We start from the raw sequence: 115,343 nt of genomic DNA on the forward strand, positions 1-115,343 counted from the left end.
ATAAAACTCGAATCATCCAACTGCCCTAATCGTACGGCGACATCAATTCCTTCAGCAATCAGATCCAATTTTTGGTTAGTGAGTATCAGTTCCAACTCCAATTGAGGATGTAACTGTAAAAACTCATGCAGCAAAGGCGCGACTTTCTGCTCACCATAAGTCACCGGAGCGGTCACTTTCAGTAAACCTGACGGCGTTTGCTGCATCTGCGTGACAGCAAGATCAGCCTGCGCTAAGCCTTCAACCAATTGCCGACACTGATGATAATAGAGTTGACCCGCTTCGGTCAGGGAGACTCGCCGCGTGGTACGTTGCAACAACTTTACCGCCAAACGCTCTTCTAATAGCGCAATACGTCGGCTGACATTCGCTACTGATGTCGATAGTTTATGCGCTGCTGCGGTAAAACTTCCAGTTTCAGCCACCGCAACAAATTCATGAATGCCTTCCCAACTCGCCATCTTAATTATTACTGATAAGTAAAAGTGATTCTTATTTTAGACCGATTATTAAATTTCAAGAAGGGAATATACTGTCACTCTCCCCAACTCACTTGAAACTTCAAGTAATGTGCAAAGGAAAATCTTATGTCATCACATCAATTCATTAAATCTCGCGCGGCGATTGCGTGGGGGCCAAATCAACCACTAAAAGTCGAGGAGGTTGACGTTATGTTGCCCCAAAAAGGCGAAGTGTTGGTGCGTATTATTGCGAGCGGCGTTTGTCATACCGATGCCTTTACGCTATCTGGTGAAGACCCTGAAGGGATTTTCCCGGTTATCCTCGGCCACGAAGGCGGCGGTATCGTTGAGAGGATTGGTGAAGGGGTAACCAGCGTCGAGGTAGGAGATCATGTCATTCCCTTGTACACCGCAGAGTGTGGTGAATGCAAATTCTGTAAATCAGGTAAAACTAACCTGTGCCAAGCAGTACGTGAAACGCAAGGAAAAGGATTAATGCCTGATGGCACTACACGTTTCTATAAAGACGGCCAACCCATTTTCCACTATATGGGTTGCTCCACCTTTTCTGAGTATACCGTGTTGCCAGAAATTTCCTTGGCTAAGGTCAATAAAGCGGCGCCATTAGAAGAGGTCTGCTTGCTCGGTTGTGGTGTCACAACGGGCATGGGCGCGGTGCTCAATACAGCCAAAGTTAAACAAGGTGATACTGTGGCCATCTTTGGCCTAGGCGGCATCGGGCTTTCCGCCATTATTGGCGCAAGAATGGCCGGTGCCAGCCGTATTATTGGCATTGATATCAATGAGAGTAAGTTTGAGCTTGCTACTCAGCTTGGTGCAACGGACTGCCTGAACCCGAAAACTCTGACTAAGCCAATCCAAGAAGTGATTATTGAGATGACTGATGGCGGTGTTGATTTTTCTTTTGAGTGCATCGGTAACGTCAATGTAATGCGCCAAGCGTTAGAATGCTGCCATAAAGGCTGGGGAGAATCGGTCATTATTGGTGTGGCTGGCGCGGGCCAAGAAATATCAACTCGCCCTTTCCAATTGGTGACGGGCCGAGTATGGCGTGGTAGTGCATTTGGCGGCGTAAAAGGCCGCTCGGAACTGCCACACATTGTCGAGCGCTATCTGGCGGGCGAATTTGGTTTGCAAGAGTTTATTACCCATACCATGGGTTTAGAGGATATAAACCAAGCCTTTGATTTAATGCATAAAGGTGAAAGTATTCGTTCTGTGATTCATTTTGACCAATAAGCTTTAATAACCAGCCCTTTTTTCTTAAAGGGCTGGGTGGGGAAACTTGCTATGCACATTGAAAACATTAGCCAAGCCAAAGTATTTGAAGGCTGGCATGAACAGTACACGCACTCATCACAAGTACTAGGGTGCAGTATGCGTTTTGCTATCTATCTTCCACCTCAAGCGGCCTACCAATCGGTTCCGGTGTTGTATTGGTTATCCGGCTTAACATGCAGCGATGAAAATTTCATGCAAAAAGCTGGCGCATTTCAAAGCGCGGCTAAGCTCGGTATCGCGATTGTTGCCGCCGATACCAGCCCAAGAGGTGAAGGTGTTCCTGACGACCCGCAAGGAGCGTATGATTTTGGCCTTGGCGCAGGATTTTACCTCAACGCAACTCAAGCGCCTTGGGATAAGCACTACCAAATGTACAGCTACATTGTGCAAGAACTTCCAGCCTTAATAGAACAACATTTTCCCGTAAACCAACAGCGAGCGATTGCAGGACACAGTATGGGTGGCCATGGTGCGTTAACCATCGGATTGAAAAACCCTCAACGCTATCGCTCGATTTCAGCCTTTAGCCCGATAAGCAACCCAATACACTGCCCTTGGGGGCAAAAAGCATTTCGCCACTACCTTGGTAATAACCTGCAAGATTGGAAGCAATACGATGCGGTTGAATTGCTCACTACTCACTCATCATCCTTACCCATTTTGGTTGACCAAGGAGAGGAAGACCCGTTTTTACACGAACAGCTTAAACCTGAACGCTTACTCGCCGCTGCACAAGCGAGCAATAGCCCACTCTCGTTAAGAATGCATAAAGGTTATGATCACAGTTATTTTTTCATTCAAAGTTTCATTGATGATCACTTAACATTTCACGCGCAACATCTGCACAAATGAGATTGAAAAAGCCCGCGATACACTCGCGGGCTTTCAATTCAGACTCGATAAATAACGTTAACGCTACAAGCTGTATGTGTAAGGCGCTTGCACCCCTAGCGGAATACCAAAAGCCCAGTAAGCAAGCAGGAACAGCGTCCAACCAATCAGCATCGCAATGGAGAAAGGCATCATCATTGAAGCCAAGGTGCCAATGCCCGTCGATTTTACATAACGTTGGCAATACACCACGACTAATGGGAAGAAGACCATCAGTGGAGAGATAATGTTAGAAACCGAATCGCCCACGCGGTAAGCCGCTTGCGATAGCTCGGGAGAAATCCCTACCGCCATCAGCATAGGTACCAGAATTGGACCAATCAATGCCCATTTTGCCGAGGCCGAACCCACCAGAAAATTAACGCTAGCCGTGAGTAAAATCATCCCCACAATCGTTGCTTGGCCGGGTAAGTCCATCGCTTTTAGGCCTTCGGCACCATACAATGCCAACATAGTACCAATATTAGATTGACCAAACGCTGATAGGAACTGAGCACAGAAGAACGACATCACTATGTATGCGCCCATCGTAGCCATGGTGCCAGACATCGCTTTTATCACGTCATTACTGTTTTTAAAGGTGCCAGCCACTCGGCCATACACAATTCCCGGAATAATAAACAAGATAAAAATCAAAGGAACGATCGACTTCATCACTGGAGCAGAAAAGGCCGTTAGCTCACCATCAGGCGAACGCAGTGCTGAGTTTTCTGGGATCAAAGCCGCTACTAGTAATGCAATACCTACCACCATTGCCCAGCCAGAAAAACGAAATGCTCTCGATTCCGTTGCGCTGAATGTTCCTAGATCAGGCGCTATTTCCGCATCTTCATCGACAGGCATATTCGCTAGACGAGGTTCAATAATTTTCTCAGTCACATACCAACCAATCGCAACGATGATCACCGAAGATAAACCCGTGAAAAAAATGTTCGCCAGCGGATTCACTATGTATTGAGGATCCAAAATTTGTGCGGCGGTTTGTGTAAAACCAGCGAGCAAAGGATCAATACCAGAAGGGATAAAGTTCGCTGAAAAGCCACCAGAAACACCAGCAAATGCGGCTGCAATACCGGCCAGTGGATGACGCCCTGCCGCATGGAAAATAATCCCACCCAGAGGAATAACCAACACATAACCAGCATCAGCAGCCGTATGCGACACTATCGCCACCAAAATCAGCATCGGTGTCAGTAGTTTCGCTGGCGTGAAATTTAGCATTTTCTTAAGGCCTGTAGTGATAAACCCTGAAGAATCAGCCACTCCCACACCGAGCATGGCAACCAGCACGATACCTAGCGGCGCAAAGCTGGTGAATGTGGTCACCATATTGGCTAGAAAACTCGCGAGCGCTTTACCTGTCAGTAGGTTATTAACTTGCAGTTCTTCACCCGTTCGAGGGTTGGTCAAATCAAATGTCACATTCGATAACAGTGCCGATGAAACCCAAACAATAATCAGTGCCCAGAAAAACAAAATCGCAGGGTCAGGAATTTTATTTCCTGCACGTTCAATAAAATTTTAAAAGCGATCCATACCGCTCGGCTTCGGAAATGGTGCTTGTTTTACGACTTGGTTACTCATTCGTAACTCCATATGTGATGTTGCTGCTGTAGGCCTATATCAATTTATTTAGCCGACCTATTAATCGTCGGTTATTCTATAAAAAAGCCTCAACCAAAGCACAAGCTTCTACAGTTTTTTACAAAAACGGGGACATATTTTGCAAAAATAGCATTCCACCACAACAATCCAAACACATTCTTATGCTCTTTTTTCCTACAAATCAGTAACCAATTTGCAAAATCAAATATTTCATTTTTGTATAAGCATCGAGACGCTAATCAAACTCACTGAACTGCGAAATCATGGTTTTCAGCTCAACCGACTGCTTATTTCCCTGACGATCATGCCAATAGGACTCAATATAAATGGTTTTCAGTGAGCCCGATAAAGAGACCGTTGGTACTGACCAACTGAGTGTATAAAAGGGATGTGAGTTATCTTGTCCGTTAACAATATCACTATCAAAATTCGCTGGCGTGAGAGTAGAAATCGCGGCAGAAGCGCCACGGCTACGAAACCATTCCAACTTTTGTTCGGCCAAATGTAGTGCTTCGATACTATGAACGGCAAAATCCGCCTTTTGCTCAACCAACACTTGTAATTTGACCAAACCCATTGCCCCAACACCAATTAGAACAAACGATATCATTACTTCTATTAGGCTAAATCCTTGCTGCTTAGAGATCATTCCATGAACCTTTTTGCCATCTAGGTGGAACCGAAAAGGAAAAGCTGTTTTCAATATCACTGTTATATTGCAAACGTAGCGAGTTATAAAATAGTGCTATCTGACCTTGGGTATCAAAGGCCATTCCTCCGGTAAATTGAAAAGATCCCGACTGTAAGTAGGTAGCGTGCTTTGGCGTCAAGGTGGTAGCGCTGCCGTACAATGTTTTTATCGGTGCATCAAAATTAGCATTGAGATCCGCGATGAGTTCAGTATCAAATCCATTCCAATTTGCCGTATCAGCGGCAAATCCACTGTTAAAATGAAAGAGCACCCCTTGAATGCTGCCACTCCCTCGAATCCCTAACACGCCATTATGCACCAGCAAAAAAAGGTAAGTCCCAGGATGAGCATTTTGTATGGTTGACATTGTATCAATCGATGCTTGGTTCAGTTGACAACTGCCATCAATCCATACTTGATTCGGCTGACCAAGAACCAAAGCACCTTTAAATTTCGAAACACAATCAACATCACCACTGGTCATTGTGTAACTCAAGAACTTAAATTCAGTATCGTCGCGTGCTTTTTCCCATTCTCCCCGTTCGTAACCAAAGAGATCTTTAAATGGGTTTAGCGTTTCATCTCGGTAAATATCATTTTTGACATTGACTGCTTCATAAAGACCGCTACTATTTTTCCAAATACCGCTTTGTGAACTACTGTTCGTTTTATGCGTCGGCGCGCAATCGGCACTATTGTCAAAAACAGCGCTTGGTTTTTGAATAGCACTCCCAACACCATTATTTGTCACTCCCGCCGTAGCAATAACATATTTAGCAACGGCGATAGCCGCGCATTCATATTTCCCATCACTATTTTTGGGCCCGGGATCTGGTGGAGAAATAAGTGTAGAGCCAAACACTATTAAGTCTGAAGTAGAGCGAATGGCTCCTGGACTTCTCCCACGTTGAAACAGAATGTTCTTTTTCAACGTCGTCATTTGATACTGGGACATAAGTGTACTGGCGTTAGTAGGGTCTGCAGAGAGGTACGTTAACTCTAAATCGACACACAAGGTATTGAGGTTGTTGGGAATTGAACTATTTTTATTGTTCATAATATGGCTATAACCACACTCAAGCCCCCCTTCTGCTCGCCAATGCTGTTGCCTCGCTTGCACCTCATTTTGTGCTCGTTTGATCTGAAAAAAGAGCGAACGGTAGGAGCCTAATGCCACCACTAAAGCGAGCACCAACAAAAGCGTGGTGATCAATAACGTTACAGCGCCTTGCTGAGCTTGCTTCATTACTGCCAATTCCTTTGTTTTATTGCCACTCCAAATGATGTTGATACACGGCTATCCCCCACCAACTCTGCTGCCATAGAGATCGTCATGTAGGCTGAGCTCACACCATTCGCCGCTAATGATGCTCGCTGGGCTTGAAAATGAGTCACATTAATCTGGTTAGTGTCGAAAATAGCAGTGCAACCAGCCGTCGCTTGGGAAACGGTTTTGGCCCCTGAAATCACAGACGTCGGCCTGTCACAGACACCCAACGCGCCAGAAGTCATGACAAACCCAACATTTCTGATCTGTTTCGTTGCCCCCGTATCATCAAGGTAGGCATACGCGAGCGTTGATTGGTCGGCCGAAACAAAAACGATATCATCGCTATCCAATAACGTGAGTGAGTTACCATGACCGCCATCATAACCTGCACGTTGAATATCTTGTTTGAGGTATTGCAGCGTGCCCGTCACTTGTTGCAGTAGCAGTAGCTCCTTGCCTCTTTCGGTCGCTACCTTCTGCCCAGTGATGAATACAGAGCCGATAATGGCTATCGCAATCAAGCCAAGCATGGATGCCACCATGAACTCAATTAACGTTGCCCCCATCTGCTTGGTTTCAGCGATATGAGCTTTATAGGCATGCTTTTTTGCTCTCGGTATGTTAGCTGCACTGCTTAAAACCAAAATAGTCTCCTCCATTACCACATAGGCGCATTCGTCCTGAAGGTCTATAGGTCGTGAATTTGAGTGCACCTTGGTGTGTTGAAAAATCAAGGCTCCCATTTACAGCTCGGCCATTAATGGCTTCAAAATGGATCTGATTTGACGGGTAATTCACCCCCAATTCAATATTGCGATAAGGTTGCCCCGATAGCGATGAAATCACTTGCCCCCCGGGATAGGTTCCTGAATTAGTCAGCACGATTTGCCATTCACCTTGGCTATTAACCGAACCCGACATGACAATATGCGCCCATAGCGGCTGCTTTCTCATTACTGCTTCCGAACGGGCGCTCATCATCAAGCCATTAATCTCACCCGCTAAACGTTGCATCTTTTGCGTATCACTGACTTGTTTGAAATTGGGAGCCGCTATCGTGAGTAAAATAGACAAAACGGAAACCGTGATAAGCAGCTCAAGTAAAGTAAACCCGCGAGCCATTTCCCAAATTCCTATGTAATTAAAATATGAAACAAAATTCACCTTGCGCGAATGCTATCACCTAATAAAAATAGCGGGTAAATCAACAAGGAACTCCACGTGATGATTCGAAATTCTAAATGCAACAACCACAACCGGCGGTCGTTCGGGATGACATTGATCGAATTATTGATTGCGGTTGTGATTATTGGCGTACTGTCTGCAATCGCTTATCCAAGTTATACCAAGCACGTTTTAAAAGGACACCGAACCACCGCTCTCGCCGATATGGGGAGAATTCAACTGGAACTGGAGCATCACTACGATAAGGGTTATGACTGGAGCGGGATCATTTCAGGGGGAAATTGCGTCATCTGTGAAAGCGATGCTGAACGCTATCAGTTTTCAGTCGCCAGCTCCGCAGCCAGTAGCTACACCATCACCGCGACGGCGCAGAGCACCAGAGGCCAAGACCAGGATGAATGTCTAACCAGCGATAAGGTCATGACATTGAAATCAACCAACGAATCAGCCCCAAGCGCATGTTGGAAATAGAACACCACAAAGGTTCAGTTTGTGAGGGGAGGACAAAGTCATCCTGTATCTGGAACGAATAAGGCCTGCATTGCAGGCCTTATTGGATAGATAATAATTCAACAGTGAATTAGCTGGTTAAATCATCGAAGAACTTTTTCACGCCATTAAAGAAACCTTCAGATTTAGGCTTATGCTTATTTGCCGCTTCACCACCGCAAGTTTCTTCAAATTCACGTAATAGTTCTTTTTGACGCGCGCTCAGTTTCACAGGTGTTTCAACCACGAGTTTGACAACCAAATCACCGATCGCCCCACCGCGTACGCCTTTCACACCTTTACCACGCATACGGAACATGCGCCCTGTTTGCGTCTCTTCTGGCACTTTCAAGTTTACACGACCATCGAGTGTTGGAACTTCAACTTCACCGCCAAGTGCCGCCATAGCAAAACTTACAGGGACTTCACAGTATAAGTTATTGCCATCGCGTTCAAAAATGTGGTGCTCTTTGACGTGAACTTGTACGTACAAATCCCCCGCTGGAGCGCCCATTTCTCCTGCTTCACCTTCGCCAGATAAACGAATGCGATCGCCCGTATCCACACCGGCTGGAATTTTAACATTAAGCGTTTTGGTTTTTTGCTTACGCCCCTGTCCTTGACACACGTTGCATGGGTCTTTAATGATCTTACCTTTACCATGGCAAGTCGGACAGGTTTGCTGTACAGCAAAAAATCCTTGGCGCATCTGTACTTGGCCGTGACCATGACAGGTTCCACACGTTTGCGCAGACGAGCCTTTCTTCGCGCCAGTACCTTCACAAGAATCACAATGGACCAGTGTTGGCACTTCAATCTCTTTTGAACAACCACGAACGGCCTCTTCTAAAGACAGTTCCATGTTGTAACGTAAGTCAGCACCACGTTGTGCACGCGCTTGACCACCGCCCCGACGACCACCACCGAAAATGTCACCAAAGACATCACCGAAGATATCGCCAAAATCAGCACTGCCGCCACCAAAGCCGCCACCGCCCATTCCGCCTTGTTCAAAAGCAGCATGACCGTACTGATCATAAGCCGCTTTCTTTTGCGAATCGGTTAAAATTTCATACGCTTCTTTTACTTCTTTAAACTTGTCCGAAGCGCTGTCATCCCCTTGGTTTCTATCAGGGTGAAACTTCATTGCTAGGCGCTTGTACGCCTTTTTAATATCGCGCTCAGAGGCATCTCGGCCTACGCCTAATACTTCGTAAAAATCACGTTTTGACATCTTCTTCGTCACCAATTTGTTACCGCAAACGACACGCTGCCGCTTGGTGTTTATATCGACCTAACTAATGGCTCTAGATTCTAGTGAATTCAAACTAAAAAGACACTGTTAGTTAGATGGACACCAATGAGTTTTCATTAATTACAGACATACGGGCGTAAGAGTTACCCCAAACGCCCGCATCATACCGTTGATTTCATTCTTCTCTTAGAGAAGTTAGGGTGGGTTAAACTCGCGAGCCACCCAACCCTAGCCCTCCCCGTTTAAAAGGAGGGAACTCAATCAATTACTTTTTGTCTTCTTTGACTTCTTCAAACTCAGCGTCAACGACATCGTCTTCTGCAGACTGTTGTTGGCCTTCACCTGCTTGTTGTGCTTGAGCTTTTTGCTGAGCGATCTCCATCAGTTTTTGAGCAGCAGCCATAAGCGCTTGAACTTTAGCGTCGATCGCTTCTTTGTCTTCACCTTTCTTCGCTTCTTCAAGCTCAGTAATGGCCGCTTCAATCTTCACTTTATCGTCAGCCGGAAGAGCATCACCCGCTTCTTCAATTTGCTTACGAGTACCGTGAATCATTTGGTCCGCTTGGTTACGTGCTGTCGCTAACTCTTCGAACTTTTTGTCCGCTTCTTTGTTTGCTTCAGCTTCTTGGACCATTTTCTCGATTTCAGCATCGCTCAAACCGCCAGACGCTTGGATAGTGATCTTCTGCTCTTTGCCTGTTTGTTTATCTTTCGCAGACACGTGCAAGATACCATCCGCATCCAAGTCAAACACAACTTCAATTTGTGGCATGCCACGTGGTGCAGCTTGAATACCTTCTAGGTTAAATTGACCTAGCGATTTGTTGTACATGGCTTGCTTACGCTCACCTTGTAGAACATGGATCGTTACTGCGTTTTGGTTGTCTTCAGCGGTAGAGAATACTTGATTCGCTTTAGTTGGAATCGTTGTGTTTTTCTCAACCAACTTAGTCATCACGCCACCCATTGTCTCGATACCTAGAGACAGAGGCGTTACGTCAAGTAGCAGTACGTCTTTTACTTCACCCGCAAGCACACCACCTTGAATGGCCGCACCAACAGCAACCGCTTCATCTGGGTTAACATCTTTACGCGCTTCTTTGCCAAAGAATTCAGCCACTTTCTTCTGAACCATAGGCATACGAGTCTGACCACCCACAAGGATAACGTCAGTAATGTCGCCGACAGACAAGTCTGCATCAGCCAGCGCCACTTTCAGTGGCTCAAGCGAACGCTGAACAAGGTCTTCCACTAGAGATTCTAGTTTCGCACGTGTCACTTTCACGTTCATGTGCTTAGGACCAGCAGCATCAGCGGTGATGTAAGGCAAGTTCACATCTGTTTGTTGCGCTGATGACAACTCAATTTTCGCTTTTTCTGCGGCTTCTTTTAGACGCTGCATCGCAAGTGGATCAGTTTTTAGGTTGATGCCTTGCTCTTTTTTGAACTCATCAACGAGATAGTTGATCATGCGGTTATCAAAGTCTTCACCACCAAGGTGTGTGTCACCGTTAGTTGCTAGAACTTCGAATGTTTTCTCGCCTTCAACTTCATCGATCTCGATGATTGAAATATCAAATGTACCACCACCAAGGTCGTATACCGCGATAACGCGATCGCCACCTTGTTTGTCCAAACCATAAGCAAGTGCAGCCGCTGTTGGTTCGTTGATGATACGTTTTACTTCAAGGCCTGCAATACGACCTGCATCTTTCGTTGCTTGACGTTGTGCATCGTTAAAGTATGCAGGAACCGTAATAACGGCACCAGTAACTGGCTCACCAAGAAAATCTTCAGCTGTTTTCTTCATTTTCTTCAGAACTTCAGCTGAAACTTGAGGAGCGGCCATTTTTTGGCCTCTTGCTTCAACCCAAGCATCGCCATTATCAGCCTTCACGATTTTGTAAGGCATGATTTCAATATCACGTTGAACTTCTTCGTCTTCAAAACGACGACCGATCAAACGCTTAATTGCAAATAGCGTATTGGTTGGGTTTGTTACCGCTTGACGTTTTGCAGGCTGACCTACTAGCGTCTCACCATCTGTATATGCAATTACCGATGCAGTTGTACGTTCACCTTCAGCGTTTTCAATAACGCGAGGTTTGTCGCCATCTAAAACAGCAACACAAGAGTTAGTAGTACCTAAGTCAATACCAATGATTTTACCCATCAGGCTATCTCCAAATAAATTCTATTTTTGTTTTATGCTACCCCCTATGTGGGGGAGGGAGAACAGGGTTTCAACCCTTACTCACAAACTAAACAAGGATGTTCGTTTCTCGTATGCCCAATAAATAAGGTCACTCAGCACCTTTTCAAGGGCAAAATTGAAAAAAGTTATGATATTTCGACTAAACAGCGTAAATAACGACTTTTTCAATCCCGAAATCACTTAATGAAGGTTTCTATCTCGACATTAATCGATTTCGACATAAAAAAGAGAGGCGACGTACACCTCTCTTTGGCACTGAATAAATTAACGCCAATAAAGCATTTGGCTTATTTCGCAACTCTTTACTTTGATACCATGACCATCGCAGGGCGAATCACTCGGCCATTCAACTCATAGCCCTTTTGCATCACAAACATCACAGTGTTAGGTTCATGATCTGGGCTCTCTTGAATTGACATTGCTTGGTGCAATTCTGGGTTGAATGTTTCGCCTTCAGGATTAATCTCTTTCAGGCCAAACTTTTCAACTACGCCAATGAAAGTTTTGTGCGTCAGTTCCACACCTTCCACCAGCGGTTTCACTACTTCGTTCTCAGCGTCAGCAGCTTGAATCGTGCGCTCTAGGTTGTCTAACACTGGCAACAACTCTTCAGCAAAACGGCTCAACGCATATTTACGCGCTTTATCGATCTCTTGCTCTGAACGGCGGCGCATATTTTCAACTTCCGCTTTCGCTCTTAGCACCGAGTCTTTTTGCTCTTGAATTTTTGCTTCGCTCGACAGTAGCGCCGCTTCTAATTGCGCAATTTGGGACTCTTTCTCATCGACTTCAACTTGTTCGTTCCAATCGATATCCGCGTCAGTACCAACGACTTCAGCTTCTTGACCCACTACTTCTTGCTGTAGTTCTTCTTCTTTGATTTTGTTTTCTTCGTTGTTCATGATATCTCCAGAATCCAACTATTTTGCGCTTAACCTCCACAGTTCAAAAAGTTAAGCACACAAAAATTCGCACAAAGGCATAACTTGCCCTTATTATGGGGATGAACAATCCTGATTCAAGCCTAATTAGTTTGGAAAATTTATGAAAAAACCATTTGAAGTGATCGCTATCATTGGAAAACCAAGAGATCAACAAGCCATTCAAACACATAAAGAGCTTTACCAATGGCTAACTTCAATGGGATATCCGGTCTTTATTGATGATCGTCTCAGCGAAATATTGGAAGGTGTACCTGCGGAACATTTCGCTAGCCTGCTTGAAATCGGCAAAAAAGCAGACCTTGCGGTTGTGGTTGGGGGCGATGGCAATATGCTCGGTGCCGCACGCGTATTATCACGCTTCGACATTTCCGTGATTGGGGTGAATCGTGGCAATTTAGGATTTTTGACCGATCTCAACCCAGAAGATTTTCAACCAAGGCTACTTGCAGTACTCAATGGCGAATATTTAGAAGAGCAACGCTTCTTACTGGAAACAGAAATTCATCGCCACGGGCAAGTCAAAAGCCATAATGCAGCGCTTAATGAAGCCGTATTACACCCCGGCAAAATTGCACATATGATTGAATTTGAAGTCTATATAGATAATAGCTTCGCTTTTTCTCAACGCTCCGATGGCCTTATCGTTTCTACCCCAACGGGCTCTACCGCTTATTCACTTTCTGGCGGCGGGCCGATTTTATCCCCCAGTTTAAACGCCATTACACTGGTTCCCATGTTCCCGCATACCCTTTCAAGCCGCCCCTTAGTTGTGGATGGCAACCGCCAGATAAAACTGCTGGTTTCGCCTGATAATCGCGGAACACAGGAAGTTAGCTGCGATGGACAAGTATCCCTACCGGTTTCCCCCAGTGATGAAGTGCATATTTACCAAAGCCCAAATATTCTAAAGCTCATTCATCCTAAAGATTACAGCTACTATCACGTGCTAAGAAAGAAACTGGGTTGGTCGAGTAAATTGTTTTAAACCAACCTCTTCACCTTCTATTGACTGTCGACCTCGATTAATAATATCGAGGTCTTTTTTACAGGGAATCATTAATATTTAATGGGTTTTAAAATTTCTATTTATTTTCCATCATAAATTTACTTATCCTATAGCTGATTATTTGTGAGCCATGATTTATTCCATATTCAAGTTAAGGACTTCGATCACAATTATTATTTCTATCAATTTACTTACTAATCAACTTGGTTAAGAATCATTCCATCAGTCAACCAGCTATAACTCACCACGGATTTAGATATGAGTAAAAATCTAAAAATTCAAGATAAGTTATGGTCAAGCTCCCTAGCTTGGTACACGCACGACTATCAAATCTCAATTTTACCATCTTTTGCACACGCCTAGCCTGCTTGGTTGTTTCTGCATTCTTTCGAATCCATTAAACAATCAGCATCAACACTAAATCTATTTACATCGTTTTTCGATACTTGCATTCATCTTTATTAATTTAAAGTTGTTGCTTGGTTATTCTCAAATAGATTTATTTCACTCGAATTTTATCGCTAATTATTTGGCGCGATATTTTTCACTCTAAATATATAAAGGGTGTTGACTAATATCGCCTGACAAAAATTAAATTATTCAAAGGTATTATCATGGAAAACTTTAAACACTTACCAGAACCCTTCCGCATTCGTGTTGTTGAACCAGTAAAACGTACAACGCGTGAATATCGCGAAGAAGCCATCCTTAAAGCGGGTATGAACCCATTCCTTATCGATAGTGACGATGTGTTTATTGACCTTCTCACTGACAGCGGCACAGGCTCTATTACTCAAAGAATGCAAGCAGCAATGCTAATGGGTGACGAGGCTTACAGTGGCAGCCGCAGCTACTATGCGCTGGCGAATGCGGTGAAAGATATCTTCGGTTATGAGTTAACTATCCCAACTCACCAAGGCCGTGGTGCAGAGCAAATCTATATTCCTGTTCTAATTAAAAAGCGTGAGCAAGAAAAAGGCCTCGATCGTTCAAAAATGGTGGCGCTGTCTAACTACTTCTTCGACACCACTCAAGGTCACACTCAAGTTAACTGCTGTGTGGCGAAAAACGTCTATACCGAAGATGCGTTCGATACATCTGTCAATGCAGATTTCAAAGGTAACTTTGATATCGCGAAACTGGAAATGGCAATTGAAGAAGCAGGGCCTGCGAACGTACCTTACATTGTCAGCACGATTACTTGTAACTCTGCCGGTGGTCAGCCTGTCTCTATCGCTAACTTAAAAGCGGTATACGAGATTGCTCAACGCTACGATATTCCTGTCATCATGGACTCCGCGCGTTTTGCTGAGAATGCTTACTTTATTCAGCAACGCGAACCGGGTTATCAAAATTGGACTATCGAAGAAATCACTCGTGAAACCTATAAATACGCAGATGGTTTAGCCATGTCTGCTAAGAAAGATGCAATGGTTCAAATGGGCGGTCTGTTGTGTTTCAAAGATGAATCGATGATGGACACTTACACGGAATGCCGCACGCTTTGTGTGATTCAAGAAGGTTTCCCTACTTATGGTGGTCTTGAAGGTGGTGCAATGGAGCGTCTTGCTGTCGGTCTATACGATGGCATGCGTCAAGACTGGCTAGAGTACCGTATCGGCCAGGTTCAGTACCTTGTTGATGGCTTAGAAGCCATTGGGGTTGTGTGTCAGCAGGCTGGCGGCCACGCAGCATTCGTTGATGCAGGCAAACTATTACCTCATATCCCTTCGCATCAATTCCCAGCTCATGCTTTAGCCTGTGAACTCTACAAAGTAGCCGGTATTCGCGCGGTGGAAATCGGTTCGTTACTATTAGGCCGAGATCCTGCAACGGGTAAACAACACCCTTGTCCTGCTGAGTTGTTACGCCTAACCATTCCTCGTGCTACTTACACTCAAACGCACATGGACTTCGTTATCGAAGCATTTGGGAAAGTAAAGGAGAATGCCCATAACGTGAAGGGACTCGATTTCACCTACGAGCCACAAGTGCTACGCCACTTCACTGCCCGTCTAAAGGAAGTTGAATAATCACTAACTAAAGCGCGCCTAATTGGCGCGCTATTTCCTTCTAAATCGAGTAAAACAAAATCTATAAATTTAGCAGGCTTTTTTGTGAACCTCGTCAAACTATTTAATGAGCATTTAATAATCAATTCAAAACTAATTAACCCCATCGAATGAAGTAAAATTCACTAGAAAGCCAGAGCTATCAAGCAACATAAATCACTTCCTGTCGCATGCACTAAACTCAGCGCAGTTTACAATACTCATAGTTTTCTGACAGGCATCTTTACTGTATAAAAAAACAGTTTATACTGTTCACTTATACAGTGTTATTTGATTATATAGGTACAGAAATGCTGGCTCATTTAAGTGTGAATAATTTTGCTATTGTTAAATCATTGCAGTTAGAGCTTTCCAAAGGAATGACTACCATTACTGGCGAAACCGGTGCGGGTAAATCCATTGCAATTGACGCGCTCAGTTTATGTCTTGGTGGCCGTGCGGAAGCAGGAATGGTCAGGCAGGGTGAAGAAAAAACCGAAGTCAGCGCCGCCTTTATTTTGGACAATAACCTCAACGCCACGCGCTGGTTGGAAGACAATGACTTGCTCGACCAAAAAGAGTGTATTTTACGCCGAATCATCACCAAAGATGGCCGCTCTCGTGCCTTCATCAATGGCAGCCCTGTGCCTCTTTCACAACTCAAAGCTCTAGGTCAATTACTGATCAACATCCACGGTCAACACGCCCATCATCAACTGATGAAAAGTGAGTATCAAATGAGCATGCTGGACCAATACGCAGGTCACGTGAATCTTGTCAAAGAGACACGCTTAGCCTACCAAATGTGGCGTCAAGCAGATAACCAGCTCAATCAACTCAAAGAAAATAGTCAACAAAACCAAGCTCAAGTTCAACTGCTGGAATATCAAATCAAAGAACTCAATGAATTGGCGATTGGTGAAGAAGAGTTCACCGAACTCGAACAAGAGCACAGACGTTTAGCCAACAGTGGCGAGCTTGCTACCACTTGCCAGCAAGCCATTGAACTTATTTATGAGGGGCAAGAAGTCAATGCGCTAAGTTTGCTGCAGTCAGCCAACCACGCCTTGCTTGAACTGGCCGAGTTAGATGAAAAACTTGCCACCTTACCCAACATGGTGGCTGAAGCCATCATCCAACTCGAAGAAGCCAACAGTGAATTGCGAAACTATCTGGACAGTATCGATGTCGATCCTGAACGTATGGCTTATGTAGAAGAACGTTACTCTAAAGTGATGTCCATATCGCGCAAGCACTACATCGCTCCTGAAACGCTTTACCACCACCACCAAGATCTGCTCAAACAAATAGCGCAACTTGACTGCTCTGAAGATAAATTACAAGAACTGGAAAGTAACGTTGCCAAACAGTATCAGCAGTTTGCAACCTGTGCCGACAAACTGCATAAGTCTCGTAGCCGTTACGCGAAAGAGCTGGATAAATTAATCACCAATAGCATGCACGAACTGAGCATGGAAAAAGCCAAGTTCTGCATCGAAGTTAATCATGAAACAACGCATCCATCACCACTGGGTTTTGACACCGTAACCTTCTTAGTCTCGACCAACCCAGGTCAACCGCTGCAGCCTATCGCTAAAGTCGCGTCAGGCGGAGAACTGTCACGGATATCTCTAGCAATCCAAGTGATCACCGCTCAAAAAGTAGATACTCCTAGCCTTATTTTTGATGAGGTCGATGTCGGTATCAGTGGCCCGACAGCAGCGGTAGTCGGAAAAATGCTAAGAACATTAGGCGAATCAACTCAAGTACTGTGTGTGACTCACTTACCACAAGTGGCAGGTTGCGGGCACCAACAACTGTTTGTCAGCAAGCAAGCCAAAGCAGGAAAGACAGAAACACAAATGAAACGGTTAGACAATGAACAACGCGTCGCTGAACTTGCTCGCCTTTTAGGGGGTAGCCAAATCACCGAATCTACCCTTGCTAATGCAAAAGAACTGCTGATCGCCGCCTAAGCTGACATTTTTCTTTTTAGGTTTGCAACCAAACTCAAAATTTGCAGTCTCAACTAGCTCGTAGCTCAGTCTATTTTTTACTTCTGCTGCGAGCTTGTTTATTATCAGTCCAGTTTTACGACCTATTGGCAAAGAATTTTGAATATGCAGTTAAAAAAGTGGTTAATCGCAGTCCCTTTAGCAATGACAATGCTGACTGGATGCTCTTTATTAGAAAAACTCGTTTATCGTATTGATATTAACCAAGGCAACTACGTTGAACAGCAAGCCGTCGATCAACTCAAGTTCGGTATGAGCAAAGAACAGGTTAGGTTTGTCATGGGGTCGCCGATGCTTATTGAAAACGGTTATCCCGATACTTGGTATTACATTTATCACCACACGGAAGGCCACAAAGAATCGATACAGAAAAACCTGATTGCGACATTTAATACCGCAGGTGCTTTGATGGAAATCAGTGGCGACCACCCTCCTAGCGAACGGTTTTTTGAAGGCGTAAACTGAACGAAAACACGTTCAAACAAATGATACCCAAAGTGCACCTCACAATGAGTGACACTAACGGACAGGGCTCATAACGAGCCCTTTATCTTGCACCCAATACCGCAGCAACGTTTACTGTTGCGCTTTTGCCTGCTCGGCTCTCTTGCGACGGATCTCTTTAGGATCGGCCAATAACGGACGATAAATTTCAATGCGATCACGGTCTCTGACCGTCGAATCTAGCTTAACGTTACGACTAAAAATCCCGACCTTATTTTTTGATAAATCAATCTCTGGGTAGAGCTCAAGCACACCGGACTGTTGAATTATCGTTTCGACGGTTGAGTTTTTGTCTACCACCAAATTCAGTACTCTTTGCTCGTGAGGCAATGCATAGACTACCTCAACATGGATCATCTCAGATTCAATACTCATTACTGATACACCTGTTTCGCTCGTTTGGTAAATGCGTTAACCATATTACTGGTCAATTCATTGAATATCTTGCCAAAAGCCAATTCCACCATTTTGCTCGAAAATTCAAATTCCAGTTTAAGTTCAACCTTGCAGGCTTGTTCATCAAGTGCAGTAAAATACCAACCGCCTTTTAAAACCTTAAAAGGACCATCGACCAAATTCATCAAAATAGCTTCACTGGCCACCAACACATTCGACGTTGTGAACGTCTTACTTATCCCTGCCTTTGAAACATCCACCGAAGCCACCATCGACAAATCGGAAGATTCAATAACGCGAGAACCAGAACAACCTGGCAAAAATTCAGGATAACGAGCAACGTCATTCACGAGATTAAACATTTGTTCTGCACTAAAAGACACTAAAGCAGAACGACTGACTTGCTTCATATTCTCTCCTCATCACCACCGAAAGAGTCTGGTGTGTAACAATTTTACTTTTATTCTTATCCTACGCAAATAAAAGGATTTCCTAAGCTCAAACCAAACCGTATAATGCCGCCACTATGGTAAAGAAAAAATCAAACTCAAAAGCAGGTAGCAATACCATTGCTGTAAATAAAAAAGCTCGCCACGAATACTTTATCGAAGATGAAGTAGAAGCTGGCATGGAGCTCCAAGGCTGGGAAGTCAAATCTCTTCGTCAAGGCAAAGCTAATATCGCAGAAAGCTACGTTTTCATGCGAGACGGAGAAGCCTTTGTTTCCGGAATGACAATAACGCCACTGCAGCAAGCATCCACTCACGTGGTTGCCAACCCAACTCGCGTGCGCAAGCTGTTAATCAGCCGCCGTGAACTGGACAACCTTTATGGACGCATCAACCGTGAAGGCATGACACTTATCGCACTATCACTGTATTGGTCTCGCTCTTGGGTGAAAATCAAAATTGGTGTAGCGAAAGGTAAAAAACTGCATGACAAACGTGATGATTTAAAAGAAAAAGATTGGGCAAGAGAGAAAGCACGCGTAATGAAGAGCTCATTGCGTTAATCTTGACCACTTAGACGCAGAAAGCTAGACAGACAAAGGTTTTCTGGTAGTATGCGTCAACACACTTGGGGCTGATTCTGGATTCGACGGGAATTTTGCAGTCTGAGGTGCATGCCGTGGGGCGGTTTGCCACGTTAAAAGCCGCAAAAAAATAGTCGCAAACGACGAAAACTACGCACTAGCAGCTTAATAACCTGCCAAGAGCCTTTCTGCCCTAGCTTCCGCTCGTAAGACGGGGAACAACAGAGAGTCAAAACCAAACAAGCTCGTGCCGCGTCTCCCGCCTGAGAGACAAAGCATTAAAACTAATTCAGGATAGCCATTAGATAGCGTGTCGGTTCGCAGTTTGATGGTGAAATTAAAGATCGAATAAGCATGTAGTACCAATGATGAATGATTTTCGGACGCGGGTTCAAATCCCGCCAGCTCCACCAAATCATAGTTTAAAGACGTCCTAGGGCGTCTTTTTTCTTGCTCGCAACAACGTGAAATCAACAACTTAGCATCCACCGACATTCCATGCGATTTCATAGCAGCTTTGATTTTTAGGTACACTACAAGGTACACTGATTTTATCGTGTTAATCTGGTGTACCCATCATGGCAAAAAACACAGTAAAGCTGACAGATAAAGAGATCAAAGCCTCCAAACCTAGAGAGAAAGAATATAATCTTTTCGATGGTGATGGCTTGCGACTTAGAATCAAACCTAACGGTTCAAAGCAGTGGATCTTCAACTACTATCGCCCCACAAACGGTAAACGAGCTAACTTAAGCTTTGGAATGTACCCAGACATCTCCCTTTTACAAGCAAGAAAAAGCTTACTTTCTGCCAAAGAGCTGATCGCACAAGGCATCGATCCACAAGACGATCGAAAACGCCAACAACAAGTTCATAAAGAGATCCATGAGCACACCTTTGAGAACGTCACGAAAGATTGGTTTGCCATCAAACAGCATGATGTCACTCCCGATTACGCGATCGATATCTGGCGTTCATTGGAACTGCATATCTTCCCGCACATCGCCAATAAACCGATAAAAGCGATCACGGCTCCGGAAATCATCGAGCTACTCAAACCGATTGAAGCCAAAGGTAGCTTAGAAACCGTCAAACGCCTATCTCAGCGTTTGAATGAGGTGATGAACTTCGCCACTAACTGCGGTCTTATCCAGGCCAATCCATTAACTGGCATCAAAGCCGCCTTCAAGAAACCTAAAAAAGAAAATATGGCGGCACTGACACCGGCAGAGCTGCCCGAACTCATGAGCGCGATAGCTAATGCAAGTATTAAACGCACAACTCGTTGCTTATTAGAATGGCAATTACACACCATGACGCGCCCTTCTGAAGCCGCTGGCGCTAGATGGGATGAAATTGAATGGGAAGAGAAAGTCTGGACCATTCCAGCCGAGAGAATGAAAAAAAGAAGAGAGCACCGCATCCCGCTCACTGAGCAGATGCTAGCGCTATTGGAAGTGATGAAGCCGATAAGTGGCCACCGTGATTTTGTTTTTCCGTCGGATAGAGATCCGAAAAAGCCCTGCAACAGCCAAACGGCTAACATGGCATTAAAACGTATGGGTTTTGCTGGAAGGCTGGTTAGTCACGGCTTGCGCTCGCTCGCGAGTACCACACTCAACGAACAAGGCTTTGATCCAGACTTAGTGGAAGCAGCCCTAGCCCACGTTGATGATAACCAAGTTCGAAGTGCCTATAACCGCACGGATTATCTCGAACGTAGAAAACCAATGATGTGCTGGTGGAGCGAGCATATAGAAGAGGCCGCCAGAGGCAGCCTCTCTGTAACAGGAACTAAGCAGTTAAAAGTGATTTAATCTGACAGATCAAGCCGTGGCAATAGATTTGCTAACCAAGGCTCGTGCTTTTTCTCGCGAACAAAGGCTACGGCTGTCGCAGAAAAAGCGGACTTTCGATTGCAAGCATCAACCAAGTTCTGTTCCATTGTAGCCAAAAAGCCATTCATTATGGCTTGCGATTCTGGGGGAAGAGATGCGTGTTGCTCTATGAACTGTAATGAATCCTTCACTTTCTTGATGACTTCGTTTCTCGCACCCTTAATCGTTTTACTGTTGAGGTTATATCTTTTCGCACTCTCACGAACACGAGAGTATTCATCGGGGTGCGATATTTCGCTATAGCGAGACATAACTGCACCTGGATTTTGCACATAAGAAACCAAGGTAACATCCATTGGACAACATGGATCTAAAGTATCCGCCCCATGATCCCACGGGGCGATATTGTTAGTGTTGGAAGTTCCAAGGCAGGAGTGCATCGATATCAGGCTCAGATTTCGCTAGCTCTTTCATGCACTTAACCATGTAGTCGTAAAGGATAAGGCCGTTGGCTTTCGCTGTCTCGACGATACTGTAAAGCATCGCGCTCGCTTCAGCTCCATTGGGATTGGTCGAGAAGAGCCAGTTCTTTCTGCCTATAACCAGCGGTTTTATTGCGCGTTCAGCACGATTATTGTCTATCGATAAGTGACCGTCATCGATATAGCGGCTCAGCTTCGGCCACTGACCGAGCGTGTATTTTATCGCTTTACCCAGCGGGCTAGACTCAAGCACTTTCTGAGTTGTCATCCATTCATAAAGCTCATCCAGTATCGGCTTAGCATGCTCTTGGCGCTCTGCTTTCCGTTTTTCGGCACAGGCACCTTTTAAGCGTGATTCTATTCCATAGAGTTTCTGGATTTTAGCCAATGCACTATCCGCTTTGCCTGACTTGCCTTTGCCTTGCAGCTTTTTCGCCTCCATGAACTTGCGCCGAGCATGCGCCAAGCAACCGACATTGGTGACGAGATGAAGCCCATCATAAACACCATAGCCATCGGTTTGTAGATAACCACTGTAATCCCCCAAGAAGGCAACAGGGCACGCCCTAGCTCGACTGTTTTGATAGTCGTACAAGACGATATTTCTCACATTAGGGAGGGCGGCTTCAGGCGAGTCTGCGCCCGAGCAGTAAAGCCACATATAACACTGTTTATCTTCTTTGAGGACATTGAGCGGCGTTTCATCCGCCTGAATCACCACTTGCTCAAGTAGGTGCGTTTTTAAGGCCGCGTAAAGTGGAGCGAACTTCTCACTGACTTGGATAATCCACCTTGCCATGGTGGTTCGTGAGAGTTCGATACCCGACTGGGTAAACAGGGATTCTTGGCGGTAAAGTGGCATCGCGTATTGATATTTGCCGAGGATGATATTGGCCAACAAGCTTTCTGTGGCGAAGCTCTTCGGGATAATGCTTTGCGGCGCTGGCTTTTGAACGACGTGGTTTTTGTCTTCTGTTTGCTCGCATTGGCGGCAAGCATATTTAGGACGAACATATTCCAACACTTTTAGTACCGCTGGCGTGAACTCAAGTTTCTCGCTACGGTCTTCACCGATTTTATGCAGGTTATGTTGACAGCAAGTGCACTGCTTTTCATCGTCGTTTAAATCGAGTTCGATAACTTCACGAGGCAAGGTCTTTGGCAGTGGTTTGCGTTTACCACGTTTCTTCTTTGTGATGGTCGTTGTGACAACTTCAACCTCTTCTTCCTTAGCGGCCTCACACTCCGCTTCGTTGAAGAGATCACCTTGAGATTCATCGTAAGGCTTTAACGCCTCCGAGCGTTTAGCGAACTGACGGTCGAAGGCAAGTTTGAGCTGTTCAAGCAGCGATTGACGCTCTTGTTTCAATTGGGTTTCTGACGCCAACAGCGCTTTCACCATCGCTTGTAGCTCGGCAACATCTTGGCTTTCTGAGTTGATATTTGGCGTCTTTTTCATGGCATTGATTATACTAAAATCATGCCGTTAATGCTTGGTGGATATGGCTATATTATCGCTTAAGTCATTGTAAAATCGTTTATTCTAACGGGTTTATGGCCGATAATCGTGAAGCCAGAAAGCAGTCTGTCAAGCTCGAATTGAGTTAGGGTAAACACCTCATTTTGCTCTTTTGATGGCCACTTGTACTTGGCTTTTTCAAGGCGCTTGTACCAAAGAGCAAAGCCTGTTTTATCCCAGTACAGCACTTTGATTTTGTCGCGCTGTTTGTTGGTGAACAGGAACAGTGCGCCGCTGCCCAAGGGCAAGTCGGTGTCATTTTCGATAATCGCAGCGAGGCCGTTGATGGACTTTCTAAAATCGACGCTTTCGCGATAGAGATAGATTTCGGGAGCACTGAGCATACGTTTCATGACAGCGCACCGATAAGCTCTGCGAGATAGGTCGCTGGCGTGCCTTGTGGGATGCTCAGTTCAACATCATTGACGAGCAGCGTCATATTGGCAACGACAACGTGAGTGGCTTGATACTTTGTGGTCTTTTCAACGACTTCTGCTTTAACAAAGCCAACCGTGTTCGGTTTTTCGATGTGCTTTAACTGTTGGCGCTTAGCGTAAAAAGTGGAGAGGCTCAGTCCGTTACGTTCACAGAATAATCGTTGTGATAGTTGGCTGGATTCATAGTGTTCGAACAGGGTTCGCCATTCTTGGTTAGTGCGTCGTTTGGCCATTTCAAATCTCCTTTGGGTTGGAGGTTTGATCTTATTATTCGGGCTAGGTGATTAGAATGCGGGGTTTATGACGCGCTTACGATCTAAAAGCTTAACGTCCTCCATCCCGTGAGCAGCGATATTACAACAGTTCCAAACTCGCGTTGCTTCATCCATAAGCGGAAAGTAATCATGCTTACCTCCATTCGCTCTTGGCCGGTTCGCCTCAATGCAAGCGTACCTATAGTTCTTCGCTTCAAATGCTAACCACCAGTATCCTGGGTGCTTTTGGCTTACCCCATGAACTAATCGAGTAGCATAAGACTGCTTTGAAATTTTTACATCACCTTTGGGTCTAAAATGGTCGACATCAAAATCTGTACCTATTCTCGGAACCTCCGAGTACCAACATTTATCCCCAAACTCGCGAATGAACTTAGGTTTAAAGTCACTCCACTTACTGCCAATTGATTTAATTTCAGCAGACTTGTCAGCAGCTCGTTGTACTCTTTGTGCCCATCGTTGTGAATTAACGTCCCAGTTAGCAGGCTTGCACTGGTCAATAAGATTTGGATCTATGTAACGCACTATTCAATCAATCCTTGGTCTTTTAAAATCGCATTAATGAGCTTGAGGCGATACTCTGTCGAGTCCTTGTTTTCTGCCTCCATCTGCTGCATGGCTTTTTTACGAGCAATTAAGAATTGTCGATAGTCTTCATCTGGATGGGTATAGCTATACCCCAATCGATCAAGTGAGTCGTTTAGTTCACTCAACCTCCTAGCCTCAGTATCGGTCAGAATATTCTTTTCAAGAAGTTTTCTTCTATTTTCAATCACTTTGCTCGTATGCTGATCCAGCGTCGTTGCCATGTCAAACATATCACTGGTTAGTATGCCATTGACGCCCATTCCAATAGGGCTTTCCAAAGGCGTTTCAGCAAATGATTGCCCATCAGCATCTTTCCTGAGAACCTGAATTTGTTCCTTGTTTAGCTCTGCAATAGCCAACGGATGGTGAGTGACCATCAAAATATGGCAAAAACGTTTATCAGGTATGAATCGCTTCAAGAACGAGTGATATTTGGCAGCCCATGCAGGGTTTAAGTGTGTATCAGGCTCATCGAGCAGGAATAGAGAGTCTTCTTCAACAGTAAACTCCAATAATCCAAGTACTGTTAGTAACTGCTGTTCGCCCTCACTGAGCTCGCTGAACGACACAACTTCCTCATTTTTTAGTCGAACCTTGATGTGCACACTGCTCAGCAGGTCAGACAACAAGGTGCTTTCGAGCATTTTGAAAAAATTCTTGGCCCCAAGGCCTCGTGCCACTTTCTTCAGGCTATAGAGATCAGGTAAGAATAAGTGAACAAATTCATTGTTCACGCCCTTGCCCGTTAAAGTTGTTTCCTCTTCTCTAACGGTTTTAATCGCACCTAAGCTATGCGGCAATATCCGCTCAAGGAAATCACGTACTACCCCCCTTGCGCCCCAAAAGACGTCCTTTTTATTATTTTTCCCCCACTCAGGTCGTCGAAAAACGAAGTGAGCAGAGTGGAAGGCCTCAATGCCGAGTTGGTCTTGAAGAAACTCTCGACCGACACCTTTTTGTTGATTTAGAAAGAATGCCAACAACACAAACTGACTGTGAAAGGGTTTGGCGTAGAAAAGAGGACGAACCTCGTCCTCAATTTCCACCTGATTCTTCAGCAGTTGGTTATAAAACTTGGTTCTGTGCGGTTTAAACAAGTCTTCTAGGCGATCACTGGGGCCAGAATAGTAAGCGAACAAATGCTTTGGCAGATAATCTGAATTACCTTCCTTATCTCGTGTCACTTTGGATAACGAAATACTTTCTGGCAGAGAGTACTGACCACTTTCACCTAACGTCGATACTTGTATTTTGTGTTGCTGAATTGGTGTCGAGCCATACTCCGGTGACGCATCAACTTCGATGCGCCTATCGGAAGATGATCCCAGTGAATAACTAAGTTTATAGCTAAATGGCGCGGGTTCATCGCCTAGGTCTAACGCACGAAAAATGCGAACTAGCGCTTCAATTACGTTCGATTTTCCGGAGCCGTTTCGTCCGATAAGAACGGTCAACAGTTGCCTGTTATCAAAGTCAATCTCTAAATCTTGAACGTTTTTAAAGCCACTGCGAATGTGCAAGTAATCTATTTTCACTACTTAGCAGCCTTAAACTGACAGTTTTCGCCTTCACCCACTTTTTCGATCAATTTGAGTTCTAACAGACGTTTTAACTCAACAAACAACTCATCAATGGCTTTGAATGTCTCGAAAGATGAACTATCAAATAGCTGCTGTGCCGTCATGGCTTTTGGGGCTGACTTTAGCTGTGACAGTAGTTCACTCTTATCATCGACCGCTTTTGATGTCGGCTGAATTCGAACTGGCACTTCATCAACATGCTCTGCCCGTACTTCTTGTTCTTTAGGCTTCTCTTCACCTAAATCTGATGATTGCGGTTGAGCTAGTCGCTCGGCCTTTTCAGTGAAAGGTTCAAACAGCTCACCACGAAACGCTCGTGCAAGTATTGATTGCGTGAGCTTGTCGACACGAAATTTCGCGGCTTCATATTGCTTTTTAACCAAGTCAGATTTAGCCAGTAGTTCTGAAACCACTCTTACGATTTCTTCCTGCTCTTCGATAGAAGGCAAATTGAACTCATACGCTTTCAACTTCTGGGCGTTGATGTTTGACTGGCTAACGCCATCCGTTTTCACTTGCCAGCAGTAATCTCTCGCGTGAGGACTATTCAGCTGGATATTGAGGTATTCACTGTTGAGGCGCTCGGTTCCCTGAACTTTGATCAGATAACCAGCAAATATTGCCTCTCTCTCACCGCGATAAATAGAAGTCTTTCCAACTAATTCAGGGCTATTGGTGCGGTTAAATAAAATATCACCAGACTCGAGCTTGTATTTTTCAATCTCTTTTTCATCCGATGTATAGACAAGATCTGACCAATCTAATTTGCCGTCTTGCAAATTACCCATGCGAAGTACAGGTACCGAGCCTTCTTTTTTGGATTTAGCAGAAGAGCCGTAATTAAAACCTTTACCGACTTGTTTAAGACTTACATGCTCCCAGTCATCCGCATTGTTCACATCTCGCCACTCTTCGGTAAGTTCTCCTGATACTGCCGCAGACAAAACAGACATGCGAAAACGCTTTAATAGCTTAGGAACTTTTTCTAAGCGAGACTGTGCCATCTCCAATTTTTCAAAAATTGCGTCTAACTTACTCGCAATACGCTTTTGCTCATGATGTGGAGCAAGAAGTATTTCGATACTCTCAAACTCTTTAGCTGATATATTCGGCTGTGCAGCACCATAAGCTCTTTTCAATATCTCACTTTGTAAGCTTTGAACCAAATAGTCTCGATACCTCAAGCAAGAATCTTCTTCATTAACTAATTTCAGATTTCCTACTCGTTGGTTAAGGAAAGCAATATTATCTTCAGAGTAAACGCCTGTTTTACCAGTAGTAGCACCCGACATTGCTATCAGTAAATCGCCTTTCTCAATTAAAAACTTCACGTCTGCTTGTTCACTAGGAACATGTTCGGCATTTGAAGTATAAACTTTACCTTGTTGAATATCGGAGATCCGAATAATCGGAACCGTGCCCTCACCAGGTTTCGTGTAATCTTTGCTTTTAAATGCGAAACCACTCTTTAATTTAATGAACTCACCCAATGATGTTCTTTTCCATTTTTTTTCGATGTTCATATAAGAACCTCATTGGATACATCTACACCACCTAATTCAACCATGATTGCTTGTAAATCAACAATTGCACCCGCTAGTTCCTCAATCGCTTCGGCAATAAGTTCATCAGGCTCAGGCAAACCAGCTGAATCTTCCAAGCTATCATCACGAATCCAAGCCAAGTCTAGCGAGTCATCTTTGGCTTTAATTTCATCACGGGTAAATGCACGCAAGCGGCAAGTATCTATATTACCAACAGCACTACCATTTTGGTGGTTATCAATAAAGGCTTGACGTTGAGCTTCATCCACTTGCGTTAAATCACTGCCTACCGCTCGATAAAACTCGTCAAAGTGCTCTTTTTCCAAGACGGTACGTTTACCAAACTTCGGCATATTGACGCGAAGGTCGTATACCCACACCTTCTTGGTGTTGCCTTTGTCTTGGTTTATATCTGTTGGTTTATCGAAAAACAGCACATTGGTCTTAACACCAGCTGCATAGAAAATACCTGTAGGCAAGCGCAAGATAGTATGCAGGTTGCATTTTTCCATCAGGTCATTACGAATTTTACGACCTGTCGAACCTTCAAATAGCACGTTATCAGGCAATACGACAGCAGCTCTGCCGCCAGGCTTGAGCATTACGTGATACATGGCATGCAAAAATGCCAGTTGCTTGTTACTAGTGTATTGCACAAGATCGTCACGGGTTGGTATACCGCCACCTTGCTTGGTACCAAATGGTGGGTTAGCGAGAATTAACGATGCTTTGGGTAATGCCTTGCCTTCATTTGATAGGGTGTCGCCATACAGCACACCAGAGTTTTCATCGTCCACTGCCAAGTCATGCAGCATAAGGTTCATCATTGCTAGACGACGTGTATCTGGCACCAACTCCATGCCAAAGAAGGTTTCATGCTGGTAGCTGTCGTAATCAGCTTCATCCAGCCCCGTCACATCGAAGTTCTTCTCCATGTATTGATGGGCGGCAATCAAAAAGCCGCCAGTGCCCGCTGTAGGGTCAACGATAACGTCACCTTTTTGATTGTGACGTTTGTCTTTCGGCGTTGGCTTCATCAGCTCAACCATCACCTCAATCAGCACTCGTGGGGTAAAATACTGGCCTGCACCGGATTTTTTCTCGCTGGCGTTGATTTCAAGCAAGCCTTCGTACATGTCGCCCAAGCCTTCTTGCTTAGCCGAATACCAGTCAAGCTTGTCTATCTCTGTGACCAGTTTTGTCAGTGTTGCTGGTTTGCGAATGCAGGTTGAAGCGTTGTTGAAAATTGCTTTGGTAATGAGTGAACCATGCGAGCCTAAGTGAACCAGTAGTTTCTTGTATTCTTCAAGGCGTGTTGCAGCATTGAACTTTTCAATGTCTTTCCAACGGTACCCCTCGGGGATCAGCTTTTCTTGACCTGTTTCTTCTACCATTTTCAAGAAAACGAGGAATGTAAGCTCATTTAGATATTCATTATAGGTAACACCATCATCACGTAACAGGTGACAGAGGCTCCATAGTTTATTAATTAAGTCTTGTGTGCTCATCGTTTGCTTACTTAGCTCATTTAAATTGTTGGGTATTGTAACCGATTATGCCGTAACTTTACGGTCATCATTAGACCAAATAGCACGGTTAAATTGCGCGAGGACATCAACCACAGGCTGTTCAAAAAGCTTGTTCGCTCGTTGGAGACCACCAAGGCGTTGCTTAAAAATACCTTCGTTGAGGTTAGACTCGTCAACAACGATGTTGGCTTTCATCTGGGCGGCGATAGTTTCCAACCACTCTCGTTGCGGCGTTTTCCAGGCACGACTCGCAAGTATTTTCTGCAAGGCATTATCAACACGTTGCTCATACGGAATAAGGGCCTCACCGATTGCGGCTTGTCGAATAAAACCAATAATTCGGGCGGCGATGTCCTCGTTTTTAACTTCTTTCCAAGCTACTTTTAGCTCTTCCTCTCTAAATTCGTTTTTTTCCAACTCTACAACGAGTTGCTTGAGGTCAGTTCGTGTCAGCTCCCATGGTCTTTGGATAACCGTTTGTAATGCCACCATCCGGTTACTATTTGCGTTTACAAAGACAGCAAACGATAACAAGTAATCCTCTGGTTTCTGGCCGCTGCCATAGCCCGTTGATGTACCAGTAACGTCGTCAGGCTTGTCTGATATCACTATTTTGTTTCGTCCACTGCCGCCCTGTACTTTCATATCAAGAAGTTCGCCTAAGCCAGGATGGCTAACAAACCAAATCGCCACATCCTCTGTGTTCATTGCTTTCAGTTCTTTGGCGAACTCTTTAGGTGGCTTGCCAACGATTCGCTCAAATTCATCCTGTTGAAGTGGTGTTAAGTGGTTCTTCTTGCTTTGCAGTTTGGCAAGAAATTGATCTTTAGCCAGATCTTGCAGTTTGGTATCCGCCCCCTTGGTGATCTCTTGCTCCAACTCAGAGAAGGTAATGTCGACCTTGGTCACAACAGGTTTCATTGTGTTCACTTTCTCAAGCTGTTTGTAGATATCTACAGCATCGTAGATGCGGAATCGCTCTTTACCTATCTCGTCACAACGGCGCGTAGCTCGACCAAGCATTTGCTCGAACAAGATGCGGCTGTTGACACGTCGCAAGAACACTAGGTTGCAGATGCTCGGCACATCGACACCCGTCGTTAACAAATCCACCGTTACGGCAATATTCGGTAAGCGGTCATTTTTGAACAAACGTATTTTTTCCAGCGGCTTATCCGAGGCACCCGTAATTTTCTGAATTGCATCATCTTCAACTTCGCCGTGATAGTCTTCACACGCTTGTTTTAATGCTTCTACGACTTCATCGGCGTGGCGGTCTGTGACACAGAAAATCAATGACTTTTCTTGTGAGTACGGGTTTAAAGAATCGCTTTCGATTAGCCATTTACAGATCACTTTGGTGAACTCTGGGGCGATTACTTTTCTATTAAAATCCGAAACATCAAAATCCAACTCATCTGGCGTGTGGATCAAATCAAGCTGCTGAGTTTGCGGATCATAAACTTGAACTTCTTCGTTAACCTGATAGTTGATTCCTTCCGTATTTAACTTGGTGTGAATACGAACAGGCGGTAAGTGATCGACTAAGTGCCCATCAATCACAGCTTCGGTATAGCTGTATGCGAATACTGGCTCACCGAATATATCGACTGTGTGAATCGCAGGTGTAGCGGTCAAACCCACTTTAAAGGCATCAAAATATTCGATAACAGCGCGGTACTTGGACATATAGTCTTTCTGATCTCGAAACTTAATCTCAGTATCGCTGAGTTCTCGGTCAAGCAAATATCCACGGTGGCACTCATCGACCACGATACAATCGTACTGGCCTACACCTGGTTTTGAACCATTTTCTGATGGGTACATGATGCGCTTCACTAAGCCCTGCACTGTCGCTACATGTACTTTGGTATCGTCATCAGGTACGGCTTTCGGGGCCTTATCCGGCTCCATGCCCATCACTTCGAAGGTATCTGCGAAAGTATTGAGGTTTTCCATTCGCACTTCACCAAAATCTACCGAGGCTTGAACGCCCAAGGCACTTCTGTCTACTAAGAACAGAATTCGACGAAAACGTTGTGCTTTCAGCAGTCGATATACCAAGGCTATACAGGTTTTTGTCTTACCCGTTCCCGTTGCCATTGCCACCAGCGCCTTTTCTTCTCCATCTTTGATCGCTTTTTCTACAGAGAGGATCGCTGCTTTTTGATAGTCACGGAGCTTTAACTCGTACTCAAAACCCATTTCATCCAACTCTGCGTTGGCTTTTTGAGGTGTTTGACGCAAGTATTCTTTTAGCTCGGGGGGGGTGTACCAGCCTTTGAGGGCTTTTCTACGATTGGTACTGTCTCTGACGTCTAAAAACCAAATACCGCTTTCTTGCTTTAGCTGTTTTAAATACGCACGGCCATTGGTGGCAAACACCACTGGTACCAAAAATTCATTATGCTGGGTCACTTCAACGTTGCTTGGTAAGTGCTGGATACCTTTTGCATAGCGTTTTGCTTGATCAACTGCGCCATACACATTCTTCGCAGATTTTTTCGCCTCAATGGTTGCTACGAGAGTCATTCCCATAAAAAGCGCATAGTCTGCCGGACCTGATTTTGTGGGCCATTCTGCGATGGCTCTATTCTTGTTCGGTTCAGGCCTCGCACCTTTTGAATATCGAAGATTTTCAGTATCGGCTTCCCATCCGGCATCCACCAATTGCTGATCAATAATGACTCGAGTCTCAGCTTCATCCATCTCAAAGGGAGACTTCTCAATACGCTGAATTTCAGAAGCTTGATCTGCTTTAGATTTAGAACGAAAAGTTTGGAAGTAAACAATGTTTGCTTCATCCATCTTGAGGCGATATGAGGACAAAGTATTCTCATGCTCTTCAGCTAACTCTTCCCAAATGGCCTTTTCTTCAGCCATTTTTTCGGCACGTAACTTCTCAGCTTGCGCTTTATTGGCTTCAACTTTGCTAAGTTCTTCCGCGACCTTAATGCGATCTTGCGTTCTCTGTGATTCAACTTTTAGTCTATCAACTTGCTCTTCAAGCTGGCGAACATAGTCTGATGGGTCTTCAGGCTTGACGAACTTCTGAATCTTAAAGCCTTTAGCTGCATCGCCACCGAAAGTGATGTGGAACCACATCGACAACGCATGACCAACCATCAGAGCTTTTAGTGCGTCTCTGTGTGTACAACTGTCAAAAGCATGTGTTGCACTATTGCCAAGTTTACGAATTGTATGGAAGGCATCTCGAACGTTATCATCAAGACGCAGAACGCAATCTAGCTCTTTGAGAAGATCAATTTGCTTAACGTTAGCACCATACTCAACACCAACACGTGAAGCTATTGTTTGTGCAATAGCCTCTCCCAACTGACGCACGTTGACTAACGCTGTGTTTGGAAACGGGACAAAGTTTCTTTCTGCGCTCTCTGCTAGTTTAAAAAGCCAATCATGGTGTGATTTTAGGAAATCAAAATTACTGAAGTCTGCCATGACGTATTATCCTTCGAAAAATTCTTCATCAATGCGTTTGAGGTAAATCACCTGCTCATCACGGCTACCGATGTTGTAGCGGAGCATCAATTTTGCTAACTCTTTGCCATTAATCAGTACGATGCGCATGCCTAAATCTTTTGCAGTTTGAACAGCGGAAGGAGTGAAATCAGAGGTAGTAATAAAGATGCCTTTCTGTGCTTTCTTGAGGTTAAGTGCGCCAAAGAAGTCGCGAATATTGCTAGAGCTGATGTTGGCACCTTCTGCATAACGTTTCGCTTGAATGTATACCTGGTCAACACCCAATGGATCTTGATTTATAACGCCATCAACACCGTTGTCACCACTTTTACCCAAGGTGTGAGCCATACCCTCTCCAGTGCCGCCATACCCCATGGCAAGAAGCAGCTCTATTAGTAGCTGTTCGAAAAATGCGGGGCTGACTTTACGTGTACGGGCAAGAATTTCCGAGGCTAGCGTATCATTGATTTGTTTATAGGCCGCGCGCAGAACTTCGTCTGGCGTTGCATCATTGTTAGACAGCGTTGTCTCTTCGACTTTGCTTGAATCCCCATTTTTTTGCTTAGTGAAAGCGTTGAAGTCATCAAAATGTTTAAGGTATTGGTTATTTATCTCTTCGCCACTGATTAGAGCATCTTGCCCCAACTCTGTTATCACGAAATGACCACGCCTTGTTGAGTCCAAAAGCCCTGCTTTCGTTAGATAGGTTTTGGCCCATCCGACGCGGTTTGTAAAAGCTGCTTGTCGTCCACTGGGAAGAAGCTCTGTTCTCTCGTCTTCTGACAGATTGAAATGCTCCGCTAGCAAGTCTACAACGTTGCTAAGCTTAACTTCTTCATTCTTCGCAGCCTCTAAGACTGGCTTCATTAAATCTTGATAACTTGGAAGCACTACACACCCTAACCATTTTGACTTTTAATTTCGGCAATATACCAAGACATACAATCAGTTACATTGATATCCGTTACGTTTATTTGGACTTGCCAGCCAATCCAACTATTAATGCTCCCAAGGCCGCTCCCGCAATGAAAGTACCTACATTGCTCCCCCCTTCAGATTTAGCTTTTGTTGCGTTAGCTCTTAGCTGGGCTTGTACGGAGACTTGTTCACTATCCTGAAGATTGTTAACCGTATTCACAACTGAATGAAATAGCACCTCAGGATCAATACCCAGAGCTTTGGCACATTCAAACATCTGGTCGACTGAGAACGTTGACTTTCCAGACTCGAGGCGACTGTAGCTAGCTTGCGAGAGGCCCATATTCTCAGCTAATACGCTCTGCTCAACCCCTAGTTCTTTTCGTTTGTTCGCGACGACTACGCCCAAAATCGATGAGTAAGAAACCATTTTCTCTTGCATTTGCACCACCAATAACAAATTTACACTTGATCAATTAAGTGCATAGGTATAGATTAAATGCATTGATATACGTTTTACGCATTTCAATGTTTTTATTGCATACAAATACTTTAATTTAAAAAGGATAATTTATGAAGAATAAACTTAATATTGGTGACCTGCTTTATCGTTCAAAGCTGCTGGTGGAGCATGCCGGAATCTACTTAGGCAAAGGGAAAGTACTTCACAACTCTCCAAGCGGTAATGTAGAGATATGTGCTTTAGAAGAGTACGCAAATGGCAAACCAGTGAAAGTCGTCTTAAGCCATTTAAGTGAAGACAAGAAAAACAAACGTATCCGCCCCATGATCCCACGGGGCGATATTGTTAGTGTTGGAAGTTCCAAGGCAGGAGTGCATCGATATCAGGCTCAGATTTCGCTAGCTCTTTCATGCACTTAACCATGTAGTCGTAAAGGATAAGGCCGTTGGCTTTCGCTGTCTCGACGATACTGTAAAGCATCGCGCTCGCTTCAGCTCCATTGGGATTGGTCGAGAAGAGCCAGTTCTTTCTGCCTATAACCAGCGGTTTTATTGCGCGTTCAGCACGATTATTGTCTATCGATAAGTGACCGTCATCGATATAGCGGCTCAGCTTCGGCCACTGACCGAGCGTGTATTTTATCGCTTTACCCAGCGGGCTAGACTCAAGCACTTTCTGAGTTGTCATCCATTCATAAAGCTCATCCAGTATCGGCTTAGCATGCTCTTGGCGCTCTGCTTTCCGTTTTTCGGCACAGGCACCTTTTAAGCGTGATTCTATTCCATAGAGTTTCTGGATTTTAGCCAATGCACTATCCGCTTTGCCTGACTTGCCTTTGCCTTGCAGCTTTTTCGCCTCCATGAACTTGCGCCGAGCATGCGCCAAGCAACCGACATTGGTGACGAGATGAAGCCCATCATAAACACCATAGCCATCGGTTTGTAGATAACCACTGTAATCCCCCAAGAAGGCAACAGGGCACGCCCTAGCTCGACTGTTTTGATAGTCGTACAAGACGATATTTCTCACATTAGGGAGGGCGGCTTCAGGCGAGTCTGCGCCCGAGCAGTAAAGCCACATATAACACTGTTTATCTTCTTTGAGGACATTGAGCGGCGTTTCATCCGCCTGAATCACCACTTGCTCAAGTAGGTGCGTTTTTAAGGCCGCGTAAAGTGGAGCGAACTTCTCACTGACTTGGATAATCCACCTTGCCATGGTGGTTCGTGAGAGTTCGATACCCGACTGGGTAAACAGGGATTCTTGGCGGTAAAGTGGCATCGCGTATTGATATTTGCCGAGGATGATATTGGCCAACAAGCTTTCTGTGGCGAAGCTCTTCGGGATAATGCTTTGCGGCGCTGGCTTTTGAACGACGTGGTTTTTGTCTTCTGTTTGCTCGCATTGGCGGCAAGCATATTTAGGACGAACATATTCCAACACTTTTAGTACCGCTGGCGTGAACTCAAGTTTCTCGCTACGGTCTTCACCGATTTTATGCAGGTTATGTTGACAGCAAGTGCACTGCTTTTCATCGTCGTTTAAATCGAGTTCGATAACTTCACGAGGCAAGGTCTTTGGCAGTGGTTTGCGTTTACCACGTTTCTTCTTTGTGATGGTCGTTGTGACAACTTCAACCTCTTCTTCCTTAGCGGCCTCACACTCCGCTTCGTTGAAGAGATCACCTTGAGATTCATCGTAAGGCTTTAACGCCTCCGAGCGTTTAGCGAACTGACGGTCGAAGGCAAGTTTGAGCTGTTCAAGCAGCGATTGACGCTCTTGTTTCAATTGGGTTTCTGACGCCAACAGCGCTTTCACCATCGCTTGTAGCTCGGCAACATCTTGGCTTTCTGAGTTGATATTTGGCGTCTTTTTCATGGCATTGATTATACTAAAATCATGCCGTTAATGCTTGGTGGATATGGCTATATTATCGCTTAAGTCATTGTAAAATCGTTTATTCTAACGGGTTTATGGCCGATAATCGTGAAGCCAGAAAGCAGTCTGTCAAGCTCGAATTGAGTTAGGGTAAACACCTCATTTTGCTCTTTTGATGGCCACTTGTACTTGGCTTTTTCAAGGCGCTTGTACCAAAGAGCAAAGCCTGTTTTATCCCAGTACAGCACTTTGATTTTGTCGCGCTGTTTGTTGGTGAACAGGAACAGTGCGCCGCTGCCCAAGGGCAAGTCGGTGTCATTTTCGATAATCGCAGCGAGGCCGTTGATGGACTTTCTAAAATCGACGCTTTCGCGATAGAGATAGATTTCGGGAGCACTGAGCATACGTTTCATGACAGCGCACCGATAAGCTCTGCGAGATAGGTCGCTGGCGTGCCTTGTGGGATGCTCAGTTCAACATCATTGACGAGCAGCGTCATATTGGCAACGACAACGTGAGTGGCTTGATACTTTGTGGTCTTTTCAACGACTTCTGCTTTAACAAAGCCAACCGTGTTCGGTTTTTCGATGTGCTTTAACTGTTGGCGCTTAGCGTAAAAAGTGGAGAGGCTCAGTCCGTTACGTTCACAGAATAATCGTTGTGATAGTTGGCTGGATTCATAGTGTTCGAACAGGGTTCGCCATTCTTGGTTAGTGCGTCGTTTGGCCATTTCAAATCTCCTTTGGGTTGGAGGTTTGATCTTATTATTCGGGCTAGGTGATTAGAATGCGGGGTTTATGACGCGCTTACAAACAAACTGTTTAATCAAGCAGAACAATTGATCAAGAAAGCTAGAAAATATAGGGTGTTAGATAATAACTGTGAGCATTTAGCCTCCACAGTTCTACACGACAAACCATCCAGTGAGCAGTTACAAGGAGCGAGCCTTGGTGCTGTTGCAGGTTTGCTTTTGGCTCACTGCAACCAATCGAAGAACTCTTTGCTGTACATATTAGCTGGCGGCCTTATAGGGTGTATGGCTGTCAATGCAGCTCGTAAATACGATTGTGTGGTGTAAAAAAGAAAGGGGTGGGAGGCACAAAACCCCACTCTTTTCCTAACCACTTAACAGTGATCATCTATATAACCGCGTTTTCAGGCCAGTAGACCTGATTGAATCTGCCTTACTAATCAATATAATGAAGCACCAGAAACCTCTACATGTTCATGTACCCGTTCAGGCAGTTTCTCGGTACTAAATAAGGCCAGTCGTTGCCCGGCTCGAGTCATTGATACATAAAGTTTTCTAAGGGATTCTTGTTGAGCGATCTCTCTTTCAGTATCATCTAAATCAATGTTTTTAGCTTGATTCATCAACTCACCAACCCCAAGAACGAATGTCACTCCTGATTCCATTCCTGTACAACTGTTAATACTCATAAGACGGATTTTCCCACCGATATTATCTTTAATGTCTTTCCAGTCATTGTAATTAACCACGGTTCCTTTACCTAGAGTGTTCTCAATATCACTTTTAAGGCTCCAAGGACTATAGCTACCACTGCAAAGCACCATGACTTGCTGAAGAGGTATATCGTCGGATCTACAACATTCACTTAACTCATTTAAAAAACGTGTCTTTTCATCTTGAAGAGTATGACTATAGATTAACTGAGGTTTGACCCCTCTCTCCATTCTTTCTAAATCCGGCTTTACGAAATCATCAGTGTCATCTTCAATACCTTCGATCAATGCATTCGCAGCAATCATAATTTCATAAGTGGTGCGATATGAATAATTGAGCAGTTTTGTTCGCCCTCGAACATTGAAACCAACACTTTTCCAGCTCAATCGGCTCTTTAGAAAGCCTTGGTTAGGGTCTGCACACAGAAATATTGCACCGTTTGAAATTAACGACATCTTAACTAGCTGGAGCCAAGAAGGCGCAAAGAACTGAGCCTCATCGACCAAAATATGATCAAACTTTTCCAACACAGAGGTATCTTCGAGTAAAGCTAAGTCCTTAATATAAAGGCTTGGTAAATATCCTTTAGGACTAGACATTGTCTGAACTACCATCTCGTAGAGTTTCCAAATATGCACACGCTGCGACTTCTGAAGAGCAAAGCCTCTGCCTTGACGTTCATACTCTAAATATTCATTCTCATCTTTTATCAGATATTCATTGATGTACTCTAACTCAGACCAGATCTGTCCATCAGTTAACTTCAACTGAGTGTAGCTCTCATTGGTATCACAAAGGATTTGGGAACGAAGGGGTTCTATATCTTTGTCGCCAAATAATGGAGTGAGCCTCCAATTGTTAGCAACTTTCTTCTGTTGATTGAGAGCAAATTGATGAAATGTCTCGATCTTCAGGTTCGAAGGGGCTCCACCTAACCACTCTTCAAATTTATGCTTAATATCTGAAGTGACCGGCTTGTTATGAATAACAAGTAATGCTTTTTTATCGGGGTGCTTCTTACAAAATGCTATAGCACGATTTATCAGGATCAATGTTTTCCCACTACCAGCAACCCCATTAATGAGCATTACAGAGAAATCATCTTGACTTTCTTCGCTTACGTCTGCTTGTTCAAGCATGTCAAAACGAGTTGCCAATTCTTGATCATAATCTAAGAAAAACTGTTGCAGACTAGCTTTATTATCTACTCTTGAAACGCTCTTCCTGGTCGTACATTGAGAATGGATTGCTGACTCAGGGAAAAGTGTCTTTTTTACCCAGTAGTACTGTTCAAGCGAAGACTCTGTCAAAAGGTCGACAATATTCTTCTCACCGTCTATGTAAAAGCCCTTTTGATCGTGGATATGGATGAATCTGTCAGCCTGTTCTTCATTTGTTGCCTTGTGTTTCAAATCCTCCTCAACTACGGCAAGATACTTGATTGGTTGATATCCCTTAGAAAGTAAATCTGAATTGAAGCGCCTCCATTTAGCAAGCTCAGTTTCATTTGGCCGCTTTTCGTGCCAACCAATCATCAACCAACTTTTACAAGGTCCTTCCAATACGATTGGTGCAATTTTTGATTCATCCAGTAATGGTTCTCGGACAATGAATTCGTCTGACAATCTACTGAGAACTTTTTTAAAATGCCTTCTAACTTTACGATCTAAGCCCGTAATTGATTCCATCTGTGCCATAACATTTCCTATTTATTATATTTATATCCTGAGTTAATCAAAGAACGATATTCTTCAACTCTTTTGAGCAAGCTCTCGTCATTTGACTCTTGGAGAAAAGAACTAGAGATCTCAGGGCCAACTAATATCAGCTTTGTTTGTGGACGAGTGATCGCTACATTTAAGCGTTCAGCTTGAAAAAAGAACTCAGCGATAGCACTTATATACTGAGGATCTGTAGAACAAAGAGAAATAATGATCATTTCCCTTTCTTGCCCCTGCATTCTTTCAACTGTATCAGTAACAATAGTCTCCGACGAAAAAATACCTTTCCTATATGCTAGTCGAGATTTCAGAGCTTTAGCGTGGCTCCTAAAAGGCGTTACTACACCTATATCACTAGCACTCAGCCCTGATTCAATTGCAGTTTCAATAAGATCAACTACAAGTTCAGCTTCAAGCCTATTAACATTTCGTGCATTTATTGCAGGAGACTTAATAAATACAAAAGGAGATTCAGCAGATAAGACTTCAGCATACTTTTGAGGCTGATTAGGCAGATTGAAAGTGCGTGTAGCATTGGGGCCAGCTGAGACTAAACGCCCAGAATAATAAATTTGACTAGGCCAGCTAGATAGAGCGTGACACATACGATATGTTTGGCTAAGCATCACTGAAACATTAGGGTTACCAGATATCATCCGCGAAAAGATGGAGCAGTCATCAAGAACAGAGGCCGAAAGTACTACTGGAGGTAATTGCTTGTGGTCACCAACAAATATAAATCGCTTCGCCTTTCTCATTGCCATAATTGCTAATGGAAGAGTGATTTGACTTGCTTCATCGAAAATGACTGTATCGAAGTCATATTGCTCTAACCTTGCACTACACGTTGCAAAAGGAGTAGCTCCAATTACGTACCCAGAATCCGGTTTGTTCTCCCAATCATCGCCATATTCAAAATGCTTAACACTTTTATCAAGGCCCTTAGTACAACCTCTTGCTCCAACTTTGATCACTGGAACGTTTTCACCAGCGATTTTATTAAGCGCATTGTTTATTGCCATGTGAGTATGTGACGTCATAAATACTCGTTGACCTTGCTCTACCAATAACTTTGTAATCAAACTGATTACTTTCGTTTTTCCGGTTCCGGGAGGCCCTTGTATACAAGCTAGGTACTTAGCGGAAACAGCTTTACCTACAGCATCCGCTTGGTGCTCATTTAAACCACACTCTTCGGCAAAGTCAGCGGCTTCATCGTAATCATCTTCAAAAATAAAGCCTGTGTCCAACTTACCTGCCAGCAACGGTAGTACTATTTCTCTACCTCGCTTGGACTCAGCTATTTCATCCAATGCTTTATCATAAAATGGTTTTAGATCCATTGTGTCTGGATCAGCATAACAACCGGAAATAATCTCCTGAAGATTCTCATCATCTATTTGATGAACTCGAACCAACCACTCATCTTCATTTTCCGCTTCGATAGTACCTTGCTGTACATGCCTCTTTTTGCTTGGCTCACCCAAATGAAGACATATCATGTCCCCTTCACGAAATCTCGACTCGTTTTGGCCCAAAGTAACAAGCAGGTGATTTTGACCTTCTTTTCGGACATAACGAATTTGTTGAGACTCACCTTTTGTAAGTTTTTGGGTGAGCGGTTTCTCCCAGACTTCATACAGCTTTTCATAGTTTGCTCTATGTTCATCTTCAACAAACTTTCTTAACTCAGTTAGAACACGTCGTAATTCCATTTGTTTAACTCAAAAATGATTTAAACCAAACCTTTCATCCGAAAGGCGAATAAAATCAATAGCAACAACAGGTTAAGAACAACATTACATACGGAGCTTTCATAACGTCAAACAGAGTAGTACGAAAGTGTTATGTGAAACAGGTTTAAACAAGTCATCGAAGGTATAACCTGATTTTACTGTAGTGGTACAGTGAATTTGGTCACTTAGTTAGAGGTGATATCATCACCTCATAAGTTAACAGGTGACATTATGACAAAACGTGCAAGACGACTATTTAGCGCAGAATTTAAGTTAGAAGCAGCGCAGCTAGTCTTAGACCAAAATTACTCAGTGACGGAAGCAGCCCAAGCCATGAATGTGGGCAAGTCCACGATGGATAAATGGGTTCGCCAGCTTAGAGAAGAACGCCAAGGGAAAACACCGAAAGCTTCACCTATGACCCCTGAGCAAATAGAAATTCGGGAATTGAAAAAGAAGCTGGCGCGCCTTGAAGAGCATAATGAAATACTAAAAAAAGCCACGGCTCTCTTGATGTCGGACTCACTGAACAATTCTTGATAATCAAGAAACTCAAGCAGAGCCACAGCGTAAAAATATTATGCGAAGTCTTCAATGTTCATCGAAGTAGTTATAACTATTGGCTTAAACGCCCAGCGTTAATTAATGCGGAAACAATAAAGCTGCGCAGCTTGATTAGCGAGGCTTACGCCGCAAGCAATGGCTCTGCGGGAGCGAGAACCATTGCAGATATAGTCACAAATCAGGGTGTAAAGCTGAGCCGATACCGAGCAACAAAGCTAATGAGAACTCTTGGTTTAGTGAGCTGCCAAGAACCAAAGCATCGTTACAGAAAGGCTTCACAAGAACATATTGACGTTCCAAATCACTTAAGTCGTCAATTTGCTGTTACGGCTCCAAATGAAGTCTGGGCTGGCGATGTTACGTATATTTGGACAGGTAATCGGTGGATGTATTTAGCGGTCGTTATCGATCTTTTTGCCCGCAAAGTGATCGGTTGGTCAATGTCTTTGTCGCCTGATAGTCGGTTGACAGGTAAAGCGCTGTCTATGGCCTATGAATCTCGCGGAAAGCCAAAAGGTGTCATGTTCCATAGCGATCAAGGCAGTCATTATACTAGCCGTAAATACCGTCAATTACTGTGGCGCTTTCAAATAAAACAGAGTTTATCTCGCCGAGGAAACTGTTGGGATAATGCGCCGATAGAGCGCTTCTTTAGAAGTCTGAAGACGGAATGGGTGCCAACTGTGGGTTATCGTAGCTTCGCTGAGGCTCAACAAGAAATCACCCGCTACATTATCGGATATTACTGCCAACTCAGGCCACATCAGTATAACGGTGGTCTAACTCCCAATGAATCAGAACGATTATATTGGGAAAACTCTAAAACCGTGGCCAATTTTAGTTGACCACTACACTTGCATACCACATTGTTTCAAGTATTCGAACGTTTCTTGGTCATCACACTTTATGACCAAACCACTGCGCCCGCGACTGAGCAATACTCTGTAACTACCCTCCGTGTAATGCTTGTACTGACGCCGATCTTCAACTACCAGCTTTCCATTCCTAAAGACCATGTCCTGCCCCCAGTTAAACAAAGCAAGTGATAGTTCTAACCCCTGACAACTAAACTCAGTACATGCCGCATCAAATTGGCAACGATCGTCATAAATAAACTTGATGTGGTTCGAGACAATCACCAAAGTATTAGTTTTGTGCGCGCGGCGCATCCCACCTTGTGGGCTACAACCGAATAGTTCGCAGAGCTCGGTGTTATTGATCTTTGTGTCAGCTTTAAGAGCGTTAAATTTATACACGGCCTATCTTACTTTCGTCGTAGTCTTGCTCTAACAGATATTTCCTTAGTTCAACTGCTTTCTCAGCAGAAACTGGTTGACCGAAGAGAAATCCACCTTGATCAAGCCAGTCCCAAAACGCCAGCAATTTGCCGAGCCTAATTCTATCGACTCTCTCGTAAGACCTTTCAAAAGCAGCTTTGTAGAGCTCATCTACCTGGATAGCCAGGCTCCCTACAAAGTTGTTTAACGCATCTTCAACCCAATCTTGTTCATGTCCTTGAAGTTCTGATGGCTCCTCAATGCAAAGGAGGTCTCCCGCTTGAAGAAAAGTATCGAAATAGCTATATTCCGAATCCCAGCCCTCCATTAATACCTTCCAATTCCTGTTCAAAAACTGCTCTTTAGTTCGGCGTTTAATCTCGTCTAATTTGTCTTTTAGCTCTTGAGTTTCTTGCGGTGATTTATGAAGAGAATATGCTGAAAGTTGATGTGACATATTGATACCCAATGAACTTTGAGTCTCGAACAGTTGCATGCGTTTCTCGAGTGGATAGCTGAGAAGATCATTAGTGATGCTCCATATGGCCAATGGCTTCGGTAGATCTTTGGCAAGTGAAGTTGTTTGGGCACCAATTTTTTCCAAAAGAACGTTCAAATAACGCTGCCAGATGGGAGAAGACAAATCACTAGATATAACTTTCCAATAATTGCTTATAACATCTGCTAGGTGGTATCTGAGATCTGTTAACTCTGGAACTGTTACACCTTGATTAAGGACTCTTCGGACATAAACTATTTGGTGGTGTAATCCTCTAAGCTCCTTGGCATGGTCTATACGCTCAGCTTTCCTTTGTCGCTCTTCAAGCCTAGTACATTCTCGGGCGATTGCTTGGCGAGCTAATTCAAGTAGGGAGCTTCGTTCATCATACTCCTGCAATACATAATCAAAGCATTCATTTATCTCATCTGATAAATGCGTAAGTGCTAACAAAGAAAGCTCACCCTTTTCTCCACGAGAAACAATCTGATCAAGCACTTGATAGATTCGTTTTACTGCCTGTTGAGACTCTCGTTGAGCCTTTTCCTCTAGAGCCACTGACAGTTCTTGTTGCTTTCCATACAAAGCAGATTTTGTATTTATTGCATATGGCAGCCTTTCTGGAGACAACATTAAATCACTCAATGCCACCATTTGGCGCCCATAGCTCATCTCTAAGAAAAGCTCTGTTAATTTAAGATCAAACTCGGGGAAATGTACTTCGAAGCAGAACTCTCTGCTCTCTTGGCTTTTATCTAACGCCTCTTGGGAGAAAACAAACGCATTACATTGAATGTCTCTCACTTTGCTCTCAAACTCAGCAAAACTTTTGGGGTGAGCCTCTAAGGCAGTACCATACATAATGGGCTCTTCTCCGCTTTCATGAGTCTGTATGCACAGGCTCATTCATCATAATCACATGATTTATAATGCTTATTTTAAAAATAAGTCAGTAGTCTATTTTGTCGTCTTTGTCTTCCTCGTTATTTAGCTTTAAAGGCCAGTGTGTTGAATCTTGTTCAATAGAAGAAATGTCCCAAGGCGTACTCGTTCGCTGTCGTCGAGATCGTAGGTATAAAGTCAAAGAGCCAATATCAGGGACTTCCTGCACCGTCGATCACTACGTTAAAAGACGTCTTCAAGATTTACCTGTGAGTGGGCGACCTTGTACGATTGAGGTTGAGCTGGCTAAAACTAGAGACAAAGAAGGACGACGGTTGATCGAAGAGACTGAATATGTGGCTAAAGGTGGTCGTTATACCGCTCGCTTTTGCAAGTTCATCAGTGGGTTATGTCGCCATATGAGCATACATGCCGTCTCTCAACATTTAGGAATCCGCTGGGAAACAGTAAAAAATATCGATAGGGAATACTTGCGTTCAAGCCTACCAGCATTAGACCCCGAGAAACTGAATAACTTGGTTCATATTGGCGTCGATGAAGTTGCCAGAGCCAAGAGACACGATTATATGACGGTTGTTTATGACCTCGTCTCTGGGCATTTAATTTGGGTTGAACATGGCCGAAAAGCAGAAGTTCTGATCTCCTTCTTTGAGCAACTATCAGAAGAAACCAAATCAGGAATCAAAGCAGTATCAATGGATATGGGCCAGTCTTACCAGTCGGCGGTCAGGAAAATGCTTCCCAATGCTGATATTGTTTTTGACCGATTTCATGTCATGCAGAACTACTGCATCTTAATCAAAAAAGAGAGAGCAAAAGCTTTTAGAAATGGCTCTCACGACGAAAAAAAAATGTTGAAAGGAACGCTCTTCCTCCTACTGAAAAACGCTCACAAATTGGATGATAGGCAGTCTGACAGACTTGATGACTTACTTGAGAGCAACAAGACTTTGTGCGTTGTTTACATGCTCAAAGAGCAGCTACAAGCCATATGGGATGAACCCGATTACGAAACAATGGTGGCAGCTCTAGAAGCTTGGTGTCGTCTTGCCAAATCGACCAGAATACTTTCCTTAATTAATTTTGCCGATGCTTTATTGGAAAGAAAAGTGGGTATTTGTAACTACGGAAAATACAAACTGACTAACGCTCGGGTAGAAGCAGGTAATGTCTCGATTGGCTTACTCAGACGAAGGGCAAGAGGGGTGAGAGATACAGACTATTTCAAATTGAAGATCAGACAAACATCGGTTCCCGATACACACTCAACTTTTTACCCAAATATCAAGCTCACCTAAGCGGAGAAGAGCCCATAATGTAATAGAAAATAGAATCGCTTCGACCTTCACTGAACAACCAAATCAGATTAACCTTTTCCCCTAAAAAGAACTGCTCGCGAGCATGAATTATTTCTGGGTCTAACCAACCTTGAATCAACTCTATCGCAAATCGATTACCATTGGTGTCTTCAAAGTAAATATCAGGTTTTCGCCATTTATTGGAAGTGCCTTTTTCTGCAAAGACAAACTTTTCCACTTGGACAGATTTGCGCTTTATTTTGCCTGACTCCCTCAATATGCCGGCAATGAAGTGTTTTGTACGAAAGTGCCATTGCGTTTCATGCACGTCAGTTTCAGAGAATACAAAGTCCCCTTTGTAATCACTATGAAATGGACAATCAACCTCATCTAACTCTGGGATATGCTTGTGATAGAAAGCAGCTCTGCTAGTCGCGCTTCGCGCTCGATATCTTACAGGTAGGCCACAATAACCACATTGAATAAAATCTTCACCTTCAGCACTGTGAACTACAATTTTCTTTTTTATCAATGAGGTACGCACTTCATCAGGTACCGAACCATAAAGTCCCAAATAATCAATAGCTAATATTGGGCCTTGGATACCTTTAATCTCAAGTTCCCACAAACTATGTTTGTTTTCGCTGTTAATGTAATTCATAAAGGCCACCCACCAATGCGTTACATTGTTTTGGTTACTGTCTTGACGATTTTCAATTTACACAACAATATGACTTCAATAGCGACAGGTAAACACTGAATACATGAACATGTCGAATAACTAGACAGGAATCTAACAATGAGTGCATGGCCAATTCGATGGGATCTGCTGTTTCGATACCGAATGATTGAGATTATTGCTTTATGGGAAGGGCGTTTGACCACCAACCATCTGATCCAGAGCTTTGGTATCGGGCGTCAACAAGCTTCCAAAGACATCAATACTTATCTTGCGGAGATTTCACCTGGCAACTTGGTTTACGATAAGTACCTCAAAGGCTATAAACCCAGTGATAGCTTTAGCCCTAAACTCACCTCCGGCCATGCCGATGAATACTTGCATATTCTTTCGCGTAGTGAGGATATGACGGTCACTTTTAATGAGCTCGATATGGGCTTTGAACATTCCACTATGGTTCGCCCAGTAACACGCAATATTTCGCCACAAGTATTACGTCCTTTGGTGCAGGCGATACGAGAGAAAAAACGTGTCGATATTTGCTACACATCGCTAAAAGATGGTGAGCAATCTGAGCGCATTATTTCCCCGCATACTCTTGTTTGTACTCCACTACGCTGGCATGTACGTGCTTATTGTGAACAGGCTGGTGGCTATCGTGATTTTGTTTTAAGCCGCATACAAGGTATTCCCGATATCAACAATAATGCGATACACGGTAAACGTGACGATGAACTTTGGAATACCAAAGTGAACGTAGAGCTAATACCCGACCTTCGCCTAAATGAAAAACAACGCGCGGTGATAGAAAAAGATTATGCAATGAGTAATGGCGCTCTCAGCATAGAGACCAACGCGTCACTCATTCGCTATGTGCTTGATACCTATAACATCGATATCCATACTCAGAAATCTAACCCGCAAGGGCAACAACTGGTGCTTAGCAACTTTGAAGAACTTAAAACTTTTTTATTTAGCTAAGTCTCTAGATTCACCGCGGTGGATTGTACTGCGCTGCTACTTCTAGCAGCGCTATTAATATTAACCAAGCACATCAATTAACGCCCTTGCAAACATCCTTCCATCTATTCATCAACTTCACTATCTACCCAAGCAATCCATCTATCTATCACCCAAGCTGACTGATTGCGGAAACTATCCCTAATTCATGTTGCGGTAAATCGCCGGACGGCTCAGTGCTGTCTTTTTCATTACTTCTTTTAGCTTTAAAAATCTCATGGGACGTCCTCCTATATCTGTGGTCCTCATGGGATAAAGCGCTGGAGTAAAAAAGACGGCTATGTTTTAAGCCTTAGCGCGACAAGACTTAATCCAAAAATATTCAGGCATATGTCATCAATGCGAATACCCATCATTGATTCCGACAGGAGCCTGAAATGAATCCCAAAACGTCCGATTACCAAAAGCAGCAACGCTATCAGGAAAATGAAATCCTGGAGCATGCGGCTGAGATACTGGCAACACGCTACGTGCGTGGTGATGCCCTAACTAACCCTAATGCCACCAAAGAGTATGTGCGCTGTAAACTGGGCAGCTATGAGCGTGAAGTGTTTACTTTATTGTTACTGGATAACCAAAACCGACTGATTGAGTTTAAAGAGCTGTTTCATGGAACGGTGGATGCGGCCAGCGTTTACCCACGTGAAGTGGTGAAAGCGGTGTTAGAAGTGAATGCAGCAGCGGTGATATTTGCCCATAACCATCCATCTGGAGACTCAACACCGTCTCAAGCCGATAGACGCATAACCGAAAGACTCAAGGACTCTTTAGCGCTGGTGGATGTTCGCGTACTTGACCATATCGTGACAGGCGATACCTGCACCTCGTTTGCTGAAAGGGGATGGCTATGATTGAGCAACATTACGGTGAGCTTTCTATTGATGACGCTTTACATGCGTCATTGGAAGCACTGTTGAATAGATACACTCTCCCAGAGAACGCCGAGAGACTCGTGCTGAACTGCCGCCAAATGAGTTACTACCGACATCGACAAGGTTTGCACCCGATAGAGGTACAGTTTAAGCGAGAGTCAACCTCAAGCCCTTGGTTGGTGGTGTTCTTTGCCAGCTTCTCTTATCCCGATGACAACAGCACAACCGTGGAGCCTGAGCTGTACTTTCATCTGGCTAATCGCTGGTGCTATCAACCCGATGCGGGGAGCACCGATTTATCCCATCCAGAGGTACAAGAGCTACTCTCGGTATGGATGAAAGCCTTTGCTCGCCACCTTTCTCGCAATGTCTTTGATGACGTGCAACTGACGATGGTCGGCACGTTCCAATAATTCTCACTCTGTATTTCTTATTTGAATCCTGAAACAAGGAGGGCTCACTATGTCCAAATTAATCTTTACGGCATCCACACTACCTGTGTCAAAGAAACTGCATAAGCTGTTAAGTGAGCAACTCACCGCTCATTTGCTGAGTAATGATGCACTGACCACCAGCCGTTATCTGGTGTTTAACTTTCGCGATAAAACATACAGCGCGGATGAAGGCGGCTTCCATCCGGTTGAGATGGCGATTTGCCAAACCTCGACAGGAGAATGGAGCATTGAGCACATCACCGACTTTGCTTATATGGGGAACTACTACCCAGAACTAGAGCGCAACTTAGACTTTGATTTTCGGGTTGGACAGTTCTTTGTGGCCTATCGTGGCTGGCTACCGATGCAAGGTAGTCGTGATGCCAAAGAGCTGTATCGGCAAATGCACTCAATACAAAATGGATGTGAAAGCGGCGCAACAGGAAGGTAAGGACATATCGACCATCACAGTTCCTGAAGGCTGTGAAGCCATCACAGAAAAGTAATACCACCAGCAACGGTAAAAATGACAATGGGGAGCGTGTTGCTCCCCATTCTTTTTTTGCTTCTGTACATAAGCTTCCCATCTAAAACACTTTTGGACATTTATCAGTCGGAGTTAACCCCACATACAAAATCAGTAGCATAATATTTATTTAAACGTAACGCTGGCTCCCCCATTGTTAGAACGCATAAATATTCAAAAAAGCAAGATTCACATAGTATCCTCGTCATTACTCATACCAACCGTCAGCTATCACTTCAGCTTACTCAAGTACAAGCGTGATTGTCGATGAACAAAGTTATGTCAATCATTATCGCCAAATTCACCTACTGAGGACTAGTTTTCAATCAAACACCACCTTATTTTACAGAAAGGTTAGTGAGCGTAATAAACTGCACTGCATTCCCTTCGCTCACTAGATTCGCTCTTCAATGTTAAGATCGAAAGCAAGATTGAACACCTCGGTGTCGAGATTGACGATGTCTTAAGGATTTCAGAGAATGGCGAGACGTGAGGAACCATTATTCAATACCCTGAATACGAAAACCACTTTGGTTGGGATTGAGTTAAAGATGAATGCATTGAGACAAACGAAGAGTCTAATTACCTATCTTAGAGGGACACTGCGTTACACCATGAATTAAGGCACTTGTTTCGGTCCTCTGCAGAAATTAGTTAGAGTAAAATGTTTACTTGTCGGAGTATTTCCATATGACCACCACAGCCCAAAGACGTGAAGAGATTCTTCACTACATTCAAAATCACCAGAAAGGCGAAGTTAACCATTTTTCTGAACTTTATAATGTTTCAGAGGTTACGATTCGCAATGATCTCAATTATCTTGAAAAACAAGGCTGTGTAAAAAGATGCTATGGGGGTGCACTGCTAAATAATCAGTTTGCTTTTGAGCGTCCATTGAATGATAAGAAGCAGCTCAACAGTAGTATCAAAGCTAAGCTCGGGGAATACGCTGCATCTCTTATTGCTGATGGCGATAAAGTCATTCTTGACTCAGGATCGACGACCGAGCAGATTGCTTACCATCTTGACGCTAAGCATGACCTTGTTGTCATGACCAACGGTATCAATATCGCCTATCACCTTGCCAATAAAACCAATGTCACTGTTATGGTGACTGGTGGCACGATGCGCAAAAATTCCTACTCAGTTCATGGTGTCGGTGGAGAAGACTTAGTCATTGGCTATCGGTTCAATAAGGTGTTCTTGGGAGTTGATGGGTTTGATAAATTGGCAGGAATTACGACACCTCATCAAGGTGAGGCTGATATTAACCGGAAAATGTTAGAGGCTGCTCAAACCGTCATTGCGGTAACAGATTCGTCTAAGTTTGACCATCAAAGCTTTTGTTTGATTGCCCGTCCAGAACAGCTAAACATATTAATTACTGATAGCGGTATCCCTCAAAGCTACGTTGAACACCTTACAGCATTGGGTGTTGATGTTCGAATCGTCGCATAATCTAGTTTCTTATTATCCCCCTCACAAAGCCATTTTAGAGCTTATAAAGTAGCTTTTTGACCCAGCCAAACCTCGGCTGGTTTATCTGTTATTGCGTTATAAAAATTCATTGTTGTTCCAGTTTGTGATCTCAAGCAGGTTCCATTTTGAAACCTAATCAATTGAGGCAAATTCATTGCTTCTTTCAGTTATTAAATAGTGAAAGTCAGCTTTCATGGTACTTGCAAAGTGCAAATTTCGTTAAGGAGTGAAAGTTTAACCTTTCACTCCTTGTCAATCGAAAGGTTTTTTAGGCTTAAAACGAAAGAAAACTGACTGTGATCTAGCTTTCACTTTTCCTCAACCCGTCCTGCTTTAATACCAATCAAAAGGAAATCGAAACATTTCATACAGAAAATGAAATGTAACGAAAGAGGAATTGGTAGATGACCAGTGCAGAACGAAGACAGCAAATCTTGGCATATATATGCAACCATGGTTCAGGAAAAGTGGACGAGTTTGCAGAACAGTACAATGTTTCTGCCGTAACTATTCGCCATGACCTGAACTTGCTCGAGAAAGAAGGTTGTGTATTCCGTTGTTATGGTGGAGCAACTCTCAATCCAAACTTTGCATTTGATCAGCCTCTTTATCGCAAAGATCAACTCAATCGAAGTGCCAAGCAGTCCATCGCGCAAGCCGCAGCCGAACTCATCAATGATGGTGAGGCGGTGATCTTGGACTCAGGTACCACTATCGGTCTCATGCCTCAGTATTTAACTAACAAGCAGCAGCTCGTTGTTATGACCAATGCGCTCAACACCGCTTACCAACTTAGCAAGTTAGAGAATATCGATCTCCATGTGGTTGGTGGCAGCCTTCGCCGCGCGTCATGTTCACTAACGGGAAATCATGGGGAACAGCAAATTCGCTCCTACCTTTTTGACAAACTGTTTCTGGGTGTGGACGGATTTGATCTACAGGCTGGCGTGACTACACCGGACACTCAAGAAGCACAAGTCAACCGAGCTATGTGCGAAGTCGCTCGCCAAGTTATTGCGGTTACGGACTCAAGCAAATTTGGCCGCAAAAGCTTTTGCATGATCCGCGCAGCAAACCAAATCGATGTATTGGTAACCGATATCAATATTCCCCATGCAACGCACCGAGCGCTTATTGAGATGGGTGTTGAAGTGATTATTGCCGATCAAACAATTAACTAGGAATAAAAATGAAAGCGTTACTTTCTCTAATTGAACAGCATAAGCAAGGCCAATCAACGGGTATTTACTCTGTTTGCTCAGCGCACCCGCTAGTTCTTGAAGCTGCGATTAAACAAGCGGCACAAGCTCAACAACTGGTGCTAATAGAAGCAACATCTAATCAGGTAAATCAGTTTGGTGGCTATACAGGAATGACACCGCAAGATTTTTCCAGCCATGTACTCTCTTTAGCTGAACGTCTCAATTTCCCAGCGGATAAAGTGGTGTTGGGTGGTGATCACCTTGGCCCAAACTGTTGGCAAAACCTGTCTGCAAGCCAGGCAATGGAATATTCAGCTCAGATGATTTATGACTACGTTTGTGCTGGTTTTAAGAAAATTCACCTCGACTGCTCTATGCCATGTGCTGATGACCAGTTGCCTCTTACTGAAGAACTCATGGCAGAGCGTGCCGCACAGCTGTGTGTGGTTGCGGAACGGGCTTGGAAAAGCGTTGGCGGTGAAGCACCTGTTTATGTAGTCGGAACGGAAGTACCCACTCCGGGCGGCGCGCTTGAATCGTTGCAGGAAGAGTGCATTGAAGTGACTAAGCCTGAGCAGGCGCTTGCGACATTGGATGCTCATCACCAAGCTTTTAGCGACTTAGGCCTTGGCTATGTATGGCCACGCGTCATTGGTCTTGTGGTGCAACCGGGCGTTGAATTTGACCATCACAACGTGCACCACTACGAGAGTGGAAAAGCCCAATCACTCAGCCGTATGATTGACAACCAGCCGAACCTCGTCTTTGAAGCACATTCCACTGACTACCAAAACCCACAGGCTTACCACCAACTTGTACGTGATCACTTTGCGATTTTAAAAGTTGGCCCAGCTTTAACGTTTGCCCTGCGAGAAGCGTTATATGGACTCGACCGAGCGGAAAAAGAGTGGTTAGGGACGCACCATGCCTCACACCTGCGAGACACCATCGAGCAAGTGATGCGCGAACAACCTAACTACTGGCGTTCACACTACGCCAGCAAAGGCCACCAGCAATTTCTTGATTGTAGCTACAGCTTAAGCGATCGCATTCGCTACTACTGGACTCATCCAGAAGTGAAAGTGGCGCAGCAGGCTTTATTTGACAACCTAACTGCCAGTCCGTTGCCAGTCACGATCCTTAGCCAATATCTGCCAAATCAGGCTAAGGCCATTTCTCAACAACAAATTAGAAACCATCCCGCTGACATTGTAATTCACAAGATCATGGAAGTGACTGAGGTCTATTCCGCAGCCTGTTATTCCAATGTAGTAGTTTGCAAGGAGACGATGTAATGAACCTATTTCTAAGCTACGAACAGCCATGGCTAGAGCAACATAATGGCATTCATACCGCAAAAGAAATTAGCCACCAGCCGCGTCTATGGCGTGCATTAGCTGATATTTTAGAGCAGCAATATGATGCCGTCAGTGCTTTCTTAAATCCACGGCTAGCTCAACCTAATCTGCGAATCATTTTAACAGGTGCGGGTACGTCTGCTTTCGTAGGAGACGCTGCGGTTCCGTTTATTCAGGCTGGATTACGCTTCCAAGTCGAATCGATTCCAACCACGGATATTGTCTCGAATCCAGAACAGTATCTCGATAGCAGCCGACCAACACTATTGGTTTCCTTTGCTCGTTCTGGTAACAGCCCAGAAAGCGTCGCCGCTGTAGCGTTAGTTGACCAGCTTATTCCTGATTGCCACCACCTCTTTTTAACCTGTAATGGCGAAGGCGCATTGGCTCGTTATGCCGAAAGTGCCGATAACGCTTACTGCTTACTGATGCCTGAAGGCTCAAACGATAACAGTTTTGCCATGACGTCAAGCTTCACCTGTATGTTGATGTCGGCATTCACCCTATTTAGCGATCAAACGCCTGCACAATGGCGTGAGCGAATCGAAGCCACAGCCCACTTATGTGACAACAAACTGCAACAGTGGCCGCAAGCCATCAAACAAATAGCTCAGCAGCCTTATGATCGTTTAATTGTACTTGGCAGCGGCGGTTTTGCTGGCCTTGCTCGCGAAGCGTCATTGAAATCACTGGAATTGAGCGCTGGCAAAGTGATGACCACCTTTGATTCTTCGCTGGGTTTCCGCCACGGACCTAAGTTCAGCATCAACGATAACGCGCTGGTGATCCAACTATTTTCTAGCGACGAGTACACCCGTCAGTACGATTTAGACCTGTTCAATGAAATCCGTCGCGACAAACAAACACTAGCTCACATCGCGATGTCAGAAAGCGCACTCAATGAAGAGGATGTCTTTGAACTTGGCCAATTGGGTTTTGGCGATCAATGGCTCTGCTTCCCTTACGTACTGTTCTGTCAAATTTTGGCGTTTGAAAAATCACTCCAGCTGGGTTTTGGCCCTGACAACCCATGTCCGACTGGTGAAGTAAACCGCGTCGTACAAGGCGTCACCATTTACCCATTGAACAACTAACGAATTTTAGAAGGAATTAATCATGCCAAATATCGTATTAAGTCGCATTGATGAGCGTTTAGTTCATGGCCAAGTCGGCGTGCAGTGGGTCGGTTTTGCTGATGCAAATATTGTGGTCGTCGTCAATGACGAAGTGGCTGAAGACACCATTCAACAAAACCTGATGGAAATGGTGCTGGCAGATGGCATTGCCATCCGTTTCTGGAACGTGAAAAAGGCCATCGACACCATCCATAAAGCGTCTGATCGTCAACGAATTCTTCTTGTATGCCGCACACCAAAAGACTTCCGCCAATTGGTCGAAGGTGGCGTACCCATTAGCAATATCAACGTAGGGAACATGCACTACGTAGAAGGGAAAAAACAAATTGCCAAAACGGTTTCAGTCGGAACTGAAGACGTGGCGGAATTTGAAAAACTAAAAGCACTAGGAGTGAAATGCACCATGCAAGGTGTACCCACTGAAAGTGCCACAGACCTCTTTACTCTTATCTAATAATAAGGACACCAACCATGGAAATAGGACTCTTACAGGCGTTGATGCTCGGCATCTTAGCCTTCTTTGCTGGCCTAGATTTATTCAACGGTCTCACTCACTTCCACCGCCCTGTAGTACTTGGGCCGCTTGTCGGTCTAATTTTAGGCGACTTGCAAACCGGTATCTTAGTCGGTGGTACGCTAGAACTGATTTGGATGGGTCTTGCACCGCTTGCAGGCGCTCAGCCACCAAACGTCATCATCGGTACCATCGTCGGTACGGCTTTCGCTATCACCACAAAAGTTGAGCCTAATGTCGCGGTTGGTGTCGCGGTACCTTTTGCGGTCGCTGTGCAAATGGGTATCACTCTACTCTTCTCGGCAATGTCAGCGGTCATGTCTAAGTGTGATGAGTACGCGCAAGATGCAGATACCAATGGTATTGAACGCGTTAACTACATGGCATTAGCTGTACTGGGTACTTTCTACTTTTTATGCGCATTCTTACCAGTCTACCTTGGAGCTGAACACGCAGGAAAGATGGTTGAAATCCTACCGAAAGATCTTATCGACGGCTTAGGTGTCGCGGGTGGCATCATGCCTGCCATCGGTTTTGCTGTTCTGATGAAGATCATGATGAAAAATTCCTACATCCCGTACTTCATTCTTGGTTTTGTTGCAGCCGCATGGCTACAACTACCAATCCTAGCGATTGCTGCTGTTGCAACGGCTATGGCAATCATCGACTTTATGCGCAAAACCGAACCAACACCAGTAACTGCACCCGCTGAGGACTTTGATGATGGAATCTAATGTAAGCAACGAACTCGACCTCCGTAGCCAAAACGCTGATGTGCAACCCGCTCCAGGTGTGGCTCAAGATGAATATGAAAACAAGGAAATTGGCGCAGAGCTAACCAAAGCGGACATTAACCGCATGGCATGGCGCTCACTACTGCTCCAAGCATCTTTCAACTACGAACGTATGCAGGCTTCGGGCTGGCTATATGGCTTACTCCCTGCACTGAAAAAGATTCACACTAATAAAGCGGACCTATCTAAGGCAATGCAAGGTCACATGGGCTTCTTCAATACCCACCCATTCTTGGTGACATTCGTTATGGGTATAGTACTGGCGATGGAACGTTCAAAACAGAACATCAACAGTATCCAAAGTACCAAGATTGCAGTTGGTGCACCCATGGGTGGTATCGGTGATGCGATGTTCTGGCTAACCCTACTCCCTATCTGTGGTGGTATCGGTGCTGACCTTGCATTACAAGGCTCAATCATGGGGGCTGTGTTCTTTATCGTACTGTTTAACGTAGTGCACTTTGGTCTTCGTTTTGGTCTGGCACATTACGCCTACCGTATGGGTGTTGCTGCTATCCCAGTGATCAAAGCCAACACAAAGAAGGTAGGTCACGCTGCTTCAATGGTCGGTATGACTGTCATCGGCGCGTTAGTTGCGACCTATGTTCGCCTGTCAACAACAGCGGAAATCACCGCGGGTGACGCGGTGGTAAAACTGCAAGCAGACGTCATCGACAAACTGATGCCTGCATTCTTACCTCTTGTTTACACCCTGGCAATGTACGCCTTGGTTAAGCGAGGCTGGAGTCCACTCAAACTGATTGGCCTGACTGTCGCTCTGGGTGTTGTTGGTCGCTTTATGGGCTTCCTATAACACTTGTATCCACAGAATAAACGGGGCTGAGTAATCAGCCTCAATAAGGGTAATTGAAATGATTGCAGTAATTTTATCTGGTCACGGTGGCTTCGCTTCAGGCCTAGCAAAAGCAGTGTTCCAAGTCATTGGCGAACAGCCTCAGTTTAAGTTTATCGACTTCCCGGAAGAGGCAACCACACCACAGCTTGAAAAAGCGATTCGAGAGGCGATAGAAGAAATAGATTCTGGCGAAGGTATTGTTTTCCTGACTGATTTGCTGGGAGGTACGCCATTTCGTACCGCATCACTTCTGAGTCAGGAAAGAGACGATATTGAAGTGGTAACGGGAACCAATATGCAGATGGCAGCGGAAATGTTACTTGAACGAGATGAACTCAGTCTGGTCGAGTTTCGCAAGCAAGCTGTTGAATGTGGGTATAGAGGAATCACTTCATTGGCTGCGGAAATAGAACAAAGAGCGCTAATCGCGGATACGGTAGAAGAAGATGGAATCTGAACAACACACTAATGTGAAGCAGAGCTATCGTGCTCAGCGAATATTACATGGTGATAAATGGCTTAACGATGCCTTAATTACCGTTAATGTTGACGGAGTTATTGATGTTATTGAGCAATTCGAACCTCAGCAGCATGTAGATTTTATAGATTTGGGCGCAGTGAGTTTGCTCCCTGGCATGATTGACAGTCATGTCCACGGGGCAAAGGGCTGCGACGTCATGGATGCCAACCATAATAGTCTAAATACTATGTCACGTTACTTTGCAAGTCTTGGCGTTACAGCCTTTGTTGCTACAACCGTGACAGCGCCAGTGGCAAAGATTCGATGTGCGCTAAAACAAGTTGCGAAAAGTAAGCAGCAGGGCGTTGACGGTGCTGAGCTTCTTGGGGCGTATTTAGAAGGGCCATATTTTACAGAGAAAAATCGTGGCGCACACCCTACAGTATGGTTTCGAGATTTATCAGTTGAAGAGCTTGATGACTGGATTTCTTATAGCGATAACCAGTTACTTAAGGTCGCTCTGGCTCCCGAAAAGACGGGGGCTTTGAAGGCTATCCGCTACCTCAATGAACAAGGCGTGCGAGTGATGCTTGGACACACTGATGCCAGTTACGATCAAGTTCAGAAGGCTCTCGATGCAGGGGCATGTGGCATCGTCCATTGCTACAACGGTATGCGTGGTTTGCATCACCGCGATCCGGGCGTGGTTGGTGCCGGACTTCTTAATCCTAACAGTTATGTAGAGATGATCGCCGACGGCCGTCATGTTCACCCTGCGGCCATCGACGTCGCTCACCGTTGCTGTGGCACTCGCATGACATTAATTACCGATGCGATGTGTGCAGCGGGCATGCCAGATGGTGAGTACACCCTCGGCGAATACCAAGTGCAAATGCGAGATGGGGTCGTCACAACAGATTCTGGCAGTCTAGCTGGTAGCACACTGACCTTGCTAACGGCAGTACAAAACATTAAGCGCTGGCTCAACATTCCACTTGAGCAAGCGTGGCTGATGGCGTCTTTGACCCCAGCTGAATCATTAGGCTTACAACATCAATTAGGCACTTTAGAAATGGGTAAACGCGCTTCTATGGTGGCGATTCAATCAGATTTCTCAATTACAAAAACTTGGGTTAACGGACGTCTTGTATTCGAAACTAAACCCGTACCAAGTCAGGAGGCTTTATGTATCTAATATCTTCTCGTGAAATGCTAAAACGTGCTCAACTCGGTGGCTATGCAGTTCCTGCGTTCAATATCCATAACTTAGAAACGGTACAGGTTATCGTCGAGACAGCATCAGAGATGGGCTCTCCCGTGATCCTTGCTGGCACACCTGGCACTTACGATTATGCAGGTACCGATTATCTAATTAGTATCTGTAAAGAAGCTGCGCATAAACACTCAATCCCACTCGTTTTGCACCTTGATCACCATGAAGATCTGCAGGATATCCGCACTAAGGTGGATCACGGCATTCGCTCTGTGATGATCGATGGCTCTCATCATGCCTTCGACCAAAACATAGAAATCGTACGTTCCGTAGTTCAATACTGCAACCGCTTTGACGCGAGTGTTGAAGCTGAGCTGGGTCGTTTGGGGGGGCAAGAAGATGACCTGATCGTCGATAGTGCCAATGCGCTAATGACAGATCCTGCATCGGCAGCAGAGTTTGTGCGTCGTACTGGGATTGACTCATTAGCAGTGGCAATTGGGACAGCCCACGGCCTGTACAAAGCAGAACCAAAACTTGATTTTGACCGTCTGGACAAGATCCGTTCAGTGGTTGATATTCCGCTTGTTTTACATGGTGCTTCAGGCGTGCCTGATGAGATGGTTCGCCGCTGTATTGACTTAGGTGTGTGCAAAGTCAACGTTGCAACTGAACTGAAAATCGCCTTCTCAAATGCTGTTAAGCAGCATTTTGCTGAGCATCCGGATGCGAATGATCCACGGAAATATATCACTCCAGGTAAAGCAGCGATGAAACAAGTCGTGATGGATAAGATTCATATGTGTGGCAGTGAAGGGAAACTTTAACTTTTATGTAATTTGGTAAACTCCCCCTATAACGTGTTTACCTGGGTGCTAGGATTTCTAGCACCCTTTTATTCTTTGGCGTCAGCTAGAGTCCAAGAAAGCATAAATATTATCCCCTTCGTAATAAACTTCAATTGAAACATTTGATATATTCATTAATCTTGCTAATAGCGAGGCGCATAATTATGGAAAATCAATTCATTGATAATGATAAGCATGTTGTTATTGCATCACCATTAGAATTCTCTCCCCCTAAAACATACATAGCTTTTCCATTTGAAGCAGAAACGCCATACGCAATACCTGCATCTAATTGGTCTTTATTCTCCCAGGCTTTACCATCAAAAACCCAAACATTCGAACTAAAGTGTTTAATGAGGCCATTATGGGCATATATATTTCCTTTTATAAAAGCGTCTTGACTACCAAGAAAATATGCTCCGCCAATAACAATTATATTATTGTCAATTTCACCGAGAAAATGCCCAGCTAGACCCTCATGACTTTTACTTATATCAACAATAGATGCACAACTCTCAGAATATTCCAGTTTTCCTTCTTTAAAAAAGTAGCGCTTAGTCTCCAGACTTCTAAGACCAGGCTTCAGTTCCCCTTCAATCAAAGTTACAACATTGTTTTTATGAATTATTCCAGAACCACAATTAGGCTTAAATGGGTTTTCACCAAGAACAGACCAGTGTTCATTACATGGTGTGAATGACCAAATCTTTCTATTCCAATTATAGTTATCTATTGGTTGAGACATAAATCTAGTAATAAGCTCTTTATGTTTGTTAGGCTCTTTTGTTACATCAATTATTGAGATATCAGAAAGGAAATTATTAAAAGTATCCTTATCATACCCTCCGAAAAAAATGACTTCAGTCGGTGATATACTACAACAAGATGCACCAAGAAAGCTGGTAGGAAGTGTTCTCTCTAACCGAGTCCATTGATTGATTTGACTATCAAATACATAACCATCCATTAAAACAGTTGGAAAGCTGTTATTACCCTCTATCCCTGCACCTGAAAAAACATAAAGCTTGTTACCACAGACTGTATAGGTGGCATCATTTCGAGCAATTCCTGGAAAGTCAGCAGCCGACTTCCAACCACTATTCATATCTTTTAGGTCTAAAACAAAAAAAGCATTTCCAGAACTACCAAGCCCTGCATATAATTTGTGACCTATAATTCCACCTACTCCGTGTTTAATTCCTACTGGAAGCTCAGGGAGTAATTTAAATAAGATCGCCATAATACTCTCCTTAATTAATCTATCACTTCAGCATTAGAGCCATTCCAAACCAACATATAAACCTTATAACTTATTTCTTTACTACTTTTTTCTCCGCCGACAATTAAAACTCCCTCTGATGTGGTAAATGAAGCGCCATATGCTAAGCCTTCAGGAAGTGGATTTACCGTTGACCAAATGCCATCTTTTTCTACATAGATATCATCATTAAAGGCCTTAGATAGCCCTTCATGGGCGAACATTTTTCCGCTTTCAAATGCTTGTTTTGCACCATGGAAATTCGCTCCGCCAGCAACCACTGTCACTCCATTTGTCTTACCAGAAAACGCACCTGCAACACCTTCTTGGATATTGCTCGTTTGAGGTGCAGGTAAGGGCAATAAATTTTGCCACGGTTGATCCATTCCAAACTCATATTGCTTAACTTCAGCGGTGCGTAAACCCGGCTTTATCTCACCACTGATGAGAGTCACTTTGTTCCCTTCAATAACGGTTGCGCTACCACAATTAGGGAGATATGGAGACATACCTAAATCACGCCACTCTTGTTTTTCAGGCAAATAACTAATGACGTTTCGGTTCCATTTATAATCCGTAGGCTTCATTCCCATATAATCATCAACAATACGTTGCCATAATTCAGGGTTTACTTGCTTGTCAGTGGTTGATGTGTCACGCTGATAGCGATCAAAATAGGCTTTGTTATAACCACCAAAGAAGAGGATCTGTTTATTGTCTGGCGAATAAGAAGAAGCACCAAGAAGTCCTACAGGCGAGGTAGTGTTCATTTTTTCCCATGAATCTTTCTTGGTATCGTAGCGATATACCGAATCAAACAAAATGGGCGATGGTTCAGACGGCTCCGCTTTGCCAGAACCACCAAAGAGATAAATATCATCCCCCACCACAGATGCTGTCGCTCCACTTCGAGCAGCACCAGTAAAATCAGCAACCTTTTGCCATCCTTGGGATAGCGCTTTTAAATCAAGCGCGTAAAAGTCTTTCCCCAAAGAACCAAGCCCTACATAGATTTTTGTTCCGACTTGTACACCAATCCCATCTTTAAATCCAGCGTGTAAGTCAGGCCATTGATTGTCTGATGTAGCATGACTAAAGGTGGTTACAACAAGCAAAGGTGTATAGATGAGCAGCGTTTTCATGTTCATTGATTTGTCCTTATTTTTATTGCTATCCATGCTCTAAACAGATGTTCTGTGAGCAACGTGATCATTTATATTTCAGGTGTATTTTTGAAGATTTATTTTATAAAAAAATTATTAATAAAGAATAATTTCATTGATATTGCTAAAAAAACCCATCGATGTATTGATGGGTTTAAAACGTCTTTAGTAACCGCTAGCTATCCATTAAAGGTAAAACCACTTCCGCAGTACCAAATACAGATGCCGAGTATTCAGGATAAACATCTAAAAGTGTGTTAATCAAAACATCAACAAGTAACAATGCACCGACTTTGGAAGAAAATGCACCGCCAGTGAGAGGGCCTTCAGGCCTTGCAGCCACTAACATTTCATCAGAAATAGAAGAAAGTGGGCTATGGCTAATATTCGTGAGAGATACGACTGGAACACCGCGTTGATGAGCCTGTGTTGCCGCATGAACTACCTCTTTTGTAGAACCTGAGCTCGATATCGCAAACCATGCATCCCCTACAACACTCTGTCCAGCACTCATTGAGGCAAGATGGGTATCCTCATACATAATCGCTTTTTTGCCGATTCGAACGAGACGGTAAGCAAGGTAACGTCCAACTATGCTAGATGCACCAACACCTACACAGCCAATAAACTGAGCTTTATGGATAAGTTCACAAATACGTTTCAATGATTTTCTGTCGATTAGCTTTGCTGTATCAAGGAGACTTTCTACTGCGCTTTGTGCTGATACATCACATATATCACCATCAATTTTAGGTTGAGAGTTGTTTGCTGCCTGACTTAAATCAACTGCCAATGCCATTCTAAAATCTGAATAGCCTTTGTACCCCATATCTCGACAGAGACGCAGAACCGTCGCTTCACTCGTTTTTGTATTTCGCGCTAAATCAGTAATGGTTTGGTACTGAACATCATGTGCGTTTTCCATCACATAGTCGGCAACCAATCTTAGTTTTTTACTTAACGGCTCAATATTTGATCGCAACCGAACCAGTAAGTTTTTAGGCAAATTCACGGGGCATCCTTAACAATATTTTGGCTACTGATAAAGTATCAAAGACCTGAATCTATTAATACACTATCTCAATGATTTGTTTCTAGATTCTTAAATATGAAGGGAGCATCGCTCCCCTCATTGATGAGAATCAAGATAACGATATAAATCCCGCATCTTTCATTTTCGCAATAACATCTGCTTTCTGTTTATCCGTTAAAGAGCGGATTGGCTGACGAGGATTCCCCGCATCAATACCATGCAGTTGCATAGCAACTTTACCCGCCGCAACGCCACCATATTCAACAAGGACACGAATGATAGCAATCACTTTATCCATTAGAGAAGCGACTTCATCATGTTTACCCTGATTAAAGGCTTCAATGATTTTGAGATATAAAGGCGCAGCGTAGTTGTAAGTACTACCTACTGCACCCACAGCACCAACGGCTAAGCCTGCAGGGAGAAACTCATCAACACCAAATGGCACATCAAACTTTCCGTTAGAAACACGAACGCAACGTTGGTACTCGTACAAATCAGAATTGTTGAACTTCGCACCGGACAAATTCGGAATACGTTGCTCACCTTTGATTAAGAACTGCTCTAGGTCCAGATTTACACCTGACATTCCTGAATGATAGTAGTAGAAGCCTTTAGAAGGCGCTGCCGCAGCAATTTGCGCGCAATATTCTACCAAATCGTCAACGCTTCCTGGTCTAAAGAAACAAGGGCCAATCGCAGATGTTGCCAAAATATCGAGAGTTTCCGCGTGTTCAGTTAAGTTGATTGAGTCAACAATGCTTAAAGCACCAGTGTGTAAAACCAAATCCAGTTTACCGTCCGCAGCTTTTACCCAACGTTCAGCAATCGCTTTTCGCTCTTCAACAGAACAGTGGATTCCTTCTCCCGTGGTACCACATATGTAAGCACCTTTAACACCTTGAGAAATTAGTAACTCAGCAATTTGATCAATCGCACCAAAGTTAACCTTGTTGTCCACTGTAAATGGAGTATGCGGAGCAGCAATCAGGCCTGTTAATTTTTTCATTTCATTTACCTTAATAATTTAATTTTCAGTCGCCAAACTACTGTCCATAACCTAAGAACATTTGAGGTAGTAGTAGGGTGAATTGTGGGAAAATTGCAACAAGAGCCAAAACAATAAACAAAGGCACTAGCAACGGCATTACACCTCTAGTTAATGTATGGAATGGAATGTCACCAACACGTGAAACAACATAGAGAGCCATGCCCATAGGCGGTGTTAGGATGCCAATCATTAGGTTAAGAATTGCCATAACGCCAAAGTGAACCGGGTCAATACCTACAGCTGCAGCCACTGGAACCAAGAACGGAACCAAGAGTAGAAGTAAGGCTAATGACTCAATAAAGGTACCTAAGAACAACAACAATAAGTTGATTAGTAGTAACAATACCAACGGGTTATCGCTGATTGTTAAGAAGTAATCTGCAAGCATTTGTGGCAACTGCTCACGTGCAACGATCCAACCAAATACGGTTACACCCATAACCATTAACGCTACAACTGCCGTAGTGTTTACCGTCTCTTTTAAAATGTCGACCAAGCTGCTTAGAGTAAGTTGTTTATATACCACTAGACCCAAGAATAAAGCATATAGAGATGACACTACCGCGGCTTCTGTTGGAGTAAACTTGCCAGAAAAAATACCACCGATGATGATCACAGGCGTTAAGAGTGACAAGAATGCTTCTTTAAAAGATTTTAGCTGTTCACGACGAGTCGCTTTTGGCAGCGTCATGTACCCACGCTTTTTACAGATGAAGTAACTCATTACCATCAACGCGACACAACACAAAAGACCCGGAATAGCACCCGCTAAAAATAAGGCGCCGATGGATGTATTTGACACAACACCGTAAATAACCAAAGGAACTGAAGGGGGAACTAAAGGACCAATAATACAAGATGCAGCCGTCAAACCACCGGCAAAATCGTCGTCATACTTTGCATCACGCATTGACTTAATCTCAAGTTGTCCTAAACCACCAGCATCAGCTAATGCTGAGCCGGACATACCTGAAAATAACAAGCTCGCCATAATATTTACGTGGCCCAAACTACCCGTAATATGACCAACAAGAGACTTAGCGAAATTAAAAATACGTTCCGTAATACCAGCACTGTTCATTAGGTGTCCGGTTAACACAAAAAAAGGAACCGCTAATAAAGTGAAGTTATCGATACCACCGATCATCTGCTGAGCAGCAAAGTTAATACCTGTGCTATTGGTTAATACTAAAAATACAAGAGCGACAAAAATTAACGAGAAACCAACGGGCATACCTGCAAATAGCAGAGCTAGCCAGCCAAAAATTGAACCAACCATAGTCACTACCTCTCAGCGATTTGCGAGTCATTCATCGATGCAGGTTTTGCACAACCACACAACTCTTTAAAAATATGGAATATTTTTTCCAGTTGTCTGAACACCATAAACACACCACCTAATGGCAGACTGTAGTTCATCCAACTGATTGAAACCCCAAGAGTAATCAATTCAAAGAAAGCATTTCTTTGAACATGCTGATACCCAAGGTAAATGATGGCAGCAATAGAAACTAGAACGGCAAGTTCCAATGATAAAACCAGACACAACCGCACTTTCTCAGGTAGTTTGTCTGAAAAGAAAGTAATGTTTACGTGTGAACTTCGCTTGATGGCGATTGCGCACCCGACTAACGACATATACATAAAGAGAACTCTAGCGAGCTCTTCACTCCATAAGGAAGGATCATTCAGCAACCAGCGAGTACCGATCTGCCAAGTTAATACAACTAGCAGAGAGGCCATCAAAGGTACTGTGATAATTTCTTCTATATTATTGACAATCTTACGTAACATCTTGAACTCCATAGCTGGCCAAACAAGGCCAGCTAAAACATTGAGACATAGACTAATCAATCCATTTACATTGCAGCAAGTTTCTCAACGATAGGTTGGCCAATTTTGCTTTCAAACTCTTTGTAAAGGGGTTGCATCGCTTCACGGAACGGAGCCAGATCTGGGTAAGTCACGGTTACACCTTCGCTTTGGAAGAATGAAACCAGTTCTTCTTCTTGCTTTTTCACAGATGCAGTATGCGCATCACCCGCTTTCTTCACAGCTTTTTGAACCAGTTCTTTCTCTTCGTCAGACAGTTTCTGCCAAGTTGCATCGGCAATAATTACCATCTGGTCGTTCACTATATGGTTTGTCATCGCCAAGTTCTTTTGCACTTCGTAGAACTTCATTGTTTTGATCGTTGGTAGGGGATTTTCTTGTCCATCTACAGCGTTAGTTTGAAGTGCTAGGTAAACTTCTGAGAAAGCCATAGGCGTCGGTGACGCTCCGGAAAGCTTCGCATAGTTCAGATTAGGTTTTGCATTAGGTACACGCAATTTCAGACCTTTAAAGTCTTCAATTGAGTTAAGTGGGCGGTTAGAAGTTGTTTCACGCGTACCGTTATACCAAGTATCCAGCGCTCGCCAGTTAAACTTAGTCAACATCTCTTCACGAATACCTAATCCGAAATCAGAGTCAAACATACGGCGTAAATGGTAAAAATCTTTCGCAACATAAGGGAGCATGACCGCTTCTGCTCGTGGGATCCAAAGACCCATGCGACCAAACTCAGCATAAGTCATATCGAGATCCCCCAGCGTCAATTGCTGAAGCATGGCACGATCATCACCAAGCTGGGCGCTTGGATACAAAGCAAGTTTGATCTCTCCTTGGCTCATTTCTTCTAACGTATCAGCGAGCATCTTTGCAGAGTAATACTCCACAGACCCCACAGAGGCTTGCATACCCATCTTTAAAGTCGTCGCCGCGTTCACAGAAGCAGCGATACTCAAAGTAAGTAATCCGATAGTAATCTTGTTAATGGTTTTCATATTTTTCCCTTTGTTCTGCCCTGTTACGCCTTGTCTCACCATTTTCAAAAAAAAATTTTATTTAGTTTGAAAAAAATATTCGTTATGAATTATCATTGCAGTGGAGATTATTTTCAAACCACCTTTTCCCAAAGTGTGATGGCGAACAAAATTTGGTTACCAGAGCCCTTTTGTTCATCAAGCCAGGAATCAAAAACGTTTTTAGACAAGAAAAATGAGGCCCGTCGTGAGAAAGAATTTTTTGAACATCGAAGAGTTAAAGCTATTTTTAAACGGCCAAACTGTCGTTTCCATACAACCTGTAACAGGCAGCCCACTCGATAAAATAGATTTCATTGTGGCAATGGCGATCGCCGTCGAACAAACCGGAGCAAAGGCGCTACGCATTGAAGGTGTGAATAATGTCGCTGCTGTATCCGCCGCAGTGACAATTCCGATTATAGGTATCGTTAAACGTGATTTGCCTGATAGCCCAGTTCGAATCACTCCTTTTGTATCAGATGTTGATGGCTTAGCGAATGCTGGCGCAACGGTCATTGCTTTTGATGCCACCAATAGAACACGTCCTGAAAGCCGAGAATGTATTGCGCAAGCCATAAAAAACACTGGATGTTTTGCGATGGCCGATTGCTCCACATTCGAGGATGGATTATGGGCTAATTCACAAGGTGTTGAAATTATTAGCTCAACACTGTCAGGTTATGTCGGAGATATTGAGCCCACAGTTCCAGATTTCCAACTTGTGAAAGCGTTTTCTGAAGCAGGTTTTTTTACCATGGCGGAAGGTCGATACAATACGCCTGAGTTAGCAGCGAAAGCGATTGAGTCTGGTGCGGTTGCCGTAACGGTTGGTTCTGCACTAACTCGGTTGGAAGTAGTGACTCAATGGTTTAATAATGCAACCCAAGCAGCGGGAGAAAGGAAATGCACACACTAGCCATCGATATCGGCGGAACAAAAATAGCATTAGCGATTGTAGAAGATGATATAATTATTCAGCGTTACCAAATGGCAACCCCTGTGGTACAAGACGTCATTGAGTTTGTTCAGGCGATCCTCGAAAAAGTCACTGAATGGATCCCTTCTATCAATTATGTAGGTGTTTCAACGACGGGTTATGTAACGCCAGAAGGTATCACATCTATAAATCCAGAAACTCTTAATTTCCCTGTACCTTTTCCATTAGCTAAAACGCTAGAGCAACTCACTAATAAACCGGTATCAATTCTTAATGATGCCCAAGCAGCAGCGTGGTTTGAATTTGTTCAGTTAAAAGATCCTACCTTAAATATGGCTTTTATTACGGTTTCCACTGGTGTTGGCGGTGGAATCATCATTGGTGGCAAGCTGCACAAAGGAAACAGCGGGTTAGCGGGACACATAGGTCACATGTCGGTCGCTATTGAAGGCCCATTATGCGGATGTGGTCAGCGAGGTTGTGTTGAGTCCATAGCTTCAGGTAACGCGATTCAAAAAGAAAGCGAAGCCATTTTTATCGAGGCAATGAGCAATATTGAGTTATTTCAACAAGCAGCTTTCAACCCAAGAGCAGAAGCGATCATCAATAGAAGTGTACAAGCAGTAGCCACATTGTGCTGTAATCTTAAAGCATGCTTAGATCTGGATATGATTGTTTTAGGCGGTGGAATAGGCCTAGCTGGAGGCTACCTTGGACGCCTCAACAAGGCTATTCAATCTAGACCGTCTGTATTTCACGTCCCTGTTACTCCTGCTCATGGCGATTATGATGCTTGCCTACTCGGAGCAGCATTTCAGTTTAAGGAGTAAACAATGACATTAAAGGCAATTTCAGCTACACGGCTTTTTGATGGTGTTCAGTATTATGAGAATGCGGCAATGATTTGGGAAGGCTCACGCATTCACTCCATTGTTCCTATTGAGTCTCTAACGGTGGATATTGAACATCAACATTTTGATGACGCATTAATCGCTACAGGATTTATTGACTTACAAGTTAATGGTGGTGGCGATGTCATGTTCAATAATGACATGACTCTTGCGGGTATCGATTCGATCTGCCGAGCGCACAGAACTCACGGAACCGCCTATCTGCTTCCAACCTTAATCAGTGCAACACCGGAACACATCAACCATTCACTTGATGCCATTCAAGCTGCAATCGAAAATCAAGTCTCGGGTGTATTGGGTATTCACTTAGAAGGCCCTTGGTTAAACCCAGAAAAGAAAGGCGCTCATAACTCAGATCTGTTTTATTCCCCGACACCCGAACAACTTTCACAGTTTCACTGGCCAACCAAAGGCAAAGTTCTTGTAACGGTCGCGGCTGAAAACCTCTCCATCGATTCTCTAAAGTGGTTAAAGGATCATCATGTTACTCTCTCGTGTGGTCACAGTAATGCCACTACAGCCCAATTAACCACTGAGAAGTTAGCTCTCATTGATGGATTTACCCACTTATTTAATGCCATGTCGCCTTTTGAGAGTCGTGAACCCGGAGTTGTCGGCACAGCATTGAATACCGATCATGCTTGGTGTTCGGTCATAACTGATGGAATTCATGTGCATCCACAAAGCTTTTTACTCGCTAAGCGAATCAAACCTAAAGACAAACTTCTTATTGTTACCGATGCCATGGCTAGCCTTGGCAGTGTGACTAACCAGTTTGAACTGGATGGGGAAACCATTCGCGTCATCGATAATAAACTGGTTAATAGCAGAGGCAATCTTGCGGGAGCACACATCGGGATGGATGAATCGGTTGCCAATGTCATTCGTTGGGGAATCGCGGAAGATGAAGCACTAAGAATGGCCTCGTCTTATCCGGCTCAAGCAATCCATTGTGATGATTTAGGGCAACTAAAACCCAATTATCGCGCCGCCGCTACTGTATTAAACTCCAAATATGAAAGTTTGGCTGTAGTCAGTGAAGGCGTGCTCTACAACTGAGCTATCGATCATACATGCCTATCCGTTATTAACCAGATCGTTCACTATTCCAATGTTCAGCAGAGATAATTGGAATAGCTCTCCCCAAAAATCTATATACCTTTAGGCATTAACTGCACTTTCGTCACTTCTATTCCGACTTCAGTAGCCTTCTCTAACCCAACTACAAACATCTAAGTACGAACAGAACCGCAACGTGTTGATGTCTCATCGATTAAACAACACACAAAAACATTTGTGGAAATTATTTTTTTTGCGATCACAGTTAATGAAGAAAATATTTTTTAATGAGAATCTACAACTGGAGATGTGAACATTTCCAAGCCTTACATTCGATGGAGACTTGTCAATCAAGATGACTTCACAACAGAGAAGCGTATCGATTCACAAGGAAACAGATTCTAATATAAAGGGAGTAGATATGCGTTTCAAAAACGTAAAGAAAACCGCTTTAATGCTTGCTATGTTCGGTATGGCGACAAGCTCAAACGCAGCACTTTTTGACTATAACGCAACGGGTGATACTGAGTTTGGCAGCCCTGCCAAACAGGGATGGATGCAAGACAACACGAATAATGGCAGTGGCGTTTTAATCAATACAGATGGAATGTCCGCTTGGTTGGTGCAAGGTAATGGGGGGAGAGCTCAATGGACATATTCTCTCTCTACTAATCAACAGGCCCAGGCATCAAGTTTCGGTTGGCGGATGACGACAGAAATGAAAGTGCTCAGTGGTGGAATGATCACAAACTATTATGCCAACGGCACTCATCGTGTCTTACCTATCATTTCATCAGACACTAGTGGTAACTTGGTTGTTGAATTTGAAGGGCAAACTGGGCGTACTGTTTTGGCCACTGGCGCTGCAGCAACGGAATACCATAAATTTGAATTGGTATTCCATCCAGGAAGTAACCCATCCGCTAGCTTTTATTTTGATAACAAACTCATTCGTGACAACATCCAGCCAACTGTATCAAAACAAAATATGATTGTATGGGGAAATGGTTCATCAAGTACGGATGGTGTCGCAGCCTATCGTGATATTAAGTTTGAAATTCAAGGCGACGTTATCTTCAGAGGCCCAGACCGTATACCATCCATTGTAGCAAGTAGCGTAACACCAGGGATGGTAACCGCATTTGCAGAGAAACGTGTGGGCAGTGGAGATCCCGGTGCTCTGAGTAATACCAATGACATTATCACTCGTACCTCACGAGATGGCGGAATAACTTGGGATGCCGAGCTCAACCTCACTGAACAAATCAATGTCAGTGATGAGTTTGATTTCTCGGATCCTCGGCCTATATATGATCCTTCCACCAACACGGTACTTGTCTCTTATGCTCGATGGCCGACCGATGCCGCTCAAAACGGAGATCGAATAAAACCATGGATGCCAAATGGTATTTTTTACAACGTCTATGATGTTTCGTCAGGGAACTGGCGAGCGCCTATCGATGTTACCGATCAGGTTAAAGAACGCAGTTTCCAGATCGCAGGTTGGGGTGGTTCCGAGCTGTATCGCCGAAATACCAGCCTAAATAGCCAGCAAGACTGGCAATCAAACGCTAAGATCCGAATTGTTGATGGTGCAGCAAACCAGATACAAGTCGCCGATGGTAGCCGAAAATATGCTTTCACACTGAGTATTGATGAATCAGGCAGTCTGGTCGCTAATCTAAATGGTGTTAGTGATCCAATTATCCTGCAATCCGAACGCGCGAAGGTACACTCTTTCCATGACTACGAACTTCAATATTCGGCGTTACACCGCACCACAACGTTATTCGTTGATGGTCAGCAAATCACAATTTGGGCTGGTCAAGTGTCGCAGGAGAACAACATTCAGTTTGGTAATGCGGATGCCCAAATTGACGGCAGGCTGCATGTGCAAAACATTGCTCTCACACAGCAAGGCCAAAACCTCGTAGAGTTTGATGCTTTCTATTTGGCACAGCAAACACCTGAAGTAGAGAAAGATCTTGAAAAGCTTGGTTGGACAAAAATTAAAACTGGCAACACCATGAGTTTGTATGGAAATGCCAGCGTCAACCCAGGACCTGGTCATGGCATCATCCTTACTCGACAACAAAATATCAGTGGTAGTCAAAACGGCCGCTTGATCTATCCAGCCATTGTACTTGATCGTTTCTTCTTGAACGTCATGTCTATTTACAGTGATGATGGCGGTTCAAACTGGCAAACCGGTTCAACACTCCCTATCCCCTTTCGCTGGAAGAGTTCGAGTATCCTAGAAACTCTCGAACCTAGTGAAGCTGATATGGTTGAACTCCAAAACGGTGATCTACTCCTCACTGCACGCCTTGATTTTAACCAGATCGTTAATGGTCTGAACTATGGCCCACGCCAGCAATTTTTGAGTAAAGATGGCGGAATCACGTGGAGCCTACTTGAGGCTAACAACGCTAACGTCTTTAGCAATATCAGTACTGGTACCGTTGATGCTTCTATTACTCGATTCGAGCAAAGTGACGGTAGCCATTTTTTACTCTTTACTAACCCACAAGGAAATCCTGCAGGGAGCAATGGCAGGCAAAATCTAGGCTTATGGTTTAGCTTCGATGAAGGGGTGACATGGAAAGGACCAATTCAACTTGTTAATGGTGCATCGGCATATTCTGATATTTATCAATTGGATTCGGAAAACGCGATTGCCATAGTTGAAACGGATAATTCAAATATGCGAATTCTTCGTCTACCTATCACATTACTAAAACAGAAGCTGACCTTATCGCAAAACTAAGGACAGCTTAACTTATTAAAGCTGATAGCATATCAAATAATGTTATCAGCTTATTTCTCATCAACCGTTTCAAACCAGAACTCACATTTACAAATCAGGCACCTTACACTCTCAGCTATAGTAAATGACGCAGTATAATCACGCCATCATCGTTGTTTAAGACAAGAGTCCATCCACTCATCCACTTCGCTTTCCACCCAGGCAATAGCCCTTTCTCCCAAGCTCACCGACTGTGGAAACTCGCCATCATTCATTTTGCGGTAAATTGCTGAACGGCTTAGCGCGGTCTTTTTCATTACTTCTTTTAGCTTTAAAAATCTCATGGGATGTTCTCCTATGTCTTGTTGTCCCATGGGATGAACTGACTCTGTAAAAAATAGTTAAATCAGCCCCTTACCTATATTCAAAGCCAATTTAGATATATGTCATCACTGTGAACCTTCCCACTATTATTAAGGAGCAGGCTATGACTCATTTCCCTCGCCAGCGCTATCTACTCTCGCAACGAGCTTATGAGCATCAAGTACTGGAAGAAGCAGCAGAGATCCTTGAACAGCGTTATGTGCGCGGTGAAACCTTTGCACGTACGGAAAACACTACGGAATACTTGCGCTGTAAACTTGCTGGATATGAGCACGAAATGTTTGCCGTACTGTTTTTGGATAACCAACATCGGCTAATTGAATTTAAGGAGCTATTTCGCGGTACGGTCGACGCTGCCAGTGTCTTCCCAAGAGAGGTACTAAAGGAGGCACTAAACGTTAACGCAGCAGCGGTGATCTTTGCCCATAACCATCCCTCTGGCGATCCGGAGCCTTCACAAGCCGATAGGCGTATTACTCAGCGCTTAAAAGACGCCTTATCACTGGTAGATATTCGTGTGCTGGACCATGTGGTCGTTGGCAAAAGCAGTGTGTCATTTGCAGAAAGGGGCTGGCTATGATTGTGGAAAGCTATCAAACGATCCAGTTAGCTGACAGCTTTTGTCATGCGCTGAGCGCGATACTTCGCCGCTTTGACATCCCACAAGAGGCAGAGCGAATAGTCCTCAACTGTCGAGATCCAAACTATTACCGCTCTCGCCAGGGCCTACATCCGGTCGAAATACAGTTCAAGAGAGAAAACAACGAGTCCCTGTGGTCCATCGCGTTTATCGCCAGTTTTTCTTATCAGAATGACAGGCATGACTCGTTGGATGTCGAGCTCTACTTTCACCTTGCTAACCGTTGGTGTTACCAGCCTGATGCCGGTTCTGCTGATTTAGCTCAACCAGCAGTGCTAGACCTGTTTTATAGCTGGTGCGCCGCATTTGAGCGCCACCTTGCCAAACAAGCGTTGCAAGATATTCAACTCACCATGATTCGCTAACCCAAGGCGATTCTTCTTAATCGAATCTTATTTTTGTAGGAGGCATAACCATGTCTAACATTTTGTTCAAACCCACCTATCTTCCGATTTCCACACCGTTTCATGCCCTACTCGCTAACATACTTTCTGAACATCAAGCAAAAAGTGAAGTTCAGGCCACCAGCAAAGAGGTTGTCATGAACTTTCGAGACAGTTCTTACAGTGCCGAAGATGGCGGTTTTCATCCGGTAGAAATTGCACTGAGTCAGTCTAGTGATGGCCAATGGAGCATTGAATACATCACGGATTTTGCTTATGTCGGCAACCACTTTCCTGAGCTAGAACGCTGCTTAGATTTTGATTTCCAGCGTGGGGATTTCTTCACCGCCTATCACGGATGGAATCCTATCGTAGGTAACCGTGATGCTCGAGAGCTCTACCAGTTATGGGAGAGTAACTTTCTCGCCTATGTCGCAACGGAAGCCTTTGATGATATTTCATTAACCTCGGCTCCTTAGTTACCCCCATCAAGAAAACCGACAGGTTCATAAAGATAATCACCGTGTTCTGGGGCTTCGCGCTTTCCCAGTTCATCATCTCAACATTGAAAGAGGATCCACAACAATGAAAACCAATGATTTATTCTCGACTCTAGAAAATAACATTCTTCACAACTCGTTAGATTCAACCACGAAAGATAAGTTGCTCAGTAACTTATCTTTCCTTCGCAAAGCATCACTGAATATTCTGATCACGGGTGCGACAGGCGCAGGAAAAAGCTCAACCATCAACGCTCTATTTGACATGGCGGTTGCTCAAGTCGGCATCGATAGTGATCCGCACACGGAATCTGTTCAGTGTTACCACTTAAATAATCTCGTGCTATGGGACACTCCAGGGCTTGGAGATGGGATCGATGAGGATAAAAAACACGTACAGGCCATTAAACAGCTTCTCAACAAACGAGATGACCATGGTCAGTTGGTCATTGATTTAGTTCTCGTGATACTTGATGGCGGCTCTCGCGATCTGGGAACACCATTGAGACTCATCAATGACATTGTTATCCCGCAATTAGGCGATGAAGCCGAAAAACGGCTCATCGTTGCGGTGAATCAAGCCGACGTTGCATTAAAAGGACCTGAGTCATGGAACTACAGCGACAATCTACCAACGGACAAGGCTAAGGCATTTCTGGAGAAACAACAAAACTCGATAGCAAGACGTATACATAAAGCCACACAGATAAATGTGAAGACTCTTTACTTTGTGGCGGGCTACAGTGATGGAGTCAATCGCCAGAGGCCTTACAACCTATCAAAATTGCTTTATACCATTGTCGAAATACTACCAAACAATAAACGAGTAATGCTGGCAAATCGTACCATTTCCAATGATGCAGATAATTGGAAAGATAACGATGCCAGCGACTACAATAAAAAAACCACCTTAAGCCTTTGGGAAGCCATTGTAGAAACAACTTTACAAGGCGCATCTATTGGCTCCGATATCGGATCTATTTTCGGAAAACCAGGCGAGATCTTAGGTAAAGTCGTAGGCTCTGTCGCTGGTCTATTTTTCGGTGGTTTACGATATACATTTGGGTTTTAAATGTAACCATTAAAAAGAGGCTCGCCTCTTTTTTTATTTTCGACTAGTCGAGATGTTTTTTAATCCATTCGAATAGACTTTCGTATTAACTTTAGCCAAGTAGCTTAAGCGATAAAAACACTGTCGGTATTCCTCTTGATGAGAATCTTTCCCCTTATGAATGTAATAAGTAGAGTTACTTGGGAAATGCACACTACTTCTCACCTCAAAGTAATTAATACCTAAAGCACTTGCCCACGCCTCTTTTATCATTGAAGACAAATTACCACTATCCTTAGTAACATCCCCCAAACAAAAGTAAACATCTTTATTAAGAAATAATGCCACATGATAATGAGGATTTTCTGAACTTAGTTGCTCCCTTACCCAAACGTATCTTAAATTACATTTACCAATTTTATTCTTTGTTTTTAAGTCATATTTTATTTTTTCCTTTAACGAAGAAAAAAACCTAGAAATATCGCCACAATTATAATTTTCATAATAACCAGGATATCTAAGATCAATTCTCTGCACGTAAACTCGATTATATTCAGCCAAAGAAACATCTAAAACATCCTTAATAGCAATCAAATATTCCTTGCATAATGGACCATGTTCTTTAATGACAGGATTAGAGAAAAATCTCTCGCCATAGAAAAGAGTCAGGTTTGAATTTTGAATTAAACGTTTCATTAGTCACCTCTATGATTAACTTGTTCATAGAAGATAACTACCTTGTTATTTTTAAGGTGCTTACTAGACCTATATTACTATACCAACATAATCGAACTAATTACTTTAGCTACCCGCCTTCTGTACCAATGCTAGTCTAGAGAGAATATCACGCTCTGCCACTCTGGAAAAACATTACCGCAACGTCAAAAATCAACGAAGAAAGTCTCATAGCACCAGAAAATGACCATCTCATCGCACAAATTCCCTAAGAGCATAGAATTGAACTACAAAAAGATCGACAATAAACCTACACAAAATCAACTTAAAAAAGTCATCAAACTGACAACAAACAATCAAAAAAAAGACAAAGAATTGACATGAAAACAAAGGAAATTAAAATGGAAAACCCACTAATTAATTTAGAAAATGATATATATGATTTAATTTCAAAAGACACATTTGAGTTAGTCGCATATCATCTATCGTTAAATTTAAAAGACACCATCGAATATAAATTTAACAAAAAAATATTTAGTATTTACGATGATAATTACGCGATATCATCTAAAATATCCTCAATAGAAAGAGATATAATTGATATATCATATGGAACAAGGAATACTCAACTTTGCCCTACCGGTTGTGGTATAAGTCCTACAATAGATACAATCAATGATTTTTTAAAAATTGAAAGACAAAAAAAACAATATTATCCTCTGATATAGAATGGATAAAAAAAGACAATAAAAGGCAGTGTTTATATTTGTTTTGCATACTTTTAACATTAGACAATAAATATGATCGTTTAATGTTCCCTCCAGAAGATCATGAAATAAACTTCATTGAAATGATAATAGAAAAATACATTCATAAAAACACTAAGTCTATACTAGACCATTTCAACCCTAATATAATACATGATTTCAATTTAATATATGAGCATTTACTTCTATATTTTTTATCGATAAACAAAGATTCCGCCATCAGAGAAATGGACCGATTAAAATACTTATGGAGCATGGCAATTAAAGACGACAACTACTCTTGGATAGATAAAAAAAACACAGTTCAAATTAACTGGATCATAGAATACTTAAAAAAATCAAACATAGAGCTTTGGTTTATAAAAAATAACGAAGATATTGATTATAAGTATTACTCATGCTTAAGTCTTCTCGACTTATGGCAAGAGAATTATTTCATACCAGAAATTGGAAGCAAAGATTACTTCTTAGAAAAAATGAAAAGATCTTGGTCTCAACAAAAGTATAGGCTTAGTGTAAAAAATAAGAAATCAATAAATTTACGAGTAGATAAAGAAATAGAGAAAAAGATTAATAAGTTATGCGCTGATTCAAAATTAACAAAAAGCCAACTCATTGAGTCGCTATTGAACAAATAAATAAATCTAAATATTAATCCAAGGGATTATAATTCCCCCATTGTTAAGCCTGCCTTCATTAATGAAAGCAGGCTTAAGGATTATAAAAATAGATTTTATTAGTTCACTCGATGATTAGAGATCCGTTGAGCAATCCACTCCTGCACCTCGCCTTCTACCCAAGCTACAGCACGACCACCCAATTGAACTTGGGTCGGGAACTGGTTTTCTTCAATAAAGCGGTACAAACTAGAGCGAGACAAACCAGTCATAGTTAGCACTTCTCGAAAGCGGATCAAACGAATGTAGTTCTCTGGCATATTCACACCTCTCAGGTTAGTTAGTTGCAAGAAGATGACATATGTCTGAATAGTTTTTGATTAGGTGCAAACTGGCTTTAAGTCATTTACGCTACTGCTTTATCAGGGCCCATAAGCATGGATAAAAACTAAAAAGATAAATGAGACAGAAGTGCCCATGGGTAACTAGCAACAATTTATGGGTACACTAAAAGGTACACCATTAAAAATCAAATCAATACAATTTTAATATAAACAATAACTTAAAAATCAAGATCAACTTACGCCAGCCCACCAATTATAAGTTTAAAGACGTCCTAGGGCGTCTTTTTTCTTGCCTGAAACATAATAAAATCAACAGCTTATAGTCCAATATCGTCCACAACGTTCTCTACCTTCCATACTTTTTGGTATTCCACGTGGTATTCCAAGCAATAAATGATAGTATTTGGAATACCATTTATTTGAGGAGTTGACCCAATGGGAACCAGAGCAACTAGACTAACAAGTAAAGCTATTACCAACGCAAAGCCTAAAGAGAAGGATTATGTTCTTTCAGACGGCGACGGTTTACAGCTACGAGTTAGGACAAATGGTTCTCGGTTGTGGAACTTCAACTACCGCCACCCTATTACTAAAAAACGCATCAACATGGGTTTAGGTGCTTTCCCTGAGTTATCTCTCGCTAATGCCCGTAAAAAGACAATAGAAGCAAGGGAGCTTGTTGCTGATGGCATTGATCCTAAAGAAGCCAGAGATTCAAAGCTTTCTGAAATGCAAAAAGAGCTTGAAGACACATTACTCAACTTAGCTAAAGAGTGGTTTGAAAGAAAAAAAGAAAGTGTCACACCAAACTATGCCGATGATATCTGGCGTTCTTTAGAACTACATGTATTTCCGCAAATAGCGAATACACCAGTAAAAGATATCGATGCCCCACTCGTTATTGATCTACTTAGACCTATCGAAGCAAAAGGCAGTTTAGAGACGGTTAAACGCTTATCTCAACGCTTAAACGAAATAATGAACTACGCGGCAAACTGTGGTCTTGTTAAAGCGAATCCATTAACAGGTATTCGAGCCGCTTTCAAAAAGCCCAAAAAAGAAAACATGGCAGCACTAGCACCAGATGAGTTACCAGAGCTCATGGGAGCTATCGCCAATGCCAGTATAAAGCGTACTACTCGTTGTTTAATTGAGTGGCAACTTCACACTATGACACGACCTTCTGAAGCCGCAGGCGCTAGATGGGATGAGATTGAGTGGGAAGAAAAGATATGGACTATTCCAGCCGAGAGAATGAAAAAAAGAAGAGAGCACCGCATCCCGCTCACAGAGCAGATGCTAGCACTATTAGAAGTAATGAAGCCGATAAGCGGCCACCGTGTATTTATCTTTCCTTCAGATCGCGATCCAAAGAAACCATGTAACAGCCAAACGGCAAATATGGCTCTGAAACGTATGGGTTTTGCGGGAAGATTGGTTAGCCACGGTCTGCGCTCTCTCGCAAGTACTACACTCAATGAACAAGGCTTTGATCGTGACTTAATTGAGGCGTCATTAGCCCACGTTGATGATAACCAGGTTCGTAGTGCTTATAACCGTACTGACTATCTAGAACTGTAGTGGTCAACTAAAATTGGCCACGGTTTTAGAGTTTTCCCAATATAATCGTTCTGATTCATTGGGAGTTAGACCACCGTTATACTGATGTGGCCTGAGTTGGCAGTAATATCCGATAATGTAGCGGGTGATCTCTTGTTGAGCCTCAGCGAAGCTATGATAACCCACAGTTGGCACCCATTCCGTAAGCGCGTCATAAACCCCGCATTCTAATCACCTAGCCCGAATAATAAGATCAAACCTCCAACCCAAAGGAGATTTGAAATGGCCAAACGACGCACTAACCAAGAATGGCGAACCCTGTTCGAACACTATGAATCCAGCCAACTATCACAACGATTATTCTGTGAACGTAACGGACTGAGCCTCTCCACTTTTTACGCTAAGCGCCAACAGTTAAAGCACATCGAAAAACCGAACACGGTTGGCTTTGTTAAAGCAGAAGTCGTTGAAAAGACCACAAAGTATCAAGCCACTCACGTTGTCGTTGCCAATATGACGCTGCTCGTCAATGATGTTGAACTGAGCATCCCACAAGGCACGCCAGCGACCTATCTCGCAGAGCTTATCGGTGCGCTGTCATGAAACGTATGCTCAGTGCTCCCGAAATCTATCTCTATCGCGAAAGCGTCGATTTTAGAAAGTCCATCAACGGCCTCGCTGCGATTATCGAAAATGACACCGACTTGCCCTTGGGCAGCGGCGCACTGTTCCTGTTCACCAACAAACAGCGCGACAAAATCAAAGTGCTGTACTGGGATAAAACAGGCTTTGCTCTTTGGTACAAGCGCCTTGAAAAAGCCAAGTACAAGTGGCCATCAAAAGAGCAAAATGAGGTGTTTACCCTAACTCAATTCGAGCTTGACAGACTGCTTTCTGGCTTCACGATTATCGGCCATAAACCCGTTAGAATAAACGATTTTACAATGACTTAAGCGATAATATAGCCATATCCACCAAGCATTAACGGCATGATTTTAGTATAATCAATGCCATGAAAAAGACGCCAAATATCAACTCAGAAAGCCAAGATGTTGCCGAGCTACAAGCGATGGTGAAAGCGCTGTTGGCGTCAGAAACCCAATTGAAACAAGAGCGTCAATCGCTGCTTGAACAGCTCAAACTTGCCTTCGACCGTCAGTTCGCTAAACGCTCGGAGGCGTTAAAGCCTTACGATGAATCTCAAGGTGATCTCTTCAACGAAGCGGAGTGTGAGGCCGCTAAGGAAGAAGAGGTTGAAGTTGTCACAACGACCATCACAAAGAAGAAACGTGGTAAACGCAAACCACTGCCAAAGACCTTGCCTCGTGAAGTTATCGAACTCGATTTAAACGACGATGAAAAGCAGTGCACTTGCTGTCAACATAACCTGCATAAAATCGGTGAAGACCGTAGCGAGAAACTTGAGTTCACGCCAGCGGTACTAAAAGTGTTGGAATATGTTCGTCCTAAATATGCTTGCCGCCAATGCGAGCAAACAGAAGACAAAAACCACGTCGTTCAAAAGCCAGCGCCGCAAAGCATTATCCCGAAGAGCTTCGCCACAGAAAGCTTGTTGGCCAATATCATCCTCGGCAAATATCAATACGCGATGCCACTTTACCGCCAAGAATCCCTGTTTACCCAGTCGGGTATCGAACTCTCACGAACCACCATGGCAAGGTGGATTATCCAAGTCAGTGAGAAGTTCGCTCCACTTTACGCGGCCTTAAAAACGCACCTACTTGAGCAAGTGGTGATTCAGGCGGATGAAACGCCGCTCAATGTCCTCAAAGAAGATAAACAGTGTTATATGTGGCTTTACTGCTCGGGCGCAGACTCGCCTGAAGCCGCCCTCCCTAATGTGAGAAATATCGTCTTGTACGACTATCAAAACAGTCGAGCTAGGGCGTGCCCTGTTGCCTTCTTGGGGGATTACAGTGGTTATCTACAAACCGATGGCTATGGTGTTTATGATGGGCTTCATCTCGTCACCAATGTCGGTTGCTTGGCGCATGCTCGGCGCAAGTTCATGGAGGCGAAAAAGCTGCAAGGCAAAGGCAAGTCAGGCAAAGCGGATAGTGCATTGGCTAAAATCCAGAAACTCTATGGAATAGAATCACGCTTAAAAGGTGCCTGTGCCGAAAAACGGAAAGCAGAGCGCCAAGAGCATGCTAAGCCGATACTGGATGAGCTTTATGAATGGATGACAACTCAGAAAGTGCTTGAGTCTAGCCCGCTGGGTAAAGCGATAAAATACACGCTCGGTCAGTGGCCGAAGCTGAGCCGCTATATCGATGACGGTCACTTATCGATAGACAATAATCGTGCTGAACGCGCAATAAAACCGCTGGTTATAGGCAGAAAGAACTGGCTCTTCTCGACCAATCCCAATGGAGCTGAAGCGAGCGCGATGCTTTACAGTATCGTCGAGACAGCGAAAGCCAACGGCCTTATCCTTTACGACTACATGGTTAAGTGCATGAAAGAGCTAGCGAAATCTGAGCCTGATATCGATGCACTCCTGCCTTGGAACTTCCAACACTAACAATATCGCCCCGTGGGATCATGGGGCGGATACCCCATTCCGTCTTCAAACTTCTAAAGAAGCGCTCTATCGGCGCATTATCCCAACAATTTCCTCGGCGAGATAAACTCTGTTTTATTTGAAAGCGCCACAGCAATTGACGGTATTTACGGCTGGTATAGTGACTGCCTTGATCGCTATGGAACATAACACCTTTAGGCTTACCACGAGACTCATAGGCCATCGAAAGAGCTTTGCCTGTTAGCCTAGAATCCGGTGATAAAGACATCGACCAACCGATCACTTTGCGGGCAAAAAGATCGATAACGACCGCTAAATACATCCACCGATTACCTGTCCAAATATACGTAACATCACCAGCCCAGACCTCATTTGGGGCGGTAACCGCAAACTGACGACCTAAGTGATTTGGAACGTCAATATGTTCTTGTGAAGCTTTTCTGTAACGATGCTTTGGTTCTTGACAGCTCACTAAACCAAGAGTTCTCATTAGCTTTGTTGCTCGGTATCGGCTCAGCTTTACACCCTGATTTGTGACTATATCTGCAATGGTTCTCGCTCCCGCAGAGCCATTGCTTGCGGCGTAAGCCTCGCTAATCAAGCTGCGCAGCTTTATTGTTTCCGCATTAATTAACGCTGGGCGTTTAAGCCAATAGTTATAACTACTTCGATGAACATTGAAGACTTCGCATAATATTTTTACGCTGTGGCTCTGCTTGAGTTTCTTGATTATCAAGAATTGTTCAGTGAGTCCGACATCAAGAGAGCCGTGGCTTTTTTTAGTATTTCATTATGCTCTTCAAGGCGCGCCAGCTTCTTTTTCAATTCCCGAATTTCTATTTGCTCAGGGGTCATAGGTGAAGCTTTCGGTGTTTTCCCTTGGCGTTCTTCTCTAAGCTGGCGAACCCATTTATCCATCGTGGACTTGCCCACATTCATGGCTTGGGCTGCTTCCGTCACTGAGTAATTTTGGTCTAAGACTAGCTGCGCTGCTTCTAACTTAAATTCTGCGCTAAATAGTCGTCTTGTATGTTTTGTCATAATGTCACCTGTTAACTTATGAGGTGATGATATCACCTCTAACTAAGTGACCAAATTCACTATACCACTACAAACGCAGAAAGCCTATGATGTGCTGGTGGAGCGGGCATATAGAAGAGGCTAGCAAAGGAAAACTATCAATTACAGGCTCTTTATCGTTAAAGGCTATAATTTAGTAGCAAATTCAATACCACCAGCGTTGCTGGTGGTAATTAAAACAACAGAATACCTAGAAATAAGAGGACGGATAACGTGACGTTTCTCCTTAACTCGTCACAATATCTGAGTAAAAGTGTTACATATAGCTGAAACTCTAACTGACTTACTGCATAAAACCATTTAATTCAGTAAAACCAAGGCCGACTCGAGACTGATTGGAACCAAATTTTTGTAATAGATTAAGCGCATATTCATACCTCAACTCTGAAACTGGCGTCGCAAGTAGCTCTCGAGTTTCTAGAAGAACTTTCCCTATATCATCTTTATTTTCCTCATCACCTTGCTCAGGTTGACGTAAACAGAAAACCCGTAAAGTTCCTTCCTCTGAAAATATTCCTTGATTGGATGCATAAAACAGATCCCAAATAGGGTTATCACTAGGCTTCTGCCCTAGACAAAAAGCTTTTGGCTCTCCATCCAACACTAAATAAATAAAGTTATTAGAGTTTGCATCTTGGTTAGCTTTCGAAAGCTTACTCACTGGAAGCAACTTTACAGCTTTAAAAGCAAGGAAATCTGAGCCGATTCGACTTTTCCAACTTTTTCTTTCTCTAGGAACCAAATCGCAAGCAGGGCTTAAGCATACCCATAAGTCCTCTTCGAAACAAAGTACAGTCCCTGTAGTCAAGTGGTGTCCAAACTCCTGTTGAGAGCAATTAAAAGCATTAAGGTGTGCCAGCGTATAATCAGGATCAAATTTTTTATCAAAAAAGTGCTCTGCAGCTTCTTTTACTCCCCCATCTACTAACTCTGTAACAGCTCCAGCAAGGCGCTGAGAAAACTCTCTGAGTTCTAAATGCGTAGCTCTAGCTAATTGCTCCCAATGTGCACGGATTAATTCATCATGAGTATGCAAAGCCCCCTCTTTTAACAAGTTGTTTAGCCACCCAGCTTGGGTCTCCTTTTGTGCAACAATCTTATTTGCTTGCTCCAAACCCTTTTCATCTATATCCGCACGTATCTTTGCCATTAGTAGGTGCATTGGTGAAGATTTTGCCTCTATTAATGCCGCTTTCAAAGGTTCAATAAGTTCAGTCTCCGGAGACCCATTCCCTTTTTTAATTACAGAGATAAACACTCGACCTGTAGAAATAAAGTTAGGATTATCTCCCCCCTTCCAAGACCAAGCTATGTCTTCAGTAGCACCACTAACTAAAGGAATTTTCAGCATTTTAAGTTGTTGTCCAACATACCATTTGGTTAGAGTTGCATGCTGGATCCCAATAAACTTGGCAACTTCTAAAACTTCCTGTTTAAATGGGTTCAAGAAATGGTGCGGAAACATTACATTGCTAAATTTCCCTTCACCCAACTCCAGGTGCTCCAGTACACTTTTAATTCCCATTTTTTGACTAAAAAATGAGTAGCGAGAGCCATCATCGTTGCCATCAAGCCAAGATTCAATAAGCTCTTCTGACTCGTCATCAATTACAAAGGGATGCTTTTCCGGGAATACAAACGTCTCTCCTAATACCTCATCGAACACTGTCTCAATGTCACCATCATCAAACCCTTTTGTATGAACGAGAATTATGTTAAATCTGTTGTTTCTTTTAAGTTCAGAAATGATTTTTCTAGCTCTTTCCCCACTATTAGTCGTAGGGACCCCTTCTAAATGATAATCCAACACAACCAAATCACTATGATTCAGGTAAGGAGGTACCCCATCAGAGCCTCCTAGTTTGGGATCTTTTCCATCAAAAACATCCAGACTCCAATTTTTTTCTTGATGACACATTGAAATGATGCTTCGTAAGCGCTCGATATTCTCTGGTTTCAGTTGCTTATCAGGTATTGCCTGCGTCGACTGAACTAGAAATTGGGACAATGTTGGGTACTCATCATCAATGACAGTTACGTTTTTAATTGGATCAATGAAAGCTTCGTGAATCATTTGATGATAAATAGGTGGAGTTTCAATTGGAACCTCCACCGCAGTTACAACTGCCGAACTATTCATTCTTCATCCCCTTGAATTCAATTGCAAAGTTGGCCCCTGAATGTAGTTTGTAGCGATCACGTGTTTCATATCTTATTGTATGGCCGCTGGCATTTAAATTTTGCTTAGATAGGTATAACCCAACACCTCTTCCTCCTCGCTGCTTACGAGTAAAGAAAAGAGTAAATAGTTGTTCAATGTCATCGACATCAACTCCAGGACCATCATCGGAAACAACGACTTCGCCATCAATGACATCTAGTGTAATTTTTTGTTCTGACTCATGTTGCTGAACCCAATATAAAGAATTATTGACTAAATTGATAAATACGGGAAAAATCCTCGATGGCATATCTACAATAGCTATAGATTCGAATCTTCTAGTCGCACTAAAAGTAACACTGGCTCTTTCAAACTGCTCTCCAAAATATGCCTCAACATAGCTAGATATTTCTTTACCTGAAATAGTTCTCGACACCTTCTCGCCAGAGAGCTTCAACGGAGAAAGAAAGCGTAATTTATCCATCAATGCTTGATGAGCTTCATCTACACGATGTAAATGATCATTTTGTTCTGGAGATAAATTAGTTTGAGCCAAAGACCTAAGCCCGAAATCTACACTTCGGTCCAAGCTTTCCATTTCATGACCCACAATTTCTACAGTTATACCTAGTTGAGCAAGCGAGTGAAGCCGAACCAACTCTTCTCGATACTTAATTGACTCATTCATGCTGTACAAAGCTAAGCCCTCCAAGTCAATCTGTTCTTCAAGGCTTTCTAACGCCGTCGTATACGGCCCCAACTTCTGCCGGTTTTCCACATCAACCTTCAGTTGAGTTTCATCGAGAATTGTTAAAACCTCGCCTAACGAAATCTTTTCTAGCTTGAGATCTTCTAGAGCGCCTTCAACTTCAATTTTATATTGATCTCGACATTGCTTAACCACCCTATCGAAGTCTGATATCTGCTTACTCAACGCTTCTTTACCGCGTGCTGCATACCGGTTGATTGCATTGTTCAAGCTAGTGAGTTTGCTACGATAAACTTCATTGGCTTTTTCAAAATCAGTTTTTTGCGTGGCTTCTTCTAAAGCTTTATTGACCACTAATGTAAGCTGCTGAACCATCGTTTTTGCCGCAAGTTCATGCTTACGATAGTAACGATAGTCATCTTCAAGCCTGCCTAAGTTTGGCGGAACTGGGCTTAGTGAAAAGCTTTGGGTTGTATCGTTTAATGAGTCTGTTTCTTTCTTTAGTTCTTGCAGCTCATCCAAGGAGTTAAGTTGAATACGGTTTTCAAAGCTTTGTTTTAAACTTCCAAGCATCTCTATGTGTTTTATCAGCGGCTTAGTATTTTTCTTGATTGATGTGCGTATGCGGTTTCTCTCACGAGACAACAGCTTATTTCTGTCATCTTCAGCTTTTTGCAGTGCTTTTTTCTCTCGGATTAATTCTAACGTTGGTTTCCGGGTTTCGGCTTTTGTACCAAAGTGATCATTTGAAACATCGATGAGTATTTTTGACACTATTTCCTTGAACAACTTAGAAGCACGGTTTTCAATAAAACCTTCTCGACCAGCTTTGTCTTTGAGATTAGGGTTATTTTCACGAGTAATTGCTACACGGCCAAACATACGTCGGTTGGCCCAAAAATAACGTCCGGCATGTTTTGAACGTCGAAATTCTATATCAAAATAATCATTATCAGTTCTACCAAAAGGCATCACGCGCAGTCCATCTCTATAGACTCTAAACCCTGCATATTTTTCTGCTTGCTCTTTGAAATGAGCATGTTGTTCGTCCGACAAAGAGCTGCTACCAATCTCCATTTCAAACGTGCCAGCTCGTATATGAAATGGTCCAAATGCGCTATCTCTCCGCGTTTTATATACCTGCTTTGGTTTGATCATATAATCTTCAATCCACTCGCCGAAGACTTTCACTCTCCCTTTAAAATAACCTTCTTTATCGACATTCCCTTCGATAACATGCTCCAATTCTTCGAGAGCTGCTAGGTCAAATTGCCTATCTCGCCCTATAATAATTTCTGGGTAAATCCCTCGCCAAGCAGTAACCGAGCACGTAAATCTATCAGGCTTAGATTCTGCTTCCTTGCTGAATGGGTCGACAAAGTTCGATAGTGTTTGAAAAAAGTTCTCTTTATAGCTTTGAACGGTTTCCCCTACTTCTTCATGCGGTGTTAAAGAAAGCTGCGCTTTCAAGTCCTCAGAAAGCTCCGCTGTAAACATGGCAGTACCTTGGTCGCTTTCTTCTTTCCAAACAGCCCATTTACAAAGGTGACGCTCAGAAAACACTTCCTTGATCAAGGTGTTTTCTATTTTTGATTTAGTCGTTTCTTGTATTGAAATGCCTTTTCCTAATTCCAAATCACTATACTGCTCCCAAGCGGCAGCTAGACGAGAGGTTCTTGCTTTAGATACAGCTCTCGTGATAGTTAGAGCCTCCTCTTCTGGCATGTTTTCAGCTAAAGCAAGTGCTGAGGCTTCAGCTTCCATTTCTGCTTCAGAATCCCCCCATAAGTTTCCTAACAGCTTATCAAACATCGTTGGAAGCTCTTCCAACACATCTGTGTATTTATCAAACTCAGTGATAGGGATTCGAATATCTTCAAGATAAATGTAAGGGTTTTCAAATAAGCGCCAATCAACTAATGCAGCGACAAACCTATGTTTCTTCCGCTTAGATACCAGTAGCAACAAAGGACCTAAAGCGGCGCTTGATAAACGACCTATCCCTTTCTGCCCTTGTTTCGTTCTATGCTTTAATCCACTACGGTCAGCTTCTATAATTTCGAAACCGTCCGTTTTAGATTCAGTTCCGATAGTAAGCCACTTCTCTTCAAACTCTTGGCGGCTCATACCATGTCCATTATCCAATAATGCTGCAACATCAATATCTCCATCAAATAAATGAAGACTCACATCTGTTGCGTATGCATCGAAGGCGTTTTTCCAGAGTTCTGATATTGCAGTCGGACAGTCTGCAATTTGCTCCCGCCCGAGGTGATCAATGGTCCTTGCTCTAGTTTTAAAGGTTGAAGAGGTGTAAGCCATAAAGAGGGTTCCAGTTATTTATAAGCTCGTAATTTAATCTAGCTTACTGAAAATAAAAAAAAGTGCCTAACATTGTAGGCACTTTCTTTAATTCAATCTACTGCATATGTCAGCAATGAGAATCTTACCAAGTAATGGGGGGACTGCATTCCCTATTTGGCGAGCTTGTTCGGTTGAGCTACCATAAAAATTGAACCAATCAGGAAAGGACTGCAACCTTGCACAATGGCGAAGCGTTATACCATGATCTTCCCATGGATGAACAAAACGCCCTTTTGACGGGTTATTGCAACCAGTGGTAATTGTATTGCTGGGTGTATGAATCAATATCCGTCCATACACATCTTTGTGTCCTTTATAACCATTTGAATGACATTTTAGCCAGTGTTGTTCACCAGCATCTTCACGACTACCGTTTAATGGGGTATCAGCAAAGCGCTCTTTCATCATGTCGCTTGGCTTCATGTGAATGTTACATGGATCGTTCTTCTTAAAAGTTTTCCCATGAGGAAGTGATTTGAGAAGTTTAAACACTTCTTCTTTACCACGCTTATCTTTCTTATCGAAGAAATCTTCCCAGTAAACTGAGTACAGATGCTCTGGGATTTTTTCAAATACTGATGAAGCTGCTAGCCATTCAGGTTTGTTTCCTGAAGCTGGAGAAAAATGAGTTTCTGCTGGTGGAAATACAATGTCTTCCGAGTCTAGATCTTTTCGGATACCAAAAATGAATACTCGTTTACGGTTTTGAGGAACCCCGTAGTCTTTCGCATTCACTGTATCGCAAAACTTTATTACGTAACCAGCATCTTCAGCTAATGCTATAAACTTGTCTAAAAATGGTTTATGTCGTTTCCACAAAAGGCCTGAGACATTCTCCACCAAGAACGCTTTTGGTGAGAACTCGTTGACAAACTCAAAATATCGAAGAAGTAAAGCATTTCTCGGGTCGTCTTTACCTGCATCTTTAATGCGGTGTGTTGAAAAGCCTTGGCACGGTGGTCCCCCCAGAATCAGGTCCAGCTCACGTCTCTTTAGTTCAAGATCTTGACGAAGAACTTCCGGCTTTATCAGGTTAATATCTCCATTAAGCAGCTTAACCTTGCGTTTCTGGTTTTGATTGAAATTTCTATCATAAGTATCTGCTGCTGCTTTATCGAACTCAATTGCCGCTAATACCTTTACGCCAGCATCATGAGCTGAAAGAGTGAACCCTCCAGCACCAGCAAACAAATCAATAGCTTTAATTGACATCAAAAAACCTCAAAACATTCAGCCGCCACATTCTACTTATTCGCAAAAAAAATGCCATGAAATAGTTTCAATCATTTTTAACAAAGGCTTCATCGAGTTGCTTGTATAGCTCCAGAGACTTATCTGACTCGGTTTTAATGTTCTTATACAGGCTACTAGCAATCACACGAATGGCGTGACGCTCATTTTCATTGAGCTTGGGGTAGTTATAATACTCAAAATTTCCCAGAATCTTCATCTCTCTTTCTGCATATAAGTGGTCTTGATCTTTACTAGTACAGACATTTCTCAAGTGTTGTCTCCAATCACAGTAGGTAGAACCACTAACCCTGCTCCTTTTATTACACCCCTTGCAACAAGGAACAATATTTCCGGGATGATGTAAGCCAAACTCCGTGCGATTGAACATCAGCACATGTTCAATCTGTAACTTCTCGCTCTTTTCACCGCAATAGGCACAACAGTTTTCAAATCGAACTGTTTTTATTTCTTCCCAAAGCCTTTTCCCTTTACCATTTCCAGTATTGAATGAAGTGATCCGCACCACCAGTTTTGGACACCTAATTAAGTGAGTACAATCACTAATGAGGTGAACCATGACAAACAAGAAAAAACGTATTCTCCATTCTGCTGAATTTAAAGCAGAAGCACTGAAGCTAGCAGAAAAGCTGGGAGTAGCTACGGCAGCGCAGCATCTCTCGTTACACGAATCCCAGATCTACGGTTGGCGTAAAGCAGCCAAGAAAGATACTAGCACCAGTCAGCGGGAAAAAGATCTAGCCGCTGAAGTCGCAAAGCTCAAAAGGCAATTGGCCGAGCAAGCTGAAGAGCTAGATATCGTAAAAAAGGCCGCCACCTACTTCGCGAAAAATCTAAAGTAGATAGCTACGAATTTATGCTCGAACACCTGCTGTGCTTCAGTGCTGTCCGCATGGCTAAGGTGTTCGGGGTTTCACGAAGTGGGTTTTATTACTGGATTAAGCATCGCCACAAGGCCACTCAGCGCGAGGTAACTCGCCAAGAGCTTGATACGAAGGTCAAAAAGGCTTTTGACAACAGCAAAGGCCGTGATGGTTCAAGGCGTATCCAGAAAGAGCTGGCAGAGAACGGTGATAGCCGTAATGTTAAAACCATTGCCGCTAGTATGAAGCGTCAGGATTTAACGCCGAAAGCGGCACGTAAGTTTAGGTGCACTACGGATAGCAAACATAAAATGCCAGTTGCTCCGAACCTGCTAGCTCAGGATTTTAACGCGGAGGCTCCGAATCAAAAGTGGGCGGGAGACATCACCTATGTTGCGACAAGTGAAGGCTGGCTGTATTTGGCGGTAATTATTGACCTTTATTCAAGGCAAGTAGTCGGCTGGTCTATGGATACCAGAATGACCGCAACACTGGTCTGCGATGCATTATCAATGGCCTTGTTCCGTCGTGGGTTCCCTGAGCAGGTGATCGTTCATAGTGACCGAGGTAGTCAGTACTGCTCAAAAGATTATCGAGACATCATAACCGCTTATAATCTAAAGCAAAGTATGAGTAGGAAAGGAAACTGCTGGGATAATGCTTGTGTTGAGAGCTTCTTCCATTCAATGAAGGTTGAAGCGATCCAATATGAGCCGATCATGACGCGAGACGAGATGCGTCAAACGCTCTTTGAATACATCGAGGTTGATTATAATCGGACAAGAAGGCACAGTGCTCTTGGGTATCTAAGTCCAGTTAACTTTGAAAATAAAAATGTCGCTTAATGAAGTGTCCAGTCTGGCTGGAGCAGATCAAAGCGCCCAAATAGTGTTCACCAACTTTCGTCAAAAAGGCTCGGACTGCGGTATTTGCAGAATCTGAAGCCGTGTTATACACCGCCACTATTTTCTCCTCCACAAAACTGATAAATTGTTTTTGCATATCATTCGACTAAAGAACCGATTTGTCGACAAGTCATTTATAGAATCATTTTCACTTACTAATTGAACTTAGAGCGGTAACTAATTTCAGTAGTCTAACTACCGCTCACTAACACTAAGCTTAATGCTTACTTCGTCTTCACCAAAAACTCTCTAAAAAATTTAATCATTTTTGACTGTGATATTACTGACAAATTAGCGCTAAGTTGCCTAATCTGTTTACTCGTCCTGTGAATAGCTTCCCAGTTAATGACATCATAGAACCATGACTAGAACGAAACTAGTGTTGCCAGTTGTACTAGCTGACAAACCAACCTCAGTACTTGCTTGTTGTTGAGTTACGTTATACATATCTAGTCACTGATTCGGTTTTGGAATACTTGTTCCATCCACTCATCTACTTCACTTTCTACCCAAGCTACAGCCCTATCCCATAAGCTAATGGATTGAGGGAATTGATCTTCATTCATTTTCCGGTAAATCGCTGAACGGCTTAGTGCTGTCTTTTCCATTACTTCTTTTAGCTTTAGAAATCTCATGGGACGTTCTCCTATATCTGTGGTCCTCATGGGATAAAGCGCTAACGTAAAAAAAGACGGTGAGGTGTTAAGCCTTGGCGCGACAAGGCTCAATCCAAAAATTTTCAGGCATATGTCATCCATGTGAATACCCATCATTGATTCGACAGGAGCCCGAAATGAATCCCAAAAATTCCGATTACCAAAAGCAGCAACGCTATCAGGAAAATGAAATCCTGGAGCATGCGGCTGAGATACTGGCGACGCGCTACGTGCGTGGAGATACCCTAATCAACCCTGATGCCACTAAAGAGTATGTGCGCTGTAAGCTAGGCAGCTATGAACGTGAAGTGTTTGCCTTATTGTTACTGGATAACCAAAACCGACTGATTGAGTTTAAAGAGCTGTTTCAAGGAACGGTGGATGCGGCCAGCGTCTACCCACGTGAAGTGGTGAAAGCAGTATTAGAAGTGAATGCCGCAGCGGTGATATTTGCCCATAATCATCCATCCGGTGACTCAACACCGTCTCAAGCCGATAGACGCATAACAGAAAGACTCAAGGACGCTTTAGCGCTGGTGGATGTTCGCGTTCTCGACCATATCGTGACAGGCAATACCTGCACCTCGTTTGCTGAAAGGGGATGGTTATGATTGAACAACATTATGGCAAGCTGTGCATTGATAATGCGTTACATGCGTTACTAGAAGCACTTCTGAATAGATACAACATCTCGGACAATGCGGAACGACTCGTGTTGAACTGCCGCCAAATGAGTTACTACCGACATCGACAAGGTTTGCATCCCATTGAAGTACAGCTTAAACGTGAGTCAGCCTCAAGCCCGTGGCTGGTGGTGTTCTTTGCCAGCTTCTCTTATCCCGATGACAACAGCACAACCGTTGAACCTGAACTGTACTTTCACCTTGCTAATCGCTGGTGCTATCAGCCCGATGTGGGGAGTACTGATTTATCCCACCCAGAGGTACAAGAGCTGCTCTCGGTCTGGATGAAAGCTTTTGCTCGTCATCTTTCCAGAAACGTCTTTGATGACGTGCAACTGACGATGGTCGGCACGTTCCAATAATTCTCACTCTGTTATTTCTTATTTGAATCCTGAAACAAGGAGGACTCACTATGTCCAAATTAACCTTCACAGCATCCTTACTACCTGTATCGAAACAACTGCACACGCTGCTAAGTGAGCACTTCAACGCTCATTTACTAAATAGTGAAACACTGACCACCAGCCGTTATCTAGTGTTTAACTTTCGCGATAATAGTTACAGTGCGGAAGAAGGTGGCTTCCATCCGGTTGAGATGGCGATTTGCCAAACCTCAACAGGGGAATGGAGTATTGAGTACATCACCGACTTTGCTTATATGGGGAATTACTATCCAGAGCTAGAGCGCAACTTGGATTTCGATTTTCGGGTTGGGCAGTTCTTTATGGCCTATCGTGGCTGGCTACCAATGCAGGGTAGCCGTGATGCTAAAGAGCTGTATCGGCTATGGGAGAATAACTTTCTTACCTATGTCGATACGGATGCTTACAACGAGATAGCCGTCACCCCGCAATAGCTCATGACTTCCCTTCTTCTACAAATCATCAAACTTGTCACTGCTCTCATCACGCTGTTTTCACTTTCCCCGTTCTTCGGTGCTATTGGAGCCCTATCCACTTTAGGATTTCTGGTGGTGCTGTTGATTGGGTTATTGGCAGCCATTGCCGAGCTCAGTGATAAGCATAGGCCTCGTTAATGTTAATCGGCTCACGCTTTAGTGATGCCGATTGATGCTGTTTTCACCGTTGGACATTATGTGTCTAACCCACCTCTATTCTCCCGACATTAAATGTCCGACTCCGGTGTGGAGCTTTGATGTATTGAGAGCGTAGTCATGAGCAATAAAACCAGCATTGAAGGGTTATCCGCTTTGCTGCACACGCTGATGCTTATTCCTCAACATCGATGGATTACCGTTAGGGAATTGCAGCAGCAGTTAGCCCTACTCGATATCCACCGCACCACGCGCAGTATTAAACGCTACCTCGATGACATCATTGTGGACGTGTTTAACGTGGAGTGTGATTCGATGAGCATGCCCCATGTTTATCGGAAAACCTCAGAGCAATTACTGAAGCTCAATAAGCAGGAAATGCTCTATTGGCAATTGACCAACAAGTACTTACTGCCGCTGGTTCCTGATGCACTGAATTATGGGCAAGGGTGCTCCTCGGAGAGAGACAAACCCTTGTCCTATATAGGTTCAGCACATTCAAAAGAGCAAGCATGGTTAGCCAAAGTACATGTGGCATTGCCCACGATTCGCGAGTGGAGTGACGAGCAACGGCACGTGTTGAATGCGGTACACACGGCATTACTGCACAACCGTATGCTCAAGATATCTAGCCAAGTATTGCAGCAAGAGAAGGCGCTCATTGAGCCACTGGGACTCTCGGTTCAGTGTGACGCGCTCTTGCTGCTCTTTCGATTATCCGGTCAACACACGATACGCACCCTAGCCTTGCCTTTGATTGATGAGGCCAGTGTATCGACGTTTTCTTTTACCTATCCAACTGATTTCAATCTTGAGCGGTTCATACGTGAACACGATGGAATCAGTGCGCCTGAATTTCACTCACCGATAAGGAGAGCACCGTTATGACATTAACCAACACCCTACTCCAATACGCCGCTATGAGCATCCTGTTTATTGGGCTTACCGCTTGTGGCGACCAAGAAGAGACTCAAGCAGCAACGGCTGATATTGAAGTATCGATATCGACTAACCCTCAATGGGGAACATTGGTCTTTGACCTGCAAGCCATCACCGACAGCACCGTAATCAGCAATGTAGTGATTAACCGTGGCAACTGCCGATTACCCGCAGGTACAGCCTCGGAGCTATCAAGAAACGTTTCGTTAAATTTCGGCCAGACCTACACCGGATACAGCAACAACTGCACTGTAGACAGCGTGAAAGAAATCGAAGTCACCTCCAGCGCTGGCACCTTTGTCTACACCTTATAACTCTCTATCCCTCAGTAACACACTCAACCAACTCGTAAGGATCAACTATGAACAAATCATCTCTACTCATCACGACAGCGTTAGTTTTATCTACTTCTTCCGCCTTTGCTGGTGGAACACTGGGCGGCAACCCATCCGCAGATTCGGGAGCCGTCAACGTCAGTGTGGGCAAATGCACTCAATACAAAATGGAGGTGAAAGCGGCGCAACAGGCAGGTAAGGATGCATCAACCATCACCGTTCCTGAAGGCTGTGAAGCCATCAAAGAAAAGTAATACCACCAGCGAAGGTGAACGACGACAATGGGGAGCAATAACGCTCCCCATTCTTTTTTTGTCTCAATGCACTGGTTTGAAGGTATATGTTATATGTTAAAAAGCGACTTAACTCTACCCAAAATGATTGCGATATTAATCCTTTATACAAAAATAAAGAGGTAAAGCACAGTCATAAAAAACAACCAGTTTAAAAACATAAAAACGTCAGAAGAACACTTTTTCTCTCTTCTTCGATGTCTTACAAGAGGGTAAACTAGGCAAAAGTATGAGAATAAACCACCAGCCCCCATACTATTCATAGCAATGTAGTTTTTACTCTTAAAGCTTTCGGGCTCTTTCGCTAAGTTGTCTACTAATTGATTTATGTACTTTTTGTCGCCCAAAGAATAGACGACAAGATGATAAAAATAGACAAACATCCACACAAGAGAAAACATTGCTGCGCTAGAAATTAGGGTATCTAAATATGACAACAATTGGCTAAGCCTCACAAAAGATCAAATGAGAAAACTTAGCAAAAAAGCAAAGTTAGCCCACATAAAAAAATCAAATTTCATGGTTCTCTTTTTAGCCCTATAACGCACTAAAGGATAGAAAAATGCATACATCACAAACAACCCTCCGGCTCCTAAGCCTGAAGTATTCAGATACCACTTTTCCTTAAACTGCTCTGGTTCTTTAGATAAATTTGCTATCAGCTCGTCAATATATCGCTTATCACCGAAGCAGTAGCGATAAGAATAAAACATAAATGGCAATGCCCAGATAAAAACCCATAGGCTAGCCAACTTGTGAATGTGGGTAAAAAAGTCTTCCATACTGTACTCTTAAAATACTTTCGGCATATCAAAGTTACTATATCTATTTGAATTAATATAGGTTTCCACTTCTACTGGGATACCTTTTTCCAATTCTTTTTCTACGGAATCAAGATAACTATCAAAGCCCAACAGGTCATATTTTTCTTCAAAAAGCTCTTTGCCAGCACCAGCGCCAATGAACCCACCAGTCAGAGCTCCCCCTGCATAAAGCAACATCACGACTGGTGCAGCACTTATAGATAGACCAACAACCAAAAGACCAGCGATACCAGCACCTAACATCCCTCCAGCCCATCCACCAGCAACGCCTCCAGTTTCAATTGCTGCTTGACGAGTACATGATGCTAACGACTCACAGTTGTGAGTAACATTGTATACGCCACTTGCAACTCCAAGGCCTAACGATAGTTTTCCTGCTTTCTCCGCATAAGTTATCCACTTAGCAGTATTTGCCACCCGCCCTCCTAACTCAGGAACAGAACCTTCCTTTAATATCTCATCGGCATTGTGAATGAGTGACTTAGTAGAATTTATCCCTAGACTCGCCTTTAAGCCTTGGTCTACTGGTATTTTCAGTGTCCGTTGCGTAAGTTTATCCAGTTGCTTATCGAGAATTTTTTTCAAACCTTGTCTCTGCCGAACAAAACTTGCCCTATCAATTTTTTTAGATAAGAGATCAAGGTATAGACGATCCATCTTTTTAAGTGATGAAGATACATTTTCTAGATTCTTCTGCATTGCCGGAGCTATGGTCCCAACGACAGCCCCCATGTATGCGAATGTGTCTGACGGCTTACCCGTGTTCCAATACTCCACCAACTTGTTTTCTATCACTTCAAAGTAAGCTTGATGCAGCGCAACTTGATCAGGACTCAACTTACTCAGCTCGGCACTCGCCATACCTGAATTATCTTTTAATGCTTTTAGCTTGGCTTTTTCCTCTTCTGAAGACGGCTCCTTAGTTAGGAAGATCACTATCTCTCCAGGAATCAGAGGATCATGCAAATGTTGGTTATGCTCTTGGAGCAAGCTTTTCGTTTTTGAAGACACATCACTGAGGTCTTGCTCCCAAAAATCACGAAGGGGCTTAGATTCCTCAACAATCGAAAAGCCCAACTGAAACTCTATTTGCTCTTCAAATTCCCTTAAATTAGCAATAACAAGATCATCATGAACAACATCTTCAGAATTCACCGACTTGACTGTGGAACCTTTGATGTAAGAACTGGAATACTCATAAATTGAGTTTGTGGGCTTATTGTATTTCTTCACTTCAACACTTGGCTTCCCAAACTTTAAATCGGTCTGTTGTTCCATCTCGGTCTTGTGACTTACTACTAATTGGTCACCAACCTTCAATTTCATCGGGTCAGCATCATACTGAGGATTCAAATCAAGTAACTGTTTCGCCGACAAACCATATTGTTCTGCAATGGCTCCCCATGATTCTCGTTGGTTGGTTTTAGAATCCGTCCCAACAGTATGCGTTTCTGGTTTACTCTCTGCTTTCTGCGTTTCCGCTGGTTGAGTGTTTTGCCTTTCAGCGACAGGTTGCTTGGACGCAGCAAGCAATTCGTTGATATCGAGCTTGATACCATGTTGAGCCAACCAGTCATCATTGAGGTTGTCGAGCTCTTCTCGGGTAATTTGCTGTTCAAGATAAATCAGATGTTGGTTTTCAACGTCTTTACCTTCGAGCTTCCAGTAGACCAAAATGGCACTTTGATAGACGTTGTAGCCTTGCTCATCATTGAGCTGATCGTGGGTGGAGCGTGTCGCGTAGAAGGCCGACTTCCCCTGACCTAACAACTTGTACTCTTGGACTAAGCGGCTATTGCATAAATGGTAGTAGTAGCCTTTTGTTGGTAACCCCAAACGCTCACCAAGCTGCACCGAAGGGACAACAGGAATAAAGGCTTCTCGTACTACACCAGAGCCTATCGGCTTGACCTGTACGCTCTCTGGAACGCTAATGCCCATAGAGCTAGAAGCCACTTTCGCTACCAGCTTTTTAGGTTCATCAAATGCGGTATAGGCGGTGTATTTCGTACCGTGATCGGTTCGCTCGGTTTCCCAACGACCCACTACAGGCTCTTGTTTGGTTTTTGCCAACTCGAATGCACAACCAATATTTTGCTTAAACGTTTCATCTGAACACGCTATTTCAAAACAATACTCATATTTAATCTTGGATGTCGTTTCTCTTTGGTTGGGTTTCACAGGCTCAGGAACATACGTTTCGTCAATACTAGGCTCACTTGCACCACCTCTACTTGACGCACCACCAGCCGCACCGCCAGACATTCTTGTTCTAGAAAGGTAGGCATTCTTCGCTTCTGGCGAAAGTGCCTCTTGTCCTTCAGTCGATAATTCCCAAGATTTGCTCATTCCGTCTTGGAGCATCACAGGCTTAGAAGGGGAATCCGTCAATAGTGCTAACTCACCACGTTTCAGCTTGTCCATAAAACTAGAATAGCTCATTCCCTGAGGAAGTGCTGAACCCAACGTTCTCTCATCCAGTCTTTCTATATCACCTTCGACCTGCCCAAACTCATATGTCATCAGTTCGGTTAGCCGTACCACTCGATAACTGATCTGCTCCAGCCAGACTGGACACTTCATTAAGCGACATTTTTATTTTCAAAGTTAACTGGACTTAGATACCCAAGAGCACTGTGCCTTCTTGTCCGATTATAATCAACCTCGATGTATTCAAAGAGCGTTTGACGCATCTCGTCTCGCGTCATGATCGGCTCATATTGGATCGCTTCAACCTTCATTGAATGGAAGAAGCTCTCAACACAAGCATTATCCCAGCAGTTTCCTTTCCTACTCATACTTTGCTTTAGATTATAAGCGGTTATGATGTCTCGATAATCTTTTGAGCAGTACTGACTACCTCGGTCACTATGAACGATCACCTGCTCAGGGAACCCACGACGGAACAAGGCCATTGATAATGCATCGCAGACCAGTGTTGCGGTCATTCTGGTATCCATAGACCAGCCGACTACTTGCCTTGAATAAAGGTCAATAATTACCGCCAAATACAGCCAGCCTTCACTTGTCGCAACATAGGTGATGTCTCCCGCCCACTTTTGATTCGGAGCCTCCGCGTTAAAATCCTGAGCTAGCAGGTTCGGAGCAACTGGCATTTTATGTTTGCTATCCGTAGTGCACCTAAACTTACGTGCCGCTTTCGGCGTTAAATCCTGACGCTTCATACTAGCGGCAATGGTTTTAACATTACGGCTATCACCGTTCTCTGCCAGCTCTTTCTGGATACGCCTTGAACCATCACGGCCTTTGCTGTTGTCAAAAGCCTTTTTGACCTTCGTATCAAGCTCTTGGCGAGTTACCTCGCGCTGAGTGGCCTTGTGGCGATGCTTAATCCAGTAATAAAACCCACTTCGTGAAACCCCGAACACCTTAGCCATGCGGACAGCACTGAAGCACAGCAGGTGTTCGAGCATAAATTCGTAGCTATCTACTTTAGATTTTTCGCGAAGTAGGTGGCGGCCTTTTTTACGATATCTAGCTCTTCAGCTTGCTCGGCCAATTGCCTTTTGAGCTTTGCGACTTCAGCGGCTAGATCTTTTTCCCGCTGACTGGTGCTAGTATCTTTCTTGGCTGCTTTACGCCAACCGTAGATCTGGGATTCGTGTAACGAGAGATGCTGCGCTGCCGTAGCTACTCCCAGCTTTTCTGCTAGCTTCAGTGCTTCTGCTTTAAATTCAGCAGAATGGAGAATACGTTTTTTCTTGTTTGTCATGGTTCACCTCATTAGTGATTGTACTCACTTAATTAGGTGTCCAAAACTGGTGGTGCGGATCAAATCGGCTAATGCCCCTTGCACAGTACAAAACACATAACTTCCGCCCACCAACTCGGGTGACATGGATTGCAGTAAAACCTCTAAATCAGTAATCGCTGTCATATTTTCTTTCTCATTCAAATTGAAGCCGAAGTGCAGAGTAAAGCCCTCTGTGGAATAAGTGAAATTAATAATACCAATGGTTAATCAGTCATTCTTATTGAATAGAAAATCAATTGAATTCTATGGCGACTTTAGGCTCGCTGTCTGCGCACGAAAAACTTAAAACAACTCAGTTGATCACACTTGTACTGCAATCAATTGAGCCTTTGGTATTAGATAGTTAGAATAGCGTTCACTTTGAGGAGCGATTATGTCTATAGAGTTCTACAACCAAAATGCCCAACTGTTTTTTGCATCAACCAAAGAAGTAGATACCCATTCGCTGATGGAACACTTTACGCCCCATATACCAAAAGGGGGCATCATCCTTGATGCTGGTTGTGGTTCTGGCAGAGATGCACAAAGTTTCATTGAGCAGGGTTATAAAGTGGTGGCATTTGACGCCAGTGAAGAATTAGCAAGCTTAGCATCTCAACTGCTTCAAATTCCGGTCACCGTTTCAACCTTTGCTGATTTTCAAAGTGATCAATCTTTTGATGGTATTTGGGCTTGCGCATCGTTACTGCATGTCGGTGAGTTGGATCTTCCAGATACCTTTACTCATTTAGCTTCTCAGCTAAAACCATTAGCCCCTCTATATTGTTCTTTTAAATATGGGACAGGGGAAGTCGAACGAGATGGCCGTCGATTTACCAACGGTGATGAACAGCGTTTAGCACAATGGATCGCTCATGCCCCATTGAATGTGGCAAAAATCTGGATAACCAATGATTTAAGAGCGGATCGCCAAAATGAACAATGGTTAAATGCCATTTTGATAAAAAGTGAAGAGCGATGAGCGCTCATAGAAACAAGGGTCTAGCCACTTTATATAGCGGTCCAAAACTAAGTGCGGGAGGGAAACAAGACCCGCTACTTCCTAAGTTAATCCAAGCCATTAACCACGCTAGTGAAATAGAGATCTCGGTTTCTTTCGTTCAACCTTCCGGATTGGATTTACTATTTGACCCTATTCTTGACGCTCTAAAAAGTGGAGCCTCACTCAAATTACTGACTTCGGACTATCTAGCAATAACCCACCCAGTCGCATTACGACGCCTTATGATATTGGCGGAACGTGGAGCGCAATGCCGTATTTTTACTTGTGAAAGTCAACATAGCTTTCATATGAAATCCTACATTTTTGTTAAAACAGAACAAGGGACCATCAGTGAAGGGTGTGCTTGGGTCGGTTCAAATAACATCAGTAAAACAGCATTGCTACAAAGCTATGAGTGGGCTTTACGCCACGATTTTGAGCAACCAGCCACTTCACCCGCAGCGCAAGAATTTGAATATATTCGTGAGCAGTTTTCAGCTATTTTTTCTCATGAACAGAGTATGACTCTCTCCCATCACTGGATAGATGACTACTTACTGCGCTACAAAAAACTGTCAATGCAACGTTCATTAACACTGTTGGATGGAGCCGATGAAGCACCGGAGATACCTACCCCAAACTCAATGCAAGTGTTGGCTTTATCAGCGCTAAACCAGAGCCGTGAGCAAGGCTATGTACGTGGGTTGGTTGTCTTAGCGACTGGAATGGGAAAAACATGGTTAGCCGCTTTTGATGCTCAACAGATGCAAGCAAAACGCGTCTTGTTTGTTGCCCATCGAGAAGAGATTCTGACTCAAGCTGAAAGCACATTTAGTAAATTAATACCTAACGCTAAAACTGGCTTATACAACGGTTCTGAAAAAACAGAGGAAGCTGATTATCTTTTTGCTTCAGTCGCCACCTTAGGTAAAAAAGCGCAGTTAGCGCGCTTCAAAGCCGATGATTTTGACTATATTATTGTCGATGAATTTCATCACGCAAGTGCGCGTAGTTACCGAGATTTACTCGCTTATTTCCAACCAGTGTTTCTTTTAGGCTTAACCGCAACACCCGAGCGCTCTGATCAAGCCGATATATTATCGCTTTGCGACAACAATTTAGTGTTTGAGCGTAACTTGGTGCATGGCATTGATGAGAAAATTTTAGTGCCATTTCATTACTACGGTATTTACGATCAATTCGTCGATTATCAAGAAATCCCTTGGCGCAATGGTAAATTTGACCCCACAGCTTTGGACAGTGCATTTGCAACCAAGCAGCGTGCCGAACATATTTATCAACATTGGTTTGGCAGAAAACAACAGCGCACATTAGCTTTCTGTATTTCTAAACGTCATGCCGATTACATGGCGAAATACTTTTCCAAACAAGGCATTCGCGCTATCGCCGTCTATAGTGACTCTCGAATACGTCGAAACGACGCCCTAAAACAGTTGAATGAAGGAAGTATCGACATTCTTTTTTCTGTCGACCTGTTCAATGAAGGAACCGATCTACCAGCGATTGATACCATTTTGATGATTCGTCCCACCGAATCAAAAATACTCTTTTTACAGCAATTAGGCCGCGGTTTGCGCCAATCTCCGAGTACAGGTAAACAGCAATTAATGGTGTTAGATTTTATCGGTAATCACTCTTCATTTTTAAATCGGCCCGCAACCCTACTCAATGTGGGTTCACTGAAAGAAATAGTCAAAACGACCAACCAAACCACTTCGTTAGCGGCCGGTTGCTATGTCAACTTTGATCCACAACTGCTGCAATTTTGGCAAACCTTAGCAAAACAGATACGTTCAACTGCGGCTGAAGATTACCAAGATCTCAAGCATCAACTCGCACACCGACCAAGTGCCGCCGAATTTTTCCACCATGGCTATGATCTCAGCAAAGTACGCCGCTTGATGAAAAGTTGGTTTAGGTTCGTGGCAGACCAAGAAAGTGACTTAGCACTGACTCAACGACTGACGAAATATGACGAGTTTTTGCTCAAAGCAGTCGAAATCACAGCGATGAGCAAATGCTTTAAAGCCGTTTTACTTGAAGCACTATTAGAGCTTGATGGTTTGCGAAAACCCCCAACATTGAATGAGCTAGCGATTCAAAGTCATAAAGTGTTATCACGTAGACCTGATTTAATGCGACGAGATCTCACCGAACAAGCCAAGCAATTTAGCGCAACAGGATCAGAATGGCTAAATTACTGGAATCGCAACCCAGTCAAAGCGTTTACAAGCCCAGACTCTTCTGGCCATGCATGGTTTAAGGTGGATAATCATCGCTTTGTACCCACTTTTGCTGTAGACAATGCCGATTTGCCACAGCTTCATGATTTTATTCAAGAACTTGTCGATTTGCGCTTTGCCGAATACATACAGCGAGTCAGTAAGCAAGAAGCACACTCAAACTCGAAGCCAATCCAAACTTCGGCCAAGATCTTTCCGTTGCCAAACCAAGCAAGCGAAAAAGGTACCTATTTGCCTCTCTACCCCGATCTGAAAATTGCTTGCGGTCATTTCAAGCAAGGTACTCATGATACGCAAGAGCAATATTTAGTCGCCGCTGGTTACGGTAAGCTTGATCCAACAAGACATTTCATTGCCCCCGCTTCAGGTAACTCAATGAATGGAGGTAAAAACCCGATTCAAGATGGTGATTTACTACTACTTGAATGGGTCACACCAAAGAGCGCAGGTTCAATTTCTAATCTGGTCATGGCGATTGAAACTCAAGATGAAACGGGTGATAACCACTACTTGCTACGCGTAGTACGCAAAATAGGACCAAACCATTATCAGCTTGAGGCACAAAACGCTGACTACGCTCCCATGCTCGCAACCGACAGCATGCGTACTTTTGCTCGGCTCAAAGCTATCCTCCGTTAATATTGCGCGCTTCCTGACGCCCGATTGGGAAAATAAACATAAAACCAAAATAACCATCCGTTATTTTGTGACAGGCAGCAAATAAAGAGACGATAAATTTGCGCTTGAAATAGCGATTCAAATCACCTTTTCAGCGCATTTATTCCCATAAATCTTCTTCACACATCACATAAAACCGCGCGAATGTTACTAGCCACGGTTTATTTCCATTTGGAAGTGGAAATAGGGCTTATCCACCCTTGCTCCCTTTTACGCTATTTTCTTCTCCAAGCTAAACATTTGGAGAATCCCACGGTGCAAAACTCTCAACCCATTAGCATGGATGATGCACAGATTATAGAGCTTGGTTTATCGCTCACCGAACGAGCCATTGTCTTGCTTAATTCACACGCTATCTACCCCGATTCGCTACAGAAAAAAATGCTCGAAACACACATCAAAGCGATGGTTTGGCGCTCGTTTAGTGGCGAATCGTTGCCTGAGCTCGATATGGAGATGTTTGATGAAATCTCTCCTATTTGTTTCACCTTGGCCGAGCAAGTGTGTCGTTGGATGGAGAACCTCGCTTATGAAGAAGCGCATCTGCTTTCGGTCCATTTTGAAGTAGCTAAAGAAAACGAATTAAACCCAACAGCAGGAGAAACAACATGTCAGTAATCAAAGTCGTTATTGGTGATCGCATGGGCAAAGGTCAGAAAGTAGGATCTGGTGCTCAAGCGGCAGGCGCTGAGGTGACCGTTATTCCCGGCATGGCCGCAGACATGAAGTTAGGTGATGTCATGCATCAGCAGCAAGCCGATTTAGGGATCTCTTTTTGCGGCAGCGGCGGCGCAGGTGCTATCACAGCGCAAACAAAATATGGCTATCAATGCCGTTATGGAATGCGCTCTGTTGAGGAAGGGATAACCGCGATCAATGAAGGCTGTGTGGTTTTGGGTTTCGGCTTTATGGATAAAGAAGAGCTGGGCGAAAAACTGGTGAAGGCGTTTGTGGCTAAGCATGGCGTCAAAGCATGAAAGAGCAGTTAACCACTAAGGTAACCGTGAGTGGCAAGGGCGAAACAAAGCAGCAGGCTTTTGCCGCGGCTTTAAGCCAAGTACAACCCACGTTACTTAAGAATAACGCAAAAGTCCTCCTCCGGATTGAGCCGTTAGACGTCAACGTTTTGCAAGCAGAAGAGAAAGTAAAGCGAGAGAAATTCCTTTTCTTCTTTCTTGCAAGAGATCGACGCCAATACAGCGTCAAGCTAGAGGTTACGGTCAGCCTGACCCACATCGATGTGGAACAGGTCGATTTCAAACGTTAACAGGTCACTATAAGGATCCCTGACATGTTTCTTATCATTCTCTTTAAGTCCATCATTATTGGTGGCTTAGTCGGTATCGGCGTTGGAGTAGGCGCGGCAAGGATGTTCCATGCTCCAACTATCCAAGGTATGGGTGCATTTCGTACTCTGGGAGAGTTGAACTCGTGTGAAGGCGACCCTGCCTCTCACTTCTCTTTTGGGCTTGGATTCTTCTTTAATGCTTGGGCCTCAACGGTTGCGGCAGGGGCATTCACTCAAGATGTTGACCACCGCATCATCCCGAACTGGGGCGCGGCGGCGCTGATGATAAAAAACCGCGACCTTGCCACTACCTTGCATGATCCAAAACGAATGGGCATTGCTTGCGCCATTATCGGTGCGATTGTGGTTGCGTTTCTTAACTCAACGGCGGCGGCCGTTCCTGCGGCGCTGCAAGTCACGGCGGTAAAGGTATTAGTACCTGCGGCAAACTTACTGGTGAATACCGTCATGCCGGTTATTTTCTGGCTAGCGGCAATTGAAGCGGGTAAGAAATCGGGCTTTTGGGCCACTATCTTTGGTGGTTTAGCTCAGATGATTATGGGCAACGCCGTTCCTGGTTTGGTGCTGGGTATTTTGATTGGTAAAGGTGTTGAAGAGAGTGGTTGGAACAAAGTAACCCAGATCATGATGGCGGCGATTATTGCACTGTTTGCGTTAAGTGCTTTCTTCCGCGGGTTCGACATGAAATTTATCGAAGCTTTCCATATGCAAGTTCCTTTGTGGCTTGAAAACATCCATCTCATGATCAGTGGTAAATAAGGAGTTGACCATGGACGAAAAAATGAAACACAACTTTTGGTATGCAGACTGGTCTTTCCCGATTTTCGTGGGCTTGCTTTCAGCCGGGGTTTTTGCCGGAACGCACATGTACTACTTATACGGTGTCGGTGCTTTTAACGAAGTGGCGTTTGTTTCCATGCTGCGAGCAGGGATGGATACAGGCGCGTACGGTGCGGTGGCCGCTTTTGGTGCAAGCTTTCTGTTTGCACGCATCATTGAAGGTTCGCTCGTGGGCATTTTGGATATCGGTGGCGCAGTGCAAACCGGTGTGGGTTTAGGAATTCCAGCTTTACTACTGGGTGCTGGCATTGTTTATCCTCTTGAAAATTTCACCGCTTCGTTAATCACAGGCATGCTCGCTGGTTTGGCGATTGGTGGCTTAATTGTGCTGGCACGTAAATTCACCATTAACCAAAGCGATTCAACCTACGGGGCAGACGTAATGATGGGGGCAGGCAATAGCTCCGGCCGTTTTCTTGGACCATTGATCATTTTATCTGCGATGGCCGCTTCGATCCCAATTGGGATCGGCTCTCTAGGTGGCGCATTGATTTTCTATGTGTGGGGTAAACCGATTACGGGTGGTGCAATTCTCGGAGCAATGGCGTTAGGAGCTCTTTTCCCTATAGCACTGTAAAACAAGCTGGGGTTTAAATTCTACTGAGAATCGCTCTTCGCGCCGATGAGCGAAGAGCGTGAGATGCAAATTATGTATGACATCCTGATCAAAAATGCCCAACAAGCGGGTGGGTGTAGTATCGATATCGCCCTTCAGGGCAACAAAATAGCGGCGGTGGGCGATCTTGCTGGTTCATTGGCAAAACAGACCGTCGATTTAGATCATGACGTTTTTGTCAGTGCCGGTTGGATTGACGGCCACACTCACTGCTATCCGAACTCGCCGATTTATAACGACCACCCCGATAACGTTGGGGTGTTCGGTGGCGTGACGACTGTCATTGATGCAGGCAGCACAGGCGCAAACGATGTGGATGATTTTGCGCAGCTTGCAGCGCAATGCACAACCCATATGCGCGCACTACTTAACATCTCGAAAATTGGCTTGTTGCGCCAAAATGAACTGGCCGATGCTAACGACATTGATCTGGATAGCGCAAAGCAAGCACTGCTTCGTCATCCCGAATTTATTGTCGGCTTAAAAGCACGCATGAGCGGTAGTGTTGTCGGCCACAATGGCTTAATGCCGCTTCAGGCTGCCAAAGCATTACAGCAGCAATGCGGCTGCGTTCCATTGATGGTGCACGTCGGTAATGCGCCGCCAGATTTGGATGAGATTGTCGCTCTGCTGGGCAAAGGCGATATTCTCACTCACTGCTTTAATGGCAAGCCTAACCGCATTCTTGATTGTCATGGGGAGATAAAAAGCAGCGTTCAGCAGGCCAGAGCTCGAGGTATGAAACTTGATATCGGCCACGGCAGTGCCAGTTTCAGTTTTGAAGTGGCTGAGCAGGCAATCGCACAAGGGATTTTGCCCGATACAATCAGTTCTGACATTTACTGTAAAAACCGGCTCAATGGCCCGGTTTACGGTCTTGCCCACCTGATGTCGATGTTTTTTACACTCGGATTATCCCATGAGCAGATCATTGAGCGCGTGACGAGTCAAGCAGCGCAAGCACTTCGCCTAGCGAAAAAGGGGCACTTAATTGCAGGCTATGATGCCGATTTAACGCTCTACACCATCAATAAAGCATCGGTTAACTACACCGATACTCATCACCAGCATCGAACTGGACAACAAAAATTTACACCTCTTGCTGCCATTATTGACGGCAAGCTTGTATTGACTGAACAAGGACAACAGCATTATGTCTTCCATTCTTGAAAAATATCACTTGAAACAAGTGATCAACGCATCTGGCCGTATGACAGCTCTTGGTGTTTCTACTCCGCAACCCGAAGTGGAGCAGACTGTCTGTTTTGGGATGAACAACTACTTTGAAATGAGCGATTTGGTGAACAAAACTGGCCAATATATTGCTCGTTTGCTGCAAGTTGAAAATGCGGTCGTCGTCTCATGCGCTTCAGCGGGAATTGCACAGAGTGTCGCGGCAGTCATTGTACGTGGTAACCCTTATCTGCTTGAGCATCTGCATGCAAAAACGCACTCGATCGCAACGGATATTGTGATCCCCAAAGGGCATAACGTCAATTATGGCGGCCCGGTTGGCAGCATGGTAAATCTTGGCGGCGGTAACCTGATTGAGGCCGGTTGGGCTAATGAATGCAGCGCAGAACAATTAGCCGCGGCAATCACCCCCAATACCGCCGCCATTCTCTACATTAAATCGCACCATTGCGTGCAAAAAAGCATGTTAACCGTGCCACAAGCGGCCAAAGTGGCTCAAGACCACCAGCTTCCGCTGATTGTTGATGCAGCAGCAGAAGAGGATCTACAACTCTATTATCAGCAAGGGGCTGATCTAGTGATCTACAGTGGTGCGAAAGCGATTGAAGGCCCAACCAGCGGTTTAGTGATTGGGAAACATCAATATGTGGAATGGGTTAAGCAGCAATCTGCAGGTATTGGCCGTGCCATGAAAGTCGGTAAAGAAGGCATTTTAGGCCTAACGCATGCCATTGAGTTGTACTTAAGCCGCCAACAAGAAACCGGCCAACAAATGGTGGATAAAATGACGCCATTTATCGAGGGGTTAAACCGTATTAAAGGGATAAGCGCGCGCGTGGTTTGGGACAGTGCAGGCCGAGATATCGCACGTGCAGAAGTGAGTTTTGATGCCAAACAATTTGGTATCAGCGCTAATGAAGCCGTCACACGCCTCCAAAATGGTAACCCAGCGATTTACTGCCGCGCTTACAAATCCAATGAAGGTTCGGTGGAATTTGATGTCCGCAGTGTTTCATCTCATCAACTTGAACTTATTCTTAGCGCCATGAACCAACTGAATCAGGAGTCATTAGAATGTCTTTAAGCCCTAATTTTTACGCTGACCGTGTATGTCTCAATGTGCTGGCGGGTTCGCATCATAATGCGATTGAAGTCTACCAAGCCGCACAAGGCCATGTGTTGGTCGGTATGCTCTCGAAAGATTACCCAGATACCGCAAGCGCTGCAGCTGATATGAAGGCGTGCGCTGAAAAAATCGAGAATGCTTTATCGATTGGCCTTGGCGCAGGGGATCCAAAACAATCGGATATGGTGACGGCTTTAGCCGGAATACTGCAGCCTCAGCATGTCAATCAGGTCTTTACTGGTGTCGGGACTACGCGTCAAGCTCTAGGTCAAAATAACACCATCGTGAATGGTTTGATTTCACCATCAGGCACTGTTGGCTTGGTTAAAATCTCAACTGGCCCGAAAAATTCAGGTATGGAAGAAGCGGTTGTTCCCGTTGATACGGCGATTGCCATGTTGCAAGATATGGGCTGCAGCTCGGTCAAATTCTTCCCAATGCAGGGGCTAAAATGCAAAGCTGAGTACCAAGAAGTTGCCAACGCCTGTGCTCGTCACCACTTTTGGTTAGAGCCAACGGGTGGTATTGATCTAAACAACTTTGAAGAGATTTTACGCATCGCTCTCGATGCGGGTGTCGAAAAAGTCATTCCACACATTTATAGCTCAATCATCGATGAGAAAACCGGACAGACTCGCCCCGAGGATGTGAAAACCCTGCTGGCCATGACTCAAAAACAACTGGCACATTCATAACACCGACGCCGGAGCATGTGCTCCGGCATAACAAAGCGTTGGCTATCTATTGCCTTTAGTGCATTTTACCTTTTAGATAGCGCTGTTCATGCTGGAATGGGAATCGATGATGTACAAGCTACCGCACCCTCGCCTAATTCATTTGTTGGATGCTGTATCCGCCTCGCCTTTGACTCAGGACGAACTTGCGCAACGGCTTAATGTTTCGACACGCACCATACGCACCGATGTCGCGCTGCTCAATAATGTGATGGTCAATCATGGCGCGCATCTTCTCCACCAGCGCGGTTCCGGTTACCAACTCAATATTTACAACCCATCAACTTTCGAGCATTTTTTGTCGAGGGTGCAAAATGCAGAAACGATTCCAAGGACCAGTAAAGAGCGCATCATCCAGATTCAAGTACTGCTATTAACTGCAGAACAAGGCGTAAAAATTGACGAATTGGCCGAGACATGGAATCTAAGCCGCACTGTTATTCAAAATGATATGGTTGATGTACGCAGCCAACTGGCCACGTTTGGTTTATCGATTGAAAGTAAACCTTGTTTGGGCATGCTGATCCAAGGCCCAGAAATGGCGATTCGCTCCCGTTTAACCCAACTTATCTACATCGAACAAAAAGAGACAAAACAAGCTCTGGGCTTTATTAGTACGATTTTCCCTGAAAAATCTCAGCAAATTTTTGCAGCGCGCTTTCGTGAAGTGTTGACCAACCATACACTCTATATCAATGATATTGGGCTGCGTTGGTTAACCCTTTATGCTGCCGTCACACTGCACAGGCTCGCGTGTGGCAAAGAGCTTACCGAATTTTCTAAAAACGATGTTCATGAAACGACGCTACCAATTGCCAAAGCGTTATTTTCTGCGCTACCGATGCTGTTACCCGCCAATAACCATGAAATTGCCGCCTTGGCGATTCACATTCAAGCGAGAATTGCGACGAATCAAGCACTCCTTAGCCAGGGTGTACAGCATGAAGCCGATGATCTAGTCACTCACATCTTTGATTATATCTATCAAAATTACCCTTACGATGTGCGTGACGATGCGCTATTACGCCGCGATCTTCACAACCACGTCTGCCATATGATCATTCGTGTCAAACATCATGTCGCCACAATTAACCCATTGGCCGAGCATATCAAACAGCACTACCCACTCGCTTACAGTATTACCTTATCGGCCATCGCAGACTGGATCAGAGAGACGGGTTACTGCATGACACCGCACGAAATAGGCTATCTTGTGATTCACATTGGTGTGGGGCTTGAACGTAATTACCATTTAGGTCATCGTACACCCAAAGCGCTCCTGTATTGCGACGCCGGTAATGCCGCGACACTTGGGCTAGAAGCGATCATCCGCCGCCAGTATCCGCAATTGGATATGAAAACGGTTTATTCACCTGAACAGTTGATCACCGCTGATGCCACGCAAGCCGACCTCATTATTACCACCATGCCCTTAGCCAATAGAGAGATTCAGAGCTTTGTGGTTGACCCCTTCCCTACCCAACATCAATTGGAAGAACTGGGCAAACAAGTGTTGGTTGATCGCACGCACTCTTATCTTTTGGATAAGTATTTTTCCAAGGCTCAATTTCTCTACCTTGATGACGTCATTGAGCAATCACACCTCTTTGAGCAGGTTTGCTCGCATCTTGAATCAACGGAGTTGGTAGAGGAAGGATACCGAGCTTCACTGCAAGAGCGAGAGAGTTTGGTTTCAACCATGATGGGTGAATACATTGCTCTACCTCACTCGATTGAGCTCTTTGCTAAACGTTCGATGGTTTACACCGTCGCTGCACCGCGTGGAATTGAATGGGGTAATGGTGAAAAAGCCTATCTGATCTTTTTCCTCGCCTTAAGTAAATGTGACTATGAAGAGGCGATGGGGCTGTATGATCTTTTCCAAGTGCTGATTAATAAAAAATTAGGCAAAAGTCTGTCGCAATGCGAAACCTTCAAGCACTTCAAAACACTGGCGCACTTGGAATTACAATAAAATATATCGCTGTGTGATGCTTCCTAGATGCCCTCTATTTTTTAGATACCATCTGTTTTTAGAAACATTCGTTTTTTGGGGACTAGTCTCTTTTATAAACAAGCCGTTTAGAGAGAAACCTATGCACAACAAGGCCCTCGCTAAGAGGGCCTTAATATCAAGATTACTGAGTGGAGAGGGCTTACAACACGTCGAAGCGATCGGCGTTCATGACTTTGGTCCAAGCAGCGACAAAGTCTTTGACGAACTTCTCTTTGTTATCGTCCTGCGCGTAAATTTCAGCGTATGAGCGCAAAATGGAGTTTGAGCCAAACACCAAATCAACACGAGTCGCTGTCCATTTTGTTTTACCGCTCTTACGCTCAACCATATCGTAAGAATTACGGCCCGTTGGCTTCCAAGTGTAATTCATGTCGGTGAGGTTAACGAAGAAATCGTTAGTCAACGCCCCAACACGGTCTGTCAATACACCATGTTGACTGCCGCCGTAGTTTGTACCGAGCACTCGCAATCCACCAATCAATACGGTCATTTCTGGAGCAGTCAGGCGCAATAGTTGCGCTTTATCTAACAGCATCTCTTCTGGGTTAACCACGTAATGTTGCTTCTGCCAGTTACGGAAACCATCCGCCAGTGGCTCAAGCACATCAAACGATTCCACATCCGTTTGTTCAAGCGTTGCATCACCACGTCCGGCAGTAAAAGGCACAGTAATATTAACGCCTGCCGCTTTGGCCGCTTGTTCAACACCGACGTTACCCGCCAAAACAATGGTATCGGCGATGCTAATACCCGCATCAGCAGCAATTTTCTCCAGAACAGCCAACACTTTGCTGAGTCTTTCTGGCTCATTACCTTGCCAATCTTTTTGAGGAGCCAAGCGAATGCGCGCACCGTTAGCGCCACCACGTTTATCGGAACCACGGAAAGTACGAGCACTATCCCATGCGGTGCTGACCATCTCACTGATGCTTAAGCCGCTGGCCGCTATTTTTGCTTTTACTGCATCCACATCATAATCTTTACGACCTGCGGGGATGGGATCTTGCCAAATGAGATCTTCTGCCGGAACATCAGGGCCAAAGTAACGCGCTTTAGGCCCCATATCACGGTGAGTAAGCTTAAACCAAGCTCGCGCAAACACTTCAGAGAAATACGCTGGGTCTTTGTAGAAACGCTCTGAGATCTTGCGATATTCAGGATCCATCTTCAGCGCCATATCGGCATCGGTCATCATAGGGTTATAACGAATGCTTGGGTCTTCCACATCAACCGGTTTATCTTCCTCTTTGATGTTGATTGGCTCCCACTGCCACGCGCCAGCAGGGCTCTTCGTCAGTTGCCATTCGTAGGTAAACAACAGGTGGAAGAAGCCGTTATCCCACTGGGTTGGGTGCGTAGTCCATGCACCTTCAATACCACTGGTGACGGTATTACGGCCAATGCCGCGGCTGGTGTGGTTATTCCAACCCAAGCCTTGTTCGTGCAAGTCCGCCCCTTCAGGATCTGGCCCTAAGTTCGCAGCGCTACCATTACCATGCGCTTTACCCACCGTATGCCCACCCGCTGTCAGCGCCACGGTTTCTTCATCATTCATTGCCATGCGCTCAAAAGTGACGCGCATGTCATGTGCGGTTTTAAGCGGGTCTGGATTACCGTCAACGCCTTCAGGGTTTACATAAATCAGGCCCATCATCACGGCAGCAAGCGGGTTTTCTAGATCACGCACACCGGAATAGCGGCTATTTTCTCCGCCACTTGGCGCTAGCCACTCTTTTTCTGAGCCCCAATAAGTGTCTTTTTCTGGGTGCCAAATATCTTCACGACCAAAAGCGAAACCAAAGGTTTTAAGCCCCATGGATTCATAAGCCATATTACCCGCCAAGATCATCAGATCTGCCCAACTGATTTTGTTGCCGTATTTTTGTTTGATTGGCCACAATAAGCGACGAGCTTTATCTAAATTGGCGTTATCAGGCCACGAGTTAAGCGGAGCAAAACGCTGGTTGCCAGAGCCCGCACCACCGCGACCATCTGCAATTCGGTAAGTACCCGCGGAGTGCCATGCCATGCGGATCATCAAACCGCCGTAATGCCCCCAGTCGGCAGGCCACCACTCTTGGCTATCGGTCATTAGTGCTTTGAGATCTTTTTTCAAGGCATCAACATCCAATGTTTTTAGCGCATCGCGGTAATTAAAATCCGCCCCCATTGGGTTGGTTTTCACGTCGTGCTGGTGAAGAATGTCAAGATTCAGTGCTTTTGGCCACCAATCCATGTTCGATAGTTCAGCAGAGGTTACTCCGCCGTGCATGACAGGGCATTTACCGCCCGAATTCATACCTTTATTCTCCATTGCGTTCTCCTTGCTTCGCATTACTGCGGCTATTTAAGTGTGCTTGATTTATTCTAAAAACACTCAGCACGGTCGATATTGGCTGAACATTCACTGTATTAAATTCAAATGCAACAAAACTTAGAACAACATCATGTATATACAATAACAACGAGAGGTGATGAGCCTGCGGTCACGACTTGTTCGAAAAACCTTTTTCTTCAAAACCTTGCCACGATTATTGTTTCTGCTGCGTTCTGTACAGACTAGACAAGATGAGCATTAAACACTAATTCACTGTGGCTATTAATTTGATAGGCATCCTCTAACGCAATACGGCTAAGTTCACCCCTAAAGTCTCTCCTAACCACAGAACTTGTCCCTCAGAATGGTCATACCTATCGTCTCCAGAAACCGGATGGATTAACACGCTAAGACCTTCCCGATGTTCATCTAGCCACTCAATAAATCCGTGACTATTGTCAGCAAGGTGTACTTCAAACATCGGCTTTAAGTGCGGGCCAACAAGCCTTGGTACTAAGCCAAACATGGCTTGTACATCATGTCGTTGTTGGGCAATTTTTTGTTGTACGCGTTGTGCTTTCGCTTGATCTGCGAGATCAAAATAAACATGGGCATGAAACATAAAATAACTCCTCTTAATTTTTAAGCAGTGTACTACGCCAAAAGAGCATAGAAACCACAACAAATTTGCTGATGATTTTCAGCTAATTTGAAGGTACTAACCACAACGTATTCTATTTTAAGAGCCAAGAAATGGGCATTATCACACGATGACGTTGATTCAAACGAAGAACCAGCGTATTAAATAACCTCAAACTTTCGATGGTGGATACCCGCTTTGCAACCTATCAATCAACTGCTCCTCTCAATGCAGCCGTTATTGGAACAGTACGGCTACCTAGCACTGATCATCAGCATCTTTTTCGAAGGGATTGGCATTCCGATGCCCGGCCAATCGCTCATGATTGCCGCGTCCATTTTGTCATCCAATGGCGTAATGAATTTCTCTCTTGTTATGATTGTATCGTGGCTAAGCTGCTTTATTGGTAATAGTTGCGGCTATCTACTCGGCTATTATTTTGAGGGTTGGTTGGATAAAAAAGGCTATATTTCAGGGGCTAAATTTCAAAAACTGCAAAGCGCTATTCAAAAATACGGCCCGATTTGCTTAATCATCAGTCGCTTTGTTGAGGGGATGAAACAATTCATGCCATTAGCCTGCGGAGTGGCGAAAATGCCCATCAGAGTATTTTTACTGGGTAACGTGCTTGCCACCACAGTTTGGGTCGCGGTCTTTGGTTTACTCACCCATTTTGCATTTGAACATCTTCACCAAATCAGCCACTTTTATTCTGCTTACCGCTATTGGATCTGGGCAATGGCCGCTATCACTTTTATCGTTATGATTTATGCAGTATTGAAACATAGACACACTCAGCGCTGATAGCGACCTGTCTCTGACTTCATTTCCCCCCTTTTGTCATCACCACATAAAAATAAGTGCAGGGGCTAATGATTGTGTTTCCACTCAATTTGATGTTTGATGTTGCTATTATGTGAACATTTACACCAACTCTGAATGTGCTCAAAGAACACACTAGGATGATTTAAGGAGACAACATGGACGTGATCGTCTTAGGCAGCGGCGTCATCGGGCTAACCAGCGCATGGTATTTATCACAAGCGGGCCACCGAGTAACGGTGGTGGATCGCCAATCACAAGGTGCAAAAGAGACCAGTTTTGCTAACGCAGGGCAAATATCTTATGGCTACTCTTCCCCTTGGGCTGCACCCGGCATCCCACAAAAAGCATTAAAGTGGCTGTTTGAAGAGCATGCACCGTTGAAAATAAAACCATCTATCGACCCACAGCTGTTGGCGTGGATGGGTAAAATGTTATTGAACTGCCAACAGGATCGTTACAACATCAATAAAGCCAGAATGCTGGCGATTGCCAATTACAGCCGCGTTTGTTTGGCTGACCTGAATCAGCAACATAACCTGCAATATCAAGGCCGTCGGCTTGGAACGTTGCAAGTATTTCGCAGCGAAAAACAGCTACAAGCGATACAAAAGGACATCAAACTACTCGAGCAAAGTGGGATTCGTTATCAGCTTCTTGATGTCGATGGGTGCATTAAGCAAGAGCCGGGTCTTGCTCTTGTACGCGATAAATTGCGAGGTGGTTTGTACCTCCCCGACGATG

At 43.9% G+C, this 115,343-nt stretch carries 110 protein-coding genes, 1 other RNA gene and 5 pseudogenes (2 of these 116 cut by a window edge); 63 read left to right on the top strand and 53 right to left on the bottom strand.

Translation table 11 applies throughout. The features are described 5' to 3' along the window. Nucleotides 1-461, bottom strand: the 5' portion of a protein-coding gene (locus tag N5E84_RS08765; protein WP_017045589.1) for a LysR family transcriptional regulator. Its footprint begins 427 nt before the window's first position; only the first 461 of its 888 coding nucleotides appear in the window; the start codon lies at nucleotides 459-461; its stop codon lies off the left edge, out of view. A 126-nt stretch (nucleotides 462-587) separates the two neighbouring features. On the opposite strand from N5E84_RS08765, the gene N5E84_RS08770 reads away from it, so the two are divergent. Together N5E84_RS08770 and fghA are read left to right on the top strand one after the other, a co-directional pair. Further along, nucleotides 588-1,721, top strand: a complete 1,134-nt coding sequence (locus tag N5E84_RS08770) for an S-(hydroxymethyl)glutathione dehydrogenase/class III alcohol dehydrogenase (protein ID WP_017045590.1) — start codon at nucleotides 588-590, stop codon at nucleotides 1,719-1,721. 51 nt (nucleotides 1,722-1,772) lie between these two features. Further along, nucleotides 1,773-2,615, top strand: a complete 843-nt coding sequence (gene fghA / locus N5E84_RS08775) for an S-formylglutathione hydrolase (RefSeq protein WP_019282956.1) — start codon at nucleotides 1,773-1,775, stop codon at nucleotides 2,613-2,615. A 63-nt stretch (nucleotides 2,616-2,678) separates the two neighbouring features. Here fghA and N5E84_RS08780 read toward each other — a convergent pair whose 3' ends face one another. The 5 genes from N5E84_RS08780 to N5E84_RS08800 form a co-directional block, all read right to left on the bottom strand. Beyond that, nucleotides 2,679-4,169 carry an AbgT family transporter gene (locus tag N5E84_RS08780; RefSeq protein WP_232513686.1) on the bottom strand — a complete coding sequence of 497 codons (1,491 nt, stop codon included), beginning with the start codon at nucleotides 4,167-4,169 and terminating at the stop codon, nucleotides 2,679-2,681. 325 nt (nucleotides 4,170-4,494) lie between these two features. Beyond that, nucleotides 4,495-4,908: a prepilin-type N-terminal cleavage/methylation domain-containing protein gene (locus N5E84_RS08785; protein WP_019282958.1), complete on the bottom strand. Its 414-nt coding sequence runs from the start codon at nucleotides 4,906-4,908 to the stop codon at nucleotides 4,495-4,497. Next, nucleotides 4,898-6,205, bottom strand: a complete 1,308-nt coding sequence (locus tag N5E84_RS08790; RefSeq protein WP_081245116.1) for a hypothetical protein — start codon at nucleotides 6,203-6,205, stop codon at nucleotides 4,898-4,900. Before N5E84_RS08790 ends, N5E84_RS08785 begins: the two co-directional genes overlap by 11 nt. Then, the gene (locus tag N5E84_RS08795; protein WP_019282959.1) at nucleotides 6,196-6,864 is read right to left on the bottom strand and encodes a PilW family protein; all 669 of its coding nucleotides are present in this window, start codon (nucleotides 6,862-6,864) and stop codon (nucleotides 6,196-6,198) included. The genes N5E84_RS08790 and N5E84_RS08795 overlap by 10 nt, the downstream gene beginning before the upstream one ends. Next, nucleotides 6,842-7,342 carry a GspH/FimT family pseudopilin gene (locus tag N5E84_RS08800; RefSeq protein ID WP_017043370.1) on the bottom strand — a complete coding sequence of 167 codons (501 nt, stop codon included), beginning with the start codon at nucleotides 7,340-7,342 and terminating at the stop codon, nucleotides 6,842-6,844. Before N5E84_RS08800 ends, N5E84_RS08795 begins: the two co-directional genes overlap by 23 nt. A gap of 102 nt (nucleotides 7,343-7,444) precedes the next feature. Here N5E84_RS08800 and N5E84_RS08805 point away from each other — a divergent pair, with 102 nt between their 5' ends. Further along, nucleotides 7,445-7,876, top strand: coding sequence for a type IV pilin protein (locus tag N5E84_RS08805; RefSeq protein ID WP_029388390.1), 432 nt, complete (start codon nucleotides 7,445-7,447; stop codon nucleotides 7,874-7,876). Between the two features lie 109 nt (nucleotides 7,877-7,985). On the opposite strand, the gene dnaJ is transcribed toward N5E84_RS08805, so the two are convergent. From dnaJ to grpE, 3 genes are all read right to left on the bottom strand, one after another. Further along, nucleotides 7,986-9,128: a molecular chaperone DnaJ gene (dnaJ, locus tag N5E84_RS08810; RefSeq protein WP_029388391.1), complete on the bottom strand. Its 1,143-nt coding sequence runs from the start codon at nucleotides 9,126-9,128 to the stop codon at nucleotides 7,986-7,988. A gap of 286 nt (nucleotides 9,129-9,414) precedes the next feature. After that, on the bottom strand, nucleotides 9,415-11,322 hold the full coding sequence (dnaK, locus tag N5E84_RS08815) for a molecular chaperone DnaK (protein ID WP_013857431.1): 1,908 nt from the start codon (nucleotides 11,320-11,322) through the stop codon (nucleotides 9,415-9,417). A gap of 344 nt (nucleotides 11,323-11,666) precedes the next feature. After that, on the bottom strand, nucleotides 11,667-12,266 hold the full coding sequence (grpE, locus tag N5E84_RS08820; RefSeq protein ID WP_038148829.1) for a nucleotide exchange factor GrpE: 600 nt from the start codon (nucleotides 12,264-12,266) through the stop codon (nucleotides 11,667-11,669). A gap of 142 nt (nucleotides 12,267-12,408) precedes the next feature. On the opposite strand from grpE, the gene nadK reads away from it, so the two are divergent. The 4 genes from nadK (at nucleotide 12,409) to bamE (ending at nucleotide 17,845) form a co-directional block, all read left to right on the top strand. Then, nucleotides 12,409-13,293 carry an NAD(+) kinase gene (gene nadK / locus N5E84_RS08825; protein WP_019282962.1) on the top strand — a complete coding sequence of 295 codons (885 nt, stop codon included), beginning with the start codon at nucleotides 12,409-12,411 and terminating at the stop codon, nucleotides 13,291-13,293. Nucleotides 13,294-13,928: 635 nt separating this feature from the next. Further along, the gene (gene tnaA / locus N5E84_RS08830; protein WP_017043367.1) at nucleotides 13,929-15,347 is read left to right on the top strand and encodes a tryptophanase; all 1,419 of its coding nucleotides are present in this window, start codon (nucleotides 13,929-13,931) and stop codon (nucleotides 15,345-15,347) included. A 329-nt stretch (nucleotides 15,348-15,676) separates the two neighbouring features. Beyond that, a complete protein-coding gene (gene recN / locus N5E84_RS08835; RefSeq protein WP_029388392.1) occupies nucleotides 15,677-17,341 on the top strand; it encodes a DNA repair protein RecN in 1,665 nt (554 codons plus the stop codon). A 144-nt stretch (nucleotides 17,342-17,485) separates the two neighbouring features. Then, the gene (gene bamE / locus N5E84_RS08840; protein WP_029388393.1) at nucleotides 17,486-17,845 is read left to right on the top strand and encodes an outer membrane protein assembly factor BamE; all 360 of its coding nucleotides are present in this window, start codon (nucleotides 17,486-17,488) and stop codon (nucleotides 17,843-17,845) included. 111 nt (nucleotides 17,846-17,956) lie between these two features. On the opposite strand, the gene N5E84_RS08845 is transcribed toward bamE, so the two are convergent. Both N5E84_RS08845 and N5E84_RS08850 read right to left on the bottom strand, forming a co-directional pair. Next, nucleotides 17,957-18,259 (bottom strand): RnfH family protein, encoded by a 303-nt coding sequence (locus N5E84_RS08845; RefSeq protein WP_010319507.1) that lies wholly within the window; start codon nucleotides 18,257-18,259, stop codon nucleotides 17,957-17,959. Then, the gene (locus N5E84_RS08850) at nucleotides 18,259-18,690 is read right to left on the bottom strand and encodes an SRPBCC family protein (protein WP_017049442.1); all 432 of its coding nucleotides are present in this window, start codon (nucleotides 18,688-18,690) and stop codon (nucleotides 18,259-18,261) included. The genes N5E84_RS08845 and N5E84_RS08850 overlap by 1 nt, the downstream gene beginning before the upstream one ends. Before the next feature lie 116 nt (nucleotides 18,691-18,806). On the opposite strand from N5E84_RS08850, the gene smpB reads away from it, so the two are divergent. The 3 genes from smpB to N5E84_RS08865 all read left to right on the top strand — a co-directional run bounded on the left by smpB (nucleotide 18,807) and on the right by N5E84_RS08865 (nucleotide 21,130). After that, nucleotides 18,807-19,292, top strand: a complete 486-nt coding sequence (gene smpB, locus N5E84_RS08855) for an SsrA-binding protein SmpB (RefSeq protein ID WP_013857439.1) — start codon at nucleotides 18,807-18,809, stop codon at nucleotides 19,290-19,292. 67 nt (nucleotides 19,293-19,359) lie between these two features. After that, nucleotides 19,360-19,726: a transfer-messenger RNA gene (gene ssrA / locus N5E84_RS08860) on the top strand. Between the two features lie 165 nt (nucleotides 19,727-19,891). After that, entirely contained in the window at nucleotides 19,892-21,130 is a 1,239-nt protein-coding gene (locus tag N5E84_RS08865) for an integrase domain-containing protein (protein WP_019282966.1), read from the top strand. Here N5E84_RS08865 and N5E84_RS08870 read toward each other — a convergent pair. The 10 genes from N5E84_RS08870 to N5E84_RS08915 form a co-directional block, all read right to left on the bottom strand. Continuing rightward, nucleotides 21,127-21,462, bottom strand: a complete 336-nt coding sequence (locus N5E84_RS08870) for a hypothetical protein (protein ID WP_127170315.1) — start codon at nucleotides 21,460-21,462, stop codon at nucleotides 21,127-21,129. The two genes, N5E84_RS08865 and N5E84_RS08870, sit on opposite strands and share 4 nt — an antisense overlap. Before the next feature lie 97 nt (nucleotides 21,463-21,559). After that, a complete protein-coding gene (locus tag N5E84_RS08875; RefSeq protein ID WP_069211897.1) occupies nucleotides 21,560-23,092 on the bottom strand; it encodes an IS66-like element ISVa11 family transposase in 1,533 nt (510 codons plus the stop codon). Nucleotides 23,093-23,151: 59 nt separating this feature from the next. Beyond that, nucleotides 23,152-23,505 carry an IS66 family insertion sequence element accessory protein TnpB gene (gene tnpB / locus N5E84_RS08880; RefSeq protein WP_019283195.1) on the bottom strand — a complete coding sequence of 118 codons (354 nt, stop codon included), beginning with the start codon at nucleotides 23,503-23,505 and terminating at the stop codon, nucleotides 23,152-23,154. Continuing rightward, a complete protein-coding gene (tnpA, locus tag N5E84_RS08885; protein ID WP_019283194.1) occupies nucleotides 23,502-23,822 on the bottom strand; it encodes an IS66 family insertion sequence element accessory protein TnpA in 321 nt (106 codons plus the stop codon). The genes tnpB (N5E84_RS08880) and tnpA (N5E84_RS08885) overlap by 4 nt, the downstream gene beginning before the upstream one ends. A gap of 566 nt (nucleotides 23,823-24,388) precedes the next feature. Then, nucleotides 24,389-25,987 (bottom strand): AAA family ATPase, encoded by a 1,599-nt coding sequence (locus N5E84_RS08890; protein WP_069212214.1) that lies wholly within the window; start codon nucleotides 25,985-25,987, stop codon nucleotides 24,389-24,391. Continuing rightward, nucleotides 25,987-27,555, bottom strand: a complete 1,569-nt coding sequence (locus N5E84_RS08895) for a restriction endonuclease subunit S (RefSeq protein ID WP_019283182.1) — start codon at nucleotides 27,553-27,555, stop codon at nucleotides 25,987-25,989. The genes N5E84_RS08890 and N5E84_RS08895 overlap by 1 nt, the downstream gene beginning before the upstream one ends. Beyond that, nucleotides 27,552-29,084, bottom strand: coding sequence for an N-6 DNA methylase (locus tag N5E84_RS08900; protein ID WP_095661266.1), 1,533 nt, complete (start codon nucleotides 29,082-29,084; stop codon nucleotides 27,552-27,554). Before N5E84_RS08900 ends, N5E84_RS08895 begins: the two co-directional genes overlap by 4 nt. Before the next feature lie 45 nt (nucleotides 29,085-29,129). Beyond that, nucleotides 29,130-32,564: a type I restriction-modification system endonuclease gene (hsdR, locus tag N5E84_RS08905; RefSeq protein ID WP_019283183.1), complete on the bottom strand. Its 3,435-nt coding sequence runs from the start codon at nucleotides 32,562-32,564 to the stop codon at nucleotides 29,130-29,132. 6 nt (nucleotides 32,565-32,570) lie between these two features. Continuing rightward, nucleotides 32,571-33,476, bottom strand: coding sequence for a restriction endonuclease (locus N5E84_RS08910; RefSeq protein WP_019283184.1), 906 nt, complete (start codon nucleotides 33,474-33,476; stop codon nucleotides 32,571-32,573). Between the two features lie 79 nt (nucleotides 33,477-33,555). Further along, a complete protein-coding gene (locus tag N5E84_RS08915; RefSeq protein WP_019283185.1) occupies nucleotides 33,556-33,945 on the bottom strand; it encodes a helix-turn-helix domain-containing protein in 390 nt (129 codons plus the stop codon). A gap of 131 nt (nucleotides 33,946-34,076) precedes the next feature. Between N5E84_RS08915 and N5E84_RS08920 the strand changes: the two genes are divergently transcribed. Then, nucleotides 34,077-34,385 (top strand): NlpC/P60 family protein, encoded by a 309-nt coding sequence (locus N5E84_RS08920; RefSeq protein ID WP_116285030.1) that lies wholly within the window; start codon nucleotides 34,077-34,079, stop codon nucleotides 34,383-34,385. On the opposite strand, the gene N5E84_RS08925 is transcribed toward N5E84_RS08920, so the two are convergent. Genes N5E84_RS08925 through tnpA (N5E84_RS08935) form a run of 3 tightly spaced genes read right to left on the bottom strand, consistent with a single transcriptional unit; the run spans nucleotide 34,312 to nucleotide 36,574 of the window. Beyond that, nucleotides 34,312-35,844, bottom strand: coding sequence for an IS66-like element ISVa11 family transposase (locus N5E84_RS08925; protein ID WP_069211897.1), 1,533 nt, complete (start codon nucleotides 35,842-35,844; stop codon nucleotides 34,312-34,314). The two genes, N5E84_RS08920 and N5E84_RS08925, sit on opposite strands and share 74 nt — an antisense overlap. 59 nt (nucleotides 35,845-35,903) lie before the next feature. Next, nucleotides 35,904-36,257, bottom strand: coding sequence for an IS66 family insertion sequence element accessory protein TnpB (tnpB, locus tag N5E84_RS08930; RefSeq protein WP_019283195.1), 354 nt, complete (start codon nucleotides 36,255-36,257; stop codon nucleotides 35,904-35,906). Next, entirely contained in the window at nucleotides 36,254-36,574 is a 321-nt protein-coding gene (tnpA, locus tag N5E84_RS08935; protein ID WP_019283194.1) for an IS66 family insertion sequence element accessory protein TnpA, read from the bottom strand. The genes tnpB (N5E84_RS08930) and tnpA (N5E84_RS08935) overlap by 4 nt, the downstream gene beginning before the upstream one ends. Before the next feature lie 135 nt (nucleotides 36,575-36,709). Here tnpA (N5E84_RS08935) and N5E84_RS08940 point away from each other — a divergent pair, with 135 nt between their 5' ends. Next, nucleotides 36,710-36,922 (top strand): hypothetical protein, encoded by a 213-nt coding sequence (locus N5E84_RS08940; protein ID WP_234834143.1) that lies wholly within the window; start codon nucleotides 36,710-36,712, stop codon nucleotides 36,920-36,922. Nucleotides 36,923-37,035: 113 nt separating this feature from the next. Here the strand turns inward: N5E84_RS08940 and N5E84_RS08945 are convergent, their stop codons facing one another. Both N5E84_RS08945 and N5E84_RS08950 read right to left on the bottom strand, forming a co-directional pair. Then, nucleotides 37,036-39,006 carry a UvrD-helicase domain-containing protein gene (locus N5E84_RS08945; protein ID WP_019283187.1) on the bottom strand — a complete coding sequence of 657 codons (1,971 nt, stop codon included), beginning with the start codon at nucleotides 39,004-39,006 and terminating at the stop codon, nucleotides 37,036-37,038. A gap of 8 nt (nucleotides 39,007-39,014) precedes the next feature. Continuing rightward, a complete protein-coding gene (locus N5E84_RS08950; RefSeq protein ID WP_095661265.1) occupies nucleotides 39,015-40,745 on the bottom strand; it encodes a DEAD/DEAH box helicase in 1,731 nt (576 codons plus the stop codon). Between the two features lie 252 nt (nucleotides 40,746-40,997). Between N5E84_RS08950 and N5E84_RS08955 the strand changes: the two genes are divergently transcribed. Then, nucleotides 40,998-42,175, top strand: a protein-coding gene (locus tag N5E84_RS08955; RefSeq protein WP_095661264.1) for an IS3-like element ISVch4 family transposase whose coding sequence is annotated in 2 segments (ribosomal slippage) — nucleotides 40,998-41,256 and nucleotides 41,256-42,175 — 1,179 coding nt in all. Because the reading frame shifts where the segments join, the coding sequence is not laid out codon by codon here. Nucleotides 42,176-42,178: 3 nt separating this feature from the next. Here N5E84_RS08955 and N5E84_RS08960 read toward each other — a convergent pair. Both N5E84_RS08960 and N5E84_RS08965 read right to left on the bottom strand, forming a co-directional pair. Continuing rightward, nucleotides 42,179-42,586 carry a DNA/RNA helicase domain-containing protein gene (locus tag N5E84_RS08960; protein ID WP_095661263.1) on the bottom strand — a complete coding sequence of 136 codons (408 nt, stop codon included), beginning with the start codon at nucleotides 42,584-42,586 and terminating at the stop codon, nucleotides 42,179-42,181. Next, complete coding sequence (locus tag N5E84_RS08965) at nucleotides 42,579-43,967, bottom strand: hypothetical protein (protein ID WP_234834142.1); 1,389 nt, start codon at nucleotides 43,965-43,967, stop codon at nucleotides 42,579-42,581. Before N5E84_RS08965 ends, N5E84_RS08960 begins: the two co-directional genes overlap by 8 nt. Nucleotides 43,968-44,137: 170 nt before the next feature. Here N5E84_RS08965 and N5E84_RS08970 point away from each other — a divergent pair, with 170 nt between their 5' ends. Then, nucleotides 44,138-45,307, top strand: a complete 1,170-nt coding sequence (locus N5E84_RS08970) for an ISL3-like element ISVa10 family transposase (RefSeq protein WP_076611988.1) — start codon at nucleotides 44,138-44,140, stop codon at nucleotides 45,305-45,307. Here the strand turns inward: N5E84_RS08970 and N5E84_RS08975 are convergent. After that, complete coding sequence (locus tag N5E84_RS08975; protein ID WP_234834141.1) at nucleotides 45,300-45,968, bottom strand: hypothetical protein; 669 nt, start codon at nucleotides 45,966-45,968, stop codon at nucleotides 45,300-45,302. The two genes, N5E84_RS08970 and N5E84_RS08975, sit on opposite strands and share 8 nt — an antisense overlap. A gap of 138 nt (nucleotides 45,969-46,106) precedes the next feature. On the opposite strand from N5E84_RS08975, the gene N5E84_RS08980 reads away from it, so the two are divergent. Next, nucleotides 46,107-46,967, top strand: a complete 861-nt coding sequence (locus N5E84_RS08980; RefSeq protein ID WP_019282496.1) for a helix-turn-helix transcriptional regulator — start codon at nucleotides 46,107-46,109, stop codon at nucleotides 46,965-46,967. A gap of 104 nt (nucleotides 46,968-47,071) precedes the next feature. Here N5E84_RS08980 and N5E84_RS08985 read toward each other — a convergent pair. Continuing rightward, nucleotides 47,072-47,225, bottom strand: a pseudogene (locus tag N5E84_RS08985) (AlpA family phage regulatory protein). 158 nt (nucleotides 47,226-47,383) lie between these two features. Between N5E84_RS08985 and radC (N5E84_RS08990) the strand changes: the two are divergent. The 13 genes from radC (N5E84_RS08990) to N5E84_RS09050 all read left to right on the top strand — a co-directional run bounded on the left by radC (N5E84_RS08990) (nucleotide 47,384) and on the right by N5E84_RS09050 (nucleotide 58,677). Then, entirely contained in the window at nucleotides 47,384-47,857 is a 474-nt protein-coding gene (gene radC, locus N5E84_RS08990; RefSeq protein ID WP_019282495.1) for a RadC family protein, read from the top strand. Continuing rightward, nucleotides 47,854-48,291: a DUF2787 domain-containing protein gene (locus N5E84_RS08995; RefSeq protein ID WP_029388286.1), complete on the top strand. Its 438-nt coding sequence runs from the start codon at nucleotides 47,854-47,856 to the stop codon at nucleotides 48,289-48,291. The genes radC (N5E84_RS08990) and N5E84_RS08995 overlap by 4 nt, the downstream gene beginning before the upstream one ends. A 49-nt stretch (nucleotides 48,292-48,340) precedes the next feature. Next, complete coding sequence (locus N5E84_RS09000; protein WP_019282493.1) at nucleotides 48,341-48,763, top strand: DUF2787 family protein; 423 nt, start codon at nucleotides 48,341-48,343, stop codon at nucleotides 48,761-48,763. A 765-nt stretch (nucleotides 48,764-49,528) separates the two neighbouring features. Then, nucleotides 49,529-50,296: a transcriptional repressor AgaR gene (gene agaR, locus N5E84_RS09005; RefSeq protein ID WP_019282490.1), complete on the top strand. Its 768-nt coding sequence runs from the start codon at nucleotides 49,529-49,531 to the stop codon at nucleotides 50,294-50,296. Nucleotides 50,297-50,721: 425 nt separating this feature from the next. Next, nucleotides 50,722-51,498, top strand: coding sequence for a transcriptional repressor AgaR (agaR, locus tag N5E84_RS09010; RefSeq protein WP_019282489.1), 777 nt, complete (start codon nucleotides 50,722-50,724; stop codon nucleotides 51,496-51,498). 8 nt (nucleotides 51,499-51,506) lie between these two features. After that, the gene (locus N5E84_RS09015; RefSeq protein ID WP_019282488.1) at nucleotides 51,507-52,814 is read left to right on the top strand and encodes a D-tagatose-bisphosphate aldolase, class II, non-catalytic subunit; all 1,308 of its coding nucleotides are present in this window, start codon (nucleotides 51,507-51,509) and stop codon (nucleotides 52,812-52,814) included. After that, complete coding sequence (locus tag N5E84_RS09020; protein WP_019282487.1) at nucleotides 52,814-53,971, top strand: SIS domain-containing protein; 1,158 nt, start codon at nucleotides 52,814-52,816, stop codon at nucleotides 53,969-53,971. Before N5E84_RS09015 ends, N5E84_RS09020 begins: the two co-directional genes overlap by 1 nt. A 22-nt stretch (nucleotides 53,972-53,993) precedes the next feature. Next, the gene (gene agaV, locus N5E84_RS09025; protein WP_019282486.1) at nucleotides 53,994-54,467 is read left to right on the top strand and encodes a PTS N-acetylgalactosamine transporter subunit IIB; all 474 of its coding nucleotides are present in this window, start codon (nucleotides 53,994-53,996) and stop codon (nucleotides 54,465-54,467) included. 17 nt (nucleotides 54,468-54,484) lie between these two features. Then, nucleotides 54,485-55,261, top strand: a complete 777-nt coding sequence (gene agaW / locus N5E84_RS09030) for a PTS N-acetylgalactosamine transporter subunit IIC (RefSeq protein ID WP_019282485.1) — start codon at nucleotides 54,485-54,487, stop codon at nucleotides 55,259-55,261. Further along, nucleotides 55,251-56,135, top strand: a complete 885-nt coding sequence (gene agaE, locus N5E84_RS09035; RefSeq protein ID WP_019282484.1) for a PTS N-acetylgalactosamine transporter subunit IID — start codon at nucleotides 55,251-55,253, stop codon at nucleotides 56,133-56,135. The genes agaW and agaE overlap by 11 nt, the downstream gene beginning before the upstream one ends. 58 nt (nucleotides 56,136-56,193) lie before the next feature. Beyond that, a complete protein-coding gene (agaF, locus tag N5E84_RS09040; RefSeq protein ID WP_019282483.1) occupies nucleotides 56,194-56,634 on the top strand; it encodes a PTS galactosamine/N-acetylgalactosamine transporter subunit IIA in 441 nt (146 codons plus the stop codon). Then, the gene (nagA, locus tag N5E84_RS09045; RefSeq protein WP_019282482.1) at nucleotides 56,624-57,832 is read left to right on the top strand and encodes an N-acetylglucosamine-6-phosphate deacetylase; all 1,209 of its coding nucleotides are present in this window, start codon (nucleotides 56,624-56,626) and stop codon (nucleotides 57,830-57,832) included. The genes agaF and nagA (N5E84_RS09045) overlap by 11 nt, the downstream gene beginning before the upstream one ends. After that, the gene (locus tag N5E84_RS09050) at nucleotides 57,823-58,677 is read left to right on the top strand and encodes a tagatose bisphosphate family class II aldolase (protein ID WP_088720988.1); all 855 of its coding nucleotides are present in this window, start codon (nucleotides 57,823-57,825) and stop codon (nucleotides 58,675-58,677) included. Before nagA (N5E84_RS09045) ends, N5E84_RS09050 begins: the two co-directional genes overlap by 10 nt. Nucleotides 58,678-58,870: 193 nt before the next feature. Here N5E84_RS09050 and N5E84_RS09055 read toward each other — a convergent pair whose 3' ends face one another. The 7 genes from N5E84_RS09055 to N5E84_RS09085 form a co-directional block, all read right to left on the bottom strand. Continuing rightward, nucleotides 58,871-59,938 carry a YjhT family mutarotase gene (locus N5E84_RS09055; protein WP_019281737.1) on the bottom strand — a complete coding sequence of 356 codons (1,068 nt, stop codon included), beginning with the start codon at nucleotides 59,936-59,938 and terminating at the stop codon, nucleotides 58,871-58,873. A gap of 14 nt (nucleotides 59,939-59,952) precedes the next feature. Next, the gene (locus N5E84_RS09060) at nucleotides 59,953-61,104 is read right to left on the bottom strand and encodes an N-acetylneuraminate epimerase (RefSeq protein WP_019281736.1); all 1,152 of its coding nucleotides are present in this window, start codon (nucleotides 61,102-61,104) and stop codon (nucleotides 59,953-59,955) included. A 190-nt stretch (nucleotides 61,105-61,294) separates the two neighbouring features. After that, nucleotides 61,295-62,131, bottom strand: a complete 837-nt coding sequence (locus tag N5E84_RS09065) for a MurR/RpiR family transcriptional regulator (RefSeq protein WP_019281735.1) — start codon at nucleotides 62,129-62,131, stop codon at nucleotides 61,295-61,297. A 130-nt stretch (nucleotides 62,132-62,261) separates the two neighbouring features. Next, on the bottom strand, nucleotides 62,262-63,161 hold the full coding sequence (locus N5E84_RS09070; protein WP_019281734.1) for a dihydrodipicolinate synthase family protein: 900 nt from the start codon (nucleotides 63,159-63,161) through the stop codon (nucleotides 62,262-62,264). 37 nt (nucleotides 63,162-63,198) lie between these two features. After that, nucleotides 63,199-64,482 (bottom strand): sialic acid TRAP transporter large permease SiaM, encoded by a 1,284-nt coding sequence (siaM, locus tag N5E84_RS09075; protein WP_020327936.1) that lies wholly within the window; start codon nucleotides 64,480-64,482, stop codon nucleotides 63,199-63,201. 5 nt (nucleotides 64,483-64,487) lie between these two features. Further along, nucleotides 64,488-64,997 carry a TRAP transporter small permease gene (locus N5E84_RS09080; protein ID WP_019281733.1) on the bottom strand — a complete coding sequence of 170 codons (510 nt, stop codon included), beginning with the start codon at nucleotides 64,995-64,997 and terminating at the stop codon, nucleotides 64,488-64,490. A gap of 65 nt (nucleotides 64,998-65,062) precedes the next feature. Next, on the bottom strand, nucleotides 65,063-66,028 hold the full coding sequence (locus N5E84_RS09085) for a sialic acid TRAP transporter substrate-binding protein SiaP (RefSeq protein ID WP_019281732.1): 966 nt from the start codon (nucleotides 66,026-66,028) through the stop codon (nucleotides 65,063-65,065). Between the two features lie 214 nt (nucleotides 66,029-66,242). On the opposite strand from N5E84_RS09085, the gene N5E84_RS09090 reads away from it, so the two are divergent. The 4 genes from N5E84_RS09090 (at nucleotide 66,243) to N5E84_RS09105 (ending at nucleotide 71,723) form a co-directional block, all read left to right on the top strand. Then, nucleotides 66,243-66,965, top strand: a complete 723-nt coding sequence (locus tag N5E84_RS09090; RefSeq protein ID WP_095661261.1) for a putative N-acetylmannosamine-6-phosphate 2-epimerase — start codon at nucleotides 66,243-66,245, stop codon at nucleotides 66,963-66,965. Beyond that, nucleotides 66,953-67,816, top strand: coding sequence for an N-acetylmannosamine kinase (locus tag N5E84_RS09095; RefSeq protein ID WP_019281731.1), 864 nt, complete (start codon nucleotides 66,953-66,955; stop codon nucleotides 67,814-67,816). The genes N5E84_RS09090 and N5E84_RS09095 overlap by 13 nt, the downstream gene beginning before the upstream one ends. A gap of 3 nt (nucleotides 67,817-67,819) precedes the next feature. Next, a complete protein-coding gene (nagA, locus tag N5E84_RS09100) occupies nucleotides 67,820-68,956 on the top strand; it encodes an N-acetylglucosamine-6-phosphate deacetylase (RefSeq protein ID WP_019281730.1) in 1,137 nt (378 codons plus the stop codon). Nucleotides 68,957-69,377: 421 nt separating this feature from the next. Next, complete coding sequence (locus tag N5E84_RS09105; RefSeq protein ID WP_019281729.1) at nucleotides 69,378-71,723, top strand: sialidase family protein; 2,346 nt, start codon at nucleotides 69,378-69,380, stop codon at nucleotides 71,721-71,723. A gap of 146 nt (nucleotides 71,724-71,869) precedes the next feature. Here N5E84_RS09105 and N5E84_RS09110 read toward each other — a convergent pair whose 3' ends face one another. Beyond that, the gene (locus N5E84_RS09110) at nucleotides 71,870-72,046 is read right to left on the bottom strand and encodes an AlpA family transcriptional regulator (protein ID WP_019281728.1); all 177 of its coding nucleotides are present in this window, start codon (nucleotides 72,044-72,046) and stop codon (nucleotides 71,870-71,872) included. A 143-nt stretch (nucleotides 72,047-72,189) separates the two neighbouring features. Here N5E84_RS09110 and radC (N5E84_RS09115) point away from each other — a divergent pair, with 143 nt between their 5' ends. The 4 genes from radC (N5E84_RS09115) to N5E84_RS09130 all read left to right on the top strand — a co-directional run bounded on the left by radC (N5E84_RS09115) (nucleotide 72,190) and on the right by N5E84_RS09130 (nucleotide 74,681). Further along, nucleotides 72,190-72,666, top strand: coding sequence for a RadC family protein (gene radC, locus N5E84_RS09115; RefSeq protein ID WP_019281727.1), 477 nt, complete (start codon nucleotides 72,190-72,192; stop codon nucleotides 72,664-72,666). Further along, nucleotides 72,663-73,091, top strand: a complete 429-nt coding sequence (locus tag N5E84_RS09120) for a DUF2787 domain-containing protein (protein WP_019281726.1) — start codon at nucleotides 72,663-72,665, stop codon at nucleotides 73,089-73,091. Before radC (N5E84_RS09115) ends, N5E84_RS09120 begins: the two co-directional genes overlap by 4 nt. Before the next feature lie 50 nt (nucleotides 73,092-73,141). Continuing rightward, nucleotides 73,142-73,588, top strand: coding sequence for a DUF2787 domain-containing protein (locus N5E84_RS09125; protein ID WP_019281725.1), 447 nt, complete (start codon nucleotides 73,142-73,144; stop codon nucleotides 73,586-73,588). Nucleotides 73,589-73,694: 106 nt separating this feature from the next. Then, nucleotides 73,695-74,681, top strand: a complete 987-nt coding sequence (locus N5E84_RS09130; protein WP_019281724.1) for a GTPase family protein — start codon at nucleotides 73,695-73,697, stop codon at nucleotides 74,679-74,681. A 33-nt stretch (nucleotides 74,682-74,714) separates the two neighbouring features. Here N5E84_RS09130 and N5E84_RS09135 read toward each other — a convergent pair whose 3' ends face one another. After that, nucleotides 74,715-75,356 carry an inovirus Gp2 family protein gene (locus tag N5E84_RS09135; RefSeq protein ID WP_019281723.1) on the bottom strand — a complete coding sequence of 214 codons (642 nt, stop codon included), beginning with the start codon at nucleotides 75,354-75,356 and terminating at the stop codon, nucleotides 74,715-74,717. A 380-nt stretch (nucleotides 75,357-75,736) separates the two neighbouring features. Between N5E84_RS09135 and N5E84_RS09140 the strand changes: the two genes are divergently transcribed. Next, complete coding sequence (locus N5E84_RS09140; RefSeq protein WP_194548967.1) at nucleotides 75,737-76,063, top strand: hypothetical protein; 327 nt, start codon at nucleotides 75,737-75,739, stop codon at nucleotides 76,061-76,063. An 83-nt stretch (nucleotides 76,064-76,146) separates the two neighbouring features. Beyond that, on the top strand, nucleotides 76,147-76,740 hold the full coding sequence (locus N5E84_RS09145; protein ID WP_019281721.1) for a hypothetical protein: 594 nt from the start codon (nucleotides 76,147-76,149) through the stop codon (nucleotides 76,738-76,740). A 98-nt stretch (nucleotides 76,741-76,838) separates the two neighbouring features. Here the strand turns inward: N5E84_RS09145 and N5E84_RS09150 are convergent, their stop codons facing one another. Next, on the bottom strand, nucleotides 76,839-77,039 hold the full coding sequence (locus tag N5E84_RS09150; RefSeq protein ID WP_019281720.1) for an AlpA family transcriptional regulator: 201 nt from the start codon (nucleotides 77,037-77,039) through the stop codon (nucleotides 76,839-76,841). A 459-nt stretch (nucleotides 77,040-77,498) separates the two neighbouring features. Between N5E84_RS09150 and N5E84_RS09155 the strand changes: the two genes are divergently transcribed. Then, complete coding sequence (locus tag N5E84_RS09155; RefSeq protein ID WP_232513677.1) at nucleotides 77,499-78,644, top strand: integrase domain-containing protein; 1,146 nt, start codon at nucleotides 77,499-77,501, stop codon at nucleotides 78,642-78,644. A gap of 3 nt (nucleotides 78,645-78,647) precedes the next feature. On the opposite strand, the pseudogene N5E84_RS09160 reads toward N5E84_RS09155, so the two are convergent. After that, nucleotides 78,648-78,827, bottom strand: a pseudogene (locus tag N5E84_RS09160) (IS3 family transposase); the annotation flags it as partial. Nucleotides 78,828-78,905: 78 nt separating this feature from the next. Here N5E84_RS09160 and tnpA (N5E84_RS09165) point away from each other — a divergent pair. The 3 genes from tnpA (N5E84_RS09165) to N5E84_RS09175 are packed head-to-tail and all read left to right on the top strand — an operon-like array spanning nucleotide 78,906 to nucleotide 81,168. Beyond that, entirely contained in the window at nucleotides 78,906-79,226 is a 321-nt protein-coding gene (gene tnpA, locus N5E84_RS09165; RefSeq protein ID WP_019283194.1) for an IS66 family insertion sequence element accessory protein TnpA, read from the top strand. Next, nucleotides 79,223-79,576, top strand: coding sequence for an IS66 family insertion sequence element accessory protein TnpB (gene tnpB, locus N5E84_RS09170; RefSeq protein WP_019283195.1), 354 nt, complete (start codon nucleotides 79,223-79,225; stop codon nucleotides 79,574-79,576). The genes tnpA (N5E84_RS09165) and tnpB (N5E84_RS09170) overlap by 4 nt, the downstream gene beginning before the upstream one ends. 59 nt (nucleotides 79,577-79,635) lie before the next feature. Then, entirely contained in the window at nucleotides 79,636-81,168 is a 1,533-nt protein-coding gene (locus N5E84_RS09175; RefSeq protein WP_069211897.1) for an IS66-like element ISVa11 family transposase, read from the top strand. A 34-nt stretch (nucleotides 81,169-81,202) separates the two neighbouring features. Here N5E84_RS09175 and N5E84_RS09180 read toward each other — a convergent pair. After that, a pseudogene (locus tag N5E84_RS09180) lies at nucleotides 81,203-82,209 on the bottom strand (IS3-like element ISVch4 family transposase); the annotation flags it as partial. A 71-nt stretch (nucleotides 82,210-82,280) separates the two neighbouring features. Between N5E84_RS09180 and N5E84_RS21360 the strand changes: the two are divergent. Next, nucleotides 82,281-82,385 (top strand): annotated as a pseudogene (locus N5E84_RS21360) (integrase); the annotation flags it as partial. Nucleotides 82,386-82,531: 146 nt separating this feature from the next. Here N5E84_RS21360 and N5E84_RS09185 read toward each other — a convergent pair. From N5E84_RS09185 to N5E84_RS09200, 4 genes are all read right to left on the bottom strand, one after another. Beyond that, nucleotides 82,532-84,388, bottom strand: coding sequence for a response regulator receiver domain (locus N5E84_RS09185; protein WP_019283401.1), 1,857 nt, complete (start codon nucleotides 84,386-84,388; stop codon nucleotides 82,532-82,534). Beyond that, entirely contained in the window at nucleotides 84,381-87,440 is a 3,060-nt protein-coding gene (locus N5E84_RS09190; RefSeq protein ID WP_095661257.1) for an ATP-binding protein, read from the bottom strand. Before N5E84_RS09190 ends, N5E84_RS09185 begins: the two co-directional genes overlap by 8 nt. An 87-nt stretch (nucleotides 87,441-87,527) precedes the next feature. Continuing rightward, nucleotides 87,528-88,694 carry a DNA cytosine methyltransferase gene (locus tag N5E84_RS09195; protein ID WP_019283403.1) on the bottom strand — a complete coding sequence of 389 codons (1,167 nt, stop codon included), beginning with the start codon at nucleotides 88,692-88,694 and terminating at the stop codon, nucleotides 87,528-87,530. 67 nt (nucleotides 88,695-88,761) lie between these two features. Then, on the bottom strand, nucleotides 88,762-89,241 hold the full coding sequence (locus N5E84_RS09200) for an HNH endonuclease (protein WP_122621519.1): 480 nt from the start codon (nucleotides 89,239-89,241) through the stop codon (nucleotides 88,762-88,764). Between the two features lie 49 nt (nucleotides 89,242-89,290). On the opposite strand from N5E84_RS09200, the gene N5E84_RS09205 reads away from it, so the two are divergent. Then, a protein-coding gene (locus N5E84_RS09205; protein ID WP_095661212.1) for an IS3 family transposase occupies nucleotides 89,291-90,441 on the top strand; the annotation gives its coding sequence in 2 pieces (ribosomal slippage) (nucleotides 89,291-89,534 and nucleotides 89,534-90,441; 1,152 coding nt in all). 509 nt (nucleotides 90,442-90,950) lie between these two features. Here N5E84_RS09205 and N5E84_RS09210 read toward each other — a convergent pair. Continuing rightward, nucleotides 90,951-91,166 (bottom strand): AlpA family transcriptional regulator, encoded by a 216-nt coding sequence (locus N5E84_RS09210; protein ID WP_081245535.1) that lies wholly within the window; start codon nucleotides 91,164-91,166, stop codon nucleotides 90,951-90,953. Nucleotides 91,167-91,294: 128 nt separating this feature from the next. Between N5E84_RS09210 and radC (N5E84_RS09215) the strand changes: the two genes are divergently transcribed. The 6 genes from radC (N5E84_RS09215) to N5E84_RS09240 all read left to right on the top strand — a co-directional run bounded on the left by radC (N5E84_RS09215) (nucleotide 91,295) and on the right by N5E84_RS09240 (nucleotide 94,422). Further along, entirely contained in the window at nucleotides 91,295-91,768 is a 474-nt protein-coding gene (gene radC / locus N5E84_RS09215) for a RadC family protein (RefSeq protein ID WP_095661255.1), read from the top strand. Then, nucleotides 91,765-92,202, top strand: a complete 438-nt coding sequence (locus N5E84_RS09220; protein WP_029388384.1) for a DUF2787 domain-containing protein — start codon at nucleotides 91,765-91,767, stop codon at nucleotides 92,200-92,202. The genes radC (N5E84_RS09215) and N5E84_RS09220 overlap by 4 nt, the downstream gene beginning before the upstream one ends. Nucleotides 92,203-92,252: 50 nt before the next feature. Further along, entirely contained in the window at nucleotides 92,253-92,696 is a 444-nt protein-coding gene (locus N5E84_RS09225; protein WP_019282928.1) for a DUF2787 domain-containing protein, read from the top strand. Between the two features lie 318 nt (nucleotides 92,697-93,014). Further along, entirely contained in the window at nucleotides 93,015-93,782 is a 768-nt protein-coding gene (locus N5E84_RS09230; RefSeq protein WP_019282926.1) for a WYL domain-containing protein, read from the top strand. Next, a complete protein-coding gene (locus N5E84_RS09235) occupies nucleotides 93,779-94,147 on the top strand; it encodes a hypothetical protein (RefSeq protein WP_095661254.1) in 369 nt (122 codons plus the stop codon). The genes N5E84_RS09230 and N5E84_RS09235 overlap by 4 nt, the downstream gene beginning before the upstream one ends. A 47-nt stretch (nucleotides 94,148-94,194) precedes the next feature. After that, a complete protein-coding gene (locus N5E84_RS09240) occupies nucleotides 94,195-94,422 on the top strand; it encodes a hypothetical protein (RefSeq protein WP_019282087.1) in 228 nt (75 codons plus the stop codon). A gap of 500 nt (nucleotides 94,423-94,922) precedes the next feature. On the opposite strand, the gene N5E84_RS09245 is transcribed toward N5E84_RS09240, so the two are convergent. From N5E84_RS09245 to N5E84_RS09260, 4 genes and pseudogenes are all read right to left on the bottom strand, one after another. Next, entirely contained in the window at nucleotides 94,923-95,243 is a 321-nt protein-coding gene (locus tag N5E84_RS09245; RefSeq protein ID WP_013857456.1) for a hypothetical protein, read from the bottom strand. A gap of 9 nt (nucleotides 95,244-95,252) precedes the next feature. Further along, on the bottom strand, nucleotides 95,253-97,868 hold the full coding sequence (locus N5E84_RS09250) for a LysM peptidoglycan-binding domain-containing protein (RefSeq protein ID WP_103261238.1): 2,616 nt from the start codon (nucleotides 97,866-97,868) through the stop codon (nucleotides 95,253-95,255). After that, a protein-coding gene (locus N5E84_RS09255; protein ID WP_095661212.1) for an IS3 family transposase occupies nucleotides 97,868-99,018 on the bottom strand; the annotation gives its coding sequence in 2 pieces (ribosomal slippage) (nucleotides 97,868-98,775 and nucleotides 98,775-99,018; 1,152 coding nt in all). The genes N5E84_RS09250 and N5E84_RS09255 overlap by 1 nt, the downstream gene beginning before the upstream one ends. A gap of 54 nt (nucleotides 99,019-99,072) precedes the next feature. After that, nucleotides 99,073-99,183 (bottom strand): annotated as a pseudogene (locus N5E84_RS09260) (ACT domain-containing protein); the annotation flags it as partial. 250 nt (nucleotides 99,184-99,433) lie between these two features. On the opposite strand from N5E84_RS09260, the gene N5E84_RS09265 reads away from it, so the two are divergent. The 11 genes from N5E84_RS09265 (at nucleotide 99,434) to N5E84_RS09315 (ending at nucleotide 110,778) form a co-directional block, all read left to right on the top strand. Further along, nucleotides 99,434-100,021, top strand: a complete 588-nt coding sequence (locus tag N5E84_RS09265; protein ID WP_019282089.1) for a class I SAM-dependent methyltransferase — start codon at nucleotides 99,434-99,436, stop codon at nucleotides 100,019-100,021. Then, on the top strand, nucleotides 100,018-102,945 hold the full coding sequence (locus N5E84_RS09270; protein WP_019282090.1) for a DEAD/DEAH box helicase family protein: 2,928 nt from the start codon (nucleotides 100,018-100,020) through the stop codon (nucleotides 102,943-102,945). The genes N5E84_RS09265 and N5E84_RS09270 overlap by 4 nt, the downstream gene beginning before the upstream one ends. Nucleotides 102,946-103,239: 294 nt before the next feature. Further along, the gene (locus tag N5E84_RS09275) at nucleotides 103,240-103,602 is read left to right on the top strand and encodes a transcriptional regulator (protein ID WP_231494637.1); all 363 of its coding nucleotides are present in this window, start codon (nucleotides 103,240-103,242) and stop codon (nucleotides 103,600-103,602) included. Beyond that, nucleotides 103,593-103,961 (top strand): SFCGS family glycine-rich protein, encoded by a 369-nt coding sequence (locus tag N5E84_RS09280; RefSeq protein WP_010320375.1) that lies wholly within the window; start codon nucleotides 103,593-103,595, stop codon nucleotides 103,959-103,961. The genes N5E84_RS09275 and N5E84_RS09280 overlap by 10 nt, the downstream gene beginning before the upstream one ends. Beyond that, on the top strand, nucleotides 103,958-104,251 hold the full coding sequence (locus N5E84_RS09285; protein WP_010320376.1) for a DUF4312 family protein: 294 nt from the start codon (nucleotides 103,958-103,960) through the stop codon (nucleotides 104,249-104,251). Before N5E84_RS09280 ends, N5E84_RS09285 begins: the two co-directional genes overlap by 4 nt. A gap of 24 nt (nucleotides 104,252-104,275) precedes the next feature. Beyond that, nucleotides 104,276-105,052, top strand: coding sequence for a DUF4311 domain-containing protein (locus tag N5E84_RS09290; protein WP_017045612.1), 777 nt, complete (start codon nucleotides 104,276-104,278; stop codon nucleotides 105,050-105,052). Nucleotides 105,053-105,062: 10 nt separating this feature from the next. After that, on the top strand, nucleotides 105,063-105,710 hold the full coding sequence (locus tag N5E84_RS09295; protein WP_017045613.1) for a DUF4310 family protein: 648 nt from the start codon (nucleotides 105,063-105,065) through the stop codon (nucleotides 105,708-105,710). 45 nt (nucleotides 105,711-105,755) lie between these two features. Beyond that, nucleotides 105,756-106,919, top strand: coding sequence for an amidohydrolase/deacetylase family metallohydrolase (locus tag N5E84_RS09300; protein ID WP_019282092.1), 1,164 nt, complete (start codon nucleotides 105,756-105,758; stop codon nucleotides 106,917-106,919). Continuing rightward, complete coding sequence (locus tag N5E84_RS09305) at nucleotides 106,903-108,027, top strand: DgaE family pyridoxal phosphate-dependent ammonia lyase (RefSeq protein WP_019282093.1); 1,125 nt, start codon at nucleotides 106,903-106,905, stop codon at nucleotides 108,025-108,027. Before N5E84_RS09300 ends, N5E84_RS09305 begins: the two co-directional genes overlap by 17 nt. After that, complete coding sequence (dagF, locus tag N5E84_RS09310; protein WP_019282094.1) at nucleotides 108,018-108,764, top strand: 2-dehydro-3-deoxy-phosphogluconate aldolase; 747 nt, start codon at nucleotides 108,018-108,020, stop codon at nucleotides 108,762-108,764. The genes N5E84_RS09305 and dagF overlap by 10 nt, the downstream gene beginning before the upstream one ends. Nucleotides 108,765-108,852: 88 nt before the next feature. Continuing rightward, complete coding sequence (locus N5E84_RS09315; protein ID WP_232513674.1) at nucleotides 108,853-110,778, top strand: BglG family transcription antiterminator; 1,926 nt, start codon at nucleotides 108,853-108,855, stop codon at nucleotides 110,776-110,778. Between the two features lie 181 nt (nucleotides 110,779-110,959). Here the strand turns inward: N5E84_RS09315 and katG are convergent, their stop codons facing one another. Both katG and N5E84_RS09325 read right to left on the bottom strand, forming a co-directional pair. Next, the gene (katG, locus tag N5E84_RS09320) at nucleotides 110,960-113,134 is read right to left on the bottom strand and encodes a catalase/peroxidase HPI (RefSeq protein ID WP_019282096.1); all 2,175 of its coding nucleotides are present in this window, start codon (nucleotides 113,132-113,134) and stop codon (nucleotides 110,960-110,962) included. A gap of 304 nt (nucleotides 113,135-113,438) precedes the next feature. Further along, nucleotides 113,439-113,759 carry a DOPA 4,5-dioxygenase family protein gene (locus N5E84_RS09325; protein WP_019282097.1) on the bottom strand — a complete coding sequence of 107 codons (321 nt, stop codon included), beginning with the start codon at nucleotides 113,757-113,759 and terminating at the stop codon, nucleotides 113,439-113,441. Between the two features lie 216 nt (nucleotides 113,760-113,975). Here N5E84_RS09325 and N5E84_RS09330 point away from each other — a divergent pair, with 216 nt between their 5' ends. After that, entirely contained in the window at nucleotides 113,976-114,581 is a 606-nt protein-coding gene (locus tag N5E84_RS09330; protein ID WP_019282098.1) for a DedA family protein, read from the top strand. 176 nt (nucleotides 114,582-114,757) lie between these two features. Further along, on the top strand, nucleotides 114,758-115,343 hold the beginning of the coding sequence (locus tag N5E84_RS09335; RefSeq protein ID WP_019282099.1) for a D-amino acid dehydrogenase. 674 nt of this gene lie beyond the right edge of the window; 586 of the gene's 1,260 nt are visible here — the first part of the coding sequence; it begins with the start codon at nucleotides 114,758-114,760; its stop codon lies off the right edge, out of view.

It is taken from the genome of Vibrio sp. J502 (assembly GCF_025397955.1).
GTDB classification, from domain to species: Bacteria; Pseudomonadota; Gammaproteobacteria; order Enterobacterales; family Vibrionaceae; genus Vibrio; species Vibrio anguillarum.

Coding starts and splice junctions, on each gene's coding strand:
- tnpA (WP_019283194.1), top strand. CDS start 78,906: ATGGCCAAACGACGCACTAACCAAGAATGGCGAACCCTGTTCGAACAC.
- N5E84_RS08875 (WP_069211897.1), bottom strand. CDS start 23,092: ATGAAAAAGACGCCAAATATCAACTCAGAAAGCCAAGATGTTGCCGAG.
- radC (WP_019281727.1), top strand. CDS start 72,190: ATGACTCATTTCCCTCGCCAGCGCTATCTACTCTCGCAACGAGCTTAT.
- N5E84_RS08945 (WP_019283187.1), bottom strand. CDS start 39,006: ATGGCACAGATGGAATCAATTACGGGCTTAGATCGTAAAGTTAGAAGG.
- N5E84_RS09220 (WP_029388384.1), top strand. CDS start 91,765: ATGATTGAACAACATTATGGCAAGCTGTGCATTGATAATGCGTTACAT.
- N5E84_RS09230 (WP_019282926.1), top strand. CDS start 93,015: ATGAGCAATAAAACCAGCATTGAAGGGTTATCCGCTTTGCTGCACACG.
- N5E84_RS09140 (WP_194548967.1), top strand. CDS start 75,737: ATGGAAAACCCACTAATTAATTTAGAAAATGATATATATGATTTAATT.
- N5E84_RS09145 (WP_019281721.1), top strand. CDS start 76,147: ATGTTCCCTCCAGAAGATCATGAAATAAACTTCATTGAAATGATAATA.
- agaE (WP_019282484.1), top strand. CDS start 55,251: ATGGAATCTAATGTAAGCAACGAACTCGACCTCCGTAGCCAAAACGCT.
- N5E84_RS09110 (WP_019281728.1), bottom strand. CDS start 72,046: ATGAGATTTTTAAAGCTAAAAGAAGTAATGAAAAAGACCGCGCTAAGC.
- N5E84_RS08995 (WP_029388286.1), top strand. CDS start 47,854: ATGATTGAGCAACATTACGGTGAGCTTTCTATTGATGACGCTTTACAT.
- N5E84_RS09120 (WP_019281726.1), top strand. CDS start 72,663: ATGATTGTGGAAAGCTATCAAACGATCCAGTTAGCTGACAGCTTTTGT.
- N5E84_RS09305 (WP_019282093.1), top strand. CDS start 106,903: ATGTCTTCCATTCTTGAAAAATATCACTTGAAACAAGTGATCAACGCA.
- tnpB (WP_019283195.1), top strand. CDS start 79,223: ATGAAACGTATGCTCAGTGCTCCCGAAATCTATCTCTATCGCGAAAGC.
- agaW (WP_019282485.1), top strand. CDS start 54,485: ATGGAAATAGGACTCTTACAGGCGTTGATGCTCGGCATCTTAGCCTTC.
- N5E84_RS09015 (WP_019282488.1), top strand. CDS start 51,507: ATGAAAGCGTTACTTTCTCTAATTGAACAGCATAAGCAAGGCCAATCA.
- N5E84_RS08970 (WP_076611988.1), top strand. CDS start 44,138: ATGTCCCAAGGCGTACTCGTTCGCTGTCGTCGAGATCGTAGGTATAAA.
- N5E84_RS09090 (WP_095661261.1), top strand. CDS start 66,243: ATGAGGCCCGTCGTGAGAAAGAATTTTTTGAACATCGAAGAGTTAAAG.
- dagF (WP_019282094.1), top strand. CDS start 108,018: ATGTCTTTAAGCCCTAATTTTTACGCTGACCGTGTATGTCTCAATGTG.
- tnpA (WP_019283194.1), bottom strand. CDS start 23,822: ATGGCCAAACGACGCACTAACCAAGAATGGCGAACCCTGTTCGAACAC.
- N5E84_RS09210 (WP_081245535.1), bottom strand. CDS start 91,166: ATGAGGACCACAGATATAGGAGAACGTCCCATGAGATTTCTAAAGCTA.
- N5E84_RS08915 (WP_019283185.1), bottom strand. CDS start 33,945: ATGCAAGAGAAAATGGTTTCTTACTCATCGATTTTGGGCGTAGTCGTC.
- N5E84_RS09280 (WP_010320375.1), top strand. CDS start 103,593: ATGTCAGTAATCAAAGTCGTTATTGGTGATCGCATGGGCAAAGGTCAG.
- N5E84_RS09325 (WP_019282097.1), bottom strand. CDS start 113,759: ATGTTTCATGCCCATGTTTATTTTGATCTCGCAGATCAAGCGAAAGCA.
- nagA (WP_019281730.1), top strand. CDS start 67,820: ATGACATTAAAGGCAATTTCAGCTACACGGCTTTTTGATGGTGTTCAG.
- siaM (WP_020327936.1), bottom strand. CDS start 64,482: ATGGTTGGTTCAATTTTTGGCTGGCTAGCTCTGCTATTTGCAGGTATG.
- dnaJ (WP_029388391.1), bottom strand. CDS start 9,128: ATGTCAAAACGTGATTTTTACGAAGTATTAGGCGTAGGCCGAGATGCC.
- N5E84_RS08950 (WP_095661265.1), bottom strand. CDS start 40,745: ATGGAATTACGACGTGTTCTAACTGAGTTAAGAAAGTTTGTTGAAGAT.
- N5E84_RS09000 (WP_019282493.1), top strand. CDS start 48,341: ATGTCCAAATTAATCTTTACGGCATCCACACTACCTGTGTCAAAGAAA.
- N5E84_RS09105 (WP_019281729.1), top strand. CDS start 69,378: ATGCGTTTCAAAAACGTAAAGAAAACCGCTTTAATGCTTGCTATGTTC.
- N5E84_RS09300 (WP_019282092.1), top strand. CDS start 105,756: ATGAGCGAAGAGCGTGAGATGCAAATTATGTATGACATCCTGATCAAA.
- N5E84_RS08800 (WP_017043370.1), bottom strand. CDS start 7,342: ATGGCTCGCGGGTTTACTTTACTTGAGCTGCTTATCACGGTTTCCGTT.
- N5E84_RS09270 (WP_019282090.1), top strand. CDS start 100,018: ATGAGCGCTCATAGAAACAAGGGTCTAGCCACTTTATATAGCGGTCCA.
- N5E84_RS09250 (WP_103261238.1), bottom strand. CDS start 97,868: ATGAAGTGTCCAGTCTGGCTGGAGCAGATCAGTTATCGAGTGGTACGG.
- N5E84_RS08975 (WP_234834141.1), bottom strand. CDS start 45,968: ATGAATTACATTAACAGCGAAAACAAACATAGTTTGTGGGAACTTGAG.
- N5E84_RS08850 (WP_017049442.1), bottom strand. CDS start 18,690: ATGAAGCAAGTCAGTCGTTCTGCTTTAGTGTCTTTTAGTGCAGAACAA.
- N5E84_RS09060 (WP_019281736.1), bottom strand. CDS start 61,104: ATGAACATGAAAACGCTGCTCATCTATACACCTTTGCTTGTTGTAACC.
- nagA (WP_019282482.1), top strand. CDS start 56,624: ATGGAATCTGAACAACACACTAATGTGAAGCAGAGCTATCGTGCTCAG.
- grpE (WP_038148829.1), bottom strand. CDS start 12,266: ATGAACAACGAAGAAAACAAAATCAAAGAAGAAGAACTACAGCAAGAA.
- N5E84_RS08845 (WP_010319507.1), bottom strand. CDS start 18,259: ATGAGTATTGAATCTGAGATGATCCATGTTGAGGTAGTCTATGCATTG.
- bamE (WP_029388393.1), top strand. CDS start 17,486: ATGCAGTTAAAAAAGTGGTTAATCGCAGTCCCTTTAGCAATGACAATG.
- nadK (WP_019282962.1), top strand. CDS start 12,409: ATGAAAAAACCATTTGAAGTGATCGCTATCATTGGAAAACCAAGAGAT.
- N5E84_RS09265 (WP_019282089.1), top strand. CDS start 99,434: ATGTCTATAGAGTTCTACAACCAAAATGCCCAACTGTTTTTTGCATCA.
- fghA (WP_019282956.1), top strand. CDS start 1,773: ATGCACATTGAAAACATTAGCCAAGCCAAAGTATTTGAAGGCTGGCAT.
- N5E84_RS09285 (WP_010320376.1), top strand. CDS start 103,958: ATGAAAGAGCAGTTAACCACTAAGGTAACCGTGAGTGGCAAGGGCGAA.
- N5E84_RS08805 (WP_029388390.1), top strand. CDS start 7,445: ATGATTCGAAATTCTAAATGCAACAACCACAACCGGCGGTCGTTCGGG.
- N5E84_RS09290 (WP_017045612.1), top strand. CDS start 104,276: ATGTTTCTTATCATTCTCTTTAAGTCCATCATTATTGGTGGCTTAGTC.
- N5E84_RS09020 (WP_019282487.1), top strand. CDS start 52,814: ATGAACCTATTTCTAAGCTACGAACAGCCATGGCTAGAGCAACATAAT.
- N5E84_RS09135 (WP_019281723.1), bottom strand. CDS start 75,356: ATGAAACGTTTAATTCAAAATTCAAACCTGACTCTTTTCTATGGCGAG.
- N5E84_RS09150 (WP_019281720.1), bottom strand. CDS start 77,039: ATGCCAGAGAACTACATTCGTTTGATCCGCTTTCGAGAAGTGCTAACT.
- N5E84_RS08925 (WP_069211897.1), bottom strand. CDS start 35,844: ATGAAAAAGACGCCAAATATCAACTCAGAAAGCCAAGATGTTGCCGAG.
- N5E84_RS09125 (WP_019281725.1), top strand. CDS start 73,142: ATGTCTAACATTTTGTTCAAACCCACCTATCTTCCGATTTCCACACCG.
- N5E84_RS08965 (WP_234834142.1), bottom strand. CDS start 43,967: ATGTATGGTACTGCCTTAGAGGCTCACCCCAAAAGTTTTGCTGAGTTT.
- N5E84_RS09190 (WP_095661257.1), bottom strand. CDS start 87,440: ATGGCTTACACCTCTTCAACCTTTAAAACTAGAGCAAGGACCATTGAT.
- smpB (WP_013857439.1), top strand. CDS start 18,807: ATGGTAAAGAAAAAATCAAACTCAAAAGCAGGTAGCAATACCATTGCT.
- agaR (WP_019282489.1), top strand. CDS start 50,722: ATGACCAGTGCAGAACGAAGACAGCAAATCTTGGCATATATATGCAAC.
- radC (WP_019282495.1), top strand. CDS start 47,384: ATGAATCCCAAAACGTCCGATTACCAAAAGCAGCAACGCTATCAGGAA.
- N5E84_RS09235 (WP_095661254.1), top strand. CDS start 93,779: ATGACATTAACCAACACCCTACTCCAATACGCCGCTATGAGCATCCTG.
- N5E84_RS08785 (WP_019282958.1), bottom strand. CDS start 4,908: ATGATCTCTAAGCAGCAAGGATTTAGCCTAATAGAAGTAATGATATCG.
- tnpA (WP_019283194.1), bottom strand. CDS start 36,574: ATGGCCAAACGACGCACTAACCAAGAATGGCGAACCCTGTTCGAACAC.
- N5E84_RS09050 (WP_088720988.1), top strand. CDS start 57,823: ATGTATCTAATATCTTCTCGTGAAATGCTAAAACGTGCTCAACTCGGT.
- N5E84_RS08980 (WP_019282496.1), top strand. CDS start 46,107: ATGAGTGCATGGCCAATTCGATGGGATCTGCTGTTTCGATACCGAATG.
- N5E84_RS09225 (WP_019282928.1), top strand. CDS start 92,253: ATGTCCAAATTAACCTTCACAGCATCCTTACTACCTGTATCGAAACAA.
- N5E84_RS09055 (WP_019281737.1), bottom strand. CDS start 59,938: ATGGCGATCTTATTTAAATTACTCCCTGAGCTTCCAGTAGGAATTAAA.
- N5E84_RS09185 (WP_019283401.1), bottom strand. CDS start 84,388: ATGAATAGTTCGGCAGTTGTAACTGCGGTGGAGGTTCCAATTGAAACT.
- agaR (WP_019282490.1), top strand. CDS start 49,529: ATGACCACCACAGCCCAAAGACGTGAAGAGATTCTTCACTACATTCAA.
- agaV (WP_019282486.1), top strand. CDS start 53,994: ATGCCAAATATCGTATTAAGTCGCATTGATGAGCGTTTAGTTCATGGC.
- N5E84_RS09245 (WP_013857456.1), bottom strand. CDS start 95,243: ATGGAAGACTTTTTTACCCACATTCACAAGTTGGCTAGCCTATGGGTT.
- hsdR (WP_019283183.1), bottom strand. CDS start 32,564: ATGGCAGACTTCAGTAATTTTGATTTCCTAAAATCACACCATGATTGG.
- N5E84_RS09070 (WP_019281734.1), bottom strand. CDS start 63,161: ATGAAAAAATTAACAGGCCTGATTGCTGCTCCGCATACTCCATTTACA.
- N5E84_RS08920 (WP_116285030.1), top strand. CDS start 34,077: ATGAAGAATAAACTTAATATTGGTGACCTGCTTTATCGTTCAAAGCTG.
- N5E84_RS09315 (WP_232513674.1), top strand. CDS start 108,853: ATGCTGGAATGGGAATCGATGATGTACAAGCTACCGCACCCTCGCCTA.
- N5E84_RS08870 (WP_127170315.1), bottom strand. CDS start 21,462: ATGTCTCGCTATAGCGAAATATCGCACCCCGATGAATACTCTCGTGTT.
- N5E84_RS09130 (WP_019281724.1), top strand. CDS start 73,695: ATGAAAACCAATGATTTATTCTCGACTCTAGAAAATAACATTCTTCAC.
- N5E84_RS09155 (WP_232513677.1), top strand. CDS start 77,499: ATGGGAACCAGAGCAACTAGACTAACAAGTAAAGCTATTACCAACGCA.
- N5E84_RS08895 (WP_019283182.1), bottom strand. CDS start 27,555: ATGAACATCGAAAAAAAATGGAAAAGAACATCATTGGGTGAGTTCATT.
- N5E84_RS08770 (WP_017045590.1), top strand. CDS start 588: ATGTCATCACATCAATTCATTAAATCTCGCGCGGCGATTGCGTGGGGG.
- N5E84_RS08900 (WP_095661266.1), bottom strand. CDS start 29,084: ATGAGCACACAAGACTTAATTAATAAACTATGGAGCCTCTGTCACCTG.
- N5E84_RS09295 (WP_017045613.1), top strand. CDS start 105,063: ATGGACGAAAAAATGAAACACAACTTTTGGTATGCAGACTGGTCTTTC.
- katG (WP_019282096.1), bottom strand. CDS start 113,134: ATGGAGAATAAAGGTATGAATTCGGGCGGTAAATGCCCTGTCATGCAC.
- N5E84_RS09175 (WP_069211897.1), top strand. CDS start 79,636: ATGAAAAAGACGCCAAATATCAACTCAGAAAGCCAAGATGTTGCCGAG.
- tnpB (WP_019283195.1), bottom strand. CDS start 23,505: ATGAAACGTATGCTCAGTGCTCCCGAAATCTATCTCTATCGCGAAAGC.
- N5E84_RS09195 (WP_019283403.1), bottom strand. CDS start 88,694: ATGTCAATTAAAGCTATTGATTTGTTTGCTGGTGCTGGAGGGTTCACT.
- N5E84_RS09080 (WP_019281733.1), bottom strand. CDS start 64,997: ATGTTACGTAAGATTGTCAATAATATAGAAGAAATTATCACAGTACCT.
- N5E84_RS09095 (WP_019281731.1), top strand. CDS start 66,953: ATGCACACACTAGCCATCGATATCGGCGGAACAAAAATAGCATTAGCG.
- agaF (WP_019282483.1), top strand. CDS start 56,194: ATGATTGCAGTAATTTTATCTGGTCACGGTGGCTTCGCTTCAGGCCTA.
- tnaA (WP_017043367.1), top strand. CDS start 13,929: ATGGAAAACTTTAAACACTTACCAGAACCCTTCCGCATTCGTGTTGTT.
- N5E84_RS09085 (WP_019281732.1), bottom strand. CDS start 66,028: ATGAAAACCATTAACAAGATTACTATCGGATTACTTACTTTGAGTATC.
- dnaK (WP_013857431.1), bottom strand. CDS start 11,322: ATGGGTAAAATCATTGGTATTGACTTAGGTACTACTAACTCTTGTGTT.
- radC (WP_095661255.1), top strand. CDS start 91,295: ATGAATCCCAAAAATTCCGATTACCAAAAGCAGCAACGCTATCAGGAA.
- recN (WP_029388392.1), top strand. CDS start 15,677: ATGCTGGCTCATTTAAGTGTGAATAATTTTGCTATTGTTAAATCATTG.
- N5E84_RS08865 (WP_019282966.1), top strand. CDS start 19,892: ATGGCAAAAAACACAGTAAAGCTGACAGATAAAGAGATCAAAGCCTCC.
- tnpB (WP_019283195.1), bottom strand. CDS start 36,257: ATGAAACGTATGCTCAGTGCTCCCGAAATCTATCTCTATCGCGAAAGC.
- N5E84_RS09240 (WP_019282087.1), top strand. CDS start 94,195: ATGAACAAATCATCTCTACTCATCACGACAGCGTTAGTTTTATCTACT.